We start from the raw sequence: 100,588 nt of genomic DNA, 5'->3' as shown, positions 1-100,588 counted from the left end.
TTGTAACGCTATTTCAGGACAAGACATTGCATTAAAAGGAAAAGACTGCCATTTTAACAGGTGTTTTTTTTTGGACTTTTTTTTGATGTACAAGATGTATGCAACAAGAAAATACCCATTTTAAGTTTACCACTGGTGTTGTAGGGTATCCTATACTCTTTGTATTACTTAACTGGATTGTGTTTTGGTTTGAAATTCGTTTTGGGTTTGATTTTAACTATCTAGGTATATATCCAAGAACTTTAAAAGGGTTAAGAGGTATCTTTTGCTCTCCATTTATTCATGCAGATATTTCGCATTTATGGCATAATACATTGCCTTTATTAATTCTATCTGCGGCTTTATTCTTTTTTTATCATAAAAATGCATGGAAAGTATTAATTATGGGAGCGTTATTAACTGGTGTAGCTACATGGTTATTGGGGCGTCCTGCGAATCATATAGGAGCTAGTGGTATTATTTATATGCTTTTTGGTTTTCTTTTTTTTAAAGGGATAGTAGCAAAACATTTTCGATTAATCGCACTGTCATTGATCGTTGTTTTTATTTATGGTAGTATGGTGATGTATGTATTGCCTATTGACCCTAAAATTTCTTGGGAAGGGCATTTGTCGGGTATTTTAACAGGAGCTTTTCTAGGATTTTTTATAAAAACAGGCGTGCCAACACCAAAATTATACACATGGCAAGAAGAAGATTATAACGAAGAAGATGACGAATTTCTAAAGCATTTTGATGAGAATGGTTATTTTATTGAAAATATAACTCAAGAAGAGGGCATAGAACGGGCGCTTAATGTGGTATATGAATATAAACCTGATACAAAAAAGATTCAGGAAGAGGAGGAATAGGGTAGACGTCTTCTACGAATAAATACTGTTCCTTTTTTAATTGTATAAAAATGTTTTAACTAATATTGTTATTCTCTCGAGTAATGACAAAAAACACACTATTGTAAGTGTGAGTGATATAGTTTTAGTTAGAATGTCATAATCTTTGGCGTATTGCCTCATATAAAAATACTCCGCAGGCCACAGAAACATTTAGGGATGCAATTTCTCCTTGCATTGGTAATTTAGCTTTGACATCTACAAGTTTTAATACGGAAGAGGATATTCCTTTGCCTTCACTTCCCATTATAAATGCTGACGGAATGGTAAGGTCGGTTTTATAAATTGTATCTGTCGCTTTTTCGGTTGCAGCGATTACTTGAATCCCTGATCCCTGTAAATAAAACATAGCATCTTTGATATGATCAACTTTGCAAATAGGAATGTTAAATACTGCTCCGGCAGAAGTCTTGATAGTATCTGCATTTACAGGAGCACCTCCTTTTTTTTGTACAATAATACCATGAACTCCTGTACATTCGGCGGTTCTGATAATAGCCCCAAAATTACGAACATCAGAGAGCTGGTCTAAGATCAAAAATAGTGGTGTTTCTCCTGATTCGGTAACCTTTATAACGAGGTTCTCTAGCTCATAGAAATCAATTGGTGATATATGAGCTACGGCACCCTGATGATTCATTTTGGTGAGTCTGTTAAGTTTCTCAACAGGCACATATACCATAGTGATACCATTCTTTTTGACCAATCTCATGAGTTCTTTAGACAGGTCACCTTGTAGCCCTTTTTGGATATATAGCTTATCAATTGCCTTTCCCGAAGTAATAGCTTCTATAATAGCCCTTATACCAAAAATTTGTAGTTCATTTTTCATAGACTGCGAAGATAAGTATAAAAACACATCCTAATCAAGGTTGATTAGGATGTGTTTAGTAGGTTTTAGGAAAAAGATATATAACTTAAATTTTTTTTGATTCTAGTTTTTAGGATCTAAATACGTTTTTCTAGTTATTACCACAAAGGTTGCAGAGAGACTCTTTTTAAATTATTGTGTTATAACAGACTATTTCTTAATGCCTATATTAACTTGTCTCAAATTCTATTGAACTCCTACTGTCTAGATTAGATTTTAGGATCAAGAGTATTAATAAAATTAAATAGTTTTACTAGATCCTTTTCTTCTTTGGTATTGATGTTTTGCTCTTTTATAAATGAGGAGATTTCTGATTCATGCTGATCTGAAAAAGCGGAAGCTATTTTTTTTCCTTTTTTCGGAAGTTCTTGAGCAAGTTTGTCTTCCTTTTTTGATACAAAATATGATGTGAACTTTGCAAATTTAGCATCTGTCCTTTTTGATAATGAACTTGATTGTTCAACACCTCTGTCCCTAAAAATAACTTTAATTTTTTTGTAAAGAACATATTCCTGTAATGGATCAGATAAACATATTAGATATCCCTCCTCAGCCATTTTATTTTCTGGTTTATAGGAACTGAAAATAAGTTTTTGTCCGTTAAGGTCACATGCTATTAATTTACTTTTTATAAGAGCTGAATACTCTTTGTCCGTAATATTTTTTTTGATTTCTATTTCATCACTATATATATTATAACGACTTAATAATTGACCAACAGGCTTGTTATTATGATACAATATGCTTTTTTCAAAGTTTTTGTTTAAGTAAGGAGAGCCCTTAATTTCATTTAAGGAAATTCCTTCAACTTTTGAATTGTTTTTGACTCTATTATATAAAGCATCCAGTGCTAAAATACGACCTTGCTGATTCGGAGCTCCTGCAGAACCTCCTTGCGAATAACTAGGTTGAAATGCCATACATGTTATTAAAAATAGCATTATAATTGTGCTATTTTTTTTTGAGATTGTAATTGGTTTCATAATTAAAGTATTTTAATTTTTTTTGAATAAACAAGTGTGAATAATAATTTTTTAAAACAACTTAAAAATAGTGCTTAATAGAATTAATACGGATAAATAACTGTTAATTTACTGATTTTTAAATTCATGTCTTGTTTATAGCTTTTGATTTAAGGTAATGAAAACTGTAAGTCCAGAGGAATTAAGCCTGGATGATCATAATCGTAATGATATCCCCTCCAGTAGAACCCTTCATCTCCTTCAAATTTCCATATTACTTCTTTATCCTCTGTAACTTCCCAATATCCATAATCACCTTCAGCAATAAGGGTATTGTTATTAGGTAATCTTACTGCTCCCGAAACTAATGTAGAATAAAGGTCTTTATCAGTAAATTCCCAAATAATTTCAGGTTCATTATCCTGATTCGGTAGTAAGTTAAAATTTTGAGGGATTTTAAGTTCGTATACAACTGACTGTTCATTGTCAGGGATATTACCATTCATATAAACTAAAATGTTTCCTGCACCGTTTTCATTTTCGGCAAGAACATTTGGGAAATGGTTGTTGTAAAACAATCGTTCTCCAGTCGTATTTCTATAGGTTGTTGGATTTCCAAATCGATACACTAAGTCACCCCCTTTATTGTAAGTGCCTTCTTCATGGCCGGCAGCTTGTTTTGTTGTGGTACTATGATCAATAACCCATATTTCACTATAAAAGTTTACACTTATATAAACTAGATCATTTTCTGAATCGTAATCAATACCATTTGCATGCATAAAATCTCCACGATCGTCATAATGGTAATTAAGATCAATTAGTTGAGGGTTCTCATTTACATTACCAAAATTGTTTTTGGAGTCATCATGATCTTGAATGAGATGATCCCAAGAATTCCATTGCCATACAATTTCATTAGTATTTGGATTAACTTCAACGAGAGATTCGGGCATTAGGATTTCAATAGTATTATCTAGATTGTAACCAGCTAACTCAGCTTCTGCTTTGGATTTGATTTGCCAAGCTAGAATTAAGATATTGCCATTAGGTAAGAGTTCTATGTCATGATGAGATAGTTTTAGCTCATCTGAGTGTGTAAATTCCCAATCGATCGAACTATCAGGATTAATTAATTGTATTTTACCACCATATCCGCCGATATCATAGAATGCACTTTCATCTTTTAATGAGGCCAAAAGTTGACCATTGTCGAGAAGTACCACATCATTACCTAATTTTAAAGATAAATCCCACTCATGAACGATTTCTGCATCTAATTTATTCATAAGATATACCCTTGCATTATTAACATCATTGACTAGTATAAATCCATTATTAATTTTGGAGGAATTCAGAGTAACTATTTTACCTGTTTCTCCTAGTATAGGATTATCTTCAGAAATCTCTGGGATTGGAGTTGCCATATCGTCATCTCCTTCAATTTCTACAGAAGAGTTATCATCATTTTTGCAGGAAAATAGGAAGATAATTAGAAATACAATAATCAAGATTTTTTCAAAAAATAGTATCATAATTATGTTATTTATAATTTATAAAAAAAGCGCTATCCCATAAGAGAATAGCGCTTTTTCTTAAATTTCTATGTAAGTATATTAATTCTTTTGTGCTATGATCTGGAAATTACCAAAACTTCCTAAATCTACAGTGTATTGAAGATTCAATATCATTGTACCTGTACACGAAAAGAAAAAGCTAGTAGTCAAGTTCGTATTAATACGACCTCCTGCATAACCTAAGAAATCATCCTTAACATCTTGTCTTTCCACAGTAGCGATTCCAAGTGCAGTATCCATTACAATAGTGAAACTTTTCTCAGCATCATATAATCCCGTAACAACAACAGTGTCATCGGTTGGACCAGCACTAACTTCGAATGTACTGCTTACGGTTGCAAATGGGAATGTTTCACTAGTAGCAGAATAGCTTCCAATAGCTTCTGATACACTAAAAGGACAGATAACAAAAGTTACATGATTAAAACCTTGAAATTGTCCTGGTCCAGTTGCATCTCCATTTAAATCTTCGAAAGTACCGATTAAACCGTTTTCTGCCGTGGCAGTTGAAATAAAGTCAAATTGATCACCCGGTGCAATATCATCAACACCCAATGCACTTTCTAAGTCAGCTACTGTAATTTGAAAATCTGCTGGAAATGTGCTAACCTTTTGAACAGAAACAGTGTCAGAAACAACACCATTAGAGGTTCTAGCAACTCTTAGATCATATTCAGTAATATTATTCGCAGGTGCATCAATAGTAAAATTATAACTTGATGATGGGTCAGAGAAATCAATTACTAAATTATCAGGATCTTGAGCAATTGTAACAAATGCTCCGCTGTTGTTTGGGTCACTATCAACGAATAGAGGATCTTTTTCTTCATCCTCACAACCAATTATTGCAACGGCAACAAGGAATATGGACAATAGTTTTATATATATATTTTTCATATCAATTTATGTTTTAATCAATAAAGTTACTAGCATTCGTATCCCAGAATACTTGAGTAGAAATAGGTTTAGAACTTACGTTACTATTTCTGTTTACTAGAGCATCTGGATAAGGGAATGTTCTAATATAGATTCCAGGAGATGCCAATAAAGTTGGCTGTAAATCGGGTTTCCCTGTTCTTCTGTAGGTATTATAAGCTTCTATACCATTACCAAATAATGCAAGAAAGTATTGCTCAACAATAATTTCTAATTTTCCATCGTCATCAGCAGCATCATACTTAGCAAGAATAGCAGCAATATAGTTAGTTATATCTGTTGAGCTTGGTACAAAAGTTCTTGGGATGATTTCTTCATCTTCAGCAGTATCAGGATCATCTTCTACAACTGCAGAATCAAGATCTAATTGCTCCCCAAAAGCCGTTACTTTACTAATTGATTTAGTAATACCTTGCTCAAGATATGTTCTTGGGTCTCCAGTTACACTATGCGTTAAAGCGGTTTCTGCCAACATAAAATCAACATAAGAAGATAACATCATCATAGAGCTACCAGCTCCTTCTAGACCAATATTTCTATCGTTAATACCAATAAAGGCGTCTGCATCAAATTCACCACCTATAGGGTATACTCCAAATAAACAAACATCTCCATCATCTGGTGGGATACCATCATTATCTCCATGATCTCTACCCCAATAACCATCTCCAAAAGTACTTGTAACCTGACAGAAAGGATCGTCATCTGAGTAATGTGATGGCTTGCTTTCCTGAGTACATGGTTGTGTCTGACTATCAGCAGCACTGAAATCATCACTTTGTCTGTATAAATAATATCTTCTACGAGGGTCGTCAATTTCAGTATCTGATGCGTCTAATTGATTTACAACAAGATCCATGTACCAGTTTGACATATACTCAGTTTTACCATTATCAAAGTTGTCACTGAATAATGGATGTCTACTATCTGGGTTTACATCTACGGTTGAATAGTTAAATTGGAAGTCTTCATCAGCGGTTCGGATATAATTACCAGAGTTTACTATAGCATTTATTTTGCTAGATGCACTCGCGTCAACTAATTTGGTCTGTACATACATTTTTAATTTTAATGTATTCGCCAACTTAACCCATTTAGTTTCATCACCGTTATAAAAGAAATCATTAGCTACATCAGCAGCTTGTTCTTTCCCAAAGTTAGCAATAGCTTCATCTAGTAGTGCCTCAATATCTGCATAGATATCTTCACCTGGGTCAGCTTTAGGTGCTAGGTTCTCAGCACCTAAGAATGCTTCAGAATAAGGGAAATCACCAAAATAATCAACCATCGTCATCATGATATAGGATTCAATTACTTGAGCCATACCAAGGTGTGTGTATAATCCTTTCTCTTCTGCTAGAGGAGATAAGGTTTTTATATCAATCATTGTTTTTGAGTACGCATCTCTGTAGATACCATTCATGCTGAAAGGAGTGTATGCATTTTGATAAGTGTTACCCGCTATCATAGCAATCATTCTCGTAACTTCCATACCTACCTCACTTGCTCCATCGAAATTATCACTATTATCTCCGTCAAAAAAGGCAGCAACTCCTAGCTGAATGTTGTTTATAAATAGATCTTCTGAGGCCTGCTCGGGACTCAATGAACTTGGATCATTCAAGAGTTCAAGTTCCGTACTTTCACAAGAATTCGTTACCGTCATTATGGCTGTAAGCATTAATGACATCGCAACGTATCTTAATATGTTTGTTGTTATATTATATTTTTTCATAGTTCCTTTAATTAAAATGTTGCTTGAACGCTTAATCCATATCTTCTTATACTTGGTCCTGTTATAAAGTCAATACCAAGTCCGTTACCAACACCTGTACTTAATGAATTCGTATCAAATCGAACATCATCAGGGAAGTTAAATGCTTTATACCATACATTAAATCCAGAAGCTTTTAACGTAAGACTACCAAACGGCGTTTTATTTAAAAATTTAGCAGGCATTCTGTATGATAAGCTTACCTCATTAAGCCTAAGTGTAGTACCATCGTAAATTCTAAATTCATTAGCTGATCCAATACCATAATTATCAAAACCTAAGTTAGTTGCAGTTATTTGTGTAGTATTCGGTATTGTACCTGTAACATTACCATTGTCATCAAAAACTTGTTGAACTCCTGGTAATACATATAACGCTTCACGATCTAAAGGATCATCTAAGTCTACAACCCCACGGCCGATCAAAGAGGCAGTAGTAGTAGAGTAGATATCTCCTCCATAACGATATTGCCAATCCATATATAAAGAGAATCCTTTATAGCTGAATGTTGAGTTTAAGTTTGTTGTCCAATCTGCATTAGGATCACCAATTTCTGTAATATCTTCATTAATGATATAGTTACCATCCGCATCAACTAATCTATTTCCAGTAGTTTCATCTCTTGCAACTGTGCTACCTAGGATAACACCATAAGGACGTCCTTCTACCGCGTAGTTTGCCGCTTCTCCTGTCACAGCAAAAGTTAGTAAGATCTGATCGACATTGTCATCTAGATCTGTTACTTCATTTTCATCGGCATAAAAGTTACCAGCCAAGTTCCATTTGAAACCATCAGAACTATTAGGTCTGATTATATCAATGTTATAATCAATTTCGATACCCTGTGTCTGTAGTTCCCCAATATTTACTTGTGTAACTTCATACCCAGTTGCATAATCCAAAGTCTGATCTGTTAAAAGATCGGTAGTTTTTTTAGAAAAAACACTTACATTAAAATCAAGACGATTAAAAAGTTTGGTGTCAATACCAAATTCAAATTCACTAACCAATTCTGGCTTAAGATCAGGGTTTCCTAATCGTGTATTTACATTGTTAATAGGGACTACATCATCTCCTACAAAACCTCTAGGATTTAGAGTTAAGAAACTTCGTGTTCTATAAGGAATCGGGAAGCCTGCGGAAGAACCATATCCAAAACGAAGTTTTAGATAATTAAGTGCATCACTTTCTAGATTCGTAAATGCTGTAGTTGGTATAAATGATACACTCGCTGCTGGATAAAATAAAGAGTTATTATCCAATTCTAACGTAGATGACCAATCATTTCTACCTGCAAGGTTTAAATATAAGTAGTCATCATAAGAGAATGTACTATCAAAATAAACCCCCATAGTATTTTGAGTTTCTTTGTCTCCTATAGGTAAGTTTGTGAAACTGTTAAAAGCAGATTGACTTGCAAAGTTATAATGCTCAAGGATTCCAAAAGATAGCTGATCTACACTTTCTACCCCTTCTCTGATAAAATCTTCATGTCTTGGGTTGAAACCTAAGTTCACATTCAAGTTTAGCTTTTCAGAAAGATCCTTATTTGCAGTAGCAGATAATGTGTGATCCCAAATAGTATTTGTCACAGAAGATGTACGATAGATACCTAACTGTTCTCCATCAACACCACCTCTGTTTTGACCGTAAGTATTGGCTTCTGTATACTGGTCAATACCAATTCTATACATTAAGTTGATCCAATCATTTAATTCATATGTGGTAGCAATACTACCAAACACTCTTCGTACGTTTTGTGTCGCTTTTACATTTTCAACTGTCCATCTCGGGTTTTGGATATCGTTACCAGAACGGTAGTATACACTTCGTCCGTCAGCTGCTTGATATGGTAAGCCAAATAAGTTAACACTTCGAGGGGTGTACATTAAATCTCCAAAAACAGATCCACCATCAAACCCTGTACCTGAACCGAAACTTGGTGCAACAGGAGGAGATTTAAAATCGGTAAGAGCATAATTAATAACACCATTAACAGTTAATTTATTTGATAACTTCATGTTACCTCCTAAACCAAAATTGTTTCTGGTAAGTTCGTTACCCGGAGTAACACCTTCTTCATCTAGGTGTGTATAACTTACATTAAACCTAGCTTTTTCTCCTCCACCCGAAATATTAACAGTGGTAGTAGAAGTTGTTCCTGTTTTAAAAAAGTCTTCTACACTGTCGTAAGGCTTGTACTCATAAGGAATGTCAATTTGGTCTTCAAATCCAATAACCAACGATTGATCATTAATTGCACCAAGAGGTCCATTCACCAATGTAGTCCCGTCAGATGCAATTCCGATAAAATTAGGATTTGCGCTTAGATCAGAATCAAAACCAGGTCCCCAGTTACTAAAGAAGAACCCATAATCCTGATGAAATCCTCCACCATAATTATTTTGATACTTGGGAAGTATTGCATGCGATGTAAATATTGATTGCGTAACGCTTACTTCAAATTTTTCTCTTGCACCTGCCGTAGAACCATTTTTAGTAGTTATTACAATTACACCATTACTACCAGCTTGACCATATAATGTAGTTGCACTTAAACCCTTCAAAACATTCACGCTTTCGATAGAGTTCGGATCTAAGTCTAAGAATCTACTTGATTCTGTATTGTTATCAAGGAAATTAGATTGTGTATTCGTTCCTCCATCAAAAGGAACCCCATCCACTACGAAAAGAGGTTGGTTACTACCCGTAACAGAACTATATCCACGAATAATAATGTTAGTACCAGAACCAGACAAACCGTTGGTAGATGTTATATTTACCCCCGCAGCTTTACCAGTTAAGATACGTCCTATGTCCGCTTCTCCTTTTTGCTCTATCTTGTCGTTAGCTACTGTGCTTACTGCATATCCAAGAGATTTTTTCTCTCTTCGAATACCTTGTGCAGTTACTACAACCTCTTCAAGTTGAGCAGCGTCTTCTGCTAACTGAATATTGATAGTATTGCTGTCTCCAACAACTTTTTCTTGGGTTGCAAAACCAACATATGTATATGTTAGAACTGCCCCCTTGTTTGCTTCGATAGTATATTTACCATCAAAGTCTGATTGTGTACCGTTAGAGGTACCTTTTACAACGATGTTTACTCCAGGTAATGGGAGTCCGCCATTGTCGGACACCGTACCAGAGATCGTTTTTTCTTGTGCAAACGTTATTTGCACGACAAACGCTAAGATCAGCGTTAGTACTTCACTAAACTTTGTTCTCATTTTTACGATTTATTTGAATTAGCCAACACCAAAAATCACAATAATATCTCTATTAAGCAACTTTTTGTTATAAAAATTTAGGTAATTCTTCATGTTTGTAATTAGATTCGTAAATATTTTAGAGTTTTTGAGAAATAATTATCAATTAAATTATTCATTCTTTTTTTGTGGGTTTTTAAGTAGGGGTTTCGTAAGTTTTTAATTGGTTTTTAGTGTTTTATGTATGTGCTTTCTTTTGAAAGCTTACTGTGGTTTTGCCATTGGTTATTTGTTGTTTTTTGATCTTTCTTGAGTGCTGGCTTGCTTGACTGGTCTTGGAGTTTTTGTTTAACATAAAATTGGGAAAGAAGATGGGTGCTTCATTTTTTTTGAGTTATAGTCTGTTGTCTATGGTTGGTTTGTGATTACTAGTTCAGTGTGAAGGTTAGGAGAGCTTTTTTTAATAGTCCTTAAATTATGATATAGATTTTTTTAATTGATAAGGTTAGGTTGTCTTGATGTTACGGTGAGAAGTATTATTTGATTGAAGAGATGTATTTGTTATTATTAGATTTTGATTTCATGGAGAGGAGTTCGTTTCTTCTTGTTTTTTCTTTTTTTATATTGGTTTGCGAAATTCATTTCAAAATTAATTAGTTAAGATTTGATTTCCCGAAAAATAGTTCTACATTTGCAGCCCTTTTAGAAGGATATTTTTGAATTTTTAATATTAGTGTAAAGCAAATTATGCCAACAATTTCACAATTAGTAAGAAAAGGTAGAGCCAAAATAACTAAGAAGAGTAAATCGGCTGCTTTGGATTCGTGCCCGCAACGCCGCGGTGTTTGTACGCGTGTTTATACCACTACACCAAAAAAACCAAATTCAGCTATGCGTAAGGTAGCTCGTGTTAGGTTGACAAATGGTAAAGAGGTTAATGCGTACATCGGTGGTGAAGGTCACAATCTCCAAGAGCACTCGATAGTATTAGTTAGAGGTGGAAGGGTAAAAGATTTACCAGGAGTTAGATATCATATTGTTCGTGGAGCTTTAGACACCGCTGGTGTAGAAGGTAGAACTCAAAGAAGATCTAAGTACGGTGCAAAACGCCCTAAGAAGTAATCAAAAAACTTTAAGAAGAAGACATGAGAAAAAGAAAGGCTAAAAAAAGACCAATTTTGCCAGATCCTCGTTTTAATGATCAATTAGTAACTCGTTTTGTTAATATGATGATGTGGGATGGTAAAAAGTCAACTGCTTTCAGAATTTTCTATGATGCCATTGATATCGTAGAAGAAAAAAAACAAAACGAAGAAAAGACTGCATTAGAGATATGGAAAGATGCATTATCAAATGTGATGCCGCACGTAGAGGTTAGAAGCCGTCGTGTAGGAGGAGCTACTTTCCAGATTCCTAATCCAATAAGGCCAGATCGTAAAATATCTACTGCAATGAAGTGGTTGATTCAATTTTCACGTAAAAGAAATGAGAAGTCTATGGCACAAAAGCTTGCTGCAGAAATTATTGCTGCAGAAAAGGAAGAAGGAGCTGCTGTAAAAAAGAGAGTAGATACTCATAAAATGGCTGAAGCAAATAAAGCATTCTCACACTTTAGATTTTAATCAATAACAGAAATGGCTAGAGATTTAAAATATACAAGAAATATCGGTATTGCTGCGCATATTGACGCAGGAAAAACCACTACTACAGAACGTATCCTTTATTATACAGGTGTAAGTCATAAGATTGGTGAAGTGCATGATGGTGCGGCTACAATGGATTGGATGGAGCAGGAGCAGGAAAGAGGTATTACAATAACCTCTGCTGCAACAACCTGTGAATGGAAATTCCCTACTGAAAATGGACAAGCCATAGACGGAACGAAGGGATATCATTTTAATATTATTGATACTCCTGGTCACGTTGATTTTACAGTTGAGGTAAACCGTTCTTTACGTGTTCTTGATGGATTGGTCTTCTTGTTTAGTGCTGTTGATGGTGTTGAGCCACAGTCGGAAACTAACTGGAGACTAGCGGATAATTATAAAGTGCCGCGTATCGGTTTTGTAAATAAAATGGACCGTCAAGGATCTAACTTTATGGCAGTTTGTCAGCAAGTTAAAGATATGTTGGGGTCTAATGCGGTTCCAATTGTAATGAATATTGGTGATGAGGCTGATTTTAAAGGAATTGTAGATTTAGTAAAAAACCGTGCGATAGTTTGGCATGATGAGACACAAGGGTCTACATTTGATGTTATTGATATTCCTGAAGATTTAAAAGAAGAGGCTGCAGAATTAAGAGGAAAGCTTATTGAAGAGGTTGCTGCATATGATGAGAATCTTTTAGAAAAGTTTATGGAAGATGAGGATTCTATTACTGAAGAAGAAGTGCATGCTGCGCTTCGTGCTGCAGTGATGGATATGTCTATAATACCTATGATTTGCGGTTCGGCATTTAAAAATAAAGGTGTTCAGTTTCTTTTAGATGCTGTATGTCGTTATTTGCCTTCGCCAACGGATAAAGATGGTATTGTTGGGGTTAATCCTGTGACAGAAAAAGAAGAGCTTCGTAAACCTGATGCTAAGGAGCCTTTTGCTGCTTTGGCATTTAAAATTGCTACAGATCCTTTCGTAGGACGATTAGCATTCTTTCGTGCTTATTCGGGTCGTTTAGATGCAGGTTCTTATATCTTGAACAACAGATCTGGTAAAAAGGAGCGTATTTCGCGTATTTACCAAATGCATTCAAATAAACAAAATGCAATTGATTATATAGAAGCTGGTGATATCGGTGCTGCAGTTGGGTTTAAGGATATTAAGACTGGTGATACCATGTCTGATGAGAAGAATCCTATTGTTTTAGAATCAATGGATTTTCCAGATCCAGTAATTGGTATTGCTGTTGAGCCTAAAACAAAAGCTGATGTAGATAAGTTGGGTATGTCTTTGGCTAAGTTAGCTGAAGAGGATCCTACATTTACTGTAAGGACAGATGAAGCTTCTGGTCAAACAATTATTTCTGGAATGGGTGAGCTTCACCTTGATATTATTGTAGATCGTCTTAAACGTGAGTTTAAAGTTGAGGTTAATCAAGGTCAACCTCAGGTTGAATATAAAGAAGCTATTACTCAATCAGCAGATCACAGAGAAGTATATAAAAAGCAATCTGGTGGTCGTGGTAAATTTGCAGATATTGTGTTTACTATTGAGCCTGCTGATGAAGGTCAAGTAGGACTTCAATTTGAGTCTACAATCAAGGGGGGTAATGTTCCTAAGGAATTTATACCGTCAATTGAGAAAGGATTTAAAATGGCAATGGTAAATGGGCCGTTGGCAGGATATGAAGTGGATGCTGTTAAGGTGACACTAAAAGATGGTTCTTATCATGATGTGGATTCTGATCAGTTGTCATTTGAATTGGCTGCTAAGTTAGGGTTTAAAAACTCTGCAAAAGCTGCGAAAGCGGTAATTATGGAGCCAATTATGAAATTAGAAGTTATTACTCCAGAAGAGAATATGGGTGATATAGTTGGGGATCTTAACCGTCGTAGAGGACAAGTTAGTGATATGGGTGATCGTGCAGGTGCAAAAACTGTAAAAGCAACTGTGCCACTTTCTGAAATGTTTGGATATGTTACTACATTGAGAACATTATCTTCGGGTAGAGCAACATCAACAATGGAATTTTCTCACTATGCAGAAACTCCTTCTAATATATCAGAAGAGGTTATTGCAGCAGCAAAAGGAGTTAACGCTTAATTATTACAGAAATGAGTCAAAAAATTAGAATAAAACTAAAATCTTACGATCATAATTTGGTGGATAAGTCTGCTGAAAAAATCGTAAAAACGGTAAAGAGTACGGGAGCTGTAGTAACTGGGCCAATTCCTTTACCAACACATAAAAAGATTTTCACAGTGCTACGTTCACCACACGTAAATAAAAAATCTAGAGAGCAATTTCAATTAAGTTCTTATAAGAGATTATTAGATATTTATAGTTCTTCTTCAAAAACAATTGATGCGTTAATGAAGCTAGAATTACCAAGTGGAGTAGAGGTAGAGATTAAAGTGTGATAGAACTTTAATGTAAGCAGTATCCTTACAGAAAATGTCCCAAGCTGCGTGCGAGGGAAAAACGGCAAAAAAAATACATTCAGGGTTGAAGTGTTTTTTAACCCTGTTTTTTTGTAAAGAGTTGTTTACAATATGAGTTAAAATAAATAATAAGAATAATTAATAAATAATTTAAATATGTCTGGGTTAATAGGAAAAAAAATCGGTATGACCAGCATTTTCGATGAAAATGGAAAGAATATTCCATGTACAGTTATCGAAGCTGGACCATGTGTCGTGACCCAAGTCAGAACTGAAGAAATTGATGGTTATGATGCTATTCAATTAGGTTTCGATGACAAAGCAGACAAAAATGCTACTAAAGCGGCTTTAGGTCACTTTAAAAAAGCAGGAACTGTTGCTAAACGTAAAGTTGTCGAATTCAAAAGTTTTGAGGAGGAGTACAAATTAGGAGATACGGTAACAGTAGATCATTTTGCTGAAGGAGAATTTGTAGATGTTTCTGCAACGTCAAAAGGAAAAGGTTTTCAAGGTGTTGTAAAGAGACATAATTTTGCGGGTGTAGGTCAAGCTACTCACGGTCAACATAACAGATTGAGGGCTCCTGGTTCTATTGGTGCGGCTTCATATCCTGCAAGAGTATTCAAAGGAATGAAGATGGCCGGAAGAATGGGCGGAGATCAAGTAAAAATTCAAAACTTAAAAGTATTAAAAGTGGTTCCTGAAAAGAATTTACTTGTTGTGAAAGGATGTGTTCCTGGACATAAAAATGCTTATGTAACGATTCAGAAGTAATGAAGGTAGCGGTAATTGATATTAACGGAAAAGAAACAGGTAGAAAGGCAGACCTTTCTGATGCTGTTTTTGGTATAGAGCCAAATGATCATGCTGTGTACTTAGATGTGAAGCAGTATTTGGCAAATCAACGTCAAGGTACTCATAAGGCTAAGGAAAGAGCAGAGATTGTTGGTAGTACCAGAAAGATAAAAAAACAAAAAGGTACCGGAACTGCAAGGGCAGGTAGTATTAAATCTCCTGTTTTTAAAGGTGGAGGTAGAGTTTTTGGACCAAGACCAAGAAGTTATTCTTTTAAGTTGAATAAAAACTTAAAAAGATTGGCGCGTAAATCTGCTTTAAGTATTAAGGCAAGTGATAAGGCAATTACGGTAATAGAAGATTTTAGTTTTGACACAATTAAGACTAAGAATTTTACCGAAATTTTAAAGTCTTTAGGGCTTGAGGATAAAAAATCATTGTTTGTGTTGGCTGAGCCAAATAAAAATGTATATTTGTCGTCACGTAATTTAAAAGGATCAGAAGTTATAACTTCTTCAGAATTAAGTACTTATAAAATACTTAACGCAGGAAGTGTAGTGATTTTTGAGAGTTCTTTGAAAGGAATTGAAACGAATTTAAGTAAATAGAAGCCATGAGTATCTTAATAAAACCTATTATTACGGAAAAAGCTACTGCTGATAGTGAGGTGTTTAACCGCTATGGTTTTGTAGTAGATAAAAGAGCGAATAAGGTAGAGATCAAAAAAGCAGTTGAGGCTGCTTATGGTGTATCTGTTACAAAAGTTCGAACAATAAATGTCCGCCCAGATCGTAGTACACGTTATACAAAAACGGGTATGGTTACTGGTAAAACAAGTGCTTTTAAAAAGGCAATTGTACAGGTGGCGGATGGTGAAGTAATTGATTTATATAGTAATCTTTAAGACTAAAAAATGTCAGTAAGAAAATTAAAACCAATTACCCCAGGTCAGCGTTTTAGAGTAGTTAATGGGTATGACGCTATTACTACTGATAAGCCGGAAAAAAGCCTTTTGGCTCCGAAAAAACGATCTGGAGGTAGAAACAGTCAAGGAAAGATGACCATGCGCTACAAGGGTGGTGGTCATAAAAGAAGGTATCGTATTATTGATTTTAAACGTGATAAGCAGGGTATTCCTGCTACTGTAGCGACAATAGAGTACGATCCAAACAGAACTGCATTTATAGCGCTTCTAAATTATCAAGATGGAGAAAAGCGTTATGTTATTGCTCAAAATGGTTTGCAGGTTGGTCAGAATATAGTTTCAGGAAATAATGTTGCTCCTGAAATTGGAAATGCTATGCCTCTTAGTGATATACCATTGGGTACTATTATTTCATGTATAGAATTACGACCAGGACAGGGAGCTGTGATGGCACGTAGTGCTGGTTCATTTGCTCAGCTTATGGCTCGAGACGGTAAATTTGCTACGGTAAAGTTACCTTCGGGAGAGGTTAGGATGATTCTTGTAAATTGCATGGCTACAATAGGAGCTGTATCAAATAGTGATCATCAATTGATCGTAGGAGGAAAAGCTGGTAGAACAAGATGGTTAGGTCGTAGGCCTAGAACAAGACCAGTAGCAATGAACCCTGTTGATCATCCTATGGGTGGTGGAGAAGGACGTTCCTCTGGAGGTCATCCACGTTCTAGAAAAGGGCTTCCTGCTAAAGGATATAGAACCCGTTCTAAGACGAAAGCGAGTAATAAATATATTGTAGAACGTAGAAAGAAATAATAAGATATGGCACGTTCATTAAAAAAAGGACCTTACGTTCACTATAAGTTAGAGAAAAAAGTAGCTGCTAATGTAGAGGCTAATAAGAAGTCAGTAATTAAGACTTGGTCAAGAGCTTCGATGATTACACCAGATTTTGTGGGTCAGACAATAGCAGTTCATAATGGTCGCCAGTTTGTACCGGTATACGTTACAGAAAACATGGTGGGTCATAAGTTAGGAGAATTTTCGCCAACGCGTTCCTTTAGAGGTCATGCTGGTGCTAAAAATAAAGGTAAAAAATAATTTAAGTCATGGGAGTTCGTAAAAGAGAAATGGCAGACAGAATTAAGGAAGAGAAAAAGCAAATTGCTTTTGCTAAACTTAATAACTGCCCTACGTCACCTCGTAAGATGCGTTTAGTAGCTGATCTTGTACGTGGTGAAAAAGTTGAAAAGGCGCTTCATATTCTTAGATTTAGCCCTAAAGAAGCATCACGTCGTTTAGAGAAACTTTTGCTATCTGCAATTGCAAATTGGCAGGCGAAAAATGAAGATGCAAGTATCGAAGATGCTGATCTTTTTGTAAAAGAGATTCGTGTAGATGGGGGGAGTATGTTAAAAAGACTTCGTCCTGCTCCACAGGGTCGCGCGCACAGAATAAGAAAACGCTCTAATCATGTTACAATCGTGGTTGCAGCAAAAAATAATACACAAAGCTAATAATAGACTATGGGACAGAAGACAAATCCAATCGGAAATCGCCTTGGTATCATTAGAGGTTGGGAATCCAACTGGTACGGAGGTAATGACTACGGTGATAAATTAGCCGAAGACGATAAGATTAGAAAGTATGTACACGCACGTTTATCAAAAGCTAGTGTATCAAGAGTGATTATTGAGCGTACGCTTAAACTTGTAACCGTTACTATCACCACTGCCAGACCTGGTATTATTATCGGAAAAGGTGGTCAGGAGGTAGACAAGTTAAAAGAAGAGCTTAAGAAAATTACAGATAAGGAAGTTCAGATCAATATTTTTGAAATCAAAAGACCAGAACTTGATGCGTTCTTAGTTGGATCTAGTGTAGCAAGGCAGATAGAAAGTCGTATTTCGTATCGTCGTGCTATAAAGATGGCTATTGCGGCTGCAATGAGAATGAACGCAGAAGGTATTAAGATTCAGATTTCAGGACGTTTGAATGGTGCAGAAATGGCACGTTCAGAGTCTTACAAAGAAGGTCGTATTCCTTTATCTACATTTAGAGCTGACATAGATTATGCTTTGGTAGAATCTCATACTACATATGGTAGACTGGGAGTCAAAGTGTGGATTATGAAAGGTGAAGTATATGGTAAGAGAGAGCTTTCTCCTTTAGTTGGTTTATCCAAGAAACAAGGAAAAGGTGACCGAGGTGGACGAAGTGGTGGTAATAATAAGTCACGTCGTAGAAAGTAATTTTTTAAAGTAAATTAACAATGTTACAGCCTAAAAGAACAAAATTCCGTAAGCAACAAAAAGGACGTATGAAAGGTCTTTCTCAAAGAGGACATACACTTTCTAACGGAACTTTCGGAATTAAATCATTAGATTCAAGTTTTGTTACTGCCAGACAAATAGAAGCAGCTCGTATTTCTGCTACTCGTTACATGAAGAGAGAGGGTGCTCTGTGGATAAAAATATTCCCGGATAAGCCTATCACGAAAAAACCTCTTGAAGTACGTATGGGTAAAGGAAAAGGTGCTGTAGAGTATTGGGCTGCAGTAGTAAAACCAGGAAGAATATTATTTGAAATAAGTGGAGTGCCTTATGACGTTGCGAAAGAAGCATTACGTCTTGCTGCTCAAAAACTTCCTGTAAAAACTAAGTTTATCGTAGCTAGAGATTATCAAGCTTAATATTTGAGAGACTATGAAACAATCAGAAGTAAAAGAATTATCTACAGCTGCATTACAAGAGGAGCTTGGTAAATCTCAAAAAGCATATTCAGATTTAAAAATGGCTCATGCAATGTCTCCATTAGAAAACCCTTTACAGATTCGTAAAGTAAGAAGATCTATTGCAAGAATTGCTACAGAGCTAACAAAAAGAGAATTAAACGGTTAATTCTGCTGAAAGATGGAAAAAAGAAATTTAAGAAAAGAGCGTATAGGTGTTGTTACTAGTAACAAAATGCAGAAATCAATCGTGGTTTCTGAAGTTAAAAAAGTAAAGCATCCGATGTACGGAAAGTTCGTGTTAAAAACAAAAAAATATGTTGCGCACGATGAGAAAAACGACTGCAATATTGGTGATACCGTAAAGATCATGGAAACAAGACCTATGAGTAGAACCAAGTGCTGGAGATTAGTAGAAGTAATTGAAAGAGCGAAGTAATTATGGTACAACAAGAGTCTAGATTAAAGGTAGCCGATAACACCGGAGGTAAAGAAGTTTTAGTTATCCGTGTTTTAGGTGGTACAAAAAGAAGATACGCCTCTGTAGGAGACAAAATAGTTGTCAGTGTTAAAGAAGCGACTCCAAATGGAAACATTAAAAAAGGAGCAGTTTCAACTGCAGTTGTAGTTCGTACCAAGAAAGAAGTACGCAGACCAGACGGTTCTTATATCCGTTTTGATGATAATGCATGTGTTTTATTGAATCCAACAGGAGAAATGAGAGGAACACGTGTTTTTGGTCCTGTGGCAAGAGAGCTTCGTGATAAGCAGTTCATGAAGATTGTTTCACTAGCACCAGAGGTGCTTTAAAACATTCGAAAAGATGACAAAGCTAAAAATTAAGTCTGGAGATACTGTTCGTGTTATTGCTGGCGATAATAAAGGTCAGGAAGGTACAGTACAGAAAGTATTAAAGGATAAAAACAAGGCGATTGTAGAAGGTGTGAACTTAGTTTCAAAACACCAGAAGCCAAGCGCTACGAATCCACAAGGTGGTATCGTAAAGCAAGAAGCACCTATTCATATTTCTAACTTATCATTGTTAACTTCAAAAGGAGAAACAACAAGAGTAGGATATAGAGTAGAAGGAGATAAGAAAGTGAGATTTGCTAAAAAATCTAATGAAGTAATATAGTTATGGCTTATATCCCAAGATTAAAACAAGAGTACAAGGACAAGGTAGTTTCTGCTCTTACAGAAGAATTCAGCTATGATAATGTAATGCAAGTACCTAAACTTAAGAAGATAGTTGTAAGTAGAGGTGTTGGTGCTGCAGTAGCGGATAAGAAGTTAATTGACTATGCAGTTGATGAATTAACAACTATTACAGGTCAAAAAGCTGTTGCAACTATATCTAAAAAAGATGTTGCTACATTTAAGTTACGTAAGGGAATGCCTATAGGTGCTAAAGTTACTTTGCGCGGTGAAAAAATGTATGAATTTCTTGATCGTTTAGTAACATCTGCATTACCTCGAGTAAGAGACTTTAGTGGAATCAAAGCAACTGGTTTTGATGGTAGAGGTAATTATTCTCTAGGAATCCTTGAGCAGATTATTTTTCCAGAAATTGATATTGATAAAGTAAATAAGATATCTGGAATGAATATTACTTTCGAAACTTCAGCTAAAACTGATAAGGAAGCAAAATCATTGTTAACCCAACTAGGATTACCTTTTAAAAAGAATTAATTATGGCTAAAGAATCAATGAAAGCCCGTGAGGTGAAGAGAGCAAAGACTGTTGCTAAATATGCTGAGAAACGAAAAGCTCTTAAAGAAGCTGGAGACTATGAAGCATTACAGAAATTGCCTAAAAATGCTTCTCCTATTCGTAAGCATAATAGATGTAAACTAACAGGAAGACCAAAAGGATATATGCGTCAATTTGGAATCTCAAGGGTTACATTTAGAGAGATGGCGAATAAAGGATTAATTCCAGGAGTAACTAAAGCTAGTTGGTAATAATATTATAAAGGAGAAACAATGAATACAGATCCTATAGCAGATTATTTAACCAGAATTAGAAATGCAAATAGAGCACAACATAGAGTTGTGGAAATCCCTGCATCAAAGGTTAAGAAAGAGATCACAAAAATATTATTCGATCAAGGATATATTTTAAGTTATAAATTTGAAGACAATACAACACAAGGTAGTATAAAAATAGCTCTCAAATATGATAAGTTTACTAAAGAACCTGTAATTAAAGAGTTACAGAGGATTAGTAAGCCTGGTTTACGTAAGTATTCTGGTTCAAGTGAGGTTCCTAGAATCCTTAATGGATTAGGAATTGCTATCATATCTACATCTCATGGTGTTATGACTGGTAAACAGGCAAGACAAGAGAATGTAGGTGGTGAGGTACTTTGCTACGTATATTAACAGTAAAAAAGACAAAAAGAAATGTCAAGAATAGGAAAAAATCCAGTAACTGTTCCGTCTGGTGTCACTGTAGAAGTGACAGGTAATGTTGTTACTGTTAAAGGAAAATTAGGTGAACTTTCACAAGATATCGACAGTATCGATGTGAAAGTAGAGGATGGTCAGGTTGTTCTTGAGAGACCTAGTGAATCAAAAGATCATAAATCAAAGCACGGATTATATAGAGCTTTGATTAATAATATGATTCAAGGTGTTTCTGAAGGTTTTACCAAGGAGTTAGAATTAGTTGGAGTAGGGTATAGAGCTTCAAATCAAGGACAGAAGTTAGATTTGGCCTTAGGTTTTTCGCACAACATTGTCATTAATGTTGCACCCGAAATAAAAATTGAAACTATTTCTGAAAAAGGTAAGAACCCAATCATTAAATTAACTTCCTATGATAAGCAATTAGTAGGACAGGTGGCTGCCAAGATAAGAGGCTTCCGTAAGCCTGAACCATACAAAGGAAAAGGAGTTAAGTTTGTTGGAGAACAATTAAGAAGAAAAGCAGGTAAATCTGCATAATAACGAAGTTATGGCATTCTCAAAAGATTTAAGAAGATTAAAGATAAGAAAGCGTATCCGTGGTAGTGTTACCGGAACGGCGCAACGTCCTAGATTATCTGTTTTTAGAAGTAACAAAGAAATCTATGCACAAATCATAGATGATGTAACTGGTAAAACAATCAGTTCAGCTTCTTCAAGAGATAAAGATATTTCGGCAGCAGCTGGAAATAAAATAGAAAAAGCAAGTTTAGTAGGAAAAGCTCTTGCAGAAAAAGCTAAACAAGCAGGAATAGATACAGTATCTTTCGATAGAGGAGGGTATTTGTATCATGGTAGAGTAAAATCATTGGCAGACGGTGCTAGAGAAGCAGGACTTAAATTCTAAGAAATTATGTATCAAAAATATAAAAACGCAGAGTTAGTAAAACCTAGTGGACTTGAGCTTAAAGATCGTTTGGTGGGTGTGCAACGTGTTACAAAAGTAACAAAAGGAGGTAGAGCATTTGGTTTTTCTGCTATTGTAGTGGTTGGTGATGAAAATGGTGTTGTAGGCCATGGGTTAGGAAAATCTAAAGAAGTTGCCGAAGCTATTTCTAAAGCAGTAGAAGATGCTAAGAAAAATCTAGTTAGAATTCCTTTACAAAAAGGTACATTACCTCATGAACAAAAAGGTAAATATGGTGGAGCAAGAGTTCTACTTATGCCTGCCGCAACAGGAACAGGGGTTATAGCAGGTGGTGCTATACGTGCTGTATTAGAAGCTGTGGGTGTACATGATGTACTTTCTAAAAATCAAGGATCATCTAACCCGCATAATGTTGTAAAAGCTACTTTTGATGCATTGCTTCAGATGCGTAGTGCAAAACAAGTAGCGGCTCAAAGAGGTGTTTCACTTGAAAAAGTGTTTAAAGGATAAATTAGGAACGATGGCAAAGATTAAAATTACCAAAGTAAAAAGTGCGATTAACCGTACTCAAAGACAAAAAAGAACCTTAGAGGCTCTTGGTCTAAAAAAAATCGGCCAGGTAGTGGAGCATGAAGATACTCCTAATATCCTAGGGATGGTAAATAAAGTTAAACATTTAGTTTCAATAGAAACAAAATAAAATAAGCAAATGGATTTAAGTAACTTAAAACCTGCTGCAGGTTCGGTAAAAAATAATAGTAAACGAGTTGGTCGTGGACAAGGTTCTGGAAAAGGAGGAACTGCAACTCGTGGACACAAAGGAGCTAAATCACGTTCAGGGTATTCAAAAAAGATCGGTTTTGAAGGAGGGCAGATGCCACTTCAAAGACGTGTGCCTAAGTTTGGTTTCAAAAACATTAATAGAAAAGAGTATCAAGGTGTTAATTTGGACACGCTACAAAAATTAGTGGATGATGGAAAGATTAAGGATACTGTGGACTTAGATGTTATTTTGGCTACACGCCTTGCTGGAAAGAATGATTTGGTTAAGATATTAGGAAGAGGTGAATTGAAGGCAAAATTAAAAGTTTCAGCTCATAAATTTACGGCCACAGCAAAAGCAGCTATCGAAGCAGCTGGTGGTGAAGCAGTAACCCTATAATCGACAATTCATGAAATTTATTGATACAATAAAAAACATTTGGAAAATTGAAGAACTAAAAAATAGAATCTTAGTTACGCTAGGTCTTCTTTTAGTTTATCGCTTCGGAGCACAAGTAGTACTTCCTGGAGTTGATGCTTCAGAATTAGCAAATCTTGGAACTCAAACGCAAGATGGTTTATTAGGGTTGCTAAATGCATTTACAGGGGGGGCTTTTGCCAATGCTTCGGTTTTTGCACTTGGTATTATGCCATATATATCCGCCTCTATTGTTGTTCAACTAATGGGAATTGCAATTCCTTATTTGCAAAAATTACAGAAAGAAGGTGAAAGTGGTAGGAAAAAAATTAATCAAATTACGCGTTGGTTAACAATTGCTATTACCTTGGTTCAAGGACCAGGTTATATTTATAATTTGTTTGCTACTTTGCCGTCTCAGGCTTTCATAATTCCTAATCAAACTGTTTTTGTTGTATCTTCTGTAATTATTATATCTACGGGTTGTGTGTTTGCAATGTGGTTGGGTGAGAAGATTACAGACAAAGGTATTGGAAATGGTATATCATTATTAATAATGGTTGGAATTATAGCAACATTACCACAATCTTTTGTACAGAACTTTTCTTCCAGAGTATCAGGTGATGGTGGAGGAATGATCATGGTTCTAATAGAATTAGTAATATGGTTTGTGATTATTTTGGCTTCAGTATTACTTGTAATGGCAGTAAGACAAATACCTGTTCAATATGCAAGGAGAACTGCTGGTGGTGGTTATGAAAAAAATGTTTTTGGATCACGTCAGTATATCCCATTAAAATTAAATGCTTCAGGAGTAATGCCTATCATTTTTGCTCAGGCAATTATGTTTGTGCCTTCCGCGGTAGCTGGTCTTTCTGATTCTGAGACTTCTCAAACTATAAAGGCTGCTTTTAGTGATATGTTTGGTTTGTGGTATAACTTGTTGTTTGCCCTTTTAATTATTGTGTTTACATATTTTTATACAGCAATCACAGTACCAACCAATAAAATGGCAGATGATTTGAAGAGAAGCGGAGGTTTTATTCCCGGAATTCGTCCAGGAAGCGAAACATCTGAGTATCTTGATAAGATTATGTCTCAAATAACTTTGCCAGGTTCTATTTTTCTAGCTCTAGTAGCAATATTTCCTGCAATAGCGGTGAAGTTGCTTAATGTACAGCAAGGCTGGGCGCTTTTCTTTGGAGGAACATCACTTTTGATTATGGTGGGTGTTGCCATAGATACGATGCAACAAGTCAATTCGTATTTGTTAAATAGACATTATGATGGATTAATGAAAACTGGTAAAAACCGTAAAGCAGTAGCATAATGGCAAAACAACCAGCAATAGAACAAGATGGCAGTATCATTGAAGCATTATCAAATGCAATGTTTCGTGTAGAATTAGAAAATGGCCATGTGGTAACAGCGCACATATCAGGAAAAATGCGTATGCATTATATTAAATTATTACCTGGAGATAAAGTAAAGTTAGAGATGAGTCCTTACGATTTAAGTAAAGCTCGAATAACATATAGATACTAAATAAATTAAGAATATTGTAAATTAAGATTTTTTGTGTAATTTTGCAGGCTGAAAAATCTTGTTACTGAGATCTTCTAGAATATATTCAGTTATAGTCTGGAAATAAAAAAACGAAAAGATGAAAGTAAGAGCGTCGATAAAAAAGAGAAGTGCCGAGTGCAAGATTGTACGTAGAAAAGGCCGACTTTACGTGATTAATAAAAAGAATCCTAGATTTAAACAAAGACAAGGGTAATTATGGCAAGAATTGCAGGGGTAGATATACCTAAACAAAAGCGAGGAGTTATAGCGTTAACCTATATCTTCGGAATTGGCAGAAGTAGAGCTAAAGAAATTTTAGACACTGCTAAAGTAGATGTAAATTTAAAAGTTTCTGACTGGGATGATGATCAGATTGGTCGTATTCGTGAAGCTGTAGGAAACTATACTATCGAAGGAGAATTGCGTTCTGAAGTACAGTTGAATATAAAACGTCTTATGGATATAGGGTGTTATAGAGGTATCCGACATAGAGCAGGTTTACCACTTAGAGGGCAACGTACTAAGAATAACTCTAGAACACGTAAAGGAAGAAGAAAAACAGTTGCTAACAAGAAAAAAGCAACTAAATAATAAGTAGTATGGCAAAGTCAACTTCAAAAAAACGTAAAGTAATTGTTGAATCAGTAGGAGAAGCTCATGTAACCGCTTCTTTTAACAACATAATTATTTCGTTAACAAATAAAAAAGGAGATGTAATTTCTTGGTCATCTGCCGGTAAAATGGGTTTTAGAGGATCAAAGAAGAATACTCCTTATGCAGCACAACTAGCGGCTGAAGATGCATCTAAAGTTGCAATTGAAGCTGGATTGAAAAAAGTTAAGGTGTACGTAAAAGGTCCTGGAAACGGTAGAGAGTCTGCAATTCGTTCTCTTCATAATTCTGGTATCGAGGTGTCTGAAATTATTGATGTTACACCAATGCCGCATAATGGCTGTCGTCCTCCTAAAAGACGTAGAGTGTAATTACAATTAAGAATCCTGAAACTTGTGTTCAGGATCTTTAGGATATAAAAAGTAAGTAATCTAAATGAGGGACAAAAATGGGTATCGAAGGAAAGTGACCTTAATTCATAACCACTCTCAATAATAAAATTTTAATAATGGCAAGATATACTGGTCCAAAAACTAAAATCGCTCGTAAATTTGGTGAAGCGATATTCGGAGATGACAAATCATTCGAAAAAAGAAATTACCCTCCGGGACAACATGGTAATAACAGACGTAGAGGTAAGAAAAGTGAATATGCAATCCAATTAATGGAAAAGCAAAAAGCTAAATATACCTATGGTGTTTTAGAAAGACAATTCCGAAATATGTTTGAGAAGGCAACAAGGTCTCAGGGGATTACTGGTGAAGTGCTACTTCAATTATGTGAATCTCGATTAGATAATGTTGTATACAGAATGGGATTGGCGAATTCTAGAAGAGGGGCAAGACAATTAGTATCACACAGACATATAACTGTAAATGGACAACAAGTAAATATTCCATCATATCAGTTGAAAGCAGGAGATGTTGTAGGAGTAAGAGAAAAGTCAAAATCTTTAGAGGTAATTCAAAATGCGTTATCAAATAATAGTAGCGTTTACGAATGGATTACTTTTAATAATGATACTAAACAAGGTACTTTTGTATCGGTTCCAGGTAGAATTCAAATTCCTGAGAACATTAATGAACAATTCATCGTCGAATTATACTCTAAGTAATAACTCTAAGAAGAAACAATAATATGGCAATATTAAATTTTCAAAAGCCCGATAAAGTTATCATGATCGACTCAACTGAGTTCGATGGTAAATTTGAATTTAGACCATTAGAACCAGGCTACGGATTAACGGTTGGTAACGCTTTGCGAAGAGTTTTGTTATCTTCTCTTGAGGGCTTTGCTGTAACTTCTCTAAGAATCGAAGGAGTAGAGCATGAGTTTTCTGCTATCTCTGGAGTAGTTGAGGATGTTACAGAAATTATTTTAAATCTAAAACAAGTACGTTTTAAGCGCCAGATAGAGGATATAGATAATGAATCAGTTACAATTTCTATATCTGGTCAAGAGCAGTTAACTGCAGGAGATTTTCAGAAGTTTATTTCTGGATTTCAAGTGTTGAATCCTGATTTGGTTATCTGTAATATGGATAAAAAGGTAGCTTTAAACCTTGAAATTACTATAGAGAAAGGAAGAGGTTATGTGCCTGCCGAAGAGAATAAGAAAGCAAATGCTCCTATTGGTACAATATTTACTGATTCTATTTATACTCCTATAAAGAACGTAAAGTACAGTATTGAAAACTATCGTGTAGAGCAAAAAACGGATTATGAAAAATTGGTTTTCGAAATAGTTACCGATGGTTCTATACATCCTAAAGATGCATTAACTGAGGCTGCAAAAATATTGATTCATCACTTTATGTTATTTTCTGATGAGCGTATTACTTTAGAAGCTGATGAAATTGCTCAGACAGAAACATATGATGAAGAATCATTACATATGCGTCAATTGCTGAAAACAAAGCTAATAGATATGGATTTATCCGTACGAGCTCTGAATTGTTTGAAAGCAGCAGAAGTAGATACATTAGGAGATTTGGTATCTTACAATAAAAATGATTTAATGAAGTTCCGTAACTTTGGTAAGAAATCTTTAACTGAGCTAGAAGAGCTTGTTAATGTTAAAGGTTTAAACTTTGGTATGGATCTTTCTAAATATAAATTAGATAAAGACTAACTCGTCATAATTTGCTCCTCAAAATGGGTTGTAGCAAGATGATGATTAAAATTAAATGTCATGAGACACGGGAAGAAAGTAAATCACTTAGGAAGAAAGACTGCGCATCGTAAGGCGATGTTGGCTAATATGGCATGTTCATTAATTGAGCATAAAAGGATTAACACTACAGTTGCTAAGGCAAAAGCACTTAAACAATTCGTAGAGCCTTTAATAACTAAAGCCAAAGCAGAAAATAATGCGACTACAGCAGAGTCAACGCATAACAGACGAATAGTTTTTAGTCGTTTGCGAAATAAGTACGCTGTTGCTGATTTATTTGGAGATGTTGCAACAAAAGTAGGTGATAGACAAGGTGGTTACACTAGAATTATCAAACTTGGAAATCGTTTAGGAGATAACGCGGATATGGCGATGATAGAGTTGGTTGACTTCAACGAGCTCTATAACGCAGGAAAACCAGCTAAAAAGAAATCGACTAGAAGAGGAAGATCTAAAAAAGCTAATGCCGCTCCTGCAGCTGAAGTAACTAATTCAGAAGAAGAATAAATGAATATGTGAATTGCACATAATAATCAAAGGATAAACGTTTAGTCGTTTATCCTTTTTTTTTGAAATTTTTATAAATTTTAATTTTCACTTAAGAAAATTTAGTACAAATACAGTTTACAATGACAAAATATCAATCCCGAAAAAAAGCAATCTTATTACTAGCAGACGGAACAACTTTTTATGGTAAAGCAGTTGGAAGAGAGGGAAGTGCTTTTGGAGAAGTGTGTTTTAACACCGGTATGACAGGGTATCAAGAGATTTTTACTGATCCCTCTTATTATGGACAGCTAATGATAGCTACAAATGCTCATATTGGTAATTATGGTGCAAACAAGGATGAAATAGAGTCTGATTCTATAAAAATATCCGGTCTTATTGTTAAGAATTTTAGCTACGAGTTTTCTAGAGATCTAGCCGATAGTTCATTACAGGATTTTTTAGAAAAGAATAATTTATTAGCTATTTCTGATGTCGATACACGCGCTTTGGTGAGTTATGTAAGAGACAATGGGGCTATGAATGCTGTGATCTCTACAGAAATTGATGATATCGACAATTTGAAAAAACAGTTGGCAGCAGTGCCAGATATGAATGGATTAGAGTTAGCTTCTAAAGTTTCTACAAAAGAACCTTATTTTGTAGGGAACCCAGAAGCAACTTATAAAATTTCAGCTTTAGACATTGGGATAAAGAAGAATATTCTACGTAACCTTTCTGAGAGGGATGCTTATATAAAAGTATTTCCATATAATTCTTCTTTTGCAGAAATAAGTGAATGGGGACCTGATGGGTATTTCTTATCCAATGGACCTGGTGATCCAGAGCCTTTAACAGAAGCGATTGCTACAGCTAAAGAGATATTAAAGAATGATTTGCCTCTGTTCGGAATCTGTTTAGGGCATCAAGTCATTGCATTAGCTAATGGTATAGGGACATATAAAATGCATAATGGACATAGAGGCATTAATCATCCTGTTAAAAATCTAGTTACCAGTAAAGGTGAAATTACTTCTCAGAATCATGGTTTCGCTATTAATAGAGAAGAGACAGAAAAAAATGAGAATGTTGAAATAACACATGTTCATCTTAATGATAATACTGTTGCAGGGATAAGAATAAAAAATAAAAATTGTTTCTCAGTACAATATCATCCCGAAGCTAGTCCTGGACCAAATGATTCTGTATATCTATTTGATCAGTTTATTGAAAACATAAAAAACGCAAAAATTACGTCATAAAATTATTGTATTCGCATTAATTGAGGCTTAGAATTGGTATACTGAATTCTATAACGTTTTAGATGGCTACTTATTGATATCACTGTATTTTGAGTGTTAAATTAAGTATTTTTCAAGAGGCTAGAATTTACCGGTTTTGTATATTGCAAATAATTAAAATTATCCAACAAAATAAATCAAAAACATGAGTGTAATTATTAATATTCACGCTAGACAGATCCTTGATTCTCGAGGAAACCCAACCGTAGAAGTAGATGTCATAACCGAAAATGGTATTTTAGGAAGAGCAGCAGTTCCTTCTGGAGCATCAACAGGAGAACACGAAGCTGTAGAATTAAGAGACGGAGGTTCGTCATATATGGGGAAAGGAGTTCTCAAAGCTGTCGAAAATGTAAATACAATAATTGCTGAAGAATTATTAGGATATTCCATATTTGACCAAAACTTGTTAGATCAGACAATGATCGAATTGGATGGTACACCCAATAAGTCAAAGTTAGGAGCTAATGCAATTTTAGGAGTTTCTCTAGCAGCAGCAAAAGCCGCTGCAAATGAGCTGAATATGCCATTGTATCGTTATGTAGGTGGGGTGAGTGCAAATACACTTCCAGTTCCTATGATGAATATTATCAATGGAGGTTCGCACAGTGATGCACCTATAGCATTTCAAGAATTTATGGTGATGCCCGTAAAAGCGAAAAACTTCACTCATGCCATGCAAATGGGAACAGAAATTTTTCATAATTTAAAGAAAGTGTTGCACGATAGAGGCTTAAGTACAGCAGTAGGAGATGAAGGAGGTTTTGCACCAACTCTTGATGGTACCGAGGATGCATTAGATTCAATCGCTTTGGCTGTTGAGAAAGCAGGTTATAAGTTAGGAGATGATGTAATGGTAGCTTTGGATTGTGCGGCTGCAGAATTTTATGTCGACGGTAAATATGATTACACAAAGTTTGAGGGTGATACAGGAGTTATAAGAACAAGTGAAGAACAAGCAGATTATCTGGCAGAGTTAGCATCAAAATACCCAATTATTTCTATAGAAGATGGGATGGATGAAAATGACTGGGAAGGATGGAAATATCTAACAGATAAAATAGGTGATAAAGTACAATTGGTAGGTGATGATTTATTTGTTACTAATGTTGAGCGATTATCAAGAGGTATTGAAAGTAGTACAGCGAATTCTATATTAATAAAAGTGAATCAGATAGGTACGCTAACAGAAACAATAGCTGCCGTAAATATGGCGCACAATGCGGGGTACACATCAGTAATGTCACACCGATCAGGAGAAACTGAAGATAATACAATTGCTGATTTGGCTGTTGCATTGAATACAGGGCAAATCAAAACGGGTTCTGCATCGCGTAGTGATAGAATGGCAAAATACAATCAGTTACTTCGAATAGAAGAAGAATTAGGTACTATTGCTTATTATCCTCAAGAAAAAGCATTTAAAGTGAAATAATAAACACAAGCTAATTATAGTTAATTAAGAAAATTAATAGTATTTAAAACGAGGATTTTCAATAAATCCTCGTTTTTTTATCAATACTTTTAAAGTGGTCTACTAAGTGTAAAATAGATAGTTTGTTAATAATTTATTAACACTATATTTTGTAATTTAGCAGCCCTTATTATAACAGTAAAATTCTAAAATAATCAAATGTCAAAAATAGCTACGTTAGAAATCGACGGTAAGAAATATGAGTTTCCCATCATAGAAGGAACAGAGAATGAATTAGGAATCGATATTAAAACACTTCGAGGTGCTACGGGTGGTATTACGACACTTGATCCTGGATACAAAAATACCGGAAGTTGCGAAAGTGCTATTACTTTTTTAGACGGTGAGAAAGGGATACTAAGATATCGAGGATATTCGATCGAAGAATTAGCAGAGAAAGGTGACTTTTTAGAAGTGGCATATTTGTTAATTTTTGGTGAACTACCAACTGCAGCTCAATTAGAAAAATTTGATAAAGATATAAAGGAAGAATCCCATGTAGAAGAGGATATGAAGAAGATTCTTGATGGGTTTCCTAAAAGTGCTCACCCGATGGGAGTTTTATCATCTTTGACTAGTGCATTAATTGCTTTTAATCCAGATTCTGTTGATGTAGAGTCTGAAGAGGAAATGTATGATGCCATTGTTAAAATTATGGCAAAATTTCCTGTGCTTGCAGCTTGGGCAATGCGTAAAAGAAAAAGTCTTCCATTAGATTATGGAGATAGTTCATTAGGGTATGTAGAGAACTTACATAAAATGATGTTTGCGAAGCCTAACAAAGCATATGAAGCAAATAAAATTGTTAATGATGCATTAGATAAGTTATTAATTCTTCATGCTGATCATGAGCAGAATTGTTCAACTTCAACAGTAAGGATAGTAGGTTCTTCTCATGCAGGGTTGTTTGCATCTTTATCAGCTGGGATATCTGCTTTATGGGGTCCTCTTCATGGGGGTGCTAATCAAGCAGTTATAGAGATGTTAGAAGCTATAAAGGAAGATGGAGGAGATACCGCAAGATATATTGATAAAGCTAAAGATAAGAACGATCCTTTCCGTTTAATGGGCTTTGGTCATAGAGTATACAAGAACTTTGATCCAAGAGCTAAAATCATCAAAAAATCTGCTGATGAAGTTTTAGGTGATTTAGGAATTGAAGATCCAGTTCTTGATATAGCAAAAGGATTATCAGAAGTTGCGTTACAAGACGAATATTTTGTAAAAAGAAAGTTATATCCAAATGTTGATTTTTATTCTGGGATTATCTACAGAGCTTTAGGGATACCAACAGAAATGTTTACCGTGATGTTTGCTTTGGGAAGATTACCAGGATGGATTGCACAATGGAGAGAAATGAGATTGCGTAAGGAACCAATCGGTAGACCAAGACAGATATATACTGGAGAGACGCACAGAGAATTTAAACCAGTATCTGAACGCTAGAAAAAGGTAGAATTAGTTATATCATGAACTAATTCAATTTAATTTATTGAACAAAAAGCACCTGCAAATAATTTTGTGGGTGCTTTTTTATTAAATATAGTTGGACGATCAAAATTAAAATTATTTTGTATGTAAAAACACATAAATTGCATTCAATAAGAATGGATTGGAATATGTAGTATAGTATATTGGGTCCAGAATAAATAGGGCTGAAGAATTACGTATTTAATAACTTTGTGGATTTTATATGTAGTTATATTTAAAGAAAGGAGCTTTAGATGCCTAAGTTTTTTGTCTTTTGTTCAAAAAAATATTAGATAAATGAACATGTAATGTTATTTGTTTCCTTAATAATAGTGTAATAGAATGTTTGAAGATTCTTATTATCTTTTCATGCAATTTTAATAGTATTAATATTGGTGTTATACTATATTGGATGAAAGGTTTTTTTAGAAAATCAGACCAAATAATAAAATTTATTATGAAAAAGGTTTTGTTTGTATTGTATAGTATTACAATGTTGATTGGCTGCCAGAGCAATGGCCAATCGCAAAAGAAAGAAAATTATTCTGTTCAGGATAGAGATCCAATTGAGGTTGCATCAATCAATGGGTTAGAAAGAGCGTATTTTGCAAGCGGATGCTTTTGGTGTGTAGAAGCTATTTATGAAAGTGTTATTGGTGTAGAAGAATCTATATCTGGATATTCTGGGGGGCATACCAGTAACCCTACTTATGAGTCTAGTAATACCGGACGTACCGGTCATGCTGAAGCAGTAGAGGTGATTTATGATCCTAAAATTGTTTCTTTCGCTACACTGGTGGATGTGTATTTTGGCTCGCAAAACCCAACACAAATAAATGGGCAAGGACCTGATCACGGATCTCAGTATAGGTCTATTATTTTTTATCAAAATGAAACACAAAAAAAGATAATTGAAGAAAAGAAAGAAAAATTGAGTAAAGCACTAAATAGAAATATTGCTTCAGAAATAGTACCATTTCAAAAATTTTGGAAAGGAGAGGAGTATCATCAGGATTATGAAAAAAGAAATCCAAATAACCCTTATATACGAAATGTATCAATACCAAGATTAAAAAGATTTCAAAAAAAATTCCCTGAGCTGATCAAGTAAAAGGGTATCAAGAATAGTAAATTATATTTTGTAAGTTATTACTTGTATATGGGCTTAAGATATGCTAGTTTGTTTTGTTTTATGCTAATTTTAAGAAATTATGAACCCACAAAAGTAAAGGCCGACGAAATTTCCTAGAGGATGTGTTTAAATCCGATGTAAGACATAAAAAAATCGTTTAAAAACACAAATCAATGGAAATAAATTGCTATTTTTGTGTAAATAAAATGAAAACAAGTTGTGTTTTTAATAATAAAACACTACTTTTGAATATGATTTAATGGTTTTCTTTTCAGTGTTTTAATAGAAAACAATAAAGTTTTGATCTAGAAAAGATCATTTAAAACACTAAAAATTAGATAGTTAGATTCAAAAAAGTTCTTTTAAAATGTTGTGTTTTATAATGTTAGTAGACATTGTAAAAATTGTGTTAAAAAGATTAAAACTCTGTTTGGCACTCTTTTTGAAACATAACTTTTAAGAAAATTTTTTAGTTTTTAGAAAATTAAATTAAAATAAATTATAACCCAATCTACTTAAAAACAAGAGATATGAAGTCTATTTTTACATTTATTCTGCTTTTGGTGATTACGTTTTCGACTGCGCATGCTCAGGACGGACAATACTTAATGTCTGCCCAAAAACTGGAGGTTCGAAGTGGTCCCGGATTAAATTTTAACATTATTGCTGAAGTTCCTCAAGGGACTCAAGTTTATGTAATGAGTTCTAACTATGGTGACTGGAGTGCAATTCAGTTCAAAAGTATGAACGGTTTTGTCATAACCAAACTATTGACCGAAGATAGTCGAATTGCCGACGCAGAGAGAGCTGCAGCAGAAGCTGCTGCAAAACGAGAAGCTGCAAAACAAGCCGCAGCAAGAGCAATTGCACAAGCAGAGGCTGCCAAAAAGGCTGCAGAAGAAGCAGCAAGAAGAGCAATCGCCGATGCTGAACGTTTAAAAAGAGAAGCAGAGGCAAATGCTGCCAAAGCTATAGCAGATGCAGAAGCTGCCAGAAGATCTAAGGATGACGCTGCCAGAAGAGCATTAGCCGATACAGAAGAAACAAGAAGAGCTGTTGAAGAAGCTAATAGAAGAGCTGCTAAGGGAATTAGTACAGCTTCAGCTCCAATAGAATCAGTAACTCCTTCATATGGTTCTGGTTCATCATCACCATCTAGATCAGGTACTATGTCCGTTACAAGAGAGGACAAGTATTCTAGTTGGGAGAAAAAAACATACAAGTCTGGTGCTACGCCTAAATCATTTAATTTTAAAGGTAAGTTTGATTACAAGTTAGATAACTACCTTAAAATTAGAGTAGGTAAAAATACTGAGGTAGTTTGTAAGATGTATAAAATGGGCAAGACAAAAGACCAAGACGAGTTGGTACGTGTTACTTATATTAATACTAATACTACTCAGTTTATCAGAAACATACCAGAAGGTGAATACTACCTTAAAATTGCTTACGGTAGAGAATGGAAAGAAACTGAAAAGAATGGTAAGAGATTCGGAACATTTACTAAGAATGCATTATATGAAAAGAGTGCACAAATACTAGATTTTAATACGGTAAAAACTAGTAAAGGTATTAATGTACCATCATATAACTTATCATTAGATTTATTACCAAATGGAGAATTAGGTAATGGTCAGCAAGATGACATTTCTCCGCAAGATTTTAATGATAATTAAGATTATATAGTATATGCTATAAAAGCATATATAGAATAAAAACTACATACATTTTAATCACCAAAATATAAATGTAACAGTTTAATCAGGATTCTTTTATGAGTCCTGATTATTCTTGTTTTATAATAATGATAAAATTTAGTCTTTTGTTTTTATTATAAAAGAATTAGGATATTCAAAAGCCAGGACTTAGTAATTAAATTACTTTGTTTTGGCTTTTTTTGGTCAATAGTTTGATGATATTGATTAAAGTTTTAGAATAGAAATATAGATTTTTAAGTTTCTTGAAAACTAGTAATAATGTAGTTGTTTTACTGTTGCGGTAGAGTGCGTAATATAGATTTCATTACTATAACTTTGTTTATAGATATGTATATATAAAACAGGATTATAGTATAAAAGGTGGGATTATATGTCACGATTTTTTTTAAGATTAGATGTTTAAGTAAATCCTATAGCATAACGTTAAGTTTTTAATAAGTTGTAGAAATAAGATTGGATAAAAACAACAAACCCCGAATAATTAAAATTATTCGGGGTTTGTTGTTTTTAAAATCTACTATAATATGTATTTATTTACTTGCGTTGCGATGTCTTTCTCTGGCTAGAAGAGTGTTTTTGAGTAGCATTGCGATGGTCATAGGACCTACTCCTCCTGGCACAGGAGTGATAAAAGAGGCCTTTTCGCTTACTCTTTCGTAATCTACATCTCCTACAATCTTATATCCTTTTTTACTATTTTCGTCAGGAACTCTTGTTATTCCTACGTCAATTACTACAGCATCATCTTTAACCATTTCAGCTTTTAAGAAGTTGGGAACTCCAAGGGCAGAGATTACGATGTCCGCTTGAGATATGATTTGAGTAATGTTTTTGGTGTGACTATGAGTAAGAGTTACAGTAGAATTGCCAGGCCACCCTTTGCGCCCCATTAAAATACTCATAGGTCTTCCTACAATATGGCTCCTTCCTATAACTACCGTGTGTTTTCCTTTAGTGTCTACATTGTAACGTTCTAACAATTCTAAGATACCAAAAGGTGTTGCTGGGATAAATGTAGACATATCTAATGCCATTTTACCAAAATTCATCGGATGAAAACCATCAACATCTTTGTCAGGGTTTACTGATAGAAGAACTTTTTGGGTATCTATTTGCGGAGGCAGCGGTAATTGTACTATAAAGCCATCGATGTCATCATTTTCATTAAGTTCCTTAATTTTTGCCAAAAGTTCAACTTCACTTGTAGTGCTGGGCATTTTTACCAAAGTAGATTCAAACCCTATGCGTTCACATGCTTTAACTTTGCTGCCTACATATGTAAGGCTTGCGCCATCATTACCTACAAGCACTGCTGCAAGATGCGGTACTTTTTCTCCGCGTTCTTTCATTTTTTGAACTTCTAACGCGATTTCGTCCTTGATATCGTTACTGACTTTTTTTCCGTCTAATACTTCCATTTCCCCTATTTACCTTTGTTTTAACTTGCGCTTAAATAATTGATTATTGCATTTTTCCCATCATTTGCATCATACGCTTTCCGCCTCCTCCTTGCATCATTTTCATCATTTTACTCATTTGATCAAATTGTTTAAGAAGTTGATTTACTTGTTGTATTGATGTTCCTGATCCTTTGCCGATACGTTTTTTTCTACTTGAATTGATAATCTGTGGCTTAGATCTTTCTTCTGGTGTCATAGAGTGAATAATAGCTTCTATGTGTTTAAAGGCATCATCATCGATATCCATATTTTTCATCATTTTTCCTGCTCCCGGGATCATGCCAATGAGGTCTTTCATATTCCCCATTTTTTTTATTTGTTGAATTTGCTTTAGAAAATCATCAAATCCAAATTGGTTTTTTGCAATTTTCTTTTGAAGCTTCCTTGCTTCTTCTTCGTCAAATTGTTCTTGAGCCCTTTCTACAAGAGATACAACGTCTCCCATACCCAAAATACGATCAGCCATACGCGAAGGATAGAATACATCTATCGCCTCCATTTTTTCGCCAGTACCTATAAACTTAATAGGTTTATTAACTACAGATTTTATTGATATGGCAGCTCCTCCACGTGTATCACCATCAAGTTTGGTAAGGATTACCCCGTCAAAATTAAGTATGTCATTAAAGGCTTTTGCTGTATTTACGGCATCTTGCCCTGTCATTGAATCTACAACAAATAGAGTTTCATTGGGTGTAATGGCTTTATGAATATTTGCAATCTCGGTCATCATTGCCTCATCAACAGCCAAACGTCCTGCGGTATCAATAATAACTACGTTAAACCCATTTGCTTTTGCATGGTCAATACCAGATTTTGCAATGGCTACGGGATCATTATTGCCTCTATCACTAAAAACTTCAACACCGATTTGATCTCCTACCACATGTAATTGATCAATAGCGGCAGGACGATATACATCACATGCTACAAGAAGCGGTTTTTTTGTTTTTTTTGTTTTAAGAAAATTGGCAAGTTTTCCAGAAAAAGTGGTTTTACCAGAACCTTGTAATCCAGACATCAAAATAATTGAGGGATTACCTGATAAATCAACTCCTGCAACATCACCACCCATCAATTTAGTTAGTTCATCCTTGACTAACTTCACCATTAATTGTCCAGGTTTAAGGCTTTTTAATACATTTTGCCCTAATGCTTTCTCTTTTACAGTAGCTGTAAATTCTTTTGCAATTTTATAATTTACATCAGCATCAACCAACGCTCGACGTACCTCCTTAAGTGTCTCAGCAACATTTACTTCTGTTATCTGTCCATGACCCTTGAGAATATGTAATGCCTTGTCTAGCTTATCACTTAAATTATCAAACATATATCTTTCTTATTTTAAAAAATCCAACGTTATCGATAGATTAGGTGCAAATTTAAGGATTTGAAGTGTATAAATAAAGAATGGAATTATAGAATTATATAAGTAAATTTTTCTATCCAAATTTTGATAACAATTTTAAGAAATACAGGAAATTGACAATACGCATTTTTGCTTGATATTTTGACTGTATATCTATGTTCGAGTATTCAGTATTCTTTGTGATTTTGCTTAGTAAACGATTTAATGGTTACACTACTAAAAAAAAAGCGATCAGAAAGAATTAATTAAAAATTCTTTCTGACCGCAGTCACTAGACACGCTGGGGGGAGAACGAGTTGAGTTTGTGATCTTTTTCGCTCAAGTAAAATTATTTACCCTAACCTATGTCTAATTAATTCGATTTCCCAAAAATGAGATTTATAAGATACTATCAGGAATAAGTACTGTATCTATAACATGTATTACCCCATTAGAGGCTTGTACATTTGTTGCAGTTACTGTGCTAGTTCCTTCGGCTTCATCTGTAATTGTAACATCATCTCCGATGTTAACAGTAAAAGTACCCGTTTCTAATGTTGTAACAACTTGGCCATTTGTTAGATCCTCTGCTCTTACATTAACTCCAGAAACTACATGATATTGTAGTACCGACGTAAGAGGATCTTCTGATGGGATAGCATCCAGTGCATCAAAAGCGGTATTTGTTGGCGCAAAAACTGTAAAAGGAGCAGGGTCGGTACCTAAATCAGTACTCAGTATTCCCGCAAAATCTGTTTCTGGGGTTAGTTCTGTTAAAGCAGATACTAATGTAGAAAAGTTTGGGTCAGCAGTTGCAAAAGTCACTACACTAGGTATAGTTATTACTGTATCGACAATATGAATTACTCCGTTACTTGCAATAATATCTGCCGTTGATACAGAAGATATACCATTAAATGCAACACCGTCATCTGTATTGATATAGATACTTATATTATTATCAGTATCTGAGTATGAAGCTAATGTTGTGCTATATGTTGTAGATAATGCAGAGGACTGTATTCCTCCTGCTATAACATGGTTTAATAAAATTTGTTCTAAGGCATCTGTTGATACTCCAGAAATATCACCTAAATCCGTAAAAGCATCGTTATCAGGTGCTAGAAGTGTTAAGTCGCTGTCAGCAGCGCCTAGTACTGCGGCGAAGTCTGTTGCGAAACCTTCTGTTGTAGTTGCGGTTACGGCGAGTGAAGATAATTCTGGATCTGCTGCAACAAATGTTAAGAGCGTAGGCAAAGGAATAACTTTGTCAATAGCATGAATAATCCCGTTGGACCTCTCTACATCGGCTTGCGTAACAGTGGCATCTCCATTAATCGTAACACCATCTGATACGTTTACATAAGTGCTAACATCAGCAAGATTAACTAAGTATCCTGTTGTTAATTGGCTCGAGGTAAACGATCCACCTATGACATGATTAAGAAGTATAGGTGTTAAGTCATCTTTTGTAAGATCATCCAGCGTAACTCCTAAGTCAGATAGGAATGCATCAAAGGCGGCATTGTTTGGTGCGAATACTGTGTAATTTCCATCAGATGCCAAAGTAGATGTAAGTTCTGCTTTTTCTAATGCAGCAAGTAAAGAACTGTAATCAGCGTTTTCTGCTACAAAATCGGCGATAGTTGTTGTGTCGCCAGAATCATCCATAAAGGTTGAGTCATCATCATCACTGCATGAATAAATTGTGATTGCAAAAATTGTGATAAAAATGGTTTTAAAAATTTCTTTAAGTTTCATTTTGTTTAATTTTATTGTTTGATGATTAAACAACCGTAAGGATGAAATTCGAACCCTTTCCTTTGATTTTAGCATTATTTTAACTTTTTTGGCATTAGTTATCATTTTCATCGCACTCCATTCCTACCGTTTTTATAGCATTAAGGAGGTCTGTATTATGTAACGTATTATGAGTTTGGCCAGTATGCGAAATTAAATTAATTGGATAATTTATACTTAATATATTATCATTCGTATCATCCATCAATTCAAATAACATAAGATCATGAGCAATGTTAAGGGTTGCTAATTGATTTTTTGTGCTATCAAAAGAAGAGATTTGAAAAGGATAGACAAAGTCAATACATTCTATATCTTCATCATCTTCTATACAATTAGCAGAGAAAAGATCTAATGTTGTTTGGTTCGTTACGTTTTCTTGTAGGTGATTAGAGAATGTTATTGTAACCGGAAATTGTATTTTTATATCGTCACCATTACTAAGTTGTAAATAATCCTCTATAGAATTGATCGTAAAAAGCTCTGAATTTAATTGTATCGAGTAAGGCAGGTTAATACTAAAACAATTACTATGGTCAACTATGTCATCATAAGAACCATCATGAAGCACGGTGTTTTTTATTAAAACACCCAGTTCTGAATTTTTAGGAATAGTATTGTCATCTATCGGAACAATAATTTCTTGTTCTTCCTTTTGACAAGCTTGACAGAATATGAATAGACTTACAATAAAATATGGTATTAATTTCCTCATTTTCATAATACATTGATCATTATTATCAAATATAAAACAATATACATCCGCAAATTCCTAAGTAGCAAGACATTTTTTTTTTACTTTTAAACAAAAAAATGCCGAAAGATCTATTTTCTAATGTTTGTGATGAAAAGCTATTTTCAGAGATTTTTCGAAAACATTCAAAGGAGCTACATAATTTCCTCTATTATAAATACGGTGAACAAGTACACCCGAAAGATCAGGTGCAGGAAGCTTTTATTAAGCTATGGGATAATTGTAATAAAGTCTCTTTACAGAAGGCAAAAAGCTTTTTATATACAGTGGTAAATAATTTGTCTTTAAATCAATTAAAACACAACACAGTTAAATTTAAGTTTCAGCAAATAAAACCAATTGATAAAACTCATGAAACTCCAGAATTTGTTCTCGAAGAAAAAGAATATCTCAAGAAATACGAAACTGCTTTGTCTAATCTTACAGAGCCACAGCGAGTGGCATTTTTGATGAATCGAGCAGAAGGTAAGAAGCACAAGGAAATAGCTGAACTCCTCGGGATATCTCGAAAAGCAGTAGAAAAACGTATCTATGGAGCATTAGAAAAACTGAGAAAAGAAATAGAAGGAATTTAATACTTCATTGGGTAGGAGTTTTTTTTGAAGAATTGTTATATATATAGAAGCGATTTATAATTTTATCAATTTACTTGAAAAAGTAAGTTTTAAGTAGCGTAGAAAAAAGTTTAGATTACTTCTTATAAATTTTGTTATGAAGGAGAAAAAAATAATAGATAAGTGGCTGAATCATGAAGAATTAACAAAAGATGAATCAGAAACATTTAAGAAGCTAGAAGCGTACGATTCGTATATGAAAATTTCGAATACGGCAAAAAAAATCAATGTTCCTTCGTATGATGTTAACTCAGAATTGACAGGTTTATTCGATACATTGTCTGAGCGTAAAAAACATTCGGGGAGCACGAGAGTTCTTGTTAATTTGTTAAAAATTGCTGCCATATTTGTGATAGCCTTTGTGGCTTATTTCTCAATTTTTTATACGTCTAATACTACTATTAAAACTTTGGCATCTCAGAAGATTTCTATAGAGTTGCCTGATCACTCAGATGTTCTTATTAACGCGCAATCTTCATTATCGTATTCTAAAAAAGACTGGAAAAATAACCGAAAAATCAACCTAAGTGGTGAAGCTTATTTTAAAGTTGCTAAAGGTGAAAAATTTGATGTGCATACATCTTTGGGAGTAGTTTCTGTGTTGGGTACAGAGTTTAACGTTAATCAAAGAGACAATTTTTTTGAAGTAGTTTGTTATGAGGGGCTCGTACAGGTTAGTTACGAAGGTGTAGAAACAGATTTACCAGCAGGAACTAAGTTACGAATCTTAAACGGGAAGGTGCTTAAGGGTAGTGTTACTAGTGAACAACCAGATTGGTCTGAGAATAGGAGTACATTTGTAAGCATGCCGTATAGATTTGTTTTAGATGAATTTGAAAGACAATATGATGTGACCATCTTCGGCAAAAATATAGATAAGACTACACTTTTTACAGGTAATTTTGTACATTCGGATATCAAAATGGCACTACAATCCATTGTAATTCCTATGCATTTGAATTATAATATTGATGGAGACCGTATAACCTTGTTTAAGGAGTGATTAAAAAAAAAGTTACAGCCTTTTTTCTTATTTTTTTTCTTCCTCTTCTTTTGATATACTCGCAGTCAAAAGAGGAAAGTGTTCCCCTTTCTGTAATCATAGCAGAAATCGAACAAAAGTTTGGCTGTAGTTTTTCATATCGCGATATTGATATTGAAGAGATAGTTCTAAACAGACCAAAAGACTCCTATAATTTAAAAGAAGCTGTAGCGTACTTAGAAAAAAGTACTCATCTTAATTGGTTTTTTTTGAATGAATCTACTATTGCTGTAAGTCAGCATAAAAATATTCAGGTTTGTGGAATTTTGAAATCTATTGTGAGTAATAAGATTATTGCCAATGCTACTGTTCAATCAGAGAATGATGCGGTTATAAGTAATGAAAAAGGAGAGTTTTCGATTCAGGTAAATGATCTTGACTCTTCTTTAAAAATTAGATGTGTTGGGTATGCTACTTTACAAATTAATATAAAAGATCTTTTTAAGAGAATTCCTTGTAAAACAATTGTGTTAACACCCGAAATTCAAAATTTAAACGAAGTACTGCTTAGGAATTATTTGGTAAAAGGAATAGATAAAAAATCAGACGGTTCTATCTATATTGATTTTGATGATTTCGGAATACTTCCTGGGTTATTAGAGCCAGATTTATTACAAACTATTCAGGCATTACCTGGTGTTTCTAGTGTAGAAGAAACTGTGGCTGATATTAATGTTAGGGGAGGGACAAATGATCAAAACCTAATATTATGGGATGGTATTAAAATGTATCAATCTAGTCACTTTTTTGGATTAATTTCTGCATTTAACCCTTATTTTACGCAGCATGTAACTTTATTTAAAAATGGTACGAATGCTCGTTTTGGAGAAGGGGTGTCGAGTGTGATCTCAATGAATACAAGTGATGAGCTTGTAGAAAAATCAAATACTAGTGCAGGTATCAATATGATTAGTTCTGATGCGTATATCGATACGCGATTGGGAGATAAATCATCACTACAATTATCTGTAAGGAAATCAATTAATGACATATTCGAAACACCTACTTATAAAAAGTATTTTGAAAAAGCCTTTCAGGACTCAGAAATAGTGAATAGTAACGAAAACATGTTTATTACGAATGATAATTTTTCTTTTTATGATGCAAGTGCGAGATGGTTATATCAGATAACTCCAAAAGATCTTGTCAAGGTAAATGCTTTATTGATTAGAAACGATCTTGATTTTAAGGAAAATGTAATGTTTGACCAACAAAATGTTGAAAGAGAGAGCGCACTAGCACAAAATAATAATGCTGCTAGCATAAAGTATTATAGAAAATGGAATGATGTTTTTGATAGTGATCTATTAATATATGGTACTCGATATCTATTAGAAGCAATCAATTCTGATATCATTAATGATCAACGGTTATTACAAGAAAATGAGGTGTTAGAAGGTGGGATAATGCTAAACACCTCGTACCAATTAAATCCGTTTCTAAAATTAGAATCAGGATATCAATTTACAGAAACAGGAGTTACAAACCTTAGGGATGTTAACAACCCTATATTCAGAGAGAGGGTTAAAGAGGTTTTGAGAGTACATAGTGTTTTTTCTGAAGGGAGTTATGTATCTAGATATGACAAAGCATATCTTAGACTAGGATTACGTCTCAATTATTTTGATAAGTTTTCTTCTATTCGTGTTGAGCCTCGTTTTAGTTTTAATTATAAACTAAATAGTCGTTTTACAATAGAAGTTCTTGGAGAATTGAAAAGTCAAACAACATCGCAGATCATAGAATCACAAAATGATTTTTTGGGCATCGAAAACAAGAAGTGGGTTCTGTCTAATGACATAGATATCCCAATTATTAAAAGTCAACAAGTCTCAACAGGAATTACGTATAATCACAGAAATTGGTTTATGAGTGCGGAGCTCTATTTTAAAAATGTAAATGGGATTATTATACAGAGTCAAGGCTTTCAAAATCAACTAGAATTCGAATCTGGACATGGTAGTTATGATGTAAGAGGGGGTGATTTTTTAATAAACAAAAGAAATAAAGATGTAAGTGCATGGTTAAGTTATTCTTATGCCGATAACATCTATTCTTTTGATAATTTAGCTAAGCCTAATTTTCCGAATACCATAGATATAAGGCATACGCTAAATTTGGGGATTTCATATACTATAAAAGATGTGAAATTTTCAAGCGGAATTAACTGGCATAGTGGTACTCCTACTACAAAACCGATTTTTGATGATCCAATAAGCTCTGATAATACGATTAATTATCAACATCCGAATAGTGATGTGTTAAGTAATTATTTCCGTTGGGATAGCTCGATAACCTATACCTTTCGTTTATCAAAGAAGATAAATGGATTTTTTGGTGTTTCTGTCTGGAATATTTTAAACAAGGAAAATGTGGTCAATAATTACTACCGTATTAATTCTGAAAATATGGTTCAAGAAATAAAACAGCTAGGTCTTAGTCTGACGCCTAATGCTGTATTTAGGGTTAATTTTTAAATGTTCTTAACACCGCTATAACTTACTATTTCTTGACCCCCAACAACTTTTGTTTCGTTTTTGATGATTTTGAAACCTCTTTTTTCAAAAAAGGCCCGTGTTAAGATATTTATTTGAGTAGTTAGGGTAGGTATATTTGCTTTTTTTGCAACAGATTCAAGGCTTTCATATAAGTTCGTGGCAATGCCTTGTCCGTGATAATTCATATGTACAAATACATAGTCAATAGTACCTTTTTGATCCATAGAAAAAGAACCTACAATCTCTCCGTTTAATTTTGCATTGTATATGAAATCTTTTTTAAACTTGTTGATCCAATATACCTTATTAGTAGCGAGTCTTGAGTAGAATTTGATTTCAGATTTTGTGAAAATAGCAGAGCCATACGATGTCACCGTTTGGTAAAATAAACGTTGCATTAATGGTAAGTCCATTTCAGTTGCTCTGGAAATTTCTAAATTCATATATTGAAAAGTAAAAGGATATGCCTAAAATATAAATTGTTTGCGAAACATCACAGAAAAGTACTACAAAAAGATTGAAAAAAGGTAGTTAATTAAACTTGTTTTTTGGTAGTTGGTCTTTTTTAAACCAACTACCAAAAACAAATATCTTTTACATTCGTTCTGGGACATTAATCCCTAACAGACTAAATGCTGACTTAATAGTTTTGCCTACAACTTGAGATAGTTGAATTCTAAATATTTTTTCTAGGTCAGAATCTGCCCCATAAATTGATACATTCTGAAAGAAAGAATTATAACTTTTTACCAAATCATAGGTGTAATTAGCAATAATTGCAGGACTGAGATCATTTGCTGCATTTTGTATAATATCGGGATAAAGCTCTAATTGTTTAATTAGATCTTTTTCTTTTGGGTGCAAATTGATAGCGTCATCTGTAATTGAAGTTGTTAAATCAACATCAGATTTCCTTAAAATGGCCTGGATTCGAGCATAGGTATACTGTATAAACGGACCTGTATTTCCTTGAAAGTCTACAGACTCTTCAGGGTTAAAAAGAATTCGTTTTTTGGGATCTACTTTTAGAATAAAATATTTTAGAGCTCCAAGGCCAATTGTATGGTATACTTGCTGTTTTTCTTCATTCGTATATCCTTCTAACTTACCAAGTTCTTGAGAGATATCCCCAGCTGTTTTAGTCATTTCCTCAATAAGTTCATCTGCATCTACAACTGTGCCTTCTCTGCTTTTCATTTTCCCACTGGGTAGGTCAACCATTCCGTAACTTAAGTGATGTAGATTTTGCGCCCAATCGTATCCTAATTTTTTGAGTATTAAGAAAAGTACTTTAAAGTGGTAATCCTGTTCATTACCTACCGTATATATCATGCCGCCAACATTGGGTTTGTCTTTAACTCGCTGTATGGCTGTTCCAATATCCTGAGTCATATACACTGCGGTACCGTCACTACGAAGAACTAGTTTTTCATCAAGTCCATCAGATGTAAGATCGCACCAAACAGATCCATCCTCTTTTTTGTAGAATACACCTTTTGCCAGGCCTTCTTCAATATTATCTTTACCTAATAAGTAAGTATTACTTTCGTAATAATAACTGTCAAAATCAACACCAAGTGTTTTGTAGGTTTTATCAAAACCATCATATACCCATTGGTTCATCATTTTCCATAGTGCCACAACTTCTTCATCTCCCGCTTCCCATTTGCGCAGCATTTCTTGAGCTTCAATCAATAAAGGGGCTTCTTTTTTTGCCTCATCCTCGGTTTTACCTTGTGATATTAAATCGGAAATCTGCTCTTTGTATATCTGGTCGAATTTCACATAATAATTACCAACTAATTTATCCCCCTTGAGGTTTGTTGATTCTGGAGTTTCTTGGTTGCCATACTTTTGCCAAGCTACCATAGATTTACATATATGAATCCCTCGATCATTAATGATTTGAGTCTTATATACTTTTTTACCGCTAGCTTTAATGATTTCAGCAACCGAATATCCCAGTAGATTATTTCTAATATGTCCTAGATGTAGTGGTTTATTTGTGTTAGGAGATGAATACTCTACCATTACAGCTTTGTCCTCTTCAGAAGGAAGGGAAGTACCAAATTTTTCGTCGTCTTTTATTTCCGAAAAAAACTGTAAGAAATAAGAGTCTGAAATGACTAGGTTAAGGAATCCTTTGACAACATTAAAACTGATTATTTCTTTTACATTATCTACTACATATTTACCAACAGCTTCTCCTATTTGCACTGGGTTTCCTTTTACTACCCTCAGCATGGGAAAGACAACCACAGTAATATCTCCCTCAAATTCTTTGCGTGTTGACTGTAGCTCTACAGAATCCAGAGTAGCGTCATACAACTTTTGTATTGCCTCTTTTACTTTTTCTGAAAGGTTCTGTTGTAAATTCATGTTCTAAAAAATTAAGCAGCAAAGATAATAGAAATTACAGAGTTGGTATTCCTGTTTTGGCATCATTTCAGTATATTGTAAATAAAAAATAGTAGCTCACTTGCAAGTGAGTAAAATATCGTGACTACTAAGTTATAAAGCTACGGCTAAGTATTCTTCTTTTTTATTGAACCGATATGTTTAGTAACTGCTATAAATTTTTGATTATCTAAAACTTGTGATAATGAAGATACTTCTTACTGGAACGAATGGATATATAGGAATGCGATTATTACCGTTATTAATAAATGCTGGACATGAAGTAATATGCTGTGTAAGAGATGAAAAAAGGCTTTCTGTAGATAAAGAAACAAGAAGTAGGATTACGGTTATAGAGATAGATTTTTTGGCACAACCTAATTTAGATCTAATACCAAAAGATATAGATGCTGCTTATTATTTGATTCATTCTATGAGCTCATCGACTACTGATTTTGATAAAAAGGAAGAAATAGCTGCTCATAATTTTAATGTATATCTGCAGGAAACACAGGTGCAACAGGTTATCTATCTAAGTGGTATTGTAAACGAAAAAAATCTTTCTAAGCATTTATGGTCTCGAAAAAATGTAGAGGAAACTTTATATAAAGGAAGTTATAATCTTACGGTGCTTAGATCCGGAGTTATTGTTGGTTCTGGGAGCTCTTCTTTTGAGATTATTCGAGATCTTTGCGAAAAACTGCCTATTATGGTGACCCCGAAATGGGTAAATACAAAGACACAACCCATAGCGATTCGGGATGTACTTACGTTCATGACTGGGGTGTTAGGAAATACAAATTGTTACAATGAATCTTACGATATTAGTGGTCCGGATATTCTTACTTACAAGGAGATGCTTAGTCTATATGCCAAGGTAAGAGAGATTAAATTATATATAATTACATTGCCAATTATGACACCAAAGTTATCGTCATATTGGTTGTATTTTGTAACATCAACCTCGTATAAACTAGCGTTAAATTTGGTAGATAGTATGAGCATACCGGTGATTGCAAAGGATGTTCGGCTTCAGGAAATGTTAGGGATAAGACCTATGAACTATGTTAAATCACTTGAACTGGCATTTATAAAAATTGAGCAAAATCAAGTGGTCTCTAGCTGGAAAGATTCAATGGTTAGTGGACGATTTAAACAAGATATTCAAAAATATGTCACAGTACCAAAGCGTGGGTGTTTTAAGGATCAAAAAAAGATAAGGGTTGTAAATCCTGAGAATGCTATTAACCGTATATGGGCTATAGGTGGAGATGCAGGTTGGTACTACGGTAATTGGTTATGGAAAATTAGAGGATATTTTGATAAGTTTTTTGGCGGAGTAGGCTTGAGACGGGGAAGAACACATCCGAATGAAATTTTTTCGGGAGATGCTTTAGATTTTTGGAGAGTATTAGTGGCAGACAAGAATAACAAGCGTTTGTTGCTTTTTGCAGAAATGCGTGTGCCGGGAGAGGCTTGGCTCGAATTTGATATCGATGAAAACAATGTATTACATCAAACGGCTACTTTTAGGCCAAGAGGTATTTGGGGGAGGTTATATTGGTATGCTATGGTTCCTTTTCATTATTTTATTTTTGGAGGGATGATTAAAAAAATTGCTATATAAAAAGAGTTTTTACTAGGATAAAACGTTAGGTTTTATCGGCGAATTACATTTTTTTAGTATATTTGATAAAAAATGGGATGCTTAAACTTTTACGAATTGTTTTAGTTTTTCTGCTTCTTTCGGCTTGTTCTTCTCCGCATGTAAAAGATCCTGAATTACATGAATTGGTATCTTTAATGGTAGGTGAATTTTCTAATGAGAAACAGTCGAAAATAGATACGGGGTTTGCACATTTGAAATTGAAAAATACTAGAATTTGGAAAGATAAGCCGTCGTATTGGGTATATTCTGAGCTATCAGAAGCAGAAAACGAGGAGAGTGTTCAGAGTCAAAGAATTATTAATTACCAGAGACTAGACTCACTAACATTTACAAGTACAAATTATACGATCCCAGATGCGAAAAAATATTTGGGAAGTTTTTATGATACAAAAGCTTTTGATACGCTAGATATAGATTTGCTAGAAACGAGAGAAGGGTGTGTTGTGTATTTCAAAAAAAAGACCTCTACTATATATTTTGGGAAAACTGATAATCATTCATGCTCAAGTCGCATAGATTATATTGATTATATTAAAAGTAACTTTGTCGTAAGTAAAGACAATATCTCGGTTTGGATTCGAGGATACAACCGTAAAGGGAAACAGGTTTTGGGAAAAATTAATGGTCCGTATAAATATAAGAGAATAATCGAATAATAGAAGGATGATTTTTAATCAATAAAATCTGATAGCGTTTTATTTTCTAGCACCTTTAATGTATTGTCTCTAACTTCTATCATAATGCTATGTACAGCGCACTGACCTTCATCAGGGCAGTCATCACATTTTTCATAAAAATTAAGACTGACACAAGGTACCATTGCAATGGGGCCTTCTAAAACTCTCATAACCGACGCCATGGTAATGTTTTCTGGATCTTTGATAAGATAGTATCCTCCTCCTTTGCCTTTTTTTGAACCTAGAAACCCTGTTTTTTTTAAAGTTAACAATATACTCTCCAAAAATTTTTGCGATATATTTTCTTGATCTGCAATCTCAGATATTAATACAGGATGTTCACACTTTTTTCGTGCAATATAGGTAAGTGCCTTTAAGCCATATTTAGTTTTTTTTGAAAGCATATGGTATAAATTTCATGTTATAATGAAATCTGGTTTTTTATATTATTACAGAAATAATTCTCATTTCTTGGTAGTTCTTAACCTAATTTCTTCGGAAGAAATACCTCTGCCATCATACAACGAGCACTACCTCCTCCTAACATTTCAATAGTACTTAATTCACTATGTAGGATAGTGCAATGCGACTCTATTTTGTGTATCTGTTCCTTTGATAAGCTATTAAATGCTGCTGATGACATCACAAGATAACGCTTATCTCCCAAACCTACAACCTGAAGCATGTTGCCAGCAAAATTATTAACTTGCTGCTCGGTAATTGTAATAATTTCTTTGGCATCATTTTTTAAATGACTAATGATATTTTTGCGTTCTTTTTTATCATCGATACATTCTAGACAAATGATAGCAAAAGTCTCGCCGATACTCATCATTACATTGGTGTGATATATTGGCAAGCGTTTGTTGTTGACGGTTTGATTGGCGTTAAAAATAACTGGTGTATACTCAAAATCTTCACAAAATTCTATCAATAAGTCTTCATGAGCTCGTGGTGATAATGCGCAGTACGCTTTTCTGTTTGTTCGATCAAGAACTAAACTACCTGTACCTTCAAGAAAGAGTTCTTCGTCTTCTGCAGTTGTATAGTCAACAATATTGTTTATTTCGAAACCTGAAGCTTCTATTTTGTCAAGTACTTCGGGCCTTCTTTCTTTACGTCTATTTTTTGCAAACATAGGGTAAAGTCCTATATCTCCATTTTCATGAAAGGATACCCAGTTGTTCGGAAAAATAGAATCAGGAGTGTCATTTTTGGGATCGTCAGCAATTACAATCACCTGTATGCCTACTTCTTTTAAGGTGTTAACAAATTGATCGAATTCTTGTTGTGCTTTTTCGTTTACATTTAGGACGTTATCAATATTTTTTTGGTAATAATTATTTACTGCAGTTTGCTCATTCATCCTAAATTGTATAGGGCGAATCATTATAATTGTATTGGTTACTTGACGATTTTGAATGCTTGATGTCATAATATTATTATTTAGATTCATTTTCAGTTTTTTAAGTTGAAATAAATCATAATTTGTATGCTATTTGCAAATGTTTTTTTAGATCTTTTTTAATTTTTCTTAAAAAATATACATTTCCATAGCACTTAGAAAAAAAATACCACTCTTGATTTTACAAAGTATTAGGATTAATTTGAGTCTCGTATTAGTGGTATTGTTGAGCAACGTAATAACCCTTCTTGTTTTGCAATTTCTGCATAAGGTACTTCTTCAACTGTAATGTTAAGGCTTCTAAGCCAGTTGTTTAGTCTAGAGAAATTCTTTTCAGAAATTACAATATCTTCAGAAATAGAAAAAATATTAGAATTCATATGATACATCTCATCCCGGTTAATATGAAAAAGGTTGTCTTTTCCGAAAAGGGAAACCAGGAATTGGTAATCATCAGGATTTCTAAAGCCCTCTTTATGAATAATGGCCTTGTTTTTTCCTACAGGTTGAAAACAACAATCTAAGTGCAAAGCATTATCCTTTGGGTCTAACATTGATTTGTTAAGGTCAAACTCTTTTATGGTCTTATTCGGAAATAGAGATTTTATATATTCTACACCATTCAGATTTGTTCGCGCAACGATACATTCTGAGTAATCTTTTCCTTTATATGTCCCTATGAATATATGATCATTATGAATCATTATATCTCCTCCCTCAAAATGAATATCCTTTGATGATGCTCTTTGGATTTTGTCAGGAGCTATTTTATCAATTACATGTTGAATAGCGCTGATTTCTTTTTCTCTATGAGGTAAGATATTAGATGTTATAAATTGGTCTTCTATGACCAAGGCGATATCTCTAGCGAAGATCTGATTGTAATTTTCTATTACTTTAGGACGATATACGCGTACGTTATATTTTTCAAAAACCTTGGCTACGGCATCCATTTCGCCTATCATATCGGATTCTATAGGGTAGGTTCCTGCTTTTATGTGTTCAATCGACTTTGGGTCGTAGGCATCTTCAATTTTGGGCATAGGCCCCACGCTTGATGCCGTACCTAGAATTACGGCTCTCAGCCTTGATGTTTCGTTTTGTATGTTTAGTTGCAAAAGTTGTATGTGTTTAAGTGTAAATAATTTGTTAGTTTGAGTAGTTAAGCAAATATATAAATAGGCAATTTCTGAAAAACATTTTTACTCAAAAATTATTAACTCTTTAACGGTATTTTTATGTAAAACGGGTAGTCGATTACTTTTGCAAAAAACAAATAACAATAAAAAAGGCGTCGAATTTCTTCGAACGCCTTTTTTTATAAAGTATATGATTTTTTTACTTCGTTATCCGTTCATTGAGATAAGAAATTCATCATTATTTTTAGTCTGCTTGAAGCGTTGGTTAATAAATTCCATAGCTTCTACAGGGTTCATGTCGGCTAGATATTTACGCATAATCCACATACGTTGGATTGTCGTGTCATCTAATAAGATATCATCACGACGTGTACTACTGGATATCAAGTCTATTGCAGGGAATATACGTTTGTTTGCAATTCTTCGATCCAATTGCAGCTCCATATTACCAGTTCCTTTAAATTCTTCGAATATTACTTCGTCCATTTTAGATCCTGTATCTGTCAAAGCAGTTGCAATAATGGATAAAGATCCACCATTCTCTATATTACGTGCCGCTCCGAAGAATCGTTTTGGTTTGTGTAATGCGTTTGCATCAACTCCTCCACTTAATATTTTACCACTTGCTGGTTGTACAGTATTATATGCTCTGGCTAATCTTGTTATCGAATCCAACAGGATGACAACATCATGACCGCACTCTACTAATCTTTTTGCTTTTTCTAATACAATGTTAGCGACTTTAACGTGTTCATTTGCTTCTTTGTCAAATGTTGAAGCGATTACTTCTCCTTTTACGTTACGCTGCATGTCTGTAACTTCTTCAGGTCTTTCATCTATAAGAAGAATCATTTGGTATACTTCAGGATGATTTGCAGCAATTGCATTGGCTACATCCTTTAGTAACATGGTTTTACCTGTTTTTGGTTGCGATACGATCATACCACGTTGTCCTTTTCCTATAGGTGCAAAAAGATCCATAATTCGTGTAGAAATGGTACTTTGTCGTTCTGCTAACTTAAACTTTTCCTGCGGGAATAATGGAGTTAAATGTTCAAAAGAAACTCTGTCACGAACAACCTGAGGGTCCATTCCGTTGATTTTATTGACCTTGATAAGAGGGAAATATTTTTCTCCTTCTTTAGGGGGCCTTACTTGTCCTAAGACAGTATCACCGGTTTTTAATCCAAAAAGTCTTATCTGTGATTGAGAAACATAAATGTCATCAGGAGAAGAAAGGTAATTATAATCACTAGATCTTAGAAACCCGTACCCATCTTGCATAATATCTAATACACCTTCGCTCTCGATAATAGCTTCAAACTCAAAATCAGGTTCTTTGTAGCGATTTCTATTATCTCTATTCCCGTTTTCTTTTTTGTTGTTATTATTGCGGTTTTTATTTTGAGAGGTTTTGTCGTTGCCTCTGTTTCTATTGTCCTTTTTATCCTCGTTATTATTTTGCGGATGTTTTTTTGTGTCGGTGTTCTCGTTGTTTTTTGCTTTGGGACCAGAGTTTTTTGGGTTTTGCGTATGAGATTCTACTTTATTTTCTCTGGGAGCTTTTTGTTGTTGAGGTGCCTTGTTTTGTTGCGCAGGTTTGTTTTGTGTCGGTTTATTTTGCGGCGGAGCTGTATTTTCTTTATTCGCCGTTGCATTTTCTGCATTTTCAGGTTTACGAGCACGAGGTCTGCGAGGTCGAGTTTCTTTTGGTTTTTCAGTTTCTGTTTTCTCAGTGGTTGTGTTCGCAGTGCTCTTTGCAACAGCACTAGGGTTTGTGGCTTGATGGTCAAGTATTTGATAAACCAAATCAAGTTTTTTTAAGGTACGATATTTTGGTACGCTAAGATTTTTTGCAATTTCTTGCAATTCAGGAAGCTTTTTTGCTTTTAGTTCAGAAATTTCTAACATTTAAATTTGTTATATAATTTACGTTTAGGTATAAATTTTCAAAAGAAGAATTCTAGGAAAATTATGTTATGAGGATAAGTAACCTCAGTTGAGAGGATTACAGATTTGTGATGCAAGTATACAACTTTATTTTTAATTTTTTACACATATTTATAAAAAGAAACTCTTATTTTTGCGTTTCAATAAGAAAAATTGGGATGTTACAAAGAATTCAAACTGTCTATCTTTTATTAGCTGCTCTAGCCTCGGGTGTACTTTTTATTTATTTTCCGTATGCATTTACGCAAAATAATGATGCACTTTATGTTAGAGACGAGGTTTTTCTTTTGGCATTATTTATAGGGTCTGCAATCTTATCTTTGGTGTCCATTTTTTTATTTAAAAATAGAAAGCTTCAATTTGTATTGGGGCGTATCAATATCTTATTAAACTTTATTTTACTAGGAGTATTTGTTTATTGGTCACTAACGATATCTGGAGAAACTCAAGTTTCTGAGAAAGGTATTGGGATGATCATCCCTATTATTTCTATCGTTTTAGTTGTAATGGCCAATAAGGCTATTAAAAAGGATGAAAATCTTGTAAAATCTGTTGATCGATTACGATAAACCTAAAATCTTAGTAGTATTAGTGCGTTAAAAACCCGGAGTTGGCAAACTCCGGGTTTTTTATTTGTTAAAAAAGTAATGAATTAGGACTACTTTTTTCCTAATTCAATAACTTCAAGATTATCTATAGAACCATTATTTACTTCAAATCTAAGCATTGTTCTAACTTTATGAAACCCATGTTTTCCTGCAGCACCTGGATTCATATGTAAAACACCATTTTTTTTATCAGGAATAACTTTGAGAATATGAGAATGACCGCAAATAAATAGTTTTGGAGGATTCGATTTAATCTCATCTCTAGTATTGTTATTATATTTTGGAGGGTATCCCCCAATGTGCGTTATCCATACAGAAACATCTTCGATCGTAAATCTTTGGTTCAAAGGAAAAGTCGCCCTTATTTTATGATTATCGATATTACCATATACTGCGCGCAATGGCTTTATTGATGCTATAGAGTCAGTAACTTTTAGGTCACCAATATCTCCTGCATGCCAGACTTCGTCGGCCTCTGATACATAGTGTAAAATACGATCATCAACATAACTATGTGTATCACTAAGTAGAAGTATTTTTTTCAAAATTAGATAAATAAATGAATTGTAAAATGAGAAAGAAATGGCGTATAAGCGATCACTTAAATTCTGTTTTAAAGCGTATATTTGTGCTTAATTTTGAAACAAAAATAAGATATTACTTTCAATTTGTGTGCTAAAAAATAGTTGAAAGGAATGGCTTTTTTTTAATCGGATGATCAATAGAAAATGAGGTATTTTTTAGAGCTTTCTTACAATGGAACACCATATCATGGTTGGCAACGTCAGCCGAATGCAATTTCTGTTCAGGAAGTTTTAGAACAGGCCTTGTCTACATTGTTAAGAGAGGGAATTAGTATTGTAGGGGCCGGAAGAACAGATGCAGGTGTACATGCAAAACAAATAATGGCTCATTTTGATACTAAAAATAAATTAGAAGAGGAACGTTTTAAATATAAATTAAATGCCATATTGCCAAGAGAGATTGCTGTAAATAGGGTTGTTGAAGTGCAAGACGATGCTCATGCTCGTTTTGATGCAGTAAGTAGGTCATATGAGTATTATGTTACGATGATAAAAGACCCTTTTAGCCTTGATTCTTGCTATTATGTAAAAAAAGTATTGGACGTCGGGCTCATGAATGAAGCTGCTAAATTACTGTTAAACTATACTAATTTTAAATGTTTTAGTAAGTCGAAAACCGATGTAAAAACGTATAATTGTACTATTACAGAGGCATTGTGGGTCGTTAATGACAACCATTTAGTATTTAAAATTTCGGCAAATAGGTTTTTGAGAAATATGGTAAGAGCAATTGTTGGGACTCTTATTGAGATAGGAGAACGTAAAATAACAAAAGAAGATTTGATTCGTATTATTAAAAGTGAAGATCGAGGACAGGCTGGATATTCTGTCCCTGCGCATGGATTATACTTAACCTCTGTTCAATATCCTACTAATATATACCGTAAATAGATGGCAGATAAAAATGGTAAGGCTTTTGACTTTAAGTTGTTTAGACGATTAATTACGCATACCAATCCTTATCGGATGACTTTTTATTTTGTAGCTTTTGCAGCTATACTATTGTCAATATTTGCTGTGCTTAGGCCTTTTCTATTACAGCAAACTATAGATAAAACTATTATTCCTAGAGATAATGAGCTTTTGGTTTTCTTCGTTAGTGCGATGCTTGTTGTATTGTTACTAGAAGTGATTTCTCAATTTTTGTTTATTTATTTTGCCAATTGGTTAGGGCAGGAGGTTATTCGAGATATACGGGTTCAGCTCTTTGAGCATATGCTTGGATTTAAAAAACAGTATTATGACAAATCCGCGGTAGGGCGTTTAGTTACGCGAGCGGTGAGTGATATAGAGACTATAGCAAGTATTTTTAGTCAGGGATTATTCATGATAATCAGTGATTTACTCAAAATGTCTGTGATTTTAGGATACATGCTATACCAGAGTTGGCAACTTACTTTATTGGTTTTACTGGTATTGCCATTGATTGTCTATGCTACGCGAATTTTTCAGCAAAAGATGAAAACTGCGTTTGAAGAAGTAAGAACTCAGGTTTCTAATCTGAATTCTTTTGTTCAAGAGCGAATTACGGGAATGAAAATTGTGCAGCTTTTTACAAGAGAGAAAATAGAGTATGATAATTTTAGAGCTATCAATGAAAAACATAAGAAAGGTTGGATAAAAACAGTTTGGTACAATTCTATTTTTTTCCCCATTGCAGAAATGTCTAGTTCTGTAACTATTGGTTTAATTGTATGGTTCGGTGGGCTCAAAGCAGCTCAGGGAGATGTCATAACATTAGGTGTGGTTATTGCTTTTGTAGAGTTGGTGCAAATGCTTTTTAGACCATTGCGACAGATTGCAGATAAATTTAATTCACTGCAAATGGGGATGGTAGCTGCAAATCGTGTTTTTGCCATTCTGGATACAGAGTCTAAAATTGAAAATGATGGAAAGCTACTTCTAGAGAATGTAAAAGGTAGGATCACCTTTGAAGATGTTCGATTTAGTTACGTAGCGTCTGAGGAGGTTTTAAAAGGAATTTCGTTCAATGTTAATGCAGGTCAGACTGTTGCTATTGTTGGGGCTACAGGAGCCGGAAAATCAACAATCATTAATCTTCTTAATAGATTTTATGAAATTGATAGTGGAGTTATTTCTATTGATAACACCAATATTCAAGACATTGAATTGACAAGTTTGCGAAGAAATATAGCAGTTGTGTTACAAGATGTATTTCTATTTGCAGATACAATATTAAATAATATTACTCTTAATAACGCTTCTATAACCGAGGAGCAAGTACAGCTTGCAGCTAAGGAAATAGGAATTCATGATTTTATAATGACATTGCCTAATGGGTATCAGTACAATGTAAAAGAAAGAGGGGCAATGCTCTCATCTGGCCAGCGCCAGTTAATATCTTTTTTGCGAGCCTATGTCACCGAACCAAGTATTCTGGTATTAGATGAAGCTACTTCATCTATTGATTCGTATAGTGAACAATTAATTCAGGATGCTACTGATAAAATAACCGAGGGTAGGACATCTATTGTGATTGCACATCGATTAGCAACTATCAAGAATGCCGATAAAATTATTGTTATGAATCAAGGTGAGATTGTAGAGCAAGGTACTCATAACGAACTTCTCGAGATTGAATCGGGGTACTATAGAAATTTATACGAGGTGCAATTTGCTACGGTTATCGAATAAATATAATTCGATTTTTTAGGATACGGCAGGTACAGAAATAATACCTGTTTTAATTAAGACTACAATACCACAAACTATTAAAATAAATACAAAGAAAACTATTAGTAGGCACAGCAAGGCTTTAAGAACAATTCTCTTTACACTGATGTCATAAATTCGCTTTAGAACGTAGGAAATATATAGTATGTATATAGGAAATGATACTAAAATAGAAATATAAATATTATCTGTAATAAATGCTAAAGGCATCAATAAAAAAGAAGTGGACATTACAATATGCGAATACGCATAAAGATAAATTACAAAATGTTCTGTTAGATTGTACTTTTTGAAATTGATGAAAACAAGTCGCGATATTAGTGCTAACAATGGGATAATAAGAATGCTTATTAAGGATTGGTATTGATAGCTAAAATCTGTACTGGCTTGTGAGAATGATAATTGTTCTTCTGATGTAGAATTCAAAGCTATTAACTCTAGCATTCTACCTTTCATAATGAAGGAGTAAAATCCAGTTATCGTAACGGATATAGCAAAATATCCGAAAGCATTAATGTATCGTTTTCTTAACCCATTGATATATCCTTTTATGACCTCTTCGGGTTTAGTGAATAGGTGTAAAAATGTTTTTAAAAACGAGTTGTCAAGATTCAAAAACCGATTGGTAAATTCTAATATAAGATATGAAAAGGTAATTCGGTTTGTAATTTTTTTTGCACCGCATTTTGGACAAAAAATATAATTTTCTATGTTTTGTTTGCAATTTTTACAACTAGTAACAACAATCGGTTTATTCATTAAACTAAATCTCTTTTTATTTTCTCAATAAGTTCTTCTTCTGTTTTAAAAATAACAAACTCTCCATTTTTGATATAAGAAATCCTGCCAGTTTCCTCACTTACTACCAATGCCAGGGAGTCTGTTTTTTCTGTAATCCCTACTGCAGCACGATGTCTTAACCCAAAGCGCAGGGGCATTGTATTCTCATTAGACACAGGGAGAATAGCTCTTGTGGCAACAATATGGTTATCTTCTATAATCATAGCACCATCATGTAAAGGGCTATTTTTATAAAAAACACTTTCTAATATGGGGGTGTTCAGGACAATATCCATACTATCTCCGGTAGTTTTTACAAAATCCAGAGACGTATTTCTTTTAATAACAATAAGTGCCCCAGTATAGGTTTTTGACATATTCATACATGCATCTATAATAGCTTTTACATTCGTAGTACTATCCTCTGGTGTGTCTCTTATAAATTTTAATTGCTTCAGAAACTTACGTCGTCTCCCAAAATTAGTAGAACCTAACATTAAAAGGAATTTTCGTATTTCTTGTTGAAAAACAACAATAAGTGCAAACATCCCAACGCCAATAAATTCTCCCAAAACACTACTTAACATTTCCATAGCAAGAAATTGAGTAAGTTTCCAGACTAGGTAAATAATAACAATTCCGATAAAAATATTAATTGCTGCTGTCCCTTTTACTAACTTATATATATAGTATAGAAGAAAAGCGACAAGAACGATATCAAGAATATCTAATATTCTAAGGTTAATTAAATCCAAATGTTTTTGTGTTTATGTAAAAATAGAAAAATTAGCCAAACTAAGATTTGAAAAGCTACATAATACCGTTTCTTGTATAAAATTACTGTATAATGTTGTTTATTTAGCCCCGATATAGTATTGTGCATAAGTCACTATACCACATAATTAGTTGTTAGTTACAAGCTGCGGCAACCAGCGTAACACATTCTACAGCTTCCTTAACATCATGAACCCTTAGAATTGAAGCTCCGTTTAATAAAGCAATTGTATTTAGACATGTAGTGCCATTTAGTGCTTTTGATGGCGAAGTATCTAATGTTTTATAGATCATAGATTTTCTTGAAACTCCTGCCAAAACAGGTAGGTTGTGAAATTTTAATAAGGATAGTTTTTTGAGTAATTCAAAATTTTGCAGTGTGTTTTTTGCGAAACCAAATCCGGGGTCTATAATAATATCATTGATTCCAGCTTTTCTTGCTTCGGCAATTTTTTCAGCAAAATAGATATTTAACTCATGCGTAATATTGTCATATTGATCAAGAGATTTCATAGTTTTTGGTGTTCCTCTCATATGCATCATGATATAAGGTACTTTGAGTTTTCCCATCATTGTGATCATAGTATTGTCTAGGCTACCTGCAGATATATCGTTTATCAATGAAGCGCCAGCTTCAATACAAACTTGGGCAATCTCGCTTCTAAAGGTATCAATAGAAATTAGGATTTCGGGAAACTCATTACATACCAGTGTAACGATTGGGAGTATTCTTTTTTTTTCCTCCTGAGATGTGATATGGTCTGCGCCGGGCCGTGATGAGTATGCACCTATATCAATAAAAGTTGCTCCTTCTAAGAGCATTTTTTCAGTCTTTTTAAGGATTTCAGTTTCATTTTTATAGGTTCCTCCATCATAGAATGAGTCTGGAGTCAGATTAAGAATACCCATTACTTTTGGGGTAGATAGATCAATAAGAGAACCTTTGCAATTGATTGTCATTTTTGAGATTTCGTGTATTTTTATTTCTAAACTTGAGGTATCATTTTTTTAATTCCCATATTAAAGCGAAATTTACGCAAAATTGAACAGTTTTATGCAAGATACGACTACACAATACGATTCGATAATTACAATATGCAGGGATCTATTTGTTAAAAAGATGAAAGATTATGGTAGTGCTTGGCGTATATTACGACTACCGTCACTAACAGATCAAATTTTTATCAAGGCGCAGCGCATACGTGGTTTACAGGAGAATGAAGAGCGCAAAGTAGATGAGGGAGAGGTTTCTGAGTTTATAGGGATTATTAATTACAGCATAATGGCCCTAATACAACTCGAGAAAGGTGTAGCAGAGCAACCCGATCTGTCTCTTCAAGAAGCAGCAGATTTATATGATAAACATATAGGGATTACCAAAGAATTAATGATGAATAAGAATCATGATTATGGAGAGGCATGGCGTGACATGAGAGTAAGTTCGCTTACAGATCTTATTCTTCAGAAATTATTGCGCGTCAAGCAAATTGAAGATAATAAAGGAAAAACACTAGTAAGTGAAGGGATTGATGCTAATTATCAGGATATGATTAATTATGCGGTGTTTGCAATGATTCATTTGGAGCAAGCAGAAGAATCAAACCCATAAAATACTGTTAAATTTTAAAGAATAAGATGGTATCCTATTTATATTGTCCATGATAATACGCTTCATAAACCATGTCTGAAAAAATAGCATAAGGTAGTTTTTGAAGGTATAGATACATATAAGTGATTACTGTCTTGGGGGATTTTAAAAAATAAAAAAGCAAATGAAAATATTAGTTACTTTTTCAAGAATCGTGGTAGCAGCACTTTTCTTGTTTTCTGGATTTATAAAATTGAACGATCCTCTAGGATTTTCTTATAAGCTTCAGGAGTATTTCGGAGAAGGAGTACTTAATTTAGAATTTCTAATTCCATTTGCCTTATTGATAGCCGTTTTCTTGGTGATTTTTGAAGTAGTATTGGGTATTACCTTGATTTTAGGATACTTGCCCAAATTTACGGTTTGGTCTTTGTTGCTAATGATACTATTCTTCACTTTTTTAACTTTTTATTCTGCTTATTTTAATAAAGTTACAGATTGTGGTTGTTTTGGAGATGCACTTCCGCTTACACCTTGGGAATCGTTTTCAAAAGATGTGATTCTTCTCATACTCATATTGATCCTATTTGTCGGAAGAAAATTTATAATACCAATCCAACCCATATCCATGCATAAATGGGCTGTTTTTGGTGTTTTTACAGCTTGTCTTGGTTTTGCATATTATGTCTTAATGCACTTGCCCGTTTTTGATTTTAGAGCTTACAAAGAGGGAGTTAATATTACAGAGGGAATGAAAGTCCCAGAAGGGGCTCCCAAAGCCGAGTTTGCATATCATTGGAAATTTGATGTTGATGGTGTCGAAAAAATTGTAACTACCAGTGGTGATTATCCAAATGTAGAAGGAACTTTTGTTTCTGTTGATACCGAAACTCTTAAAGAGGGATATGAACCGCCAATTCATGATTTTGCAATTGAGAAAGAAGGAGAAGATTATACAGATGAGTTTCTTAAAAAGGAAAAATTAATAATTATTGTTGCGTATAATTTATCTAAAAGTGAATCAGAAGGTTTTATAGCTGTTAAAGAAGCAACAGAGAAAGCATTGGCGCAAGGATATACCGTAATCGGATTAACTGCGTCGGGTATAAAAGATAGTTCTCATGTGAAATCGCAATACGATCTTAGTTTTTCTTTTTACAATACAGATGAAACAGCACTTAAAACAATTTTACGCTCTAATCCAGGGATTGTAAAAGTAAAGTATGGCACAATTGTTCAGAAATTACATTGGAATGATGCAGAAAAATTGTCTTTATAGCCGTTTTGTTATTAAACAAAACGCAAACACAAAGAATTAGGTACAATGGGGTATTATCTTATCACTAAATTAGGTTACGCTTTGCTTACTCTGTTAGGTGTAACTACGGTGATTTTTTTATTATTTACAATTCTTCCTGGGGACCCGGCACAAATGATGCTTGGACAAAATGAATCTGAAGAACAATTGCAAACAATACGAAAGAAGTATGGTTTTGATCAATCGCGTACAACACAGTATTTGTTTTATATCAACGACCTTTCTCCTATCTCGATTCATAGTAGTCATCCTGATGATTTCTCGCATTATACACCGAAGAAATATAAGGGTGTGATACTTTTTACTACCGAAAATAGAGTAATTGTTTTTAAGTACCCGTACCTAAGAGAGTCCTTTCAAAAAAATGGAAAGAAGGTAAGTTCGGTGATCAAAGAAACATTACCAAATACAGCTATTCTAGCTATTTTTGCTATTTGCATTGCCATGTTACTAGGAGTAGCATTAGGTATTGTAAGTGCATTGACCAAGGATCAATGGTCAGATAAGTTAATCCAACTTATAAGTACTTTGGGAATGAGTGTTCCTTCATTTTTTAGCGCTATTATTTTTGCATGGTTGTTTGGTTATATTTTGCAAGAGTATACAGGTCTTAATATGACAGGTAGCTTGTATGAAGTTGATGATTTTGGAGAAGGAAGTTATATACAATGGAAAAATCTAATCTTACCATCAATTGTTTTAGGAATACGTCCTTTGGGAGTGGTTACGCAATTAATGCGTAATTCGTTACTAGAAGTAATTAATCAGGATTATATTAGAACCGCAAAAGCAAAAGGACTTTCTATGATTCAGATTATTAGAAGGCATGCACTAAAAAATTCGTTAAATCCAGTAGTAACTGCGATTTCTGGATGGTTTGCGTCCATGTTGGCAGGAGCTGTATTTGTAGAATATATTTTTGGATGGAATGGATTGGGTAAAGAAATTGTGGATGCATTAAATACTCAGGACCTTCCTATAATTATGGGAGCCGTTCTAGTTATCGCAACAATGTTTATACTTATTAATATTGTTGTAGATGTACTTTACGGATGGCTGGATCCTAGAATTAGAGTTTAGAAAAAAGGTGCATTAAGACCAAAAAAAAAAAAAGGCTGTGCGAATATAAATATAGGACCTAATAAAATTAAATCAATGAGAAAAAATATTGTTGCCGGTAATTGGAAAATGAATAAAGACCTATTAGAAACAAAGGAATTGCTTTTGGGGTTAAAAGATAAACTATCTTCTTTTTCAAATGTAGAAATAATTGTAGCTCCAACATTTACAAATTTATATATGGCTACAGAAGAATTAAAACAATCAGAAATCCAGGTGGCTGCACAAAATATGCATCAGACAAAAAGTGGAGCGTATACAGGTGAGATATCAGCAGGAATGCTCAAAAGTATTGGAGTCGAAACTGTAATACTAGGTCATAGTGAGAGAAGAGCTCATTTTGGAGAGACTGATGAGTTATTAGCTTCTAAAGTAAATACAGCCTTACAAAATGATATGACAGTAATATTTTGTTTCGGAGAAGAGTTACAAGATCGTAAAGAGAATGCTCATTTTGCGGTTGTAGAAAATCAGCTTAAGAAGGGGCTTTTTCATATCGATGAAGTAAATTGGAAGAATGTAATTCTTGCGTATGAACCCGTTTGGGCTATAGGAACGGGTGAAACAGCATCACCAGAACAAGCTCAAGAAATGCATGCATTTATTCGTAAAACAATTGCTCAAGCTTTTGGAGGAACTATTGCTGATGAGGTATCTATTTTATATGGAGGCAGTGTAAAACCAGGAAATGCTCAAGAGATTTTTGCTAAATCTGATGTAGATGGAGGTTTAATAGGAGGAGCATCATTAGATGCAGAAAGTTTTGCAGCAATCGCAAATGCTATTTAAAAAAAGAATAAAAAAACATGTCTAATACAAAATATCTGGGGTATTATTTTAAGGTTTCACCTGTGCAACCAGCAGTAGAAATATTAGTAGCAGAATTAGGGGATGCAGGATTCGAAAGTTTTGTAGAAACTGAGGAAGGACTCAATGCATTTATTCAAAAAGAAGACTGGCATGAGCAAATTTTAGATGGGATCTATATTTTAGGGTCTGGCGAATTTGAGATACACTATTCTTCTGAAGAAATTGAACAGGTTAACTGGAATACTGAGTGGGAGAAAAATTTTGATCCCATCATAGTTGATGATATTTGTAGTGTAAGAGCTCCTTTTCATACAAGACCAGATACAACATATGACATAGTCATTGAACCCAAAATGTCATTTGGTACTGGTCATCATGAGACCACGCACATGATGATTAAACATCTGCTAAAAATGCAGTTAGAAAATAAGACTGTACTAGATATGGGATGTGGTACAGGTATATTGGCAATTTTGGCAGAAATGCGAGGTGCAAAAGCTATCGATGCAATAGATATTGATAATTGGTGTTATTTAAATACTATCGAAAATGTAGAAAGAAACAATTGTACTGCAATAAAGACGTATGAAGGTGATGTAACCCTTTTAGAAGGGAAAAATTATGATGTAATTATAGCCAATATTAATCGCAATATATTACTGAATGATATTAAACAGTATGCTAAATCTCTAAATTCTGGTGGGCGATTACTGTTAAGTGGTTTCTATCAAGAAGATTTAGAAATGATTACAAAAGAATGTACTGAAAATGGATTGAAATTTAATGATAATTTTGATAGAAATAATTGGATAGCAGCATCTTATGATTTATAATAAAATGTTAATTAAGGAAAATAAAGGACGAAGTTATTATATTTGTAGAAAAAAGGGACCCCTATGAGTACTCAGGAAAAAGTTTTAGAAGAAGTTGCAGAGCAACTTCTTGATAAAAAAAACAATGAGATTGTTTTATATAACGATGATGTGAATACATTTGACCATGTTATAGAAACTTTAATTTGTTCGTGTGAGCATACTCCACTTCAGGCAGAGCAATGTGCTATGTTGGTTCATTATAAAGGAAAATGTACAGTAAAAACAGGTGCTTACGAAGAATTAGTGCCCCGTTGTTCTAAATTATTAGAAGCAGGTCTTAGTGCGGAGATAGTATAATGTTTGTATTATGGTTATTTCTTATAGATGTATTTGATAAGAGATAACATTAACTTTGTTTTTAGGTACCTATTTATAGCAGTTTTTTCTTTTTTTCTTTAAAATTAGATTTATTTTGGGCATACACACGTATTAACAAAATGTTAATTACATCTTCTTTAAGCCTTTTTAACATTTTGAGGTTAAACTTTATAATTTGTAGGAAATATCTTCAACTGATCAGTAGTTTAGAAGAAATTGTTGACAATACTATTTTTATATTTTATTTAATATAATTGTCATTTTACGATAAAGAGATACATCATCTAATTAGCACTGATTTCATACTTTTTTTGTTTTTTTTGGTCGTTTGGCAAGGAATATTTGCTAAACAAGCTTTTAAAAATGCATATGCACTTAGTCGATTTTTTAGTTTTGCGTTTAGCTTTAAGTTTTTTAATTTTTCTTAAAAAAATCTTATCATTTCCTTCTTTTTGATGAGGACAGTGTAGTGAATTAACTTTTTTTTGGAAAAAAAATCATATATTCGAAATGCAAAAAAATAAAAAAGGTTCAAAGCTTTTTACTTAATTGCAATTTTAGGAATAGGATGTAACAATTCTATTTTTAGTTTTATAACTACACAAACTCAACTTATTAAAATGAAGAAAATTAAAATTTTAGCGCTTTGCGCTATCGTTACTGGTGCCTTGGTATCATGTGAGAAAACCGAATTTACTGAAGAGGCTGCAGAAACTACAGCAGTCGAGAAAGTATCCCCAGAACATTTAGAAGCATTAACAAAAGCGGGTGTTAATACAATGGACGCCGAGTATAAAATGATACAACATCCAGGAGAGGAGCCTTACAAAGCACTTGTTTCTGGTGATATTATTTTTGAACTGGATAAATTGGCAGAGTATGCCTTAGCTGAAGCAGAGAATAATAACAAGCAATATAGAACGAATAACCTTGTTTCTGATACAAATATCAGTATCATTGGATATACAGGTTCTGGTTATGCATTAACTAGTAATATGCAAACTGCATTACAATGGGCGGTAAATAACTACAACCGTCTAAATACCTCTTTGAATTTTACATTAACATATGCTGCAAGTACTAATGCCGATATGGTAGTATATAATAATGGAGCTTCTGGAGGAGGAGGTTCTGCAGGTTTCCCTAGTGGTGGTCAGCCATATAAATGGGTTCAGATTAACAATGGTACAAGTAGTTTTAGTACTAATGTAAATGAGCATGTAATTACTCATGAAATAGGACATTCAATAGGATTCCGTCATCAGGATTGGCAGTCTCGTCAGAGCTGTGGCCAAAATTCTAATGAAGGTACTGCTGGAGTAGGAGCCATACTAATCAATGGTACGCCTAGTTCTGATTTTGCAGATTCTATTATGTTGGCATGTTTTAGCTCTAGCGAAGACGGAGAATTTTCTAGTACTGATATAACTGCATTGGAGACATTGTATTAGTCAATCGTACAATAGAAAAGAATTTAAAAAAATAAAGCTTTGAATTTTTATTATACCATCACGATTTTTCGTGATGGTTTTTTTATATCCTATCATTTTCCATCCTATGTAGTGCATTCAAAGTAACACTTAGAGGTATTTATAGTATTACTTTACTTTTTTTAAGTCGAAGACCTTTTTAACATCCCTAGAATTTAGGCCATTAAAATGATATTCTCTTCCAAATTAATTTAAACAGCAATTACGGTTTAACCACAAATCAGTTAATGACAACCATTCGTCGCAACAAATAGTTCATTCGTCGAAAAAACGAACAAAAATCATGTATGTAACCTTAATTTTACACCAGTAATAACAACTAAAAAGCCCTAAAATGAAAAGTTTAAATTGTTTCGTATCAAAAGTACTGGTAATTACAGCAGTTTTAATTTCTTCTTTCACTATGTATAGTAACGAAGATACTTTAGCACTTGAAGCTTTTTCTCAAACATATCAAGGTGCATATGATTTAACAATACCAGAAAGTGTTTCATCAGAAAAAATGTCTTTGTATATTATATTACCAGGAGGAGTTGGAAATGCAAAATACCCTGCCTTAAAAGAAACTTTTTTTACTCCTGCACTTAATGATGATAACAGTATTATTTTTAGCCCTAAAATTTCTTGGAGAAGACCTAGTATTAAAAAGTTAGAGCATATTATTACCGATTTTATTAGAGTTGCTAAACGCACCTATCCTATTGATTCTGATAATATTGTTCTTGTAGGGTACAGTAATGGAGCACAGCAAGGGTTAGAGTTGATAGAGTCAAATGACACACTGTTTTCGTCATACATAGCTATTGCTTCTAATATTAAACTTAAGAGGCGTTTAGAAACACCAATCTGTATCATTCAATGGGACAAGGATTTTTACTTTCCTATCCAAAAAATGTCAAGAAATGTAAAAGAAGGTAGAGATATAGGATGTAATCTTACGTTAATAATTGCATCTAATAACGACGGAATGGGAGCTTCAGAATACACAGATGAATTAAAAGATTTTGTTTCCAAACTGTAAATAGATATAGTTTGATGTTTATTCGACTTCAAAAAGGTGAAATATCCAAATAGAAATAGCAGTATTTAAACCATAAAATATTTTCTAGGAAAATACCCTCCTCTCTCCAGTATAAGAATTTTGCTTTGTATAAAAAACGCTTTGTATCGAATAAAACATTTTTATGTTTTTTAATTAGAGGATGACCCTTAGAAGAAAAGGTAATATACTTAATACACTATTCTTTCTTATGATTTTTCAATATCAATTAGATAGGTAACGATTTCTTGTTTGGGTTGTAGCCCCAACTTTTTACGAAGACGGTATCTTGCAGTTTTTACACTTTCCGGAGATATTCCTAGAATACTTGCGGTCTCTTTAATATTAAGATTTAGTCGTATTAAGGAGCAGATTTTAAGATCGTTGGTTTTTAGATCAGGATGTTTTGCTGTAAGCTTTGGATAGAATTCAATATGAACTTTTTCGAAAACCATTTTAAAATCTTCCCAATCTTTATCTGTAGTTAGGTTTCTTTTGATGATTTCGACAGTCTCTACAATAATGGGGTTTCTCTTGTCGATATCGGTATTTTTGATAAAAATTAATTTATCAAGTAACTGCTGCAACATTTCGTTTTTTTGAACAAAATTAAGGGCATAGGAGGTAAGCTCTTTATTTTTAAAATCTAATTGTCGCTGTAGCTCTATCTGTTGTAATTTCGAATTTTCTAAGGCCTGTTGTGCCAGTGCGCTATTTGTAGCTGATAACTCTTGATCTCTTTCCAGTAATTTTTTATTTTTTTTAGAAGATTTTAAGGCCAAATAAATAACAAAACATACAATTAATATACCTGCAATAAGGGCATATCTAATTAGTATATCTACTTTTTCTTTTGCTCTAAGGAGTTGTACTTCTTTGTCTTTTTTTTGTAATTGATTTTCAAATTCGAGATATGCTATTTGTTTTGATTTTTCAATGTCAAGAATCGAATCTTTTAATTGTATATATCGATCAGAAAATGCAAGAGCTTCTATGGGTCTATTTTGTTGCTTTCTTAACTCCTTTAATTCTTCATATGCTGCTAATTTTTGTTTTTTTAAATTATTCTCTTTAGCTTTTTTCAAGCCTTTATTTAGGTTTTTTTCTGATAAATCTAGTTCATTATCAAGTCTATGTATTTTTCCGAGTAAAATATAGTTGCTTGTTAATCCATCAATATCTAATATTTGCTGTCCCAATGACATAGATCTATGAACATGGTAATAGGCTTGCGCTCTTTGATTTTCTTTAATATATAATAATCCCAGACGGTTGTGTACTTCTGCAATACCATATATAAAGCTATTCTTAGTATGAATTTCTAAGGCATTATTTAGGTATTTTTTTGCTTCTTCTATTCTATTTTGTGCTATAAAAATGGTAGCCATTTTGGTAAAAGTAGTTGCGATCCTGTCTTTAAGTTCGAGTAACATGAACTTATCAATAGCTTTGTTGTAATGAGAAAGTGATTTGTCATACTGCTCTAAATCAGCATAGACCATTCCTATATTAAGGGTGGTATTTGCAATCCCTTCAGTGTTTTTAATCTTTTCGTATGTATTCTGAGAGGTTATTAGGTATTCTAATGCTTTGTTTTGATATCCTTGTGCCCAAAACGCTACGCCAATAACTCTATTGGCATATGCTACACCTTCTTGATACGTTAGCTTTTTAGATAGTGCTAGTGCTTTTTTTCCGTAGAAAATAGATTCATTGGGATTGATAATCCAATACTCATATCCAATTTCATTAAACAAGTCTACTTTTAGAATATCATTGGTATTATGAAGCGCCAATTGCTTTTTTAAACTATCGATTTCTTTATTAATTATGGCATAGGAGAAATTAACAAAGAATAGTAGTGATATACAGATAATCCATTCAATTTTTTTTGTATTGAATTTTAGGGTTGATGCGTTAAGGATGTTTAATGTACACAAAATAGTATGTTGTTTGATCAAATTGTATTAGCTTAAGCATAGGTGGTGTTATACAAAAAACGTATAAATTTAGATATCATTTTGATACTACGAATAGAAAAACTGTTAAATCAATGATTATGACAGTGTAATTGTGTTCTAAATGGCTGTTTTAAGAATTGTCTACCTGATGTATACCTCAAAATTAGGGTTGCTCACTTTTTGTTTACCTTAAATAAGGATATACTTACTTTATGTATATCAACAAATTTATTTTGTTGCCTACCTTTAATTTATATTCGCACTGCCTTGTCGCATGTATTATTTAGGGACTTTTTGCTATTCGTAAAAGGTGTAGTAAAATGGCATAAAAATGCGTTGTTGAGGCTATTAAACAATTACTAACTAGAAAAAGCAAAAAGACAATAAAGAAATCAGAAACTTTTAAGCAAGATGTTTTTAATTTCTTTAACTCTACTATATGATAAGGGGTTAACAGTGTTTTTGAGCAATCTGAAAAGATGAATAAATTAATACCATTATTCTATTTGATAACCGGGATCATCAATACAAATGTTGATGTATCAGATAGGTATATAACCCGTCAGGGACAGGTTACTTTTTTTTCCTATACTAATGTCGAAAATATTGAAGCTAAAAATAATCAGGTTCTTAGTGTTATTGACTTTTCTAAAAATGAAATAGCGATTAGTATGTTGATGAAAGCTTTCGTTTTTAAAAAGGCATTGATGCGAGAGCATTTTAATGAAAGTTATATTGAATCTGATCTGTATCCAAAAGCTACTCTAGAGGGAATAATACTCGATTTTGATCCAGCAAATAGAGAAGATCAAACAAAGATTGTAAAAGGAAAAATTACAATTAGAGGAATCACAAAAGAGGTAGAAATTAAAACTAAAATTACATTCCAAGAACAGAAATACATTTTTAGTGGAGATTTTGAATTGACTGTCAAAGATTTCGAAATCAAAATTCCGTCTGTACTCGCGCCCAATATAGCAAAAAACATTTCCGTGCAATTTAAATTTGAATATGAGCCTTATGAATTGTAATATGTATTTTCTTTTTGTAGCACTTGTGTGTGGATTGAGCAGTGTCAATGCACAAAGTTTATTAGATGAATTAGACAAGGTTCAAAGTGATGCACATCCCTATGAATTAGCAACGTTTAAATCATCAAGGATTTCTTTAGGCCATTCGACAGAAACTTTAAAAAAAGGAGTATTAGAAATAGGATCTAGAAGTCGATTTTGGAATATTCCGAACTCAGATATTCAGAGTTTTGTAGCTGATAAAATGAGTACTCGCCTTTCTTTAGAATATGGAATTAGCAATCGATTAACTTTTGGTGTTGGTGGTACCACACTTGATGGGATTTTTGATATGTTTCTTAAATATAAAATGGTGCGACAACGTAAACATGGATTCCCTTTTAGCATTACCTTGCTACAAAGTGGATCATACCAAAGTGAACGTACTTCGTTGGCAGATATTCATCGTAGTGATGACTTTGCTGATAGATTGGCTTTTACTACTCAACTCTTGCTGTCGAAAAAAGTGACTTCTCAATTTTCTTTACAGTTTTCTCCAACCTTAGTTCATAGAAACTCTTCTGTTTTTGAGGAAGATCCTGAGAATCACTTTGCGCTAGGTATGGGAGGGAGATATAAAGTAGGAGGGCATGTTTCGATTGTTTCAGAATATTACCATTTATTTAATCCGTTAGAATCTAGAGATACCTATAATGCTTTTTCTTTGGGTGTTAATTGGGAATTAAGTGATGTGATGTTGCAGTTTCAGCTCACTAATACCCGTAATTTGGTAGAAGATGCGTTTATAACACAAACCCCAAATAATTTTAATTTTAATGACGGAAACCTAGTGTTTGGTTTTACCGGAATTTTTATTCTGCATTTGCATAATGGATTAAAGAAATAGGTTAGATGGTAAAAAGTTTGTAATTGGTTTCCAACCCATGATTTCGTATGCGAATTCGAGCTGTTGAGGATAGATAAACTTAATATTACCTTCAGGTATGCAAAAAAACGAATACCAATATTGTGGGAAGCAGTAAGAGGTTTTAAAAAGTAAGAGAAGTTGTCTAATTATACTTTTTTAGCATATGAAATGTTTGATGAAACATTAAAGCCTTTTATTATAAGCCATAAAGGCATTAGTATCTCGAATAAGGCTCCTGGAAGATATAGCATTTCTCCTCCAAAACTATAACCAGCAATTTCTGTTAACATTTTCAATAATAATAGTGTATAACCAATAAAACCCAAAATTGATAAAATTCTTGGAATTAACTTTGTTCTGTACAACAAATAGCACAACAACAAACTGCCTGTACTAAGGGCAATCATAGCCAATTGAAAGGCTGTATATCTTCCTGCCTTAAATAACACTCCTAAAGTCTCGAAATATGAAACCTCTGTAGTAATTATGTTTAAATACTGCTCACTTAGGAGAACTATAGATAAAAGGCTGACTGCACTTACAAGAAGTAATGCTCCTTCTATGATTCTTGAACCCATGTATGCAAAGGCTATGTTTTGGTGGTGATTTTTTAAAATTGGTAAAAAAATTACTCCAATACTTACAACTGCAATATCATTAATAAGCTGAAGAATTACTCCAAGACCTATTAGGTTGACGTTCGGATAACTATTTTTAAGATATTCGGGTGTATACACAATTGATCCAATTAATTCATCCCCAATTAAGAATGTAGTTGTAGAGATCAAAAATAATGAGCCTATTATTATAGCAGTTTTCCTTTCAGTAGTCATTTTTTTTGTTTTTATTACGACGATAAAGTTCCCATATTGTTACAATAAAAAGTAAATCATTCTTTCATTGTATTAAACTAGTTCGACTAATTTCATACAATGCAGGAGTAGTCATTATATTAAAAGTAAAGCGCGGTATATAATAGTACTAGTTTGCGATAAGTGCATTCACTTGCTTAAGATTTCTTATTGCAAATCCGAATTATCTGATAATTGACTTGTCGCTTAAAATTTAATATCAATACATCTACTGATTATTTAGGCTCTTTTAAATATTTAAAAAATGAAATTCATAAAAGATGATTTCTAGAGAAAGTAAATTATCCCTTCATTGATAATTTCTAAATTATTTCATTTGTTTTTTGTAATCCTATTTATTCTTAAATAATCACTCACAGTTGGGTCAATTACTATTTTTTTTCCAGTTTCTTTGTTTGTTAATTCATTAAAATCGTGGTCTCTAAAAAATGTGCCTTTAAAAAATTGATGGATGTTAATTCCTAAAAAATCTAATTTCCCAATTTTATGTTCAGCTTTAATTTTATTTTCTAAATCATTGTTTTTGATTAAGAAATTTGCAATTGAATTGAACATTGCTGAATATCCCACACAATTTGCTTTTCTAGTATTTATAAGTATGTTTGGATTATTTGAAGCCCTATTTGTCGTAAATTTCAATTCAGTTTTAGTTATTTCGTCAGCCACTGCGACAATATCTTCTAAAGTAATTTTTCCCTTTTTTTTTTTTTGGATTTCAGTGCGATTCTATTAATTAGTTCTTTATTGGTTATTTCAATGCCTGGTCGACTTCCCATTTCAGTGTAATTAATTGTTAATCTGTAGATGGTACCTCTAAATAAAATCAGTATTAAAATAGAGATTGCAATTATTTTAAGGGTTTTTTGCATTTTATTTTTTGAAATGGCCATACGCACTAGTGCATATAATGATTAAATTCTTAAATTATAGGTCATTCTATTTCCATAAAATCTTTTCAACGGAGAAGAATACGAGTATATACCTGAATTTTTTCTAAGTATACGGAAAAAACACTAATAGTACAGGAAGTAGTGTGGCAGGAATAAAAAGTGTGAAAAGCGTTTGGTGTAGCGGTATCATTGCGGCATCCCCTTATATGGTAACTAACTAACTAAAATTATACTATTTACACTTTGTATAAACAAAAAAGACTGCCTTTTCAGACAGTCTTTTTCTGTTTTTTAGTATAACAGTAAACGATTATCTATTCTCGAATCATGATCTTTTTTGAGAATTTTGATTTCCCTTTTAGGATAGTGACAGTGTATAATCCAGCTGCAAAGTTTTCGGTATTTACTTTTAGCAAATTAATGCCCGTGTGTGTTTGAAATGTGTTTTCACTCACTTTTTTACCTAATAGGTCAACGATCGATATGATGACCTCTTCTCCATCAGTGGACAGTTGAATCTGCATATTGGTCTGTACCGGATTAGGAAATAACAAAATAGTATTCTTTTCTAAGGTACTCAGGCTTTCTTTTTCACTTGCAATTTCTGTAGAAGAAGAAGGGATTGCTTCTGTAATTAAGAAAGATTCCCATGTACCATTGTGAGCTTCAGAAACCATAGTAATATTTTGATGATTATTTACTTGTAGTCGCTTATAATTTGTAGGTCCATTTGGCAATGTAAGGAAATATGTCCCGTCGATATCACCTGTGGTAATATCATAATACGTCCAACCACCAGAAGAACTAGTACTTTGCATATCTGCATTGGCTGAATTATCAGAACGTAAACGTGGTTTTGAACCACCTGCTGCACGGTCAACATGCCAATATCCATTTCCTTTGTCCACAAACTTCCATTCTACGTCAGGACCTGTTGTGGTAACAGAAGTGGTATAAGGTTCTTCGCTTTCGCCTGATGCCCCAATTCTTACGTTATAGTATGCAGCATCTATATAATAGGTCTTATTAGGGTCAGGAAATACTTCTGGTTCTTCAGGAACTTCGGTAAACGTAAAAGATTCCCAAGTGCCCGCACTCGATGTTGAAAGCATTTTTATAGCTCCGCTAGAGTTTACCTGAAGTCGTTTATGGTTTGTAGGACCATCCGGCAATGTTAGGAAATAGGTTCCTGGGTTTACTCCTTCAGAAAATTCATAATATGTATAAGTTCCCGTAAAATTAGTCTCTTGCATATCAGCATTTTCGCTATTGTCTGATCGCAAACGTGGTTTACTGCCCCCTGCAGCGCGATCAATATGCCAATATCCGTTTCCTTTATCTACAAATTTCCATTCAACATCTTCTCCGGTAGTGGTACTGGATGTGGTATAAGGTTCTTCGCTTTCTCCACTAGCAGCGATTCTAAGGTTGTGGTGAGGAACATCTATATAATATGTTTTTGTAGGATCAGGAATAAAGTAAGTGATATCTTCTGACTCTCTATCATCATACAAAGGCGATTCCCACAGACCTCTACCATATGTCCCTGCACGAATTCTACTTTCTCCCGAAGCGCCATAATATATTTCTAATTCTCTGATATCAACATTGGGGATATTATTAGAAAAACTGGTCCAATTTGTTACAGAATTACTTCTATAGAAGATCATACCGTTAACTGCAGCATAAATACCTTTGTCTGGTGATTTATCAAAAACCGCAGATTTTATTGATAAACCGGGTAGTCCACTAGAAATATTAGTCCAATTCGAACCACCATTAGTACTTTGATAAATAGTACTTCCCATAGTTACGATTACATTATTTTCATCATACGGGTTTACGGCAATATCGGTGACTAAACTAGAAGAGGGCAAGCTAATAGTAGTCCAGGTAGGTGAGGTATCTAAAATATTTGATGATGTATACATCGAGGTTAGGGTGGCTACATAAATCTTATTGCTGTTAGATGGGCAAAGTTCAATTTGTGATAAGCTTCTGTCAAAACTAATATTAGAGGATACATTCACCCAGTCTCCGCTAGATGCTGCATTATCATGGCGGTACAAATCAGCATATCCGGTATAAATTCTATTACTATTATTCGTGTCAAGTGCCATAGGGGTAACCCATAGTCCGTTACCATTTTCTGGAGGTTTTACCGAAGAAGCTATAGAGGCTCCGCCATTTACTGTTTTAAGAAATCCTCCGAATTGATAATTACCATATATGATATTTTCATTATTTGGGTCTATAGCGCAATCCATCCCATCAGCGCCAAAGTATTGCATCCATTCGTGAGCATCACCAGACATAATCACACTACCATTATCTTGAGATCCACCAGCTACCTTATTTTTATTCGAAGCAGAATTTCCTATTTTATAAAATTGCTGAATTCCTAGTCCTGCAGATAAATCTGTAAAACTGTTTCCTGTATTTGTACTTTTAAAAATTCCTCCATCGCAACCAACATACAAATTTGAACCAATGTATTGAAGTACCTCTGTATCTGCATGAACATATGGATAAGAAGCATTGGATTTTATCCATGACGTTTCTTTTGCAAAAGAAGTTCCTCCATTTGACGATTTATACAAATCTAGTCCTCCGATATGTACTTCGTTAATATCAGTATGACTCACAGCTATTGCCATATCTCTACCTGCTTGACTCCCCAGAAAGCTACCATCAGATGCGTCGGATTGGATTGTAAAGCTTGAGCCACTATCAGTTGATCTATATAGATATCCAAAAGAACTTCCTGATTTTTGTACTAGGTATACATAATTGCTGTTAGCGGTTGATACGGCCATTTTCATTCGTTCTGAAGCAACAATGCCATTTGTAATTTGAGTAAATGAATTTCCACCATCAGTTGATTTATAAAAATTGGTTCCGCATGCGTAAATTGTAGATGTAGAACCAGGTTTAAACATAACATCTTCAACAGTTCCCGAAATTACTTGAGACCATGTATTACCTCCATCTGTAGTACGATAGAGTCCTACGTTACCGGTGTATAGCGTAGCATATATTTCGTTTGTATTACTTGGATTAATAAGTATGTCCCGTAGTTGGCCAACCACATCGAGAAGCGTTGTAAATGTAAGTCCTCCGTCTGTACTCTTACGTAACCGACCAAGTGCATCACCAATATAAACAATATTATTATTAATAGGGTCTCCTTGAATCGACCATATACTCATGGTATCGAACTGATCACCAAGAGGTGTCCAGGAATTACCACCATTGACGGATTTCCATAAGCCTCCACCGGGAGAGCCGACATATATAATCTGCTGATTTACGGGTTCTATATAAATAGCAGTTATTCTTCCTATTCCTGGGGCATATCCATTGGCACCATTGGTCATTGTTAAAGGACCTAATTCTGTCCAATTACTAGATGAAAAAGCTTTTGAATTGACAAATGTATTTTTTTTGCTTTGCCTAGCTTTGGCAACTTTAGTTACGCTTTGTATGGTACCATCTGATTGAAGTTCTGTGAGTGCATTATACTCCCACCTTTTAAAAAGTTTGTAACCGGTTCCTTTTCCTTTTCCGACAATAGAGAAATAGCGCTCGGCTTCGTCCTGCACTTCTTTTAAGTTTACACCATCTTGATTCATCAAATCAAATATTTTTTGACTGTAAGAAGAGAATGAAAATAAGAAAGTAAGTCCTAGAACGAATAACCTAACATTAATTAGATTGTGTTTTTTCATGGTTTTAAGAGTTTTTAAAATGTAATAGTTATAAATAAGTGTTTATGATATAGTGATTTAATAATTTTCGTCAATCTTTCTTGGTTAAATATGAATACATATGGAAAGACTAAAACAAAAAAACTACAATATATTTTTTTTATTTCATTGAATCGATGTAAAAACCTAATTTTTGTTAATTTAATAAGGATTGTACAATAAAAATAAAAATATATTAAGCTTTTGATATTTTTGAAATTGGGTATAGTCACAACTATGGTTAATTTGGGGTCTATACAACTATGTAAAATTTTGATATCATTGTTATAATGAACAGAATTTTTTACTGGGAACTATGCAAGTTGCTTTCTGAATTTTTTTATGCTTTTTATGATATGATTAAGCCTTTTTTTCTCTGTTAGAGTATTCACGCGTCTGCACAAAGTACCAGATGGAGGTTTTAGCAATATCCATTTATTACCTAAATCGAATCACTTATTACTTTGTCTTAGTAGGGGAGTTACTCATTGGTTAATCTTGTTATTCAATTGATAATCTAATTAGTACGCTAATCAAAATACTTGATTGCATATTATAAAAATAAAAACAACATGAATTTAGCAGAATTAAAGCAAGAAGCAGATAAAGTTTTATCCAGCGAAAATAAGAACTATCTAAACCTGAATGGAAAGCTAAAAGAACTAAACCAAACAGAACTCAAAGAACTACTGCAGTATATTAGTGAAAAGCTTCCCAATCTGGAGGAACTTAGATTAGCGGATAATAACTTGGTAGCTTTACCTGAAGAAATAGGAAAACTTACAAACCTAAAAATACTCTCACTCAATGACAATGACATAGTGCATATACCGGATGCAATATTAGATTTAGAAAAATTGTGGTTATTAAATGCATCAAATAATAATTTGCAAGCTATTCCTGATAAAATTGATAACCTTCCGAATCTTAGAAACCTCGATATTTCTACTAATAATCTATCTTATTTACCTGAAGCACTCGGTACTATTGATAGTCTCACGAACCTAAATATATCAGACAATACTGCTATTAAGGAGTTGCCAGAAAACTTGTATATCAAGTTTGGAGAAGAAAAACTCAAAATAAAATATGACAATGCCTCCAATGAGTTAAAAGAAAGTTTCAAAACATATGAACAACAATTATTAGCCATACAAAGAGAAGAATCCAGAGTAACAGCCCTAAATTATCTTAGAGATCATATTAATGACGATGAAACCGCCTTGGAGCGTGTAAGACAAACATTAACGAAACTAGATGAGGACAATGAGCTATTCACTACAGGAAATGGTAAACAATATAGTGCATCTGAGGTTATTAAAGATTTTTTTAAAAAATTTCCAAGAGAAGGAGAAGAATATCAAAAGTACTTTGACAATGCTGCCAAAGAGTTATTAAAATTATCAAAATTAGAAAACCCTGAAACCAGTAAAGATTTATTTGCTAGTCTGGCGGTGCCATTAGGAAATTGTAATACACCAGTATATGATTTTGTCTTAGAAGCTGTTTTTGACCTCAACAAAGACACTCCAGAGATTAAGCCCCTTATTCTTAGAATGGCGGTCAAAGAAAAAATCGATAATGAATTTGCCTTAAAACTTAGATCCATTGATGATTCAGAAATTATAGAAAAAACAAATGCACTGGTTAATAGCGTATTGCTCTTTGATGCTGAGAATATGGAATTAAATCATCTAAAAATAACAGGAGATCGCATGTATGCTCCTAGTTCTTCGGATCATGTAGGGGCTATGGAATATTTTAGGGATACCCGATATAAAACTATTCTAAAAGATACTGCAAAACTTTTTTGTAAAACTAAACGTAACGGTAAACTCCTTAAAAAAAATGGCAAATACATTATAGATAACAACAAATTAAACAATACGCTAAACACCTACCTTTTTAAAAAGAACAGAATCAATGAAATTGAAACAAAAGATCCAAACTTTATAAAAAAACTTGGGGATATTGAAAAATATAAAGAAGCGGTAGGCATAGATATTAATAAAATGATTACTCAGCTAGACAAGGAAAAAAAGATTGACATTTATGACACGCCTGTAGCCGAAAAGTTAGAAAATTACATGGGGGAAATTATGGAAGATTTAGGAAATTTTTTAATAGAAAAAAAAGATGTTAAAAGGGGGTATGGCGAATTTAAAACCAAGGTTAAGAATAAACTTAAGGGACTATATAAAGAGGCTAAATTAGGTTCCGGAAAGAAAAAGGATACTAGGATCTTTGCTATGATGTCAAGTGTACCTGCCAGACTCAAAAAAAACCGAAAAAGAACAAATACCTCAAGGGCGAATATAAATAACAATAGATCCAGGAGATCTCAACCTGGCATCGGATAACGTATTTTTCGGAAGTAGTAAGTAAGATAGGTTGGTTTTAAAACCAACCTATCTTGCATGTTGTCTTCGGAGTCTATGGTATTTTTTTCTTTATAATCTCATAGTCTTAGGAAACCAATCGTATTACGAACTGTAGGCTTCAATTATTACCTCAACCTTACCGTTTATTACTTCATTGTAGTAATTCTTTTCAATGTATACGAATATTGAGGTATCAATAATTAATCACACGTGTATAAGGAACAAGTAAAAACCCCTGAATAGCGTTATTAAAACAATATATATTATGAATTTATTACAAATTAAAGACTACATAGATAATGTAGCATTATCAAAGAACACAAAAGAACTACGCCTGAGGGGAATTGCAGCGGACCTAACACAAGAGGAACTAATAGAAGTTCTAAATTATGCCAATGCAAAGCTTCCTAAGCTTACGTCTCTGGACTTGTCTGGAAATAAATTGACCAAAATACCAGAAGAAATAGGAATTTTTAAAGAGCTCAAAACTCTTGCATTATATAATAACAACTTAAAAGAATTACCAAAAGACATAGGTTTCCTAAAAAAGTTAACAGGACTAAATATATCCTCAAATAACTTTGAAGTTTTTCCTCCAGAAATTGGTCTTCTTAATAACCTAAAAGACATAAGTATTTCTAAGAACCCGGGTATTGAAAATATACCTACAGAATTTTTAGAAATATTAGAAGAGAATTACCAAACAATAAATATAGAGCACAATGCATCTTCTGATCAAGTGAATACACAGTTATATCTATATGAAAATAAAAAGGCGTTAGATAAGCTTAGTCAAACTCTTCAGGATTATTATGAAAGGGAGGATATAGAAAAGATTCTAGCATCTTTAGAAAGATTAGATCAAGATTTTTATAAAACAGAAGATTTAGAATTACGGACTAATGGGCAGGTGTTGAATGAGTTTCTTAGTCGAGTAAAACTAGGAAAAGACGAAATAACTAAATATAAAAAAAAAGCAATAAAAAACATATTGGATGAGTTTATTGAGGCAGATAATGAATCAACACAAAAAACAGAATTAGCTACACTAGCCATTCAATTGGGAAATTGTATAAAACCTATAACAAAATTTGTAAACAATAAATTGTTCGATTTTTACGAAGATAACAAAGAAGAACTCAAGCCATTTATGTTACAAATGGCTGTAGAAGATAAAATTTCTGAGTTGTTTGGAAACAGGCTTAAGTTTTATGAAAAAATAGAAAAGGTGCAGGCTCTTGTTTATAGTATACTCTCTAATGAGGCCGAAAATGACCCTAAAAATAAACTAAGAATTACGGGAGATCGTGGTTTTTCTTTTACATCATTAAGTTCAGATGGATATGATAACTTTGTAGGTAGAGAATTCAATGGAATATCTAAACCTGTCGCAAAACTTTTCTGTAAAACAAATAGATTTGGTTGGCTAAAAACGAGAAAAGGCAGATATATCATTGATATCAATAAAATGGATAAGGTGTTAAATGATTTTTTAATTAAAAATGAGAGGCCTGAATTAATTAATAAAGACGCAAGAGCTATTAGAATAGAAGAACTCAAGGGAAGAATAACAAATGATATGAACTTGGAGATACCAGTGATAGAAAATAAATATGATGTAGTCTTATCTTACTTCGACAATGAAACTCTTACCAAATTCGAAAATGAAACTTTTAACAAGGAATTCGGAAAAATTTACGACGAATTACCAAATGACCTAGAAAAGTTTTTGTCAAAAAAAGAAGATCTTGATGTCGGTTATAATGAATTTAAAGAACATAAAAAACAAGTACTTGAAACCTTTGCAGGAAAAGTCCAAAAAGCGGAAAACAACGCGAAACAAAAGCACTCTTTATCATCGCTTACTCATATTCCAAAACCCAGTGTTTCAAAACCGAATTTTCAGAGAAAAAAAGGAAACAGAAATAATTCAAAAAGACCATCATTGAGTTCATAAATTAAGCTTAGATGATCATCATAATATAGTTTTTATAAAAACAAGAGTAAATAAAAAATTGAAATAAAATAGCTATTAAAAAAATCGATATCTACCTATCGAATATCTTCTCAGGGATTTCTAAAATCCATATACATTTTAAATATAAAATAACGACGAATACAATTCTATTTTTAGAAAAAACTACCACTTTTTGTCATTGTGGTAGTTTCTATTTACATTAAAATCTGTACGAAAATTCTCTAGAATACCCACTTCTTAATACGATGTAATTTGAAGCGATTTTTTTGTTGCAAAAAATCATTTCATCCAGCCAGAAATATTCCTTTTCATCCATATTTTTTCCCCTTCACATAGGTTGTTAGTGTTTCAATCCCTTGTCTGACGTTACTTTGCGTCAGAAATAAGAAACAATCTAAAATCTAATTATTATGAATTTTATCAGCCTATTAAAAACAATCAAACAAGAGAAATTTAAAGCTTTTTTAATGCAATTACCAGCTGCAAGTCGATATGCAATTCATAGGTAACGTATACACAAAAGGAGAACGTCTTATTAATAATTCGATGACTCCTTATACCAAACTAAAAAAGAAATAAAACCTAAAAAAAGTAGCACAATGAAGGACAGTAAATTTTCTATAGATATGATCATTTTGGTAACAATGTTACTATGCATACTATTAGTGGGAATTGATATTTATGCGCATCATTTTGATTACTTCTCTGATATAGGAATGGCAAACCAATATATTAATAAGACCATTATCAAATTATATGAGATAGCTCCTGTTTTTGAAAGCTCTTTTTTTAATAGAAGTGTTGTTCTTGGAATATTTTCTTTTGCGTCTTTCGGGTTTCATGTAAAAAAGAAACCTGAGAACGATACTAGAAATAGTTATTATTATGTCGCTCTGGGTTTAGGCATTTTAGTATTTATCATAGCGGGTGAGTTACCAGTTTCCATTTTTCCTAATCTGGCTTTAACTGCAATTGCCGCGATAGGTTATGTATGGGCACTCTTTATGATTCGAAGACATTTTAATTATTTCGGAAGTAAAGACGAGTTTAATGAAGAAAACCTGATTTTTAAGCAAGAAAAAGGTGTGATGGAAAACCAGTATTCTGTAAACTTTAAAACAGATAACGGTTTTGTCAATGTAGTCAACCCTTTTAGAGCAACAATGGTATTAGGGACTCCTGGTTCTGGGAAATCATACTCTGTAATAGAGGAGTATATCAGACAACATATCAAAAAGCAATTTACCATGTTGGTCTATGACTTTAAGTTTCCATCATTGGCCAAAGAGACCTACGCATTTTATCAATATTACAAAGACCTTTATAAAATAGAACCTGCGTTTAATGTAATTTCATTAGATGATATTGAACGCTCTAGTTTTGTAAATCCACTAAGCCCTGATCTTATTCGTAAAGCGGCTGATGCCATTGAGGCTGCACAAACGGTATTGTACAATCTTAATAAAGAATGGATCACCAAAAAGGACTTTTTTGCACAATCGGCAATATCATATTTTGCTTCTTGCATTTACTTTCTTAAAATTTATGAAGATGGTAAGTATTGCACATTGCCACATGCAATAACATTGGCATCATGCTCTGACGAAAAGGTTTTTAAGATTTTTAGTTCTTATCCCGAACTCAAATTTTTTATGACACCTTTTGCAGATGCCTTAGAAAAGGAAGCATACGAGCAACTATCGGGTCAGACGGCTTCTGCTAGAATCCCGTTATCACAATTAGCAACCAAAGAACTTTTTTGGGTAATGGGTAATAATGTATATCCAGAACTAAATGTTTCACTGAGTATTAATGACCCCGAAAAACCAAGCTTGTTTGTACTTGCCAATTCGCCAGCTACACAAACTACAAACTCTCCTGCATTGGGATTGATTTCGACACAAATACTTAAAGAAATTAATACGCAGGGACGCCAACCTTGTTCGGTAATTATTGATGAGTTGCCTACTATGTATTTTATGGGGTTAGATAACCTAATCGCTACTGCCCGATCTAATAAAATTTCTACCACTATAGGAATGCAGGATCTAGAACAATTAAAACGAGATTATGGTAATGAGGTCGCAGCTACGATTTTTAATATCGTTGGAAATATTTTTAGTGGGTCAGTTCGAAGTGAAACCGCTTCAAAACTGCAAGAGATATTCGGTAAGAAGAAACAAAAACTAAAAAACATTTCTGTAGATACAAATACCACTTCCTACAGTATTAATGAAAATCTAGAATATGCAATTCCTGTAGCTACTATTTCACAATTATCCCAAGGAGAATTTGTAGGTGTAGTTGCAGATAATTTCGGAGAAGAAATAGACAGGAAGATTTTTAGGGGAAAGATCAAAGTAGATAAACGTACAGATCAAATCAAAGATCCCATTCCTCTTACTATAGGAGATGACAATGATATCGATGTCCTTTTAGACGGCAATTTTAATCGAATCGTAGCAGAGATAGATATTTTAATAGAAAATGAACTATTAAAATTAGAAGAAGCTCATTCTGAGTATGAAGAGAACAAACAGGAAGATATAGAGCAACCTGATTTCTGAAAATAAAAACTTTTAAAACCATCGCACTATCATGAAAACATTATATATATACCGACAACTATTTACAGTCATCTTGCTTGTTTGTTATACGACAGCCTATACACAAAATACAGAGAAACAGGTTGCAGAAGGTAATATTAATAACATCCCTACGCACTTTCCTATAGCAAAAGGGGATTTTAAGACGATATCATCCCCATTTGGATATCGCAAACATCCCATTTTACATAAAAACAAACTACATGCAGGGATTGACCTTGTGGCACCAAAAGGAGCTGCAGTATTGGCCACTGCTTCTGGGATTGTACAAAAATCAGAATACCAAAAAGGATACGGTAACTATATACTACTTGCTCATTTTGCAGAAGTGCAAACACTCTACGCGCATTTGTGGATTTCTTTAGTGAAAAAAGGAGATGCTGTAGTGCAAGGGCAAATTATTGGTCTTGTTGGGGAAACAGGACTGGCTACAGGACCGCATTTGCATTATGAGGTACGTGTAAACAACAAAAAACTAGACCCGATGCGTATCTGGAAAGGCATTATCAGAGAACATTCAAATAACAAAGTTTAAAAAAATAGATCACGCAACACAGTAAATAATTATGGACAAAAAAAAGAAAATCATTGTAGCCATTGTAGGAATAGCTTGCTTAATACTCATAGTTGTAGTATTCAAAATAGTCGTATTTCCTGCCGAAAAGACCAAGACTCGAAAAAATCAATTATCGATAAGCACACCCGAAGTAATCAAAGATAAAATAGAGAACAAATCAAAAATTGAACATTATGATAGAGAATCTTTGAAAAGTTTTGGAAAAAATGATGTAGTAAAAGGATTCGGAAATGTAGGCAAAGAAGCTCAAGAAATTGTACAAGAAGAATCACTAATTGTTGGAGAAAATTCTGGACAAGAACAAGAAGGGAACAATCTATTAGGAGCTCTGGGAAAAGGCGGGCATCAATCACAGGGTAGATCGGCACAATCATATCAAAAAGAAGCTGAAGATGAGGAGTTAAGGCAATTAATGGCACTACAAGAGCAGTTATTAGCACAAGCTGAAGCTCCTGCTCGTTCAGAAAGTGATGCTGCTGAAGCAGAAGAAATACAAAAACTGTTGGCTGCTTACAGTCAATATAGTCAAGAAGGAATACCAAATTTTCAGGTTCAATTTGATGAGAACGGTCAACCACTTACTCCAGAAAAAATCACGGATATAGGAACAAGTGTTAGCCAAAAAATAGCAAGTCAAATTAATACCCAATTTCAATCACAAAACTTTTTTCATGGAGCACAATCGTCAAAAGGAGAAGACAAAGTACTTGGGTTAATTCCTGCAGAAACCGTAGATGATGGGGTCCTAGTAAATGGAAGTACTATTGCTATACGCACCAAAAAGGAAATACGTATTAGCACCCCGCAAGTACTAATTCCAAAAGGAGCGGTAGTCTACGGTAGAGTATCTTTTGGGACTAACAGATTATTAATCAATATCACCAGCTATAAAACTAGAGATAAATTGTACCAACTCAATTTTACAATGTTTGATTTTGATGGTATAGAGGGCATACACTTAGATAATCGAACATGGCCAAAAATCCCCGGAAAAGTGACCAAAGATGTATATGATTATGCGTATCAAAAAGGAACACAGGCTTCTACTTTTGGTAGTGGTGATACAGGAGTAAACCTTGACGAAGCTAGAGATATAGCCATCCTCTCGGCAGCAAAAGAAATTGGTAATGAGGTCTTTGAAAAAAGAAGAGTCTTTATGCCTAAGAAATATCACTTATGGCTTAATATAAAAACGAAATAAGATGAAAAGCGATACAATACAAAAAATATTTCCAATCTATGCGGTAGAGGATGACATGATCATTTCTAAAAATGGAGATATTACTTTAGGGTTTAAATTACAGTTACCACAAATTTATTCGCTAGATAGAGAAGCAATCGACCGAATTAACCAGTTATTTGATAAGATCATCAGATCACTGCCAGAGAATACCATTATCCAAAAACAAGATTACTTTTTTGTCGATAAAATAAAAGAAGCAGTAACCGAAGGAGATTTGATGTTATCCAGAAGTGATAATAAATTTTTCTATGAAAAACCAACATTAAGTCATGAGTGTTATTTATTTATAACCAAAGACTCTAAAAGCAAAATTAGCCTTTCTAGTAACGCAAAGCTATACACTAAGTATATGGAAGAAGTTAAAGACTTTATCCAGGTAGTAAATACTTGTATTTCTTTCCTTGCTAAAGAAGAGTTTTTTAAGGTAGATGCCTTAAATTCTGAGACTATCTTAGAAGTATTAGGAAAGTATATTTCGTTATCTAAAGATGGTCAGCAATCATTACAGGATTTATTCTTTGATAAACAACTTAAAGTCGGTAATAAACTTGCAGAGATGTATGCGATTAGCTCCTATAATCAATTGCCGTTAACTATAGAAACGACCAAGAAGAACATCGATTTCTCTACCCAAAAAACTGATTTTCAGATTCCATTTATCCAACCAGTTTGTCTAGGCTTAGAATGCGATCATATCTATAATCAGGTTATTTATATAGAGAATTCGCAGAAGATATTTTCGAAGTTAAAAACAAAATTAAATCAATTTAAGAGTTTGGCGATTTTGTCCAAAGAAAATGAAGTAACCTATAATCAAATCGATCAGTTGGTAAATGAAGTAATCGAAAATGAATTACGTTTTGTATATCAGCATTTCAATATCATTTTGTGGGATATAAATGAAGAAAAACTCGAAAACCATAAGAACCAATTAGAAAACGCATTTAAAGAATTATCGATTGCTCCTTACCAAATTAAAAACTCACTAAAAGATTTATTCTTTGCTAATATCCCGGGGGCCTGTACAGGAATTCCTGAGTTGTACAAATTTATTGGTATATCAGAGCAAACTCCCATTTTATTAAATTTTGAAAGTTATTATGAGGGTAACAAAGATGGGATATTGCTTACTGATCGCAAAAACGGAGCACCTGTGCGATTAGATTTATGGATCGAGCCCGTAAAAAGAGGATTGATCGTTAATCGAAACCGTTTAATTTTTGGTCCATCAGGTACCGGAAAATCATTTTTGATCAATCATATCGCTAGCCAGTATTACGAGCAAGGACATCATATCGTCATGATTGATATAGGTAATTCGTATAAGAAACTATGTAATTTGGTAAAAGGGCAATACTATGCATACGATCCAGATGTTCCTTTAGAATTCAACCCCTTTCACTTTCATCATATTGATGAGGTTAATAATGACAAAAAGATATTTCTTACTTCATTGATTATCTTTTTATGGAAAGGTGATGACCCATTTCGAAGAGAAGAAAAACAGATCATAGGTTTGTACCTAGATGCCTATTATGAGTCTTTCGAGATAGGAGGAGAGAAGTATCCTTGTATGGCTTCTTTTTATGAGTTTGTTGATAAAAATCATGTAATGGACAATGAAGAGAAGTATTTCGATAAAATAAGCTTTCAACTTTCTCTTAGAGATTTTTATGATGGTAAATACAGTAAAATACTAAACTCTAAAACACCTATTGATCTAGTACAAGAACGCTTCATTGTATTTGAAATGGATAATATAAAAGATCATCCAGTGCTATTTCCACTAGTAACAATGCTTTGTATTGATGTGGTAATGAGTAAGATCAGAAAAATACCAGAAGCTAAAAAATCAATTTTTATTGATGAGTGCTGGAAACCAATCTCTAAAGGAGAGATGGCTCAGTTTATCAAATATTTATACAAAACCGTGAGAAAGTTTTACGGAGAGGTAGCCATTGCTACACAGGATGTAGAAGATATTTTGGATACACCAGCGGGACCGGCAATGATTAATAATACAGACACCATGATTTTGCTTTCGCACAAAAAGAAAATGGCAACCAAAGACAAGTTTGCTCAATATTTGTCCTTTAGCGAATCAGATTTAGAAAAATTATTCTCTACAGATAAGCGAGAAGTATTTATCAAAGTAGGGAGTGTGTCTAATGTATATAAGGTAGCTGTTTCTCCAGAACGATATGCTTGTTACTCTTCTAATGCAGACGAAAACAAAGTCATTTTTGACACCTATAAGGAGAAAAACAACATGGAATTAGCCTTAACAGAATTTGTAGAAAAACTTGAAAAATAAAAACACAATGAAAAAACAACTTATTCTTTTAATCACATTAGTAGTCGGACTTAATAGCTCGATGAACAGTCAGAACCATTTGGTTGCTCTAAAAAAGCTAGATACTATACAAGTATCTGATATCAAAACAACACATTTGTTATTCAACCAACAAATTGAATATCTAGATGTTGGCTCTCCGTTTTTTGCAGCTGATACTACAAAGCAGATGGTAAAATTGAAACATATAGGTCAAGAATTGATAGATGCAAGAACACAGCTTTCTAACCTAACAGTAATTACCAAAGATGGGGGATATTACTCTTTTATTTTGGCTTATAAAAGAGTATTACAAAATCTAACCTACAAGGTAAAAAGAACAGAAGAATTTGCAGATGCAGTACAAGATGAAGCTCAAAAAGAAGAGGAAGAATCAAAAGCGCTAGAAGAGTTATGCGGCCAGTTGGATAGAAATTACAATAATAAAATCCATCTCAAAAACGATAAATCAGGAGATATCAGAGTACGAGTCACTGGGATTTTCTATATCAAAGAGAAGATAGGGCTGCGTTTAGAACTCAAAAATGAATCTACTATTGATTTTGATATTGACCATATCCTTTTTAGAACCAAATTGAAAAAGCGTTTTGCAAAGGATTATTTATATCAAGAACGTGTGATTCATCCTGCAGGAATATGTTCTGACAATTTTGAGATAGCCGGTAATGGTGATCAAAACATCACTTTGATATTCGACAAGTTTATGCTCAATGAAAAAGAAAAACTAAGCATTGATATTTTCGAAACCAACGGAGGTCGATCGGCAACTATTGTTATTCCAAGAGAAGAGTTATTAAACCCAAAAGTGATATAGCCATGAAAAAGAATCATATACTGTTTTATATAGTTGCTATGATGTGTGTTAGTTATGGTTATACTCAAATTCCGTATCTAGATCAAGGGGCCTTAGTTAGGGAGTTTTTGGAGGAACCGGCAGCAAAAGATTTTCAAAAACAAAACCTTAAAACGACAATAGACTATACTAGTTTATCCGCTTTAGCTGTAACCGAAAACTTAACAAGAACAAATTTTAGATTTAATTCTGCAACTAGTGCATTTATTAATTATCTGGATTACAGTTCAATGTGCAATAGTTATCTCAATCCTTTTAAAAAGGCAAAGTGTACCAATAAATATAATTATTTGAAAAATGCACATCAGACAATATTACAGTTAGTAAATGTTCCCATGAAAAATAGGGCAAATAAAGGGGTAAAGGAGCAAATCATGGCAAAATATAGCGCTATAACAAATACCATCTTAAAGGAACTGGAACTGCTAAAGTTAAAGGCAGAAAAAGATAATTTTTATACACGATTGATTATTAGATAACACTAACATTATAAACCTATGAAAACAATATATATACTAGTCTTCTTTCTCTTAGTAGTACAGACAACGTTTGGGCAATTTGTTCATGTACACATTAATAATAATGATGCCACCACCAGAAGAAAATTGGCAACCTTAATAGGTATAGTAGGTGGTAGGAATGCTTCTTTAGGGATCTCAAATAAAGAGTTAGAAGATGCATTAAAAGATCATAAAGAACAGATAGAATTACAATACTCTAAGAATCAATACGACAAGAGCAGCAGTTTTATTGCTGGCGCCGGTACTTCTGCAGTGTTGAGCTTAGGGGCCTCGGCATTTACAAGAATCCCCAGACTACCCTATATGACCTCTGCAAAACGAGAGTATTTGGATATGATAACTATGGATAAGGCATTATTACTGGCATTACAATCTGTTAGTACTACAAAAATAAAATCATCCAAACGGCAAGAAATTTATCGTTTGCGGAGCAAATTACTTAGGGAGTTCTCAAAAAATGACCGAGATGCCAGACAAACATTGTATATGTCGGCAGCAGGACTTTTAATTATCAATTTCAATGAGTTTGCAGACATGTATAATCAGTTAAAACAAATTGAGATTGCTCTATAATATTCACATAAAGTTGTAGCAAAGGATCGCCTCATTTTAACAAAAAAAACAATCAGATGAAGACAAAATTAATATGCTGGTTATTCATACTTATGGGAGTATCGGTTATGCAAGCACAATTAACAGATCACCCCTCTAGATTAGGTTCATTTGGAGCATTCATATTGTATAAACAATTAGAAAATGAAGATAAGGAAAATAGAGATAAAATAGAAGCATTTAGGTTTGATTATATCAAGCGACAAGCCTATTTCTTAGGACTTTCAAAAGCAATTACTAATAGAATATCTAATGAGATTAACGCCTCTTTCGTAAGATATAATCAGTTAAAAACAAGAAATTCTTCGCTTAGTATACTTAGCTACTCTAGGAAAAAAGAGAATACCAAAATGTTATCATTTATAGAAAAAATGCTTACTACGATGCAGCGTGAAGCAAATACACAACAAAGCGTTTTAGTGATTTATGGTGAACGAATGAATCTGTTACAAAATATGATGGAGTCTCTAATAGAAATACACAGAGTTCTGGATGTTGTAGAGGATAGTATAGAACAAACCACATTGTATAATCGAATTTTTAATTAGGAGAATATGAAACAATATTTTAAACATATAAAAAATATCATAAGTATGTGGCTGTTAATGCTCTCTTGTATTGGGAGTGCTCAGGTCGTAATTAATGTCTCGGGCTCTTTTAACGATATTCTTTCGCAGCCTAGTTATGATAATATCAATACTTCTAATACAACATTGGCAGGACAAGAGTTAACGAACAAGGCAAGTATTACACTTGTAAGCTCAATATTTAAGGAGCAACTTAGAGAGTTGAACAGCTATAATGAACAATTTGATGTTATAGAAACTTCTTTAAAAACCTTTGTAAGTAGTTCTGCTTTTAGTAGTACACGTGGATATAATAGCTATGGGTATATACAGAAAAAATATCCGAAGATTAACCCTTTGAGCCCTTCATCTGGTTTTAAGAATGCAATAATCCAATTTCGTTTTAGCAAAAAGTTAAATGCAGAAAGAGATAAAATAGCGGGCTATTTGAATAAGGATAATCCCATTCCTGAAGGAGAACGTGTTTTGCTGGTTCTTTCTTCATTAGAAAATGTAATCAATTTAACCTTAGAAAATGAAAAGTATTAAAATTCTGTGCATGCTTTTGTGCACTACCGTGATGGGTCAAAGTGCTTCTATTGCCGATGCTGTAGTAGCTGGTAGCAAAACGACAATAGCTGGTTTGTTAGGTACCGAATTGAGCTTAAGAAAAAGGCAAGGCGAGTTAATCAAGGATCTAGAAGACACAGAGGAAGATTATGACAGTAAGCGCAACGTTCTTGCAAATTTTAAAACTAACACATTAGTAGTTGGTGCTGTGCAAGCTCAATTTGTATTCCTGAGTTCTAAGATAAGCGATATTAACGCCAACATAAGTACGCTAAAAATAGCTTCTTTTGGGATAGGACATGGCTTGACACGATATCAAAAGGCCTTAGAAACTGAAGAGGGATATTTAGCAAAACTGCAGGAAGAGAACTTACTATTGGGCGGAGGAGTATTAATTAGTGGAGGTACAGGGCATGTATATACGGCTTACCTCAAATTACTAATTCGCATAGTAACTGTAAAAAACAAAATTCTACAAATCGACAAAGAGATCAAGGCAAAAATGAAAGTAACCAGAATTTTTGCGAAATAATAATTTTAAAAAAAAATAACATGGACATATTAGAAGCAATAGAGGCCATCAGTGATTCAATATTCGAGGGCGTAGACAATCTAGTAGATATATTAATTCCGTATTGTTCTATTCTGGCATCCATCTTTATGGTGGTATTAGTAGGAGTGAGGGTAATCAAATATTTTATAAATCCTTCAGAAAATATGGATCCTTTAATTTTAGTAAAACCCATTCTGATATTAGCAGCTATAGTTCTATATCAGCACCTTATTGATTTTCTATTAATTAAACCTGTTGACCTCGTTACATCTTTAACGAATAATGCAGTAATGACCACGCTAAATATTTCTAACCTCGATAATTTTTTAGATATAGCGAATGCTCAGCTTACAACAATTAAGAATGAATCAACAAATGATAACGGTCAGTTTAGTATTTATGAAGTATTACAGCTGTCAACTTTCTTGGAGATATTTCATTTATTCATACAAATAATAGCCTTAGTAATAACAGGTTATATTTTAATGAGGCAGGTGTTATTAAAGGCTATTTACTTTGTTATTGGGATATTAGTTTTACCTTTTTCTTTAATCCCTGGAAATTTTGAAATTTTAAAACGTTGGTTTTTCGGTTTCTTAGCTGTGCTTCTCTGGATCCCTATTTTAAGAATATTTCAGGCCATTCTTGTATTGATTAATCAGGCAGAGTTACCGCATTTTTCTCAACCTCTATTTTCTGTGGTCTTACAAATTGTAATGATCTTATTTATAATTCAAGTTCCTAAATATGCTAACTTTTTGGTAAGTGGTAGTGGAGATAGTGATGGTAATGGGTATTTCCATTTTGCGGGGAGAGAATTGTATTACAATAAAATAAGTCCAAAAATATGGGGAGGTAAAAAAGGAGGAACATCAAAAGATAATACAGAAAGACAAGGAAAATAAATAACAAAACCTATGGAATATAAAACACCAAAAGTACTCGAAAAAAAACCAGTAATAGGCGGTTTTGATCTAATGACTATTGTCATAATAGCAGGATGCTTTTTAGCCTTTTTGTTTACCGTATTTGCCTCTTTTTTAGGATCATTAGTATTTATTCTTACTGCAGTTATATATGTGAAAATTCAAAAGAAATATCCAAAAAAGGGAGAGTTAAGCACTTTGTTAAAGTATAACTCAAGTATAAAATGTGTACAAGTAGATCAACCCATAACAGCATTATTAAAAACAAAATAAAACATCAAATAATAATAATCACTTAAAACAAATTTAATTATGAAAACTAGAAAATTAAACACAGTAATGAACAAGGTAATGAACATTGATGTAAAATCATTAACGTCAAAAATTAGAAACCCTAAATTAATCTGTACGCTTCTTTTGACTGTATTGTATATCGCACCGACTTTTGCACAATCAGATGATATAAATGCACAAATAGAAACTTGGGGTGATCAAATAAAAACCATACTTAATGCAGTGGTGGGTATTTTCTCAATTGCAGGAGGGTTCTTAATATTTATTCAGTATATGCAAGGAAATGAACAAGCTCAGAAAAACTTTATTCGATTTATTATTGGTTTAGCCATTTTCGGATTGGTAGCTTTAATTGCTAATGTTTTCTTACCAAGTGCGGCAACAGATACAATCTAAGATACTCTAATTATCTATTTTTAAAACATACATGATAGTAGTTTAGCTCGTGTAGATTATAACAAGGGTCATCCAGTATTCTAAGGAAGACCTATCCCAAAAATTAAATAGTAAACAAACCCTCATTTATTGAGGTACCTAATACGCCCATATATGGGGGATAGGAGAGCCCTTGCTTAATTTTTAGGGATGACCCTTCTTTAAAAACATATTAAAAACTTATAAAAAACATACATGATGGATTTACAAACCTTAAAAAATATACCCGCAAGCTTTGCCTTGGCAAAACGATCCTTAGTCTATTGCTTAATCATATCTATTACGATCTCGGTAGGAAGTATGGTTTGGGCATTTGTGACCACCAACGCTATTAAAAACACGGCATTTGTATTGACTAAAGATGGTCAAGCGGCCATGATGCAAGGTATTGCGCTTAATGAAGTAGACGAATTTAGAAAACCAGAGATTATGAATCATATTAAAATGTTTCATAAAGGGTTCTGGGAAATAGATCAGTTTAATTACGAAAGACGAATTAATAAAGCCTTATACCTATCAGGTCGATCAGGAAAGCAGCTTTATCAAACCTTACAGGCCAATGGGCATTTGGCTAAGATTGTAAGTCAAAATCTTACTCAAAGCATAGATATTGATTCAATAAAGATCAATGATAGGGTTACTCCTTATGAAGCCAAGTTATATGGTAAACTAAAAGTGTCGAGAACAGATCAAAAAGCAGAAACTGTCAATGATTTTAGAGCCAAATTTGTATTGCACAATGTATCAAGAACAAATCAAAATCCACATGGGCTACTCATAGAAAACTACCTTTTGCAATCTAAACCGGTAACCATTCCAAAATAATAAGAAGATGGAAACAGAAAATAAAATATGGGAAGGGACTCCTTCTCAATGGATAAATTTTACATTTTATTTAGCTAGTAGTGTATTAGTTGTTGCTTTTGGTTTGGGTTTGATTTTGGCTTTGTGGAAATACCTAGATACCAAGTTGAACAAGTTAAAAATTACGGATCAGAGAATTATAGAACAGCGAGGCATTTTATCTATTACTACAAATCAATTAGAGCTGTATAGAGTAAAGGATATCAAATTAGAACAACCCCTTCTATTGCGAATTTTTGGATTGTCAAATATCGTTTTAATAACATCTGATAGTACAGACCCATTCTATACTTTGAGAGGTGTAGAAGGAGGCGCTGATCTTACAGAAAAAATTAGACTGGCAATAGATCAACGCCGCGATCATAAGGGAGTGAAAGAGTTAGACTTTTATTAAAAAACAAAACAGTGTCCAAATGAAAAATCTTACAGCTATTATTATTGAAGAGAATATGGCAGAAGCCAGACTGATAAAAAACGTAGTAGAAAAACAGTGTTCGGGTATTACTATTACTACTGTAGGTACAAATCCTAGAGAAGTAAAAAAAGTAATCAATAATACTACGTATGATATGATCATTTTGGGACTCAAATCGGGAATCGATTATGCATTCGAAATGTTACAAAGTTCTTCTCATGGGATTGAGGGCAAGAAATTAATTTTGATATCGACAGAAAAAGAACAGAGATTACAATTGATTACCAATAATCATATAGACTTTATCACAAGACCACTTCAGTCCAAAAATATTGTTGACGTAGTTAAAAAAGTTAAACAACAAATGTTTGATGAAGAAGCTGTGTATGAAATACCTGAGGAAAAAAATATCTCATCAAAACCACTGAATTTACTGGCTATTCCGTCAATAGATGAGGTGAAAATTATAAAAATAGAGGATATTTTATATTTACAATCAGAAGGTAAATACACCACATTTCATACATCAACAAAAGATAAAACTATTGTTGCAAGTATAAACTTAGGGGAGTACGAAAAAAAACTAATAAACAATAACTTTTTTAGAATTCACAATTCGTTTTTGGTAAATATGGATAATATCATCAACGTTCAAAAAAGAGACGGAGTGTATGTGAAAATGAATAACCAAGATGTAGTACCTGTTGCCAAGCGTAAAAAAGACGCTCTTTTTCACTTTTTAGGCATAAAATAAGAACCATAATTGATAGCAAAGTTTTTATGAAGGATACTGTAATTTCATATAGTTAAGTGCTATTAATAGTCAACAAAAAAATATCGGGATTTTCCGATATTTTTTTTTATCCTAGTTTGAGGGTACATGATGTCAGAACTAGTTTTATGTTTAATTTATTCGTCTTATACAATGATGAATTAAAATGGCATAGTAAGTTTCGTTCATTTCATCATTTTTGTACTTTATTGCTCCTCTTTTGTGAGTATTGTTATCAAAAACAATCATTTATATAGGTATATAAATGAGAAGTAGCTTTGTCTTTTTAAGTGAACTAGTATTACTTAAAACTTATTTTTCTTGTCGAGTGTGCCTTTTTTCGAACCGATGACGAGCGTTGCTTTTTTTGTCTACTACCTACCTTATTTTTAAGCTCTGTAGAAAAGTCTTTGTTGATTTGCTTAAATTTTTCTAAGTTCCTCTGCATCTTGTCTTTTTCCTGTCCAAATTCTTTGAGAGCTCTGGTGTTTTCGCTATTCAGTTTCTTTAGGGATTTTCTGTTTTTCTTAGTTTGCCTATTAATTCTTTTTTGAATTCTTGTCTCTTTTTTTTCAGCCCTCAGTTCTTTTATCGCAACATTAACTTTGTCCTTTAATTGTTCATGTTTTTCTATGTTATTTTGTTGTAGATCAATACCTTCTTGAATGGTAGCGCGAGTACCGATGTCGTTGGGGTTTAATTTTTTTAACTCTCTAGTCATTTTTCTTTTTTCTCTTCGAGCTTCTCTAATGACTTTGGTTAGTTCTCTTCTGTCTTTCTTTAAACTTTTTTCAGTAATTGCACCTTTTTTTCCTCTAAAAAAGTCAGCTAATAGTCTTATTATTTTTTTCATAATGATATGTTTTTAATACTACAATGGATAAAGTTTTTACGTAACCAAAAAAATGGGTTTGCATCTGATAACAAAGAGGTTTACGGTTTTTGTACACACATCTTTTAACCTTTTTCTACTTGTTATACATACAAAGTAAATCTATAAATGCATGGCGTCATATCATAAAGTAATAACCGGTGTGTTTGAAGTAATAAATGTAATTATCATAAAGAAATAGCATGAGCTTCTTATGCGTTCTCCTAGATGAGAAAGAAAGTATAGTTATGAAATAAGATAAAATGCAGAATCTTAGTTTTTAATTGTATTTATACCTGAGAAGATATCGTAGTATAGCGTATCAATGCCCAAATAGCTCTTAAAACAGAACAAGAAGGGATGTTGAAGTTATTTTTTTAATTTTAATCATATTTTTGGTGACAATACTAGCATTTAACTACTTTATTAAGTAGAAAATCTATTACAACTCCCGCTATTATGTAAGACTATCGATGTGTTTTCTAAATGCACAAAGGATACCTGTCTAGAAATTAGTTTAACATGAGTGCTTATGATATTTCTAAACCGTATAATGAAGTTGTAGCTTAGTATTTTTTTTATTCTGAATTGCTAAATACTTAGCCATTGTCTAAACTCAGCAGCCTTATTTTTACTAATAATAATTTCTACATCCGAACTATTCTGAATTAAAATTTTAAGCTGACTATTTCCGTATTTAACAATTTTATCAATAGAAGAAATACTTATTATAAATTGTCTGTTAGCCCTAAAAAATAAGGACTTATCAATCGTATTATACAATTCATCCAAACTTAAACTAGTGGTTGACTTTTTACCATTAATACCATAAATATAAGTAATGCTATTTTCTGACTTGATATACGAAATTTGGTTTGTAGAAATAGGTACTAACTCATTTCTGATATAGGTAAGTATTCTTTTCTTTTCTGGTATTGCTTTTTCTTCAATACTTTGATCTTGCGATTGGTCAACACTTGTTTTCTCCTCAATAATTTTTTGTTGATGCTCGATGAGGTCTTTATTTAGTTTTGATAGACTAAATAATTCATTTTCTAAAGCAGTATTTTTTAATTCTAATTGTTTTTCATACAAACTTCCTAAGGTTCGTACAGCAAAGAAAGAACATAGTATTATGAATCCACCCATTAAAAACAGGATACGATAATATCTATTTTTGAGGAGTCCCGTTTGGGTAATGATTTTATCCAAATTGAAGTTAGAGGTTACAATCAGATCTGTCCCTTTGACAGGAGAGAGATACACAATTTCTGATGGCTCAATAGAATTCGTTTCTTTTTTCTTACGGACTAATATTTCGTACAATTTATTGGCTCGATCTTTTTCTTTTAGAGCATCAAGTAAATTTTGATCAGAATTAACCATTTCGCCTACTTTGGTAATATTGGGATGACAAATTTGTTTGCCAGACCAATCCATTACAGAAACGAATGAAGTCATTTCATGTGTTTTTTCTATTGCTGATTGAATATTAACCTTAACAGTATCCAGTTTGATTCCGCCAGATAATTGTGTGCTTATCATTTGAGACATCTCATCAGCCTCTCTTTTACCAGATTCAAGTTGAATAACTATCAACTGATCCGAACTTTCCATAATAAAGTGTTTGACACTAAAAGAAGCTACAATCAAAAAAATAACGGTTATAGCAATAAAAGTCAGTAAGTATAAATGATCTTTTCTCATAAGAAAGGAAAAACTTTAATTACAAAACTACCATATTTTTTAGTTAAAAAAAGGCTTCAGATAAAAGAAAAAACAAGTTTTGTAAGAATATAGATTTGATTTGACTTCCTTTGTTTTGGTTAAGGATATGAGAAAAATGTGTGGGATAGATTAGGAATGTTATAATGGTATATTTCCTGAGATATTTTTGTGTCGCTAAAATGCTTTAAACTAGTACTACCTGTAGACAGTTCTAATTAAGTTATTGATAAGTTTTTGTCGTCATTGAACCATCAAAAACTTATCTTTTTGGTTTAGGATTTGTTTTACTTTGTTGTACGTTTTTGGTAGCTGCGGGACGGTTCGTATTGGCTTTTTTTGATGACTTAGATACCTTTTTAGGAACTCTTGCTAATCCTTCGGTAAATTTGTCGCTAATTTTTCCTGAAACATTTTGAGCTTCATTTTTAACTCCCTTTACAATATCTTTATTGTTTTCTATCGCAAAAGTAATTTTAGCAAGTTGTGTTTTAAAATTTTCAAGGTCAAACGTTAATGTAGTGTCATTGCTCTTGTCTGATATTAGTTCTATTAACTCATTTTGAGATATTTTGGGGTTATCTTTTAAGACTTGTTTTACATCTTTTTGTGTTGTCTCTACAATATGCTTCATATGGTCATTCAATCGTTCAATAGCCTGATTGTTGGTTTGATCACATATTTCTTGCAGTTCATTAGAGAACTTTTGAAGTCTTTTTTCGAGTGCTTCGTTTATATTTTTTTTTGCCATTTCATTATTAATTTTGGTTACTATCGAACTAAATTTTGGTTTCTTACAAAGTTATCTGATACCAATTATGAATTAAAATTAGCTAAGACACTTACCTCTACTTTTTGTTTTTTTAGTTACTTGTAAATATAACAAGATGCTAAATTAGGTTTATATAAATTCGTAAGAGGTTTATATCATGTTTAGATATTTTTAGAATAAAGGACTTCTAGATCTACCACTTTTTTTAGAGTAAGAAGATTTCTCATGTTGCGAAGTTCTTTCTTTATTATTAGACTTTCTTTGAATAGGTTTTGATACGGTATCCCCAGGATCATTTCCGCTAAAATTTGCAAAAGATGGCATTTTAGATCTTGTCTGATGTATTGATGTACTTTTACCTTCTTGTTGATACGTTTTCTTTTTCCTCTTAATTTGTACATCCTTAAATCTTGAAAGGTCTTTCTCTTTATCATTCGTTTTTTGGGGTGTTGCTGACAATAGTTTTTCTAAACCTTTGGAAATAGTATTTACAGTTTTCCCTTTTTTATGATCCGCTATCATCTTTTTAATTTCCTTGTAAAGAGGTGATTCTGGATAAATGATATGTGCATAAGAGCCATCTTTTAATTGCACACGTTCAACTCCATTTTTTTTTGGATAACGCTTAGCAATGTTTGCCTCAAACTCCCTATAACTAATAGAATCCATCAAGACTATACGCGCTTTTTTGCCATTCTTTAATTTTAATCTCAACTCATTTTCTAAACTAATTTGTTCAATTTCAGTACCTTTTTTCATTTGATTTTAAGTTTTAGGGGCAAAAAACATTTTTGTTTGTTACCAGTAATTTCATTCAAAAGTAAAATATATCGGCTTTTTTTACAGCTATAAATCAATAAGTGATGAGTTTGAAGTAATAAGTGGTAAAACTAGGTATATATAGCAAGTTATAGTTATCAATAAGGAAAGTAAATCAAGTTTTCTGCAAAATAGAATGTGGTTCAGTATACATAACCAAATTAAGAACCATAACACATTCTTCATAAACCGTTAAAAGGTAGTAAAGTAAACCACTTATTACACAAATACACCCACTTATTACTTCGTATTAGAAGACTCTGTTATTTCATGATAATTTAGGCGTATAATTTATTACTGATAGTATCCGAATGTATAGTAAGTGCTTATAAATCAAAATGTTTTTACAAAAATGTCTGGGCGCTTAACAGGTAATAATTAAAGAGTAGTAATCAATAATTATAAATCTTAGAAATTATGGCAAAAAAAAAGAAAAACGATGAATTTGGCAACCCAGATAATGTTATCTCAAATCGAATAGAGACATATCAGCCCTTACCTTATGAGGAAAGATT

The 100,588-nt window shown here is 33.4% G+C and carries 103 protein-coding genes (1 of these 103 running past the window's edge); 75 read left to right on the top strand and 28 right to left on the bottom strand.

Annotation, left to right across the window (positions count from 1 at the left end; translation table 11 throughout):
- The first annotated feature begins 98 nt into the window (after positions 1 to 98).
- The gene (locus DZ60_RS0109685; RefSeq protein WP_025741883.1) at positions 99 to 851 is read left to right on the top strand and encodes a rhomboid family intramembrane serine protease; all 753 of its coding nucleotides are present in this window, start codon (positions 99 to 101) and stop codon (positions 849 to 851) included.
- 136 nt (positions 852 to 987) lie between these two features.
- Here the strand turns inward: DZ60_RS0109685 and rlmB are convergent, their stop codons facing one another.
- The 6 genes from rlmB to DZ60_RS0109655 form a co-directional block, all read right to left on the bottom strand.
- Positions 988 to 1,722 carry a 23S rRNA (guanosine(2251)-2'-O)-methyltransferase RlmB gene (rlmB, locus tag DZ60_RS0109680; protein WP_025741882.1) on the bottom strand — a complete coding sequence of 245 codons (735 nt, stop codon included), beginning with the start codon at positions 1,720 to 1,722 and terminating at the stop codon, positions 988 to 990.
- A gap of 248 nt (positions 1,723 to 1,970) precedes the next feature.
- On the bottom strand, positions 1,971 to 2,744 hold the full coding sequence (locus tag DZ60_RS0109675; RefSeq protein ID WP_025741881.1) for a hypothetical protein: 774 nt from the start codon (positions 2,742 to 2,744) through the stop codon (positions 1,971 to 1,973).
- A gap of 149 nt (positions 2,745 to 2,893) precedes the next feature.
- Positions 2,894 to 4,258 (bottom strand): aryl-sulfate sulfotransferase, encoded by a 1,365-nt coding sequence (locus tag DZ60_RS0109670; RefSeq protein WP_025741880.1) that lies wholly within the window; start codon positions 4,256 to 4,258, stop codon positions 2,894 to 2,896.
- An 81-nt stretch (positions 4,259 to 4,339) separates the two neighbouring features.
- On the bottom strand, positions 4,340 to 5,197 hold the full coding sequence (locus DZ60_RS0109665; RefSeq protein ID WP_025741879.1) for a hypothetical protein: 858 nt from the start codon (positions 5,195 to 5,197) through the stop codon (positions 4,340 to 4,342).
- Between the two features lie 13 nt (positions 5,198 to 5,210).
- On the bottom strand, positions 5,211 to 6,971 hold the full coding sequence (locus tag DZ60_RS0109660; RefSeq protein WP_025741878.1) for a SusD/RagB family nutrient-binding outer membrane lipoprotein: 1,761 nt from the start codon (positions 6,969 to 6,971) through the stop codon (positions 5,211 to 5,213).
- Positions 6,972 to 6,982: 11 nt separating this feature from the next.
- On the bottom strand, positions 6,983 to 10,240 hold the full coding sequence (locus tag DZ60_RS0109655; RefSeq protein ID WP_025741877.1) for a SusC/RagA family TonB-linked outer membrane protein: 3,258 nt from the start codon (positions 10,238 to 10,240) through the stop codon (positions 6,983 to 6,985).
- A gap of 726 nt (positions 10,241 to 10,966) precedes the next feature.
- Between DZ60_RS0109655 and rpsL the strand changes: the two genes are divergently transcribed.
- From rpsL to DZ60_RS24160, 37 genes are all read left to right on the top strand, one after another.
- Positions 10,967 to 11,341: a 30S ribosomal protein S12 gene (gene rpsL / locus DZ60_RS0109650; RefSeq protein WP_024770883.1), complete on the top strand. Its 375-nt coding sequence runs from the start codon at positions 10,967 to 10,969 to the stop codon at positions 11,339 to 11,341.
- A gap of 23 nt (positions 11,342 to 11,364) precedes the next feature.
- Positions 11,365 to 11,841 carry a 30S ribosomal protein S7 gene (gene rpsG, locus DZ60_RS0109645; RefSeq protein ID WP_025741876.1) on the top strand — a complete coding sequence of 159 codons (477 nt, stop codon included), beginning with the start codon at positions 11,365 to 11,367 and terminating at the stop codon, positions 11,839 to 11,841.
- A gap of 12 nt (positions 11,842 to 11,853) precedes the next feature.
- Entirely contained in the window at positions 11,854 to 13,980 is a 2,127-nt protein-coding gene (gene fusA, locus DZ60_RS0109640; protein WP_025741875.1) for an elongation factor G, read from the top strand.
- Between the two features lie 11 nt (positions 13,981 to 13,991).
- Entirely contained in the window at positions 13,992 to 14,297 is a 306-nt protein-coding gene (gene rpsJ / locus DZ60_RS0109635) for a 30S ribosomal protein S10 (protein WP_010181931.1), read from the top strand.
- A 177-nt stretch (positions 14,298 to 14,474) separates the two neighbouring features.
- Entirely contained in the window at positions 14,475 to 15,092 is a 618-nt protein-coding gene (gene rplC / locus DZ60_RS0109630; RefSeq protein ID WP_025741874.1) for a 50S ribosomal protein L3, read from the top strand.
- A complete protein-coding gene (rplD, locus tag DZ60_RS0109625; protein WP_025741873.1) occupies positions 15,092 to 15,721 on the top strand; it encodes a 50S ribosomal protein L4 in 630 nt (209 codons plus the stop codon). Before rplC ends, rplD begins: the two co-directional genes overlap by 1 nt.
- 5 nt (positions 15,722 to 15,726) lie before the next feature.
- Positions 15,727 to 16,017 (top strand): 50S ribosomal protein L23, encoded by a 291-nt coding sequence (gene rplW, locus DZ60_RS0109620; RefSeq protein WP_025741872.1) that lies wholly within the window; start codon positions 15,727 to 15,729, stop codon positions 16,015 to 16,017.
- Positions 16,018 to 16,026: 9 nt separating this feature from the next.
- Positions 16,027 to 16,851 carry a 50S ribosomal protein L2 gene (gene rplB / locus DZ60_RS0109615; protein WP_025741871.1) on the top strand — a complete coding sequence of 275 codons (825 nt, stop codon included), beginning with the start codon at positions 16,027 to 16,029 and terminating at the stop codon, positions 16,849 to 16,851.
- Positions 16,852 to 16,857: 6 nt separating this feature from the next.
- Positions 16,858 to 17,136 carry a 30S ribosomal protein S19 gene (rpsS, locus tag DZ60_RS0109610; protein ID WP_019386271.1) on the top strand — a complete coding sequence of 93 codons (279 nt, stop codon included), beginning with the start codon at positions 16,858 to 16,860 and terminating at the stop codon, positions 17,134 to 17,136.
- Positions 17,137 to 17,144: 8 nt separating this feature from the next.
- A complete protein-coding gene (gene rplV / locus DZ60_RS0109605) occupies positions 17,145 to 17,552 on the top strand; it encodes a 50S ribosomal protein L22 (protein ID WP_025741870.1) in 408 nt (135 codons plus the stop codon).
- 9 nt (positions 17,553 to 17,561) lie between these two features.
- Entirely contained in the window at positions 17,562 to 18,287 is a 726-nt protein-coding gene (rpsC, locus tag DZ60_RS0109600) for a 30S ribosomal protein S3 (protein WP_025741869.1), read from the top strand.
- Between the two features lie 20 nt (positions 18,288 to 18,307).
- Positions 18,308 to 18,727, top strand: a complete 420-nt coding sequence (gene rplP / locus DZ60_RS0109595) for a 50S ribosomal protein L16 (protein ID WP_025741868.1) — start codon at positions 18,308 to 18,310, stop codon at positions 18,725 to 18,727.
- Positions 18,728 to 18,740: 13 nt separating this feature from the next.
- Positions 18,741 to 18,935: a 50S ribosomal protein L29 gene (gene rpmC, locus DZ60_RS0109590; RefSeq protein ID WP_025741867.1), complete on the top strand. Its 195-nt coding sequence runs from the start codon at positions 18,741 to 18,743 to the stop codon at positions 18,933 to 18,935.
- A gap of 12 nt (positions 18,936 to 18,947) precedes the next feature.
- Positions 18,948 to 19,205 carry a 30S ribosomal protein S17 gene (gene rpsQ, locus DZ60_RS0109585; RefSeq protein ID WP_025741866.1) on the top strand — a complete coding sequence of 86 codons (258 nt, stop codon included), beginning with the start codon at positions 18,948 to 18,950 and terminating at the stop codon, positions 19,203 to 19,205.
- Between the two features lie 2 nt (positions 19,206 to 19,207).
- Positions 19,208 to 19,576: a 50S ribosomal protein L14 gene (gene rplN, locus DZ60_RS0109580; RefSeq protein WP_025741865.1), complete on the top strand. Its 369-nt coding sequence runs from the start codon at positions 19,208 to 19,210 to the stop codon at positions 19,574 to 19,576.
- Positions 19,577 to 19,589: 13 nt separating this feature from the next.
- A complete protein-coding gene (gene rplX, locus DZ60_RS0109575; RefSeq protein ID WP_025741864.1) occupies positions 19,590 to 19,901 on the top strand; it encodes a 50S ribosomal protein L24 in 312 nt (103 codons plus the stop codon).
- Positions 19,902 to 19,903: 2 nt separating this feature from the next.
- Complete coding sequence (gene rplE, locus DZ60_RS0109570; protein WP_025741863.1) at positions 19,904 to 20,455, top strand: 50S ribosomal protein L5; 552 nt, start codon at positions 19,904 to 19,906, stop codon at positions 20,453 to 20,455.
- Positions 20,456 to 20,457: 2 nt separating this feature from the next.
- Complete coding sequence (rpsN, locus tag DZ60_RS0109565; protein WP_025666456.1) at positions 20,458 to 20,727, top strand: 30S ribosomal protein S14; 270 nt, start codon at positions 20,458 to 20,460, stop codon at positions 20,725 to 20,727.
- A 21-nt stretch (positions 20,728 to 20,748) separates the two neighbouring features.
- Positions 20,749 to 21,147: a 30S ribosomal protein S8 gene (rpsH, locus tag DZ60_RS0109560; RefSeq protein WP_025741862.1), complete on the top strand. Its 399-nt coding sequence runs from the start codon at positions 20,749 to 20,751 to the stop codon at positions 21,145 to 21,147.
- A 21-nt stretch (positions 21,148 to 21,168) separates the two neighbouring features.
- A complete protein-coding gene (gene rplF / locus DZ60_RS0109555; protein ID WP_025741861.1) occupies positions 21,169 to 21,711 on the top strand; it encodes a 50S ribosomal protein L6 in 543 nt (180 codons plus the stop codon).
- Positions 21,712 to 21,721: 10 nt separating this feature from the next.
- Entirely contained in the window at positions 21,722 to 22,078 is a 357-nt protein-coding gene (gene rplR / locus DZ60_RS0109550; RefSeq protein ID WP_025741860.1) for a 50S ribosomal protein L18, read from the top strand.
- 6 nt (positions 22,079 to 22,084) lie between these two features.
- On the top strand, positions 22,085 to 22,609 hold the full coding sequence (rpsE, locus tag DZ60_RS0109545; RefSeq protein WP_025741859.1) for a 30S ribosomal protein S5: 525 nt from the start codon (positions 22,085 to 22,087) through the stop codon (positions 22,607 to 22,609).
- 10 nt (positions 22,610 to 22,619) lie between these two features.
- Positions 22,620 to 22,799: a 50S ribosomal protein L30 gene (gene rpmD, locus DZ60_RS0109540; RefSeq protein ID WP_024770862.1), complete on the top strand. Its 180-nt coding sequence runs from the start codon at positions 22,620 to 22,622 to the stop codon at positions 22,797 to 22,799.
- Between the two features lie 9 nt (positions 22,800 to 22,808).
- On the top strand, positions 22,809 to 23,261 hold the full coding sequence (gene rplO / locus DZ60_RS0109535; RefSeq protein ID WP_025741858.1) for a 50S ribosomal protein L15: 453 nt from the start codon (positions 22,809 to 22,811) through the stop codon (positions 23,259 to 23,261).
- A 10-nt stretch (positions 23,262 to 23,271) separates the two neighbouring features.
- Positions 23,272 to 24,609, top strand: coding sequence for a preprotein translocase subunit SecY (secY, locus tag DZ60_RS0109530; RefSeq protein WP_025741857.1), 1,338 nt, complete (start codon positions 23,272 to 23,274; stop codon positions 24,607 to 24,609).
- The gene (infA, locus tag DZ60_RS0109525; RefSeq protein WP_010181908.1) at positions 24,609 to 24,824 is read left to right on the top strand and encodes a translation initiation factor IF-1; all 216 of its coding nucleotides are present in this window, start codon (positions 24,609 to 24,611) and stop codon (positions 24,822 to 24,824) included. Before secY ends, infA begins: the two co-directional genes overlap by 1 nt.
- Positions 24,825 to 24,942: 118 nt before the next feature.
- Positions 24,943 to 25,059: a type B 50S ribosomal protein L36 gene (ykgO, locus tag DZ60_RS24680; RefSeq protein ID WP_013621733.1), complete on the top strand. Its 117-nt coding sequence runs from the start codon at positions 24,943 to 24,945 to the stop codon at positions 25,057 to 25,059.
- A 2-nt stretch (positions 25,060 to 25,061) separates the two neighbouring features.
- On the top strand, positions 25,062 to 25,436 hold the full coding sequence (gene rpsM, locus DZ60_RS0109520) for a 30S ribosomal protein S13 (protein ID WP_025741856.1): 375 nt from the start codon (positions 25,062 to 25,064) through the stop codon (positions 25,434 to 25,436).
- Between the two features lie 8 nt (positions 25,437 to 25,444).
- Positions 25,445 to 25,828 carry a 30S ribosomal protein S11 gene (gene rpsK, locus DZ60_RS0109515; RefSeq protein ID WP_025666464.1) on the top strand — a complete coding sequence of 128 codons (384 nt, stop codon included), beginning with the start codon at positions 25,445 to 25,447 and terminating at the stop codon, positions 25,826 to 25,828.
- Between the two features lie 137 nt (positions 25,829 to 25,965).
- Entirely contained in the window at positions 25,966 to 26,571 is a 606-nt protein-coding gene (gene rpsD / locus DZ60_RS0109510) for a 30S ribosomal protein S4 (RefSeq protein ID WP_025741855.1), read from the top strand.
- A gap of 23 nt (positions 26,572 to 26,594) precedes the next feature.
- Positions 26,595 to 27,587, top strand: a complete 993-nt coding sequence (locus tag DZ60_RS0109505) for a DNA-directed RNA polymerase subunit alpha (RefSeq protein WP_025741854.1) — start codon at positions 26,595 to 26,597, stop codon at positions 27,585 to 27,587.
- Between the two features lie 60 nt (positions 27,588 to 27,647).
- Positions 27,648 to 28,136, top strand: a complete 489-nt coding sequence (gene rplQ / locus DZ60_RS0109500) for a 50S ribosomal protein L17 (protein ID WP_025741853.1) — start codon at positions 27,648 to 27,650, stop codon at positions 28,134 to 28,136.
- Between the two features lie 122 nt (positions 28,137 to 28,258).
- Positions 28,259 to 29,377, top strand: coding sequence for a glutamine-hydrolyzing carbamoyl-phosphate synthase small subunit (carA, locus tag DZ60_RS0109495; protein WP_025741852.1), 1,119 nt, complete (start codon positions 28,259 to 28,261; stop codon positions 29,375 to 29,377).
- Positions 29,378 to 29,561: 184 nt separating this feature from the next.
- Positions 29,562 to 30,851: a phosphopyruvate hydratase gene (gene eno / locus DZ60_RS0109490; RefSeq protein ID WP_025741851.1), complete on the top strand. Its 1,290-nt coding sequence runs from the start codon at positions 29,562 to 29,564 to the stop codon at positions 30,849 to 30,851.
- Between the two features lie 198 nt (positions 30,852 to 31,049).
- Positions 31,050 to 32,336 carry a citrate synthase gene (locus DZ60_RS0109485; protein ID WP_025741850.1) on the top strand — a complete coding sequence of 429 codons (1,287 nt, stop codon included), beginning with the start codon at positions 31,050 to 31,052 and terminating at the stop codon, positions 32,334 to 32,336.
- A 481-nt stretch (positions 32,337 to 32,817) separates the two neighbouring features.
- Complete coding sequence (msrA, locus tag DZ60_RS22815; protein WP_034229308.1) at positions 32,818 to 33,471, top strand: peptide-methionine (S)-S-oxide reductase MsrA; 654 nt, start codon at positions 32,818 to 32,820, stop codon at positions 33,469 to 33,471.
- A gap of 551 nt (positions 33,472 to 34,022) precedes the next feature.
- Complete coding sequence (locus DZ60_RS24160; RefSeq protein ID WP_025741849.1) at positions 34,023 to 35,168, top strand: SH3 domain-containing protein; 1,146 nt, start codon at positions 34,023 to 34,025, stop codon at positions 35,166 to 35,168.
- Positions 35,169 to 35,740: 572 nt separating this feature from the next.
- Here DZ60_RS24160 and DZ60_RS0109470 read toward each other — a convergent pair.
- The 4 genes from DZ60_RS0109470 to DZ60_RS0109455 form a co-directional block, all read right to left on the bottom strand.
- The gene (locus DZ60_RS0109470) at positions 35,741 to 36,628 is read right to left on the bottom strand and encodes a bifunctional 5,10-methylenetetrahydrofolate dehydrogenase/5,10-methenyltetrahydrofolate cyclohydrolase (protein WP_025741848.1); all 888 of its coding nucleotides are present in this window, start codon (positions 36,626 to 36,628) and stop codon (positions 35,741 to 35,743) included.
- Positions 36,629 to 36,671: 43 nt separating this feature from the next.
- On the bottom strand, positions 36,672 to 38,000 hold the full coding sequence (ffh, locus tag DZ60_RS0109465; protein WP_025741847.1) for a signal recognition particle protein: 1,329 nt from the start codon (positions 37,998 to 38,000) through the stop codon (positions 36,672 to 36,674).
- Positions 38,001 to 38,417: 417 nt separating this feature from the next.
- Positions 38,418 to 39,779: a fasciclin domain-containing protein gene (locus tag DZ60_RS0109460; RefSeq protein WP_034229303.1), complete on the bottom strand. Its 1,362-nt coding sequence runs from the start codon at positions 39,777 to 39,779 to the stop codon at positions 38,418 to 38,420.
- 94 nt (positions 39,780 to 39,873) lie between these two features.
- Positions 39,874 to 40,533, bottom strand: coding sequence for a hypothetical protein (locus DZ60_RS0109455; protein ID WP_152537405.1), 660 nt, complete (start codon positions 40,531 to 40,533; stop codon positions 39,874 to 39,876).
- A 98-nt stretch (positions 40,534 to 40,631) separates the two neighbouring features.
- On the opposite strand from DZ60_RS0109455, the gene DZ60_RS0109450 reads away from it, so the two are divergent.
- The 3 genes from DZ60_RS0109450 (at position 40,632) to DZ60_RS0109440 (ending at position 44,705) form a co-directional block, all read left to right on the top strand.
- Positions 40,632 to 41,147 carry an RNA polymerase sigma factor gene (locus tag DZ60_RS0109450; protein ID WP_025741844.1) on the top strand — a complete coding sequence of 172 codons (516 nt, stop codon included), beginning with the start codon at positions 40,632 to 40,634 and terminating at the stop codon, positions 41,145 to 41,147.
- A 136-nt stretch (positions 41,148 to 41,283) separates the two neighbouring features.
- Entirely contained in the window at positions 41,284 to 42,189 is a 906-nt protein-coding gene (locus DZ60_RS0109445; protein WP_025741843.1) for a FecR family protein, read from the top strand.
- Entirely contained in the window at positions 42,186 to 44,705 is a 2,520-nt protein-coding gene (locus tag DZ60_RS0109440; RefSeq protein ID WP_051477617.1) for a TonB-dependent receptor, read from the top strand. The genes DZ60_RS0109445 and DZ60_RS0109440 overlap by 4 nt, the downstream gene beginning before the upstream one ends.
- On the opposite strand, the gene DZ60_RS0109435 is transcribed toward DZ60_RS0109440, so the two are convergent.
- Both DZ60_RS0109435 and argS read right to left on the bottom strand, forming a co-directional pair.
- A complete protein-coding gene (locus DZ60_RS0109435) occupies positions 44,702 to 45,169 on the bottom strand; it encodes a GNAT family N-acetyltransferase (RefSeq protein ID WP_025741841.1) in 468 nt (155 codons plus the stop codon). The two genes, DZ60_RS0109440 and DZ60_RS0109435, sit on opposite strands and share 4 nt — an antisense overlap.
- A 151-nt stretch (positions 45,170 to 45,320) precedes the next feature.
- Positions 45,321 to 47,105 carry an arginine--tRNA ligase gene (gene argS / locus DZ60_RS0109430; protein ID WP_025741840.1) on the bottom strand — a complete coding sequence of 595 codons (1,785 nt, stop codon included), beginning with the start codon at positions 47,103 to 47,105 and terminating at the stop codon, positions 45,321 to 45,323.
- A 223-nt stretch (positions 47,106 to 47,328) separates the two neighbouring features.
- Here argS and DZ60_RS0109425 point away from each other — a divergent pair, with 223 nt between their 5' ends.
- Positions 47,329 to 48,750 (top strand): SDR family oxidoreductase, encoded by a 1,422-nt coding sequence (locus DZ60_RS0109425; RefSeq protein ID WP_025741839.1) that lies wholly within the window; start codon positions 47,329 to 47,331, stop codon positions 48,748 to 48,750.
- A gap of 77 nt (positions 48,751 to 48,827) precedes the next feature.
- Positions 48,828 to 49,448 (top strand): chromophore lyase CpcT/CpeT, encoded by a 621-nt coding sequence (locus DZ60_RS0109420; RefSeq protein WP_025741838.1) that lies wholly within the window; start codon positions 48,828 to 48,830, stop codon positions 49,446 to 49,448.
- Between the two features lie 14 nt (positions 49,449 to 49,462).
- On the opposite strand, the gene DZ60_RS0109415 is transcribed toward DZ60_RS0109420, so the two are convergent.
- The 4 genes from DZ60_RS0109415 to rho form a co-directional block, all read right to left on the bottom strand.
- Positions 49,463 to 49,873 (bottom strand): RrF2 family transcriptional regulator, encoded by a 411-nt coding sequence (locus DZ60_RS0109415; protein ID WP_025741837.1) that lies wholly within the window; start codon positions 49,871 to 49,873, stop codon positions 49,463 to 49,465.
- A 77-nt stretch (positions 49,874 to 49,950) separates the two neighbouring features.
- Positions 49,951 to 50,904 (bottom strand): citrulline utilization hydrolase CtlX, encoded by a 954-nt coding sequence (gene ctlX, locus DZ60_RS0109410; protein ID WP_034229301.1) that lies wholly within the window; start codon positions 50,902 to 50,904, stop codon positions 49,951 to 49,953.
- A 167-nt stretch (positions 50,905 to 51,071) separates the two neighbouring features.
- Positions 51,072 to 52,001, bottom strand: a complete 930-nt coding sequence (locus DZ60_RS0109405) for a dimethylarginine dimethylaminohydrolase family protein (protein ID WP_034229254.1) — start codon at positions 51,999 to 52,001, stop codon at positions 51,072 to 51,074.
- A gap of 219 nt (positions 52,002 to 52,220) precedes the next feature.
- Positions 52,221 to 53,924, bottom strand: a complete 1,704-nt coding sequence (gene rho, locus DZ60_RS0109400; RefSeq protein ID WP_025741834.1) for a transcription termination factor Rho — start codon at positions 53,922 to 53,924, stop codon at positions 52,221 to 52,223.
- A 197-nt stretch (positions 53,925 to 54,121) separates the two neighbouring features.
- Here rho and DZ60_RS0109395 point away from each other — a divergent pair, with 197 nt between their 5' ends.
- On the top strand, positions 54,122 to 54,532 hold the full coding sequence (locus DZ60_RS0109395; protein WP_025741833.1) for a DUF4293 domain-containing protein: 411 nt from the start codon (positions 54,122 to 54,124) through the stop codon (positions 54,530 to 54,532).
- A gap of 89 nt (positions 54,533 to 54,621) precedes the next feature.
- Here the strand turns inward: DZ60_RS0109395 and DZ60_RS0109390 are convergent, their stop codons facing one another.
- The gene (locus tag DZ60_RS0109390; protein WP_025741832.1) at positions 54,622 to 55,116 is read right to left on the bottom strand and encodes a metallophosphoesterase family protein; all 495 of its coding nucleotides are present in this window, start codon (positions 55,114 to 55,116) and stop codon (positions 54,622 to 54,624) included.
- Between the two features lie 183 nt (positions 55,117 to 55,299).
- Here DZ60_RS0109390 and truA point away from each other — a divergent pair, with 183 nt between their 5' ends.
- Positions 55,300 to 56,046 carry a tRNA pseudouridine(38-40) synthase TruA gene (truA, locus tag DZ60_RS0109385; RefSeq protein ID WP_025741831.1) on the top strand — a complete coding sequence of 249 codons (747 nt, stop codon included), beginning with the start codon at positions 55,300 to 55,302 and terminating at the stop codon, positions 56,044 to 56,046.
- Positions 56,047 to 57,810, top strand: coding sequence for an ABC transporter ATP-binding protein (locus DZ60_RS0109380; protein WP_025741830.1), 1,764 nt, complete (start codon positions 56,047 to 56,049; stop codon positions 57,808 to 57,810). It abuts the gene before it with no gap.
- Positions 57,811 to 57,825: 15 nt separating this feature from the next.
- On the opposite strand, the gene DZ60_RS0109375 is transcribed toward DZ60_RS0109380, so the two are convergent.
- The 3 genes from DZ60_RS0109375 to folP form a co-directional block, all read right to left on the bottom strand.
- Complete coding sequence (locus DZ60_RS0109375; RefSeq protein ID WP_025741829.1) at positions 57,826 to 58,608, bottom strand: DUF3667 domain-containing protein; 783 nt, start codon at positions 58,606 to 58,608, stop codon at positions 57,826 to 57,828.
- A complete protein-coding gene (cdaA, locus tag DZ60_RS0109370; protein WP_025741828.1) occupies positions 58,608 to 59,384 on the bottom strand; it encodes a diadenylate cyclase CdaA in 777 nt (258 codons plus the stop codon). Before cdaA ends, DZ60_RS0109375 begins: the two co-directional genes overlap by 1 nt.
- Before the next feature lie 154 nt (positions 59,385 to 59,538).
- Positions 59,539 to 60,363, bottom strand: a complete 825-nt coding sequence (gene folP, locus DZ60_RS0109365) for a dihydropteroate synthase (protein WP_025741827.1) — start codon at positions 60,361 to 60,363, stop codon at positions 59,539 to 59,541.
- Between the two features lie 94 nt (positions 60,364 to 60,457).
- Between folP and DZ60_RS0109360 the strand changes: the two genes are divergently transcribed.
- The 8 genes from DZ60_RS0109360 to DZ60_RS0109325 all read left to right on the top strand — a co-directional run bounded on the left by DZ60_RS0109360 (position 60,458) and on the right by DZ60_RS0109325 (position 67,942).
- Positions 60,458 to 61,012: a DUF1599 domain-containing protein gene (locus tag DZ60_RS0109360; RefSeq protein ID WP_025741826.1), complete on the top strand. Its 555-nt coding sequence runs from the start codon at positions 60,458 to 60,460 to the stop codon at positions 61,010 to 61,012.
- Positions 61,013 to 61,175: 163 nt separating this feature from the next.
- A complete protein-coding gene (locus tag DZ60_RS0109355; protein ID WP_025741825.1) occupies positions 61,176 to 62,270 on the top strand; it encodes a BT_3928 family protein in 1,095 nt (364 codons plus the stop codon).
- Between the two features lie 45 nt (positions 62,271 to 62,315).
- Positions 62,316 to 63,389 (top strand): ABC transporter permease, encoded by a 1,074-nt coding sequence (locus DZ60_RS0109350; protein WP_025741824.1) that lies wholly within the window; start codon positions 62,316 to 62,318, stop codon positions 63,387 to 63,389.
- Positions 63,390 to 63,464: 75 nt separating this feature from the next.
- Positions 63,465 to 64,217, top strand: coding sequence for a triose-phosphate isomerase (tpiA, locus tag DZ60_RS0109345; RefSeq protein WP_025741823.1), 753 nt, complete (start codon positions 63,465 to 63,467; stop codon positions 64,215 to 64,217).
- Between the two features lie 17 nt (positions 64,218 to 64,234).
- Positions 64,235 to 65,071, top strand: a complete 837-nt coding sequence (gene prmA, locus DZ60_RS0109340) for a 50S ribosomal protein L11 methyltransferase (protein ID WP_025741822.1) — start codon at positions 64,235 to 64,237, stop codon at positions 65,069 to 65,071.
- A 63-nt stretch (positions 65,072 to 65,134) separates the two neighbouring features.
- Positions 65,135 to 65,410 (top strand): ATP-dependent Clp protease adaptor ClpS, encoded by a 276-nt coding sequence (locus tag DZ60_RS0109335; protein WP_025741821.1) that lies wholly within the window; start codon positions 65,135 to 65,137, stop codon positions 65,408 to 65,410.
- A gap of 641 nt (positions 65,411 to 66,051) precedes the next feature.
- The gene (locus tag DZ60_RS0109330; RefSeq protein ID WP_025741820.1) at positions 66,052 to 66,882 is read left to right on the top strand and encodes a M57 family metalloprotease; all 831 of its coding nucleotides are present in this window, start codon (positions 66,052 to 66,054) and stop codon (positions 66,880 to 66,882) included.
- Between the two features lie 373 nt (positions 66,883 to 67,255).
- Entirely contained in the window at positions 67,256 to 67,942 is a 687-nt protein-coding gene (locus DZ60_RS0109325; protein WP_025741819.1) for a hypothetical protein, read from the top strand.
- A gap of 227 nt (positions 67,943 to 68,169) precedes the next feature.
- Here DZ60_RS0109325 and DZ60_RS0109320 read toward each other — a convergent pair whose 3' ends face one another.
- Positions 68,170 to 69,900 (bottom strand): tetratricopeptide repeat protein, encoded by a 1,731-nt coding sequence (locus DZ60_RS0109320; RefSeq protein WP_025741818.1) that lies wholly within the window; start codon positions 69,898 to 69,900, stop codon positions 68,170 to 68,172.
- A 500-nt stretch (positions 69,901 to 70,400) separates the two neighbouring features.
- Between DZ60_RS0109320 and DZ60_RS0109315 the strand changes: the two genes are divergently transcribed.
- Positions 70,401 to 70,952 (top strand): YceI family protein, encoded by a 552-nt coding sequence (locus DZ60_RS0109315; RefSeq protein WP_025741817.1) that lies wholly within the window; start codon positions 70,401 to 70,403, stop codon positions 70,950 to 70,952.
- Complete coding sequence (locus tag DZ60_RS0109310) at positions 70,942 to 71,838, top strand: DUF5777 family beta-barrel protein (protein WP_025741816.1); 897 nt, start codon at positions 70,942 to 70,944, stop codon at positions 71,836 to 71,838. The genes DZ60_RS0109315 and DZ60_RS0109310 overlap by 11 nt, the downstream gene beginning before the upstream one ends.
- 167 nt (positions 71,839 to 72,005) lie before the next feature.
- On the opposite strand, the gene DZ60_RS0109305 is transcribed toward DZ60_RS0109310, so the two are convergent.
- From DZ60_RS0109305 to DZ60_RS0109290, 3 genes are all read right to left on the bottom strand, one after another.
- Complete coding sequence (locus tag DZ60_RS0109305; RefSeq protein ID WP_025741815.1) at positions 72,006 to 72,692, bottom strand: DUF4386 domain-containing protein; 687 nt, start codon at positions 72,690 to 72,692, stop codon at positions 72,006 to 72,008.
- 351 nt (positions 72,693 to 73,043) lie between these two features.
- Positions 73,044 to 73,397 carry a hypothetical protein gene (locus tag DZ60_RS0109300; RefSeq protein WP_025741814.1) on the bottom strand — a complete coding sequence of 118 codons (354 nt, stop codon included), beginning with the start codon at positions 73,395 to 73,397 and terminating at the stop codon, positions 73,044 to 73,046.
- A gap of 538 nt (positions 73,398 to 73,935) precedes the next feature.
- Complete coding sequence (locus DZ60_RS0109290) at positions 73,936 to 77,349, bottom strand: T9SS type A sorting domain-containing protein (protein ID WP_081740450.1); 3,414 nt, start codon at positions 77,347 to 77,349, stop codon at positions 73,936 to 73,938.
- Between the two features lie 590 nt (positions 77,350 to 77,939).
- Here DZ60_RS0109290 and DZ60_RS0109285 point away from each other — a divergent pair.
- The 18 genes from DZ60_RS0109285 (at position 77,940) to DZ60_RS0109200 (ending at position 95,868) form a co-directional block, all read left to right on the top strand.
- The gene (locus DZ60_RS0109285; protein ID WP_025741811.1) at positions 77,940 to 79,727 is read left to right on the top strand and encodes a leucine-rich repeat domain-containing protein; all 1,788 of its coding nucleotides are present in this window, start codon (positions 77,940 to 77,942) and stop codon (positions 79,725 to 79,727) included.
- Positions 79,728 to 80,013: 286 nt separating this feature from the next.
- Positions 80,014 to 81,705 carry a leucine-rich repeat domain-containing protein gene (locus DZ60_RS24155; RefSeq protein ID WP_025741810.1) on the top strand — a complete coding sequence of 564 codons (1,692 nt, stop codon included), beginning with the start codon at positions 80,014 to 80,016 and terminating at the stop codon, positions 81,703 to 81,705.
- Between the two features lie 620 nt (positions 81,706 to 82,325).
- Positions 82,326 to 84,293, top strand: coding sequence for a type IV secretory system conjugative DNA transfer family protein (locus tag DZ60_RS0109275; RefSeq protein ID WP_025741809.1), 1,968 nt, complete (start codon positions 82,326 to 82,328; stop codon positions 84,291 to 84,293).
- A gap of 31 nt (positions 84,294 to 84,324) precedes the next feature.
- Positions 84,325 to 84,867, top strand: coding sequence for a M23 family metallopeptidase (locus DZ60_RS22795; RefSeq protein WP_025741808.1), 543 nt, complete (start codon positions 84,325 to 84,327; stop codon positions 84,865 to 84,867).
- 31 nt (positions 84,868 to 84,898) lie between these two features.
- Positions 84,899 to 86,110 carry a conjugative transposon protein TraM gene (gene traM / locus DZ60_RS0109265; RefSeq protein ID WP_025741807.1) on the top strand — a complete coding sequence of 404 codons (1,212 nt, stop codon included), beginning with the start codon at positions 84,899 to 84,901 and terminating at the stop codon, positions 86,108 to 86,110.
- Between the two features lies 1 nt (position 86,111).
- On the top strand, positions 86,112 to 88,466 hold the full coding sequence (locus DZ60_RS0109260; RefSeq protein WP_025741806.1) for a TraG family conjugative transposon ATPase: 2,355 nt from the start codon (positions 86,112 to 86,114) through the stop codon (positions 88,464 to 88,466).
- Positions 88,467 to 88,473: 7 nt separating this feature from the next.
- Complete coding sequence (locus DZ60_RS0109255) at positions 88,474 to 89,319, top strand: DUF4138 domain-containing protein (RefSeq protein ID WP_152537404.1); 846 nt, start codon at positions 88,474 to 88,476, stop codon at positions 89,317 to 89,319.
- A gap of 2 nt (positions 89,320 to 89,321) precedes the next feature.
- On the top strand, positions 89,322 to 89,837 hold the full coding sequence (locus DZ60_RS0109250) for a hypothetical protein (RefSeq protein ID WP_025741804.1): 516 nt from the start codon (positions 89,322 to 89,324) through the stop codon (positions 89,835 to 89,837).
- 18 nt (positions 89,838 to 89,855) lie between these two features.
- Positions 89,856 to 90,452, top strand: coding sequence for a hypothetical protein (locus DZ60_RS0109245; protein ID WP_025741803.1), 597 nt, complete (start codon positions 89,856 to 89,858; stop codon positions 90,450 to 90,452).
- A 56-nt stretch (positions 90,453 to 90,508) separates the two neighbouring features.
- Complete coding sequence (locus tag DZ60_RS0109240) at positions 90,509 to 91,039, top strand: hypothetical protein (RefSeq protein WP_025741802.1); 531 nt, start codon at positions 90,509 to 90,511, stop codon at positions 91,037 to 91,039.
- Between the two features lie 6 nt (positions 91,040 to 91,045).
- A complete protein-coding gene (locus DZ60_RS0109235; protein ID WP_034229241.1) occupies positions 91,046 to 91,606 on the top strand; it encodes a hypothetical protein in 561 nt (186 codons plus the stop codon).
- Positions 91,593 to 92,159 (top strand): hypothetical protein, encoded by a 567-nt coding sequence (locus DZ60_RS0109230; protein ID WP_025741800.1) that lies wholly within the window; start codon positions 91,593 to 91,595, stop codon positions 92,157 to 92,159. The genes DZ60_RS0109235 and DZ60_RS0109230 overlap by 14 nt, the downstream gene beginning before the upstream one ends.
- A gap of 20 nt (positions 92,160 to 92,179) precedes the next feature.
- Positions 92,180 to 93,085, top strand: a complete 906-nt coding sequence (locus DZ60_RS0109225; protein ID WP_025741799.1) for a hypothetical protein — start codon at positions 92,180 to 92,182, stop codon at positions 93,083 to 93,085.
- A 12-nt stretch (positions 93,086 to 93,097) separates the two neighbouring features.
- A complete protein-coding gene (locus DZ60_RS0109220; RefSeq protein ID WP_025741798.1) occupies positions 93,098 to 93,379 on the top strand; it encodes a hypothetical protein in 282 nt (93 codons plus the stop codon).
- 39 nt (positions 93,380 to 93,418) lie between these two features.
- Positions 93,419 to 93,796, top strand: coding sequence for a DUF4134 domain-containing protein (locus DZ60_RS0109215; RefSeq protein ID WP_025741797.1), 378 nt, complete (start codon positions 93,419 to 93,421; stop codon positions 93,794 to 93,796).
- A gap of 234 nt (positions 93,797 to 94,030) precedes the next feature.
- Positions 94,031 to 94,660, top strand: a complete 630-nt coding sequence (locus DZ60_RS0109210) for a hypothetical protein (protein WP_152537403.1) — start codon at positions 94,031 to 94,033, stop codon at positions 94,658 to 94,660.
- A gap of 7 nt (positions 94,661 to 94,667) precedes the next feature.
- Positions 94,668 to 95,093 (top strand): PH domain-containing protein, encoded by a 426-nt coding sequence (locus DZ60_RS0109205; RefSeq protein ID WP_025741795.1) that lies wholly within the window; start codon positions 94,668 to 94,670, stop codon positions 95,091 to 95,093.
- A 19-nt stretch (positions 95,094 to 95,112) separates the two neighbouring features.
- Positions 95,113 to 95,868, top strand: coding sequence for a LytR/AlgR family response regulator transcription factor (locus tag DZ60_RS0109200; RefSeq protein WP_025741794.1), 756 nt, complete (start codon positions 95,113 to 95,115; stop codon positions 95,866 to 95,868).
- Between the two features lie 319 nt (positions 95,869 to 96,187).
- Here DZ60_RS0109200 and DZ60_RS0109195 read toward each other — a convergent pair whose 3' ends face one another.
- The 4 genes from DZ60_RS0109195 to DZ60_RS0109175 form a co-directional block, all read right to left on the bottom strand.
- Positions 96,188 to 96,739, bottom strand: coding sequence for a hypothetical protein (locus DZ60_RS0109195; protein WP_025741793.1), 552 nt, complete (start codon positions 96,737 to 96,739; stop codon positions 96,188 to 96,190).
- A 609-nt stretch (positions 96,740 to 97,348) separates the two neighbouring features.
- Positions 97,349 to 98,464 (bottom strand): LytR/AlgR family response regulator transcription factor, encoded by a 1,116-nt coding sequence (locus DZ60_RS0109190; protein WP_025741792.1) that lies wholly within the window; start codon positions 98,462 to 98,464, stop codon positions 97,349 to 97,351.
- Positions 98,465 to 98,744: 280 nt separating this feature from the next.
- Positions 98,745 to 99,233: a hypothetical protein gene (locus tag DZ60_RS0109180; protein ID WP_025741791.1), complete on the bottom strand. Its 489-nt coding sequence runs from the start codon at positions 99,231 to 99,233 to the stop codon at positions 98,745 to 98,747.
- Between the two features lie 192 nt (positions 99,234 to 99,425).
- Positions 99,426 to 100,013 carry a hypothetical protein gene (locus DZ60_RS0109175; protein ID WP_025741790.1) on the bottom strand — a complete coding sequence of 196 codons (588 nt, stop codon included), beginning with the start codon at positions 100,011 to 100,013 and terminating at the stop codon, positions 99,426 to 99,428.
- Positions 100,014 to 100,490: 477 nt separating this feature from the next.
- Between DZ60_RS0109175 and DZ60_RS0109170 the strand changes: the two genes are divergently transcribed.
- Positions 100,491 to 100,588: the start of a hypothetical protein gene (locus tag DZ60_RS0109170; protein ID WP_025741789.1), read on the top strand. It continues 463 nt past the right edge of the window; 98 of the gene's 561 nt are visible here — the first part of the coding sequence; its start codon is at positions 100,491 to 100,493; its stop codon lies beyond the right edge, outside the window.

Origin of the sequence: Aquimarina pacifica (genome assembly GCF_000520955.1) — a bacterium.
Classification (GTDB): Bacteria; Bacteroidota; Bacteroidia; order Flavobacteriales; family Flavobacteriaceae; genus Aquimarina; species Aquimarina pacifica.
Note: the sequence above shows the minus strand (reverse complement) of the source record. Positions and strands in the feature narration are given on the sequence as shown.

Bases quoted from the DNA above. Each gene is read 5' to 3' on its own strand.
- rpsK (WP_025666464.1), top strand. From the start codon at position 25,445: ATGGCAAAGTCAACTTCAAAAAAACGTAAAGTAATTGTTGAATCAGTA.
- DZ60_RS0109260 (WP_025741806.1), top strand. From the start codon at position 86,112: ATGAAAAGCGATACAATACAAAAAATATTTCCAATCTATGCGGTAGAG.
- DZ60_RS0109225 (WP_025741799.1), top strand. From the start codon at position 92,180: ATGGACATATTAGAAGCAATAGAGGCCATCAGTGATTCAATATTCGAG.
- DZ60_RS0109240 (WP_025741802.1), top strand. From the start codon at position 90,509: ATGAAGACAAAATTAATATGCTGGTTATTCATACTTATGGGAGTATCG.
- DZ60_RS0109505 (WP_025741854.1), top strand. From the start codon at position 26,595: ATGGCAATATTAAATTTTCAAAAGCCCGATAAAGTTATCATGATCGAC.
- rplE (WP_025741863.1), top strand. From the start codon at position 19,904: ATGGCTTATATCCCAAGATTAAAACAAGAGTACAAGGACAAGGTAGTT.
- DZ60_RS0109285 (WP_025741811.1), top strand. From the start codon at position 77,940: ATGAATTTAGCAGAATTAAAGCAAGAAGCAGATAAAGTTTTATCCAGC.
- DZ60_RS0109485 (WP_025741850.1), top strand. From the start codon at position 31,050: ATGTCAAAAATAGCTACGTTAGAAATCGACGGTAAGAAATATGAGTTT.
- DZ60_RS0109350 (WP_025741824.1), top strand. From the start codon at position 62,316: ATGGGGTATTATCTTATCACTAAATTAGGTTACGCTTTGCTTACTCTG.
- DZ60_RS0109335 (WP_025741821.1), top strand. From the start codon at position 65,135: ATGAGTACTCAGGAAAAAGTTTTAGAAGAAGTTGCAGAGCAACTTCTT.
- DZ60_RS22795 (WP_025741808.1), top strand. From the start codon at position 84,325: ATGAAAACATTATATATATACCGACAACTATTTACAGTCATCTTGCTT.
- DZ60_RS24160 (WP_025741849.1), top strand. From the start codon at position 34,023: ATGAAGTCTATTTTTACATTTATTCTGCTTTTGGTGATTACGTTTTCG.
- rpsN (WP_025666456.1), top strand. From the start codon at position 20,458: ATGGCTAAAGAATCAATGAAAGCCCGTGAGGTGAAGAGAGCAAAGACT.
- DZ60_RS0109435 (WP_025741841.1), bottom strand. From the start codon at position 45,169: ATGAATTTAGAAATTTCCAGAGCAACTGAAATGGACTTACCATTAATG.
- DZ60_RS0109255 (WP_152537404.1), top strand. From the start codon at position 88,474: ATGAAAAAACAACTTATTCTTTTAATCACATTAGTAGTCGGACTTAAT.
- ffh (WP_025741847.1), bottom strand. From the start codon at position 38,000: ATGTTTGATAATTTAAGTGATAAGCTAGACAAGGCATTACATATTCTC.
- DZ60_RS0109460 (WP_034229303.1), bottom strand. From the start codon at position 39,779: ATGAAACTTAAAGAAATTTTTAAAACCATTTTTATCACAATTTTTGCA.
- DZ60_RS0109360 (WP_025741826.1), top strand. From the start codon at position 60,458: ATGCAAGATACGACTACACAATACGATTCGATAATTACAATATGCAGG.
- DZ60_RS0109425 (WP_025741839.1), top strand. From the start codon at position 47,329: ATGAAGATACTTCTTACTGGAACGAATGGATATATAGGAATGCGATTA.
- rplR (WP_025741860.1), top strand. From the start codon at position 21,722: ATGGCATTCTCAAAAGATTTAAGAAGATTAAAGATAAGAAAGCGTATC.
- DZ60_RS0109660 (WP_025741878.1), bottom strand. From the start codon at position 6,971: ATGAAAAAATATAATATAACAACAAACATATTAAGATACGTTGCGATG.
- DZ60_RS0109230 (WP_025741800.1), top strand. From the start codon at position 91,593: ATGAAAAGTATTAAAATTCTGTGCATGCTTTTGTGCACTACCGTGATG.
- DZ60_RS0109685 (WP_025741883.1), top strand. From the start codon at position 99: ATGCAACAAGAAAATACCCATTTTAAGTTTACCACTGGTGTTGTAGGG.
- prmA (WP_025741822.1), top strand. From the start codon at position 64,235: ATGTCTAATACAAAATATCTGGGGTATTATTTTAAGGTTTCACCTGTG.
- rpsG (WP_025741876.1), top strand. From the start codon at position 11,365: ATGAGAAAAAGAAAGGCTAAAAAAAGACCAATTTTGCCAGATCCTCGT.
- DZ60_RS0109205 (WP_025741795.1), top strand. From the start codon at position 94,668: ATGGAAACAGAAAATAAAATATGGGAAGGGACTCCTTCTCAATGGATA.
- DZ60_RS0109195 (WP_025741793.1), bottom strand. From the start codon at position 96,739: ATGAAAAAAATAATAAGACTATTAGCTGACTTTTTTAGAGGAAAAAAA.
- DZ60_RS0109235 (WP_034229241.1), top strand. From the start codon at position 91,046: ATGAAACAATATTTTAAACATATAAAAAATATCATAAGTATGTGGCTG.
- DZ60_RS0109250 (WP_025741804.1), top strand. From the start codon at position 89,322: ATGAAAAAGAATCATATACTGTTTTATATAGTTGCTATGATGTGTGTT.
- rpsQ (WP_025741866.1), top strand. From the start codon at position 18,948: ATGGAAAAAAGAAATTTAAGAAAAGAGCGTATAGGTGTTGTTACTAGT.
- DZ60_RS0109310 (WP_025741816.1), top strand. From the start codon at position 70,942: ATGAATTGTAATATGTATTTTCTTTTTGTAGCACTTGTGTGTGGATTG.
- rho (WP_025741834.1), bottom strand. From the start codon at position 53,924: ATGTTAGAAATTTCTGAACTAAAAGCAAAAAAGCTTCCTGAATTGCAA.
- DZ60_RS0109200 (WP_025741794.1), top strand. From the start codon at position 95,113: ATGAAAAATCTTACAGCTATTATTATTGAAGAGAATATGGCAGAAGCC.
- DZ60_RS0109220 (WP_025741798.1), top strand. From the start codon at position 93,098: ATGGAATATAAAACACCAAAAGTACTCGAAAAAAAACCAGTAATAGGC.
- DZ60_RS0109665 (WP_025741879.1), bottom strand. From the start codon at position 5,197: ATGAAAAATATATATATAAAACTATTGTCCATATTCCTTGTTGCCGTT.
- DZ60_RS0109275 (WP_025741809.1), top strand. From the start codon at position 82,326: ATGAAGGACAGTAAATTTTCTATAGATATGATCATTTTGGTAACAATG.
- DZ60_RS0109415 (WP_025741837.1), bottom strand. From the start codon at position 49,873: ATGCTTTCAAAAAAAACTAAATATGGCTTAAAGGCACTTACCTATATT.
- DZ60_RS0109655 (WP_025741877.1), bottom strand. From the start codon at position 10,240: ATGAGAACAAAGTTTAGTGAAGTACTAACGCTGATCTTAGCGTTTGTC.
- DZ60_RS0109210 (WP_152537403.1), top strand. From the start codon at position 94,031: ATGATGGATTTACAAACCTTAAAAAATATACCCGCAAGCTTTGCCTTG.
- rpsS (WP_019386271.1), top strand. From the start codon at position 16,858: ATGGCACGTTCATTAAAAAAAGGACCTTACGTTCACTATAAGTTAGAG.
- rlmB (WP_025741882.1), bottom strand. From the start codon at position 1,722: ATGAAAAATGAACTACAAATTTTTGGTATAAGGGCTATTATAGAAGCT.
- ctlX (WP_034229301.1), bottom strand. From the start codon at position 50,904: ATGACATCAAGCATTCAAAATCGTCAAGTAACCAATACAATTATAATG.
- tpiA (WP_025741823.1), top strand. From the start codon at position 63,465: ATGAGAAAAAATATTGTTGCCGGTAATTGGAAAATGAATAAAGACCTA.
- DZ60_RS24155 (WP_025741810.1), top strand. From the start codon at position 80,014: ATGAATTTATTACAAATTAAAGACTACATAGATAATGTAGCATTATCA.
- rplB (WP_025741871.1), top strand. From the start codon at position 16,027: ATGTCAGTAAGAAAATTAAAACCAATTACCCCAGGTCAGCGTTTTAGA.
- folP (WP_025741827.1), bottom strand. From the start codon at position 60,363: ATGACAATCAATTGCAAAGGTTCTCTTATTGATCTATCTACCCCAAAA.
- eno (WP_025741851.1), top strand. From the start codon at position 29,562: ATGAGTGTAATTATTAATATTCACGCTAGACAGATCCTTGATTCTCGA.
- DZ60_RS0109355 (WP_025741825.1), top strand. From the start codon at position 61,176: ATGAAAATATTAGTTACTTTTTCAAGAATCGTGGTAGCAGCACTTTTC.
- DZ60_RS0109315 (WP_025741817.1), top strand. From the start codon at position 70,401: ATGAATAAATTAATACCATTATTCTATTTGATAACCGGGATCATCAAT.
- carA (WP_025741852.1), top strand. From the start codon at position 28,259: ATGACAAAATATCAATCCCGAAAAAAAGCAATCTTATTACTAGCAGAC.
- traM (WP_025741807.1), top strand. From the start codon at position 84,899: ATGGACAAAAAAAAGAAAATCATTGTAGCCATTGTAGGAATAGCTTGC.
- DZ60_RS0109470 (WP_025741848.1), bottom strand. From the start codon at position 36,628: ATGGAAGTATTAGACGGAAAAAAAGTCAGTAACGATATCAAGGACGAA.
- rpsJ (WP_010181931.1), top strand. From the start codon at position 13,992: ATGAGTCAAAAAATTAGAATAAAACTAAAATCTTACGATCATAATTTG.
- DZ60_RS0109175 (WP_025741790.1), bottom strand. From the start codon at position 100,013: ATGAAAAAAGGTACTGAAATTGAACAAATTAGTTTAGAAAATGAGTTG.
- DZ60_RS0109670 (WP_025741880.1), bottom strand. From the start codon at position 4,258: ATGATACTATTTTTTGAAAAAATCTTGATTATTGTATTTCTAATTATC.
- rpsC (WP_025741869.1), top strand. From the start codon at position 17,562: ATGGGACAGAAGACAAATCCAATCGGAAATCGCCTTGGTATCATTAGA.
- rplF (WP_025741861.1), top strand. From the start codon at position 21,169: ATGTCAAGAATAGGAAAAAATCCAGTAACTGTTCCGTCTGGTGTCACT.
- DZ60_RS0109445 (WP_025741843.1), top strand. From the start codon at position 41,284: ATGAAGGAGAAAAAAATAATAGATAAGTGGCTGAATCATGAAGAATTA.
- fusA (WP_025741875.1), top strand. From the start codon at position 11,854: ATGGCTAGAGATTTAAAATATACAAGAAATATCGGTATTGCTGCGCAT.
- DZ60_RS0109245 (WP_025741803.1), top strand. From the start codon at position 89,856: ATGAAAACAATATATATACTAGTCTTCTTTCTCTTAGTAGTACAGACA.
- DZ60_RS0109325 (WP_025741819.1), top strand. From the start codon at position 67,256: ATGAAAAGTTTAAATTGTTTCGTATCAAAAGTACTGGTAATTACAGCA.
- truA (WP_025741831.1), top strand. From the start codon at position 55,300: ATGAGGTATTTTTTAGAGCTTTCTTACAATGGAACACCATATCATGGT.
- DZ60_RS0109420 (WP_025741838.1), top strand. From the start codon at position 48,828: ATGCTTAAACTTTTACGAATTGTTTTAGTTTTTCTGCTTCTTTCGGCT.
- rpsE (WP_025741859.1), top strand. From the start codon at position 22,085: ATGTATCAAAAATATAAAAACGCAGAGTTAGTAAAACCTAGTGGACTT.
- rplD (WP_025741873.1), top strand. From the start codon at position 15,092: ATGAAGGTAGCGGTAATTGATATTAACGGAAAAGAAACAGGTAGAAAG.
- msrA (WP_034229308.1), top strand. From the start codon at position 32,818: ATGAAAAAGGTTTTGTTTGTATTGTATAGTATTACAATGTTGATTGGC.
- DZ60_RS0109190 (WP_025741792.1), bottom strand. From the start codon at position 98,464: ATGAGAAAAGATCATTTATACTTACTGACTTTTATTGCTATAACCGTT.
- rplC (WP_025741874.1), top strand. From the start codon at position 14,475: ATGTCTGGGTTAATAGGAAAAAAAATCGGTATGACCAGCATTTTCGAT.
- rplV (WP_025741870.1), top strand. From the start codon at position 17,145: ATGGGAGTTCGTAAAAGAGAAATGGCAGACAGAATTAAGGAAGAGAAA.
- DZ60_RS0109450 (WP_025741844.1), top strand. From the start codon at position 40,632: ATGCCGAAAGATCTATTTTCTAATGTTTGTGATGAAAAGCTATTTTCA.
- DZ60_RS0109375 (WP_025741829.1), bottom strand. From the start codon at position 58,608: ATGAATAAACCGATTGTTGTTACTAGTTGTAAAAATTGCAAACAAAAC.
- ykgO (WP_013621733.1), top strand. From the start codon at position 24,943: ATGAAAGTAAGAGCGTCGATAAAAAAGAGAAGTGCCGAGTGCAAGATT.
- DZ60_RS0109215 (WP_025741797.1), top strand. From the start codon at position 93,419: ATGAAAACTAGAAAATTAAACACAGTAATGAACAAGGTAATGAACATT.
- argS (WP_025741840.1), bottom strand. From the start codon at position 47,105: ATGAATTTACAACAGAACCTTTCAGAAAAAGTAAAAGAGGCAATACAA.
- rpsD (WP_025741855.1), top strand. From the start codon at position 25,966: ATGGCAAGATATACTGGTCCAAAAACTAAAATCGCTCGTAAATTTGGT.
- DZ60_RS0109180 (WP_025741791.1), bottom strand. From the start codon at position 99,233: ATGGCAAAAAAAAATATAAACGAAGCACTCGAAAAAAGACTTCAAAAG.
- rplX (WP_025741864.1), top strand. From the start codon at position 19,590: ATGACAAAGCTAAAAATTAAGTCTGGAGATACTGTTCGTGTTATTGCT.
- DZ60_RS0109380 (WP_025741830.1), top strand. From the start codon at position 56,047: ATGGCAGATAAAAATGGTAAGGCTTTTGACTTTAAGTTGTTTAGACGA.
- DZ60_RS0109330 (WP_025741820.1), top strand. From the start codon at position 66,052: ATGAAGAAAATTAAAATTTTAGCGCTTTGCGCTATCGTTACTGGTGCC.
- rplW (WP_025741872.1), top strand. From the start codon at position 15,727: ATGAGTATCTTAATAAAACCTATTATTACGGAAAAAGCTACTGCTGAT.
- rplO (WP_025741858.1), top strand. From the start codon at position 22,809: ATGGATTTAAGTAACTTAAAACCTGCTGCAGGTTCGGTAAAAAATAAT.
- secY (WP_025741857.1), top strand. From the start codon at position 23,272: ATGAAATTTATTGATACAATAAAAAACATTTGGAAAATTGAAGAACTA.
- DZ60_RS0109290 (WP_081740450.1), bottom strand. From the start codon at position 77,349: ATGAAAAAACACAATCTAATTAATGTTAGGTTATTCGTTCTAGGACTT.
- rplN (WP_025741865.1), top strand. From the start codon at position 19,208: ATGGTACAACAAGAGTCTAGATTAAAGGTAGCCGATAACACCGGAGGT.
- rpmC (WP_025741867.1), top strand. From the start codon at position 18,741: ATGAAACAATCAGAAGTAAAAGAATTATCTACAGCTGCATTACAAGAG.
- DZ60_RS0109675 (WP_025741881.1), bottom strand. From the start codon at position 2,744: ATGAAACCAATTACAATCTCAAAAAAAAATAGCACAATTATAATGCTA.
- rplQ (WP_025741853.1), top strand. From the start codon at position 27,648: ATGAGACACGGGAAGAAAGTAAATCACTTAGGAAGAAAGACTGCGCAT.
- rpsH (WP_025741862.1), top strand. From the start codon at position 20,749: ATGAATACAGATCCTATAGCAGATTATTTAACCAGAATTAGAAATGCA.
- rpsM (WP_025741856.1), top strand. From the start codon at position 25,062: ATGGCAAGAATTGCAGGGGTAGATATACCTAAACAAAAGCGAGGAGTT.
- infA (WP_010181908.1), top strand. From the start codon at position 24,609: ATGGCAAAACAACCAGCAATAGAACAAGATGGCAGTATCATTGAAGCA.
- DZ60_RS0109395 (WP_025741833.1), top strand. From the start codon at position 54,122: ATGTTACAAAGAATTCAAACTGTCTATCTTTTATTAGCTGCTCTAGCC.
- DZ60_RS0109455 (WP_152537405.1), bottom strand. From the start codon at position 40,533: ATGAGGAAATTAATACCATATTTTATTGTAAGTCTATTCATATTCTGT.
- rpsL (WP_024770883.1), top strand. From the start codon at position 10,967: ATGCCAACAATTTCACAATTAGTAAGAAAAGGTAGAGCCAAAATAACT.
- rplP (WP_025741868.1), top strand. From the start codon at position 18,308: ATGTTACAGCCTAAAAGAACAAAATTCCGTAAGCAACAAAAAGGACGT.
- DZ60_RS0109305 (WP_025741815.1), bottom strand. From the start codon at position 72,692: ATGACTACTGAAAGGAAAACTGCTATAATAATAGGCTCATTATTTTTG.
- rpmD (WP_024770862.1), top strand. From the start codon at position 22,620: ATGGCAAAGATTAAAATTACCAAAGTAAAAAGTGCGATTAACCGTACT.